The sequence below is a fragment of the Alcanivorax sp. DSM 26293 genome, assembly GCF_900107995.1.
Taxonomy (GTDB): Bacteria; Pseudomonadota; Gammaproteobacteria; order Pseudomonadales; family Alcanivoracaceae; genus Alcanivorax.
In genome coordinates, this window is sequence record NZ_FNUM01000006.1 from 1 (window position 1) to 115,343 (window position 115,343).

Annotated in this window: 99 protein-coding genes and 1 tRNA gene (1 of these 100 running past the window's edge); 35 read left to right on the plus strand and 65 right to left on the minus strand. The window is 59.7% G+C overall.

Translation table 11 applies throughout. The annotated features are described in order from the left end of the window. The 9 genes from C4S63_RS11375 to C4S63_RS11420 form a co-directional block, all read right to left on the minus strand. Positions 1-278 (minus strand): transposase (locus tag C4S63_RS11375; RefSeq protein ID WP_146063374.1); only part of this gene is annotated, 278 nt, incomplete at its 3' end. Between the two features lie 58 nt (positions 279-336). Then, positions 337-705 carry a hypothetical protein gene (locus C4S63_RS11380; protein ID WP_103917628.1) on the minus strand — a complete coding sequence of 123 codons (369 nt, stop codon included), beginning with the start codon at positions 703-705 and terminating at the stop codon, positions 337-339. Then, positions 702-1,037 (minus strand): hypothetical protein, encoded by a 336-nt coding sequence (locus tag C4S63_RS11385; protein ID WP_146063379.1) that lies wholly within the window; start codon positions 1,035-1,037, stop codon positions 702-704. Before C4S63_RS11385 ends, C4S63_RS11380 begins: the two co-directional genes overlap by 4 nt. A gap of 117 nt (positions 1,038-1,154) precedes the next feature. Next, positions 1,155-1,472, minus strand: coding sequence for a hypothetical protein (locus C4S63_RS11390; protein ID WP_103917630.1), 318 nt, complete (start codon positions 1,470-1,472; stop codon positions 1,155-1,157). Positions 1,473-1,568: 96 nt separating this feature from the next. Beyond that, positions 1,569-1,835 carry a hypothetical protein gene (locus C4S63_RS11395; protein ID WP_103917631.1) on the minus strand — a complete coding sequence of 89 codons (267 nt, stop codon included), beginning with the start codon at positions 1,833-1,835 and terminating at the stop codon, positions 1,569-1,571. 690 nt (positions 1,836-2,525) lie between these two features. After that, a complete protein-coding gene (locus C4S63_RS11405; RefSeq protein ID WP_103917633.1) occupies positions 2,526-5,273 on the minus strand; it encodes a peroxidase family protein in 2,748 nt (915 codons plus the stop codon). Positions 5,274-5,588: 315 nt separating this feature from the next. Next, on the minus strand, positions 5,589-8,219 hold the full coding sequence (locus C4S63_RS11410) for a LuxR C-terminal-related transcriptional regulator (RefSeq protein ID WP_103917634.1): 2,631 nt from the start codon (positions 8,217-8,219) through the stop codon (positions 5,589-5,591). Positions 8,220-8,495: 276 nt separating this feature from the next. Next, positions 8,496-9,455 (minus strand): GTP cyclohydrolase FolE2, encoded by a 960-nt coding sequence (gene folE2 / locus C4S63_RS11415; protein ID WP_231866133.1) that lies wholly within the window; start codon positions 9,453-9,455, stop codon positions 8,496-8,498. 183 nt (positions 9,456-9,638) lie between these two features. Then, the gene (locus C4S63_RS11420; RefSeq protein ID WP_062815808.1) at positions 9,639-10,523 is read right to left on the minus strand and encodes a hypothetical protein; all 885 of its coding nucleotides are present in this window, start codon (positions 10,521-10,523) and stop codon (positions 9,639-9,641) included. 471 nt (positions 10,524-10,994) lie between these two features. On the opposite strand from C4S63_RS11420, the gene C4S63_RS11425 reads away from it, so the two are divergent. The 4 genes from C4S63_RS11425 (at position 10,995) to C4S63_RS11440 (ending at position 13,907) form a co-directional block, all read left to right on the plus strand. Further along, positions 10,995-11,537 (plus strand): MarR family winged helix-turn-helix transcriptional regulator, encoded by a 543-nt coding sequence (locus C4S63_RS11425; protein ID WP_062815807.1) that lies wholly within the window; start codon positions 10,995-10,997, stop codon positions 11,535-11,537. A 4-nt stretch (positions 11,538-11,541) separates the two neighbouring features. Further along, entirely contained in the window at positions 11,542-12,084 is a 543-nt protein-coding gene (gene ectA / locus C4S63_RS11430; protein ID WP_062815806.1) for a diaminobutyrate acetyltransferase, read from the plus strand. A 52-nt stretch (positions 12,085-12,136) separates the two neighbouring features. Further along, positions 12,137-13,441: a diaminobutyrate--2-oxoglutarate transaminase gene (gene ectB / locus C4S63_RS11435; RefSeq protein WP_062815805.1), complete on the plus strand. Its 1,305-nt coding sequence runs from the start codon at positions 12,137-12,139 to the stop codon at positions 13,439-13,441. Positions 13,442-13,511: 70 nt separating this feature from the next. Next, on the plus strand, positions 13,512-13,907 hold the full coding sequence (locus tag C4S63_RS11440; protein ID WP_062815804.1) for an ectoine synthase: 396 nt from the start codon (positions 13,512-13,514) through the stop codon (positions 13,905-13,907). 167 nt (positions 13,908-14,074) lie between these two features. On the opposite strand, the gene C4S63_RS11445 is transcribed toward C4S63_RS11440, so the two are convergent. Further along, on the minus strand, positions 14,075-15,268 hold the full coding sequence (locus tag C4S63_RS11445; RefSeq protein ID WP_062815803.1) for a DcaP family trimeric outer membrane transporter: 1,194 nt from the start codon (positions 15,266-15,268) through the stop codon (positions 14,075-14,077). A gap of 199 nt (positions 15,269-15,467) precedes the next feature. On the opposite strand from C4S63_RS11445, the gene acs reads away from it, so the two are divergent. After that, positions 15,468-17,417 (plus strand): acetate--CoA ligase, encoded by a 1,950-nt coding sequence (gene acs, locus C4S63_RS11450; protein ID WP_062815802.1) that lies wholly within the window; start codon positions 15,468-15,470, stop codon positions 17,415-17,417. A gap of 169 nt (positions 17,418-17,586) precedes the next feature. After that, a complete protein-coding gene (locus C4S63_RS11455) occupies positions 17,587-18,243 on the plus strand; it encodes a response regulator transcription factor (RefSeq protein ID WP_062815801.1) in 657 nt (218 codons plus the stop codon). Positions 18,244-18,384: 141 nt separating this feature from the next. Here C4S63_RS11455 and C4S63_RS11460 read toward each other — a convergent pair whose 3' ends face one another. The 6 genes from C4S63_RS11460 to C4S63_RS11485 form a co-directional block, all read right to left on the minus strand. Next, positions 18,385-21,852, minus strand: coding sequence for a hybrid sensor histidine kinase/response regulator (locus C4S63_RS11460; protein WP_103917635.1), 3,468 nt, complete (start codon positions 21,850-21,852; stop codon positions 18,385-18,387). 34 nt (positions 21,853-21,886) lie between these two features. Then, positions 21,887-22,102 (minus strand): hypothetical protein, encoded by a 216-nt coding sequence (locus C4S63_RS11465; protein WP_103917636.1) that lies wholly within the window; start codon positions 22,100-22,102, stop codon positions 21,887-21,889. A 57-nt stretch (positions 22,103-22,159) separates the two neighbouring features. After that, on the minus strand, positions 22,160-22,771 hold the full coding sequence (locus C4S63_RS11470) for a 3'-5' exonuclease (RefSeq protein ID WP_103917637.1): 612 nt from the start codon (positions 22,769-22,771) through the stop codon (positions 22,160-22,162). A gap of 35 nt (positions 22,772-22,806) precedes the next feature. After that, on the minus strand, positions 22,807-24,618 hold the full coding sequence (locus C4S63_RS11475; RefSeq protein WP_103917638.1) for a putative nucleotidyltransferase substrate binding domain-containing protein: 1,812 nt from the start codon (positions 24,616-24,618) through the stop codon (positions 22,807-22,809). A gap of 192 nt (positions 24,619-24,810) precedes the next feature. Continuing rightward, the gene (locus C4S63_RS11480; RefSeq protein WP_062815796.1) at positions 24,811-26,607 is read right to left on the minus strand and encodes a sodium:solute symporter family protein; all 1,797 of its coding nucleotides are present in this window, start codon (positions 26,605-26,607) and stop codon (positions 24,811-24,813) included. A 13-nt stretch (positions 26,608-26,620) separates the two neighbouring features. Further along, positions 26,621-26,878, minus strand: coding sequence for a DUF4212 domain-containing protein (locus C4S63_RS11485; protein ID WP_062815795.1), 258 nt, complete (start codon positions 26,876-26,878; stop codon positions 26,621-26,623). 290 nt (positions 26,879-27,168) lie between these two features. Here C4S63_RS11485 and C4S63_RS11490 point away from each other — a divergent pair, with 290 nt between their 5' ends. Beyond that, the gene (locus tag C4S63_RS11490; protein WP_062815794.1) at positions 27,169-28,170 is read left to right on the plus strand and encodes an MBL fold metallo-hydrolase; all 1,002 of its coding nucleotides are present in this window, start codon (positions 27,169-27,171) and stop codon (positions 28,168-28,170) included. Here the strand turns inward: C4S63_RS11490 and C4S63_RS11495 are convergent. Next, entirely contained in the window at positions 28,124-29,068 is a 945-nt protein-coding gene (locus C4S63_RS11495) for a tRNA-dihydrouridine synthase (RefSeq protein WP_103917639.1), read from the minus strand. The two genes, C4S63_RS11490 and C4S63_RS11495, sit on opposite strands and share 47 nt — an antisense overlap. Positions 29,069-29,406: 338 nt before the next feature. Here C4S63_RS11495 and dctP point away from each other — a divergent pair, with 338 nt between their 5' ends. The 8 genes from dctP to dxs all read left to right on the plus strand — a co-directional run bounded on the left by dctP (position 29,407) and on the right by dxs (position 37,651). Then, the gene (gene dctP / locus C4S63_RS11500; RefSeq protein WP_369798874.1) at positions 29,407-30,414 is read left to right on the plus strand and encodes a TRAP transporter substrate-binding protein DctP; all 1,008 of its coding nucleotides are present in this window, start codon (positions 29,407-29,409) and stop codon (positions 30,412-30,414) included. A 179-nt stretch (positions 30,415-30,593) separates the two neighbouring features. Further along, the gene (locus C4S63_RS11505; protein WP_062815793.1) at positions 30,594-31,169 is read left to right on the plus strand and encodes a TRAP transporter small permease; all 576 of its coding nucleotides are present in this window, start codon (positions 30,594-30,596) and stop codon (positions 31,167-31,169) included. 6 nt (positions 31,170-31,175) lie between these two features. Further along, positions 31,176-32,459 carry a TRAP transporter large permease gene (locus tag C4S63_RS11510; protein ID WP_103917779.1) on the plus strand — a complete coding sequence of 428 codons (1,284 nt, stop codon included), beginning with the start codon at positions 31,176-31,178 and terminating at the stop codon, positions 32,457-32,459. 35 nt (positions 32,460-32,494) lie between these two features. Beyond that, a complete protein-coding gene (locus C4S63_RS11515) occupies positions 32,495-32,935 on the plus strand; it encodes a universal stress protein (protein ID WP_062815792.1) in 441 nt (146 codons plus the stop codon). A 25-nt stretch (positions 32,936-32,960) separates the two neighbouring features. Continuing rightward, the gene (locus C4S63_RS11520; RefSeq protein ID WP_103917640.1) at positions 32,961-34,028 is read left to right on the plus strand and encodes a porin; all 1,068 of its coding nucleotides are present in this window, start codon (positions 32,961-32,963) and stop codon (positions 34,026-34,028) included. Positions 34,029-34,539: 511 nt separating this feature from the next. Next, positions 34,540-34,782 (plus strand): exodeoxyribonuclease VII small subunit, encoded by a 243-nt coding sequence (locus C4S63_RS11525; RefSeq protein ID WP_035244971.1) that lies wholly within the window; start codon positions 34,540-34,542, stop codon positions 34,780-34,782. Further along, positions 34,772-35,668, plus strand: a complete 897-nt coding sequence (locus C4S63_RS11530; RefSeq protein WP_103917641.1) for a polyprenyl synthetase family protein — start codon at positions 34,772-34,774, stop codon at positions 35,666-35,668. The genes C4S63_RS11525 and C4S63_RS11530 overlap by 11 nt, the downstream gene beginning before the upstream one ends. A 66-nt stretch (positions 35,669-35,734) precedes the next feature. After that, positions 35,735-37,651, plus strand: a complete 1,917-nt coding sequence (gene dxs, locus C4S63_RS11535; protein WP_103917642.1) for a 1-deoxy-D-xylulose-5-phosphate synthase — start codon at positions 35,735-35,737, stop codon at positions 37,649-37,651. 147 nt (positions 37,652-37,798) lie between these two features. Here the strand turns inward: dxs and C4S63_RS11540 are convergent, their stop codons facing one another. The 11 genes from C4S63_RS11540 to glyA form a co-directional block, all read right to left on the minus strand. Then, positions 37,799-39,025 (minus strand): diguanylate cyclase, encoded by a 1,227-nt coding sequence (locus C4S63_RS11540; RefSeq protein WP_103917643.1) that lies wholly within the window; start codon positions 39,023-39,025, stop codon positions 37,799-37,801. A 178-nt stretch (positions 39,026-39,203) separates the two neighbouring features. Next, positions 39,204-39,689 carry a phosphatidylglycerophosphatase A gene (locus tag C4S63_RS11545; RefSeq protein ID WP_103917644.1) on the minus strand — a complete coding sequence of 162 codons (486 nt, stop codon included), beginning with the start codon at positions 39,687-39,689 and terminating at the stop codon, positions 39,204-39,206. A 118-nt stretch (positions 39,690-39,807) separates the two neighbouring features. Continuing rightward, positions 39,808-40,761, minus strand: a complete 954-nt coding sequence (thiL, locus tag C4S63_RS11550; protein WP_103917645.1) for a thiamine-phosphate kinase — start codon at positions 40,759-40,761, stop codon at positions 39,808-39,810. 40 nt (positions 40,762-40,801) lie between these two features. Next, positions 40,802-41,254 (minus strand): transcription antitermination factor NusB, encoded by a 453-nt coding sequence (gene nusB, locus C4S63_RS11555; RefSeq protein ID WP_062815786.1) that lies wholly within the window; start codon positions 41,252-41,254, stop codon positions 40,802-40,804. Positions 41,255-41,314: 60 nt separating this feature from the next. Next, positions 41,315-41,785 carry a 6,7-dimethyl-8-ribityllumazine synthase gene (gene ribE, locus C4S63_RS11560; protein ID WP_062815785.1) on the minus strand — a complete coding sequence of 157 codons (471 nt, stop codon included), beginning with the start codon at positions 41,783-41,785 and terminating at the stop codon, positions 41,315-41,317. A gap of 90 nt (positions 41,786-41,875) precedes the next feature. After that, entirely contained in the window at positions 41,876-42,985 is a 1,110-nt protein-coding gene (ribBA, locus tag C4S63_RS11565; RefSeq protein WP_062815784.1) for a bifunctional 3,4-dihydroxy-2-butanone-4-phosphate synthase/GTP cyclohydrolase II, read from the minus strand. 166 nt (positions 42,986-43,151) lie between these two features. Continuing rightward, positions 43,152-43,817, minus strand: a complete 666-nt coding sequence (locus C4S63_RS11570; protein ID WP_103917646.1) for a riboflavin synthase — start codon at positions 43,815-43,817, stop codon at positions 43,152-43,154. 107 nt (positions 43,818-43,924) lie between these two features. Continuing rightward, positions 43,925-45,052, minus strand: coding sequence for a bifunctional diaminohydroxyphosphoribosylaminopyrimidine deaminase/5-amino-6-(5-phosphoribosylamino)uracil reductase RibD (ribD, locus tag C4S63_RS11575; protein ID WP_103917780.1), 1,128 nt, complete (start codon positions 45,050-45,052; stop codon positions 43,925-43,927). Between the two features lie 254 nt (positions 45,053-45,306). After that, the gene (gene nrdR / locus C4S63_RS11580; RefSeq protein WP_063508988.1) at positions 45,307-45,777 is read right to left on the minus strand and encodes a transcriptional regulator NrdR; all 471 of its coding nucleotides are present in this window, start codon (positions 45,775-45,777) and stop codon (positions 45,307-45,309) included. 58 nt (positions 45,778-45,835) lie between these two features. After that, positions 45,836-46,192 carry a four helix bundle protein gene (locus C4S63_RS11585; RefSeq protein WP_103917647.1) on the minus strand — a complete coding sequence of 119 codons (357 nt, stop codon included), beginning with the start codon at positions 46,190-46,192 and terminating at the stop codon, positions 45,836-45,838. 65 nt (positions 46,193-46,257) lie between these two features. Then, positions 46,258-47,514 carry a serine hydroxymethyltransferase gene (gene glyA, locus C4S63_RS11590; protein ID WP_103917648.1) on the minus strand — a complete coding sequence of 419 codons (1,257 nt, stop codon included), beginning with the start codon at positions 47,512-47,514 and terminating at the stop codon, positions 46,258-46,260. A 253-nt stretch (positions 47,515-47,767) separates the two neighbouring features. Here glyA and ettA point away from each other — a divergent pair, with 253 nt between their 5' ends. The 5 genes from ettA (at position 47,768) to C4S63_RS11615 (ending at position 51,605) form a co-directional block, all read left to right on the plus strand. Next, entirely contained in the window at positions 47,768-49,435 is a 1,668-nt protein-coding gene (gene ettA / locus C4S63_RS11595; RefSeq protein ID WP_062815779.1) for an energy-dependent translational throttle protein EttA, read from the plus strand. Between the two features lie 69 nt (positions 49,436-49,504). Next, a complete protein-coding gene (locus C4S63_RS11600; RefSeq protein ID WP_103917649.1) occupies positions 49,505-49,858 on the plus strand; it encodes a PilZ domain-containing protein in 354 nt (117 codons plus the stop codon). A gap of 16 nt (positions 49,859-49,874) precedes the next feature. Next, positions 49,875-50,486, plus strand: coding sequence for an RNA polymerase sigma factor (locus C4S63_RS11605; protein ID WP_062815777.1), 612 nt, complete (start codon positions 49,875-49,877; stop codon positions 50,484-50,486). A gap of 9 nt (positions 50,487-50,495) precedes the next feature. After that, on the plus strand, positions 50,496-50,729 hold the full coding sequence (locus tag C4S63_RS11610; RefSeq protein WP_103917650.1) for a zf-HC2 domain-containing protein: 234 nt from the start codon (positions 50,496-50,498) through the stop codon (positions 50,727-50,729). A gap of 204 nt (positions 50,730-50,933) precedes the next feature. Next, entirely contained in the window at positions 50,934-51,605 is a 672-nt protein-coding gene (locus C4S63_RS11615) for a DoxX family protein (RefSeq protein ID WP_063508742.1), read from the plus strand. Positions 51,606-51,694: 89 nt separating this feature from the next. Here C4S63_RS11615 and C4S63_RS11620 read toward each other — a convergent pair whose 3' ends face one another. From C4S63_RS11620 to C4S63_RS11640, 5 genes are read right to left on the minus strand one after another with little or no spacing between them, the layout of a single operon-like run. After that, the gene (locus tag C4S63_RS11620; protein WP_103917651.1) at positions 51,695-52,123 is read right to left on the minus strand and encodes a hypothetical protein; all 429 of its coding nucleotides are present in this window, start codon (positions 52,121-52,123) and stop codon (positions 51,695-51,697) included. Position 52,124: 1 nt separating this feature from the next. Further along, positions 52,125-52,889, minus strand: coding sequence for a phosphate ABC transporter ATP-binding protein (locus C4S63_RS11625; RefSeq protein ID WP_103917652.1), 765 nt, complete (start codon positions 52,887-52,889; stop codon positions 52,125-52,127). Further along, positions 52,886-53,716, minus strand: a complete 831-nt coding sequence (pstA, locus tag C4S63_RS11630) for a phosphate ABC transporter permease PstA (protein ID WP_103917653.1) — start codon at positions 53,714-53,716, stop codon at positions 52,886-52,888. Before pstA ends, C4S63_RS11625 begins: the two co-directional genes overlap by 4 nt. After that, positions 53,703-54,563 carry a phosphate ABC transporter permease subunit PstC gene (pstC, locus tag C4S63_RS11635; RefSeq protein WP_063508743.1) on the minus strand — a complete coding sequence of 287 codons (861 nt, stop codon included), beginning with the start codon at positions 54,561-54,563 and terminating at the stop codon, positions 53,703-53,705. Before pstC ends, pstA begins: the two co-directional genes overlap by 14 nt. Beyond that, positions 54,532-55,335 (minus strand): phosphate ABC transporter substrate-binding protein, encoded by an 804-nt coding sequence (locus C4S63_RS11640; protein ID WP_103917654.1) that lies wholly within the window; start codon positions 55,333-55,335, stop codon positions 54,532-54,534. Before C4S63_RS11640 ends, pstC begins: the two co-directional genes overlap by 32 nt. A 174-nt stretch (positions 55,336-55,509) precedes the next feature. On the opposite strand from C4S63_RS11640, the gene C4S63_RS11645 reads away from it, so the two are divergent. The 5 genes from C4S63_RS11645 to C4S63_RS11660 all read left to right on the plus strand — a co-directional run bounded on the left by C4S63_RS11645 (position 55,510) and on the right by C4S63_RS11660 (position 60,221). Then, positions 55,510-56,553 (plus strand): methyltransferase domain-containing protein, encoded by a 1,044-nt coding sequence (locus C4S63_RS11645; RefSeq protein ID WP_103917655.1) that lies wholly within the window; start codon positions 55,510-55,512, stop codon positions 56,551-56,553. A gap of 94 nt (positions 56,554-56,647) precedes the next feature. Beyond that, entirely contained in the window at positions 56,648-56,785 is a 138-nt protein-coding gene (locus tag C4S63_RS17385) for a hypothetical protein (RefSeq protein WP_160052764.1), read from the plus strand. Positions 56,786-56,803: 18 nt separating this feature from the next. Continuing rightward, on the plus strand, positions 56,804-58,948 hold the full coding sequence (gene lpdA, locus C4S63_RS11650) for a dihydrolipoyl dehydrogenase (protein ID WP_103917656.1): 2,145 nt from the start codon (positions 56,804-56,806) through the stop codon (positions 58,946-58,948). Positions 58,949-58,979: 31 nt separating this feature from the next. Then, on the plus strand, positions 58,980-59,762 hold the full coding sequence (locus C4S63_RS11655; RefSeq protein ID WP_235000000.1) for a DUF547 domain-containing protein: 783 nt from the start codon (positions 58,980-58,982) through the stop codon (positions 59,760-59,762). A gap of 18 nt (positions 59,763-59,780) precedes the next feature. Further along, a complete protein-coding gene (locus C4S63_RS11660; protein ID WP_103917658.1) occupies positions 59,781-60,221 on the plus strand; it encodes a hypothetical protein in 441 nt (146 codons plus the stop codon). Between the two features lie 158 nt (positions 60,222-60,379). Here C4S63_RS11660 and radA read toward each other — a convergent pair whose 3' ends face one another. From radA to rpsF, 7 genes are all read right to left on the minus strand, one after another. Continuing rightward, a complete protein-coding gene (gene radA / locus C4S63_RS11665; protein ID WP_200819542.1) occupies positions 60,380-61,747 on the minus strand; it encodes a DNA repair protein RadA in 1,368 nt (455 codons plus the stop codon). A 254-nt stretch (positions 61,748-62,001) separates the two neighbouring features. Continuing rightward, positions 62,002-63,063: an alanine racemase gene (alr, locus tag C4S63_RS11670; protein WP_103917660.1), complete on the minus strand. Its 1,062-nt coding sequence runs from the start codon at positions 63,061-63,063 to the stop codon at positions 62,002-62,004. Between the two features lie 94 nt (positions 63,064-63,157). Then, on the minus strand, positions 63,158-64,552 hold the full coding sequence (dnaB, locus tag C4S63_RS11675; RefSeq protein WP_062815760.1) for a replicative DNA helicase: 1,395 nt from the start codon (positions 64,550-64,552) through the stop codon (positions 63,158-63,160). 278 nt (positions 64,553-64,830) lie between these two features. Continuing rightward, positions 64,831-65,283, minus strand: a complete 453-nt coding sequence (rplI, locus tag C4S63_RS11680) for a 50S ribosomal protein L9 (protein WP_062815759.1) — start codon at positions 65,281-65,283, stop codon at positions 64,831-64,833. Positions 65,284-65,298: 15 nt separating this feature from the next. After that, the gene (rpsR, locus tag C4S63_RS11685; protein ID WP_035245006.1) at positions 65,299-65,529 is read right to left on the minus strand and encodes a 30S ribosomal protein S18; all 231 of its coding nucleotides are present in this window, start codon (positions 65,527-65,529) and stop codon (positions 65,299-65,301) included. Positions 65,530-65,544: 15 nt separating this feature from the next. Beyond that, positions 65,545-65,859, minus strand: coding sequence for a primosomal replication protein N (priB, locus tag C4S63_RS11690; protein WP_062815758.1), 315 nt, complete (start codon positions 65,857-65,859; stop codon positions 65,545-65,547). A 2-nt stretch (positions 65,860-65,861) separates the two neighbouring features. Then, positions 65,862-66,203 (minus strand): 30S ribosomal protein S6, encoded by a 342-nt coding sequence (gene rpsF / locus C4S63_RS11695; protein WP_008927286.1) that lies wholly within the window; start codon positions 66,201-66,203, stop codon positions 65,862-65,864. 285 nt (positions 66,204-66,488) lie between these two features. Here rpsF and C4S63_RS11700 point away from each other — a divergent pair, with 285 nt between their 5' ends. Both C4S63_RS11700 and C4S63_RS11705 read left to right on the plus strand, forming a co-directional pair. Then, positions 66,489-67,223: a hypothetical protein gene (locus C4S63_RS11700; RefSeq protein ID WP_062815757.1), complete on the plus strand. Its 735-nt coding sequence runs from the start codon at positions 66,489-66,491 to the stop codon at positions 67,221-67,223. A 41-nt stretch (positions 67,224-67,264) separates the two neighbouring features. Beyond that, a complete protein-coding gene (locus tag C4S63_RS11705; protein WP_103917661.1) occupies positions 67,265-67,858 on the plus strand; it encodes a hypothetical protein in 594 nt (197 codons plus the stop codon). A gap of 141 nt (positions 67,859-67,999) precedes the next feature. Here the strand turns inward: C4S63_RS11705 and rlmB are convergent, their stop codons facing one another. After that, on the minus strand, positions 68,000-68,767 hold the full coding sequence (rlmB, locus tag C4S63_RS11710; protein ID WP_082810763.1) for a 23S rRNA (guanosine(2251)-2'-O)-methyltransferase RlmB: 768 nt from the start codon (positions 68,765-68,767) through the stop codon (positions 68,000-68,002). A 254-nt stretch (positions 68,768-69,021) separates the two neighbouring features. Further along, complete coding sequence (rnr, locus tag C4S63_RS11715) at positions 69,022-71,439, minus strand: ribonuclease R (protein ID WP_062815755.1); 2,418 nt, start codon at positions 71,437-71,439, stop codon at positions 69,022-69,024. 130 nt (positions 71,440-71,569) lie between these two features. Between rnr and C4S63_RS11720 the strand changes: the two genes are divergently transcribed. Together C4S63_RS11720 and C4S63_RS11725 are read left to right on the plus strand one after the other, a co-directional pair. After that, positions 71,570-71,656 (plus strand) — tRNA-Leu (locus tag C4S63_RS11720). Between the two features lie 83 nt (positions 71,657-71,739). After that, positions 71,740-71,967 carry a hypothetical protein gene (locus C4S63_RS11725; RefSeq protein WP_062816005.1) on the plus strand — a complete coding sequence of 76 codons (228 nt, stop codon included), beginning with the start codon at positions 71,740-71,742 and terminating at the stop codon, positions 71,965-71,967. Positions 71,968-72,083: 116 nt separating this feature from the next. Here the strand turns inward: C4S63_RS11725 and tatC are convergent, their stop codons facing one another. The 22 genes from tatC to C4S63_RS11835 form a co-directional block, all read right to left on the minus strand. Continuing rightward, positions 72,084-72,818 (minus strand): twin-arginine translocase subunit TatC, encoded by a 735-nt coding sequence (gene tatC / locus C4S63_RS11730; protein ID WP_062815754.1) that lies wholly within the window; start codon positions 72,816-72,818, stop codon positions 72,084-72,086. After that, on the minus strand, positions 72,815-73,102 hold the full coding sequence (tatB, locus tag C4S63_RS11735; RefSeq protein ID WP_062815753.1) for a Sec-independent protein translocase protein TatB: 288 nt from the start codon (positions 73,100-73,102) through the stop codon (positions 72,815-72,817). The genes tatC and tatB overlap by 4 nt, the downstream gene beginning before the upstream one ends. A gap of 7 nt (positions 73,103-73,109) precedes the next feature. Beyond that, the gene (locus C4S63_RS11740; protein WP_103917781.1) at positions 73,110-73,337 is read right to left on the minus strand and encodes a Sec-independent protein translocase subunit TatA; all 228 of its coding nucleotides are present in this window, start codon (positions 73,335-73,337) and stop codon (positions 73,110-73,112) included. A 175-nt stretch (positions 73,338-73,512) separates the two neighbouring features. Continuing rightward, a complete protein-coding gene (locus C4S63_RS11745; RefSeq protein ID WP_103917662.1) occupies positions 73,513-75,669 on the minus strand; it encodes a PhoX family phosphatase in 2,157 nt (718 codons plus the stop codon). A gap of 253 nt (positions 75,670-75,922) precedes the next feature. Next, on the minus strand, positions 75,923-77,215 hold the full coding sequence (locus tag C4S63_RS11750) for an adenylosuccinate synthase (RefSeq protein ID WP_062815751.1): 1,293 nt from the start codon (positions 77,213-77,215) through the stop codon (positions 75,923-75,925). 122 nt (positions 77,216-77,337) lie between these two features. After that, positions 77,338-78,513: an ATP phosphoribosyltransferase regulatory subunit gene (locus C4S63_RS11755; protein WP_369826435.1), complete on the minus strand. Its 1,176-nt coding sequence runs from the start codon at positions 78,511-78,513 to the stop codon at positions 77,338-77,340. 3 nt (positions 78,514-78,516) lie between these two features. Then, positions 78,517-78,708 carry a DUF2065 domain-containing protein gene (locus C4S63_RS11760; RefSeq protein ID WP_103917664.1) on the minus strand — a complete coding sequence of 64 codons (192 nt, stop codon included), beginning with the start codon at positions 78,706-78,708 and terminating at the stop codon, positions 78,517-78,519. 139 nt (positions 78,709-78,847) lie between these two features. Further along, positions 78,848-83,698, minus strand: coding sequence for a GEVED domain-containing protein (locus C4S63_RS11765; RefSeq protein WP_103917665.1), 4,851 nt, complete (start codon positions 83,696-83,698; stop codon positions 78,848-78,850). 3 nt (positions 83,699-83,701) lie between these two features. Continuing rightward, positions 83,702-86,560: a hypothetical protein gene (locus C4S63_RS11770; RefSeq protein ID WP_235000001.1), complete on the minus strand. Its 2,859-nt coding sequence runs from the start codon at positions 86,558-86,560 to the stop codon at positions 83,702-83,704. A 13-nt stretch (positions 86,561-86,573) separates the two neighbouring features. Further along, positions 86,574-87,158 carry an OmpA family protein gene (locus tag C4S63_RS11775; protein ID WP_103917666.1) on the minus strand — a complete coding sequence of 195 codons (585 nt, stop codon included), beginning with the start codon at positions 87,156-87,158 and terminating at the stop codon, positions 86,574-86,576. Then, the gene (locus C4S63_RS11780; RefSeq protein ID WP_235000002.1) at positions 87,155-93,430 is read right to left on the minus strand and encodes a hypothetical protein; all 6,276 of its coding nucleotides are present in this window, start codon (positions 93,428-93,430) and stop codon (positions 87,155-87,157) included. Before C4S63_RS11780 ends, C4S63_RS11775 begins: the two co-directional genes overlap by 4 nt. 108 nt (positions 93,431-93,538) lie before the next feature. Continuing rightward, a complete protein-coding gene (locus C4S63_RS11785; RefSeq protein ID WP_103917667.1) occupies positions 93,539-96,514 on the minus strand; it encodes a DUF11 domain-containing protein in 2,976 nt (991 codons plus the stop codon). 164 nt (positions 96,515-96,678) lie between these two features. After that, positions 96,679-97,149, minus strand: a complete 471-nt coding sequence (locus C4S63_RS11790; RefSeq protein WP_231874166.1) for a hypothetical protein — start codon at positions 97,147-97,149, stop codon at positions 96,679-96,681. Between the two features lie 317 nt (positions 97,150-97,466). Further along, positions 97,467-98,531: a protease modulator HflC gene (gene hflC / locus C4S63_RS11795; protein WP_062815743.1), complete on the minus strand. Its 1,065-nt coding sequence runs from the start codon at positions 98,529-98,531 to the stop codon at positions 97,467-97,469. After that, a complete protein-coding gene (gene hflK / locus C4S63_RS11800) occupies positions 98,531-99,700 on the minus strand; it encodes an FtsH protease activity modulator HflK (protein ID WP_062815742.1) in 1,170 nt (389 codons plus the stop codon). Before hflK ends, hflC begins: the two co-directional genes overlap by 1 nt. Positions 99,701-99,738: 38 nt before the next feature. Beyond that, positions 99,739-101,112, minus strand: a complete 1,374-nt coding sequence (hflX, locus tag C4S63_RS11805; RefSeq protein WP_062815741.1) for a ribosome rescue GTPase HflX — start codon at positions 101,110-101,112, stop codon at positions 99,739-99,741. Positions 101,113-101,265: 153 nt separating this feature from the next. Then, positions 101,266-101,556 (minus strand): RNA chaperone Hfq, encoded by a 291-nt coding sequence (hfq, locus tag C4S63_RS11810; RefSeq protein ID WP_062815740.1) that lies wholly within the window; start codon positions 101,554-101,556, stop codon positions 101,266-101,268. Positions 101,557-101,809: 253 nt separating this feature from the next. After that, entirely contained in the window at positions 101,810-102,832 is a 1,023-nt protein-coding gene (miaA, locus tag C4S63_RS11815; protein WP_103917668.1) for a tRNA (adenosine(37)-N6)-dimethylallyltransferase MiaA, read from the minus strand. Then, complete coding sequence (gene mutL, locus C4S63_RS11820) at positions 102,833-104,659, minus strand: DNA mismatch repair endonuclease MutL (protein ID WP_103917669.1); 1,827 nt, start codon at positions 104,657-104,659, stop codon at positions 102,833-102,835. 179 nt (positions 104,660-104,838) lie between these two features. Beyond that, entirely contained in the window at positions 104,839-106,191 is a 1,353-nt protein-coding gene (locus tag C4S63_RS11825; RefSeq protein ID WP_103917670.1) for an N-acetylmuramoyl-L-alanine amidase, read from the minus strand. Further along, complete coding sequence (gene tsaE, locus C4S63_RS11830) at positions 106,178-106,612, minus strand: tRNA (adenosine(37)-N6)-threonylcarbamoyltransferase complex ATPase subunit type 1 TsaE (protein WP_103917671.1); 435 nt, start codon at positions 106,610-106,612, stop codon at positions 106,178-106,180. Before tsaE ends, C4S63_RS11825 begins: the two co-directional genes overlap by 14 nt. Positions 106,613-106,623: 11 nt before the next feature. Then, entirely contained in the window at positions 106,624-108,135 is a 1,512-nt protein-coding gene (locus tag C4S63_RS11835) for an NAD(P)H-hydrate dehydratase (RefSeq protein ID WP_103917672.1), read from the minus strand. Positions 108,136-108,180: 45 nt separating this feature from the next. Here C4S63_RS11835 and queG point away from each other — a divergent pair, with 45 nt between their 5' ends. Next, on the plus strand, positions 108,181-109,236 hold the full coding sequence (gene queG, locus C4S63_RS11840) for a tRNA epoxyqueuosine(34) reductase QueG (RefSeq protein ID WP_103917673.1): 1,056 nt from the start codon (positions 108,181-108,183) through the stop codon (positions 109,234-109,236). 210 nt (positions 109,237-109,446) lie between these two features. Here queG and orn read toward each other — a convergent pair whose 3' ends face one another. Further along, entirely contained in the window at positions 109,447-109,992 is a 546-nt protein-coding gene (gene orn, locus C4S63_RS11845) for an oligoribonuclease (protein WP_063509950.1), read from the minus strand. 67 nt (positions 109,993-110,059) lie between these two features. On the opposite strand from orn, the gene rsgA reads away from it, so the two are divergent. The 5 genes from rsgA to C4S63_RS11870 form a co-directional block, all read left to right on the plus strand. Further along, positions 110,060-111,094 (plus strand): small ribosomal subunit biogenesis GTPase RsgA, encoded by a 1,035-nt coding sequence (gene rsgA, locus C4S63_RS11850; RefSeq protein ID WP_103917674.1) that lies wholly within the window; start codon positions 110,060-110,062, stop codon positions 111,092-111,094. 135 nt (positions 111,095-111,229) lie between these two features. Continuing rightward, positions 111,230-112,045: a sulfurtransferase gene (locus tag C4S63_RS11855; protein WP_103917675.1), complete on the plus strand. Its 816-nt coding sequence runs from the start codon at positions 111,230-111,232 to the stop codon at positions 112,043-112,045. Positions 112,046-112,064: 19 nt separating this feature from the next. Further along, the gene (gene asd / locus C4S63_RS11860; RefSeq protein WP_103917676.1) at positions 112,065-112,943 is read left to right on the plus strand and encodes an archaetidylserine decarboxylase; all 879 of its coding nucleotides are present in this window, start codon (positions 112,065-112,067) and stop codon (positions 112,941-112,943) included. 209 nt (positions 112,944-113,152) lie between these two features. Beyond that, positions 113,153-114,298 (plus strand): alpha/beta fold hydrolase, encoded by a 1,146-nt coding sequence (locus C4S63_RS11865; RefSeq protein ID WP_062815730.1) that lies wholly within the window; start codon positions 113,153-113,155, stop codon positions 114,296-114,298. A 402-nt stretch (positions 114,299-114,700) separates the two neighbouring features. After that, a protein-coding gene (locus C4S63_RS11870; RefSeq protein WP_235000003.1) for a glycosyltransferase family 9 protein crosses the window boundary here: on the plus strand, positions 114,701-115,343 show its 5' portion. 440 nt of this gene lie beyond the right edge of the window; only the first 643 of its 1,083 coding nucleotides appear in the window; its start codon is at positions 114,701-114,703; its stop codon lies beyond the right edge, outside the window.

Consider the following 115,343-nt stretch of genomic DNA (forward strand, 5'->3'; position numbering starts at 1 on the left):
CGAATCCCTGCGAAACGGCGCATGGACTCGATCTCATACAAGGCATCTTCCATCGCCGGATCACTCAGGTTGTAGATGATCTGCATGACATGAATGCGAAGCATGCTCGATAGCGCATACGGCGGCCGGCCAGTGCTGCCAGAGGCGTAATAAACAGCAATCGTAGACTCCAGCGCCTTCCAGGGTAGAAGCTGATCCAACTTCTCAAGGAACACTTCCCGCCGGGTCTTGCGCTTCTTGTGTTCGTATTCGGCTTCGGCAAAGGTCAGCTGGCTCATGGCATTCCCGGCAAGTGGCTGATAGAAAGTCCTGATTATGGCAAAGTCGGGGAGTTTTTCAGAGGTTCCCTAGAGCTGACGCATAGCCCCCATATGGCTGTGGCAACTCCATTGCGAACGCGGTGATGACCGCTAACAAAAATGGAAACCCAAGACCAACAATTAAGGTGGACACTAAGTTAGCTAAAAACACATGCTTAAATGTTGTCTTCGTGCTAAGTCCTGACGCTTTTTTTAGCAGTACAGTCTCGATAAATAGAATCCAGACCTGCCCGAAGATAAATGCGCTACCGCTGATAAATAGTAGTAAAGGACCACCACCATTGGCATAAGCAATAGCAGGAAAACAAGCTAACAACAATGCAATGAACTTTTTATTCTTTGATATCACTAGATACTTCCATGGGCATGTAACGCCGGCCATCATGCGCTTGTCGCATGCATGGCATTGTTATATGTGAGCATGAGATCGCCATAGCCCCAGATAATTGTTCCCACCGCTGTGAGAATGAGGATTGAGACTGAGAGCGCCTTATAGAAAGGCAAGTATTTCTCTTTAAATTCATCAAACCCCACACTGACGTAGCCAGACGGAAAGAGCACCCCATGAATAGAGAAAAGCTTCAACTCCAGAACCAAACAGAGCACCGTCATTATTGAACCGCTTCGCTGAAACCAAACCCCTATCTCTTCACCCACAGGCCTAACCGGAACTGATAGTGCTAAAACCGGAATGGTGATGACAGCAATAGCTCCCAAGAAACATATCCAAAGGTTCTTTTTCGTATTAGCTTCCTCGACGTACAACCTTTCACCCCCTACATATAACGCCTGCCTCAGCCGCCGAAGGTCGGCTTGCAGGCCCTTGTTATATGCTTACCACATCAATGCAATCCATATGAGCACTCCCATCGGAGCGAACGCCCAACGCACCCATTGAGCCCCAGGGCGGTAAATCACAAACCCTAGAACAGCCAGCAGTGCCGGAGAGACAACGAAAACTAGTAAGACCCCAAACTCCCAGTCGCTAACAACAAAGGGCACAACAAAATCCAGCCACCACTTTGGGCTCAAGAAATCAATTTCACGAACGAGAGCCCTAGCAAGAAACCAGTATCCAATGAGAACCGACAACGCTTTCAGCGCCTCTTCGACTTTATCCCCACCGACTTCATTAATCTTACGCAGGGTCATAACCACCCATTCATATAACGCTAAGGTAACCGGCGCCGGAGCGCCAGCGGAGGGCACCAAAAGCGCAACGCTTTTGGCGTCCGGTTGACCGCCTTGTTAGGCATTTTCGTCGTGCTCCTCGGCATCTAGCTCCTCAGCCAGGCTCTGGTAGCTCTTTGGATGAAGACGAACGCTGACTATTTCTCTGATCTCAGATTCGTCCTTGGGAACAGAACGCTCAAGACTCTGGAGAATGCCATTGTGAAGCACAACGTTGGTTTTCCGAGGCTGTTTTTCCCGCTTGTGACGAACCTCAGCTAGACAATACTCATCGGACATATAAGGCATTTCAGGAACACTCGAAGATTTTCTGTAATAGGCCATTACGAGCTTCCTGGATGCTGCCTTTGCACCAGATTCACAGCGCCACGCTGCTTAGAAAAAATCTCGCGCTCCGACTCTGGCAGCTCAGCTTCTACGGCATCTAGAATGGCATTTTCCCCCGCGTTGAAGCTTCGAGAGCCACCATAAAAAACAGCATTAAAAAGGTCCGCGATTTTGCCCACAGCTCTGCACTTCCTTATGCCTAACAGCGTATTCAGTCGAACGATTCGACATATCTTTTTTCGACATAATTCGAACCGGAGTACAACATATAGTGCCGAAGAATCCACTATCTTCAGTACCTTACCGAAAAAATGGCAGCCATTCCCATTTGACAAAACTCGAACGAGCGGCCTATTTCCTGGATTTTCCCGATATCGACCCTTTCTGAAAAACACCTTATATCAACCGTTTAGCTTTTTCTGTAAGCCATATCCTACAAATTTATTGCTCGTTCTGTTGAGCATGGGTGGTGCTGGACGCATTGGAAGTTCGCCATGCAAGCATAGCTCCCACAGGGAGGGATATTCAGGGGTGGAGTTTTCCTGGGACGCGATAAGGGCACAGCCAAGCGGATTTCGCGGTCGGACGACCGCTCCCACGGGGTGTGGTGATGTGGCAGGCATAAAAAAGCCCGGGCAGCTTGTGGCTGCCCGGGCCTGGTGGTGGCGGGGTTAGCGCCGCTCTCCCTTAACGGTCCTCGTAGCGTTGGTGCTTGAAGAAGATGCCTGTGTCACCGAATTGGGACAGGGTGAACTCGGACTGGGTGACCAGTTCGCCGATTTTGACGGCGCTGTTGCGGCGCTCGCGGGCGTAGCGGGCGGTGACCCAGGGCCAGATGGATTTACGGATCTGCATGTCGGTGCCGTAGACGTCATACAGCTTGGTGCCCGCCGGGATGGCCGTGAGGTCGTCGCGGAAATCGTGGGGGGCGGTGCTGATGGTATTTCTCAGCGTCGGGTTGGGTACGAAGTAGATCTGCGTCGGGGTTTTGACGCTGCCTGCGGCGCTGCCGTCCTGGTTTACTTTGGCCATGTCGCTCATCACCAGCAGGGTGGGCTTGGTGGAAACCAGGGAGAACAATGCGGTGGTGCCCAGCGTTTCATTCACTTCCGCCTGCACGTAGTTGGACAGTTCGTTGGCGAAGATGTTGTGGTTGTCGCCCTGGCCGCTGAGGGTATAGAGCGCCGACACGTTTTCGGAGCGTTTGCCATCCACCAGCAGTTTCAGTGCCAGGCCGGGGGCAAAACCGCGGTCGGAAGGATCACCGGTAACGGACAGGCGCAACAGCCCATGATCGGCGCCCTGGAACAGGCCGCTGTAATCATGGCCGCCGGCGGACTGGAACTGTACCTTGGCCAAAGCACCGCGCGGATGAATCGGCTTGCTGTAGCCCGGGGGCGCCACGTCGGTGACATCCTGCACTTTCTTCCACAGTACCGAGTTGATCAGGCCGCCGATGTCGATGGGTTCGATAGCGGGCACCTCACCCTCTTCATAGCTGGTGCGCAGTGCGCCGTTGACCCACAGGTGATCCTGCTTGGCCTGGGCGGACCAGTCCTGATAGTCGTCCGGCATGTTCAGGCCCCAGGGTTTGAAGGCGTTGTCCATGCCCACCAGGCTGGTGGCCAGGGTGGGAAAATGACGACGGATCACATCCACCATGGTGTTATCTTCCACCCAGTCGATACCGGCGGCGGTGTAGACCTCGTCGGTATAGTCGGTGGTGAAGAAGCGGTCGGTCATCAGACGACGGGAGGCATTGAGAATGAAGATCTGGAAAGAGGTTTCGCCGAAACCAAAGCCTTCCGGACGGGTTTCTTCCGCCAGCTGCCCCACCAGGGTGTCGATCATTTCGATGTCGTTGTTGTAGAGCGACTTCAGGTCCGCCAGCAGTTCCGGGTCGCTGGTGAGGTCCTCGAAACGGGTGATGGGCTTGAGGCCGATCTGGCGGCGGAATTCGTTGTAGCGCGGCACCCCGCGTTCGCGATCACGCAGTACATCGATGGCGGCCATGTCGATGTCGCCGATCAGCGGCATGGACAGGTTGCGCAGGAAATCCGGGTAATTGTTCAGGGTCAGCGCCCCCGGATGGGTGATGCCGAAGGAATACCATAGACGGTCTTGCCCCACGTCGCCGAGCAAATCTTCTGCGTCGCCGTTGCGGGTGTCCTGAATAGGAATTTCCTGATCAACGATGTTGGAGCCGATGTCGTAGACCTTGATCTCGTCACGCAACAGCGGATGCATGCGGTATACGGAAACAAACTCTTCGGTCAGGGTGTAAGGCACACCGTAATTGTTGGGCGTGCGCGAACCCACCAGGCCGGCCAGGGCATGCTCGATGGAACTGGTAGGGCTGTCGCCCAGGCCCGTATCGATGCCGACCAGATCAAACAGACTGCCCAGCTGCCCCAGGTTGTTGTTGAGCATATCCAGGTCTTCCTGGAATTTGTCGCGGGTGTCGCGATCGCCGCCCAGGCCCCACCAGTTGGCGTACATGGCCCGCTCCAATACCGGATTGGCCAGGATCGCCGGGGTCCATTCCACGGTGTGAATCTTGGCCATCAAGGCGGAATTAATCAGGCGAGCCTTGTCGAACAGCCACTGGTCGGACTTGCCCGGGTTGTTGGCCTTGAGCATGTCGGCGATGGCGTTGTGCTCCAGGGTGAACAGGTGATGCATCATGCTCAGCCCCACCCACCAGTTCTCGTTGAAACCGGTGACCGGTTTGCCGCTGAGAAATTCCGTGGGCAGACGGCCGTTGCCGTCCACTTCCAGCTTGCCGTCCACGAAGGAACGAACCTCGTCGTTGGTGTCCTTGTCGCTACCGTAGAGCTGGGAGCCATCCCACCAGTGGGTGTTGATGTTCTCGTAGGTGACCACGGACTCGTCACCACTCACATCCGGGTCCGGACGGGTGCGCTGGACGGACATGGTGCCGGAGCCCAGCACATCACCCGGTGGCAACGGGAACTCAATGGGGTTGGCATCGGTACGCGGGCCATGGTCAAACCAGTCGTGCACCATGAACTGAATCCAGGAAGTGGCGATAAAGTTCAGGGTGGTGGCGGGTTTGAAATCGCCGCCCCGGGACATGATCAGGTTACTGACTTCCCGGGGGTTGGGGGTCAGCAGATTGCCACTGGCGTTCTCCGCATACACCGACGCCGGGTCCACATTTCGGCCGAAGTTGGTATGGACGGAGCCCTCCGCCGGGTTCTCCAGAATATTGCAGGTGCCGTCTTCGGTGCGGGCGGTCAGGCTGCGTTCGTCACAGACAATGCTGGCGTTCTTTTCGTCCCAGCTTTCCATATCGAACATGTTGTTCTCGAGCAGGTCTTCCCGCTGCCCGGCCAGTACCAGCAACGCACCCATCACGCCCAGGGTGCCGAATTTGGTCAGGGCCGGCCAGGTAACCCAGGGGGTCATAGCCATGATAAGCCTCCGTCTTGTTGTTCTCGGGGTATGTCGGATGACAACGCCCGGACTCTAGCAACGGGGCCAGCCCCTCCACCCCCTCCTGCGGTAGGGGGTGGGCGGAAATCGCGAACCGGATCATGGTTTGGCTTTCGGTAGGAGCGTCGCTGGCGGCGCGATAGGCGAGTTGCGAGTAGCGAGTAGCGAGTAGCGAGTTACGAGAAGCGAAAACCTGGCTTTCCCTGGTTCTCGGTTTCGATTTTCGAATCTCGCTTCTCGCGACTCGTCACTGTTTGATTTATCGCGACGCCAGCGACGCTGCTACGGCAAGCGCTAACGCGATGCCGCGCGCAGGACCGCTTCGGTGCGGCTGGAAACGCCGAGTTTGCTGTAGATGTTTTTCAGGTGCCATTTGGTGGTGGTGATGGAGGTGCCCGCTTTTTCGCTGATGCCGGCGTTGCTCAAGCCACCTTGCAACAGCTCGAAGATTTCCAGTTCCTTTGGCGTGAGCACCGCATCCGGGTCCACATCCAGCGGAGCAGTAGCCGGGGCCGCGTCGAAGACGGCGGGGAACAGGTCGGTATAAAACTCCGGCAGCATCAGCACGCCACGGCTCCACAGCTTTTTCATCAGCGCGGCCAGGCCCGGCGCTTCGTCGAATACCGAGCGGTTGATATTGAGCAGCCCGTAGCGGGTGATCAGTTCATCCACCCGTTTTGCCTGCTCACCGGCACTACTGCCACGGGCGGTGATTACCAACAGGTTGGCCTCCACGATGGAAGCCCGGGTCATGATCCCTGCCGCCTTCACAACTGAAAGCAACCGCTGCAACACGGCGTCTGCCTCGGCAAGGCGGCCATTGGCGATCAACCAGTAGGCCGCAGCCAGCCCTTTCCGTTCCCAGCTCTGGCTGTAAGTGGCCGGGGTGTGGGTGCCGTTGTTCGCCACCCAACCGGCCAGGTCGAATCGTTCCGCCACCGCATCCAGTCGGCTCCAGCAACCGGCGGTGAAGGCCTGGCGCACCATTTCCAGCACCGTCATGTTGACGAAGCGCTGGTAGTTGCCCAGCTGCAGAATGCCCAGCAGTTTTTCCAGCATGCGCTCGGAGGGTTTCTGTTTGCCTTGTAGATGCTGAAGCCGCGACAGGGTCAGGTAGACCGTGGAAATCACTTCCGTGGCCGAGGCGGACGACACCATGGGCAGCAGGTCTTCGCACAGCTGTTGGGCTTCCTCCAGACGGTTCTGGTCGTACAGCACCACCACCATGCCGGTTGCCCACAGGGACCAGGTCGGGCTGTCCCGGGAGGTACCATGGAAATGCTCGTTGATAAACGCAACCGCTTCACCGATATGGCCCAGCTGGTGGTTGGCCAGGGCGGTAATCAACCCGGCGTAGCCGGCGGTAAAATGATGCCCCAGGCGAAGCAAGACTTCCCGGGCCTGACTGGAAAACGCCAACGCGGATTCCAGTCGTCCATGCTGCAGGTGGTAGTAGGCCACCATGGCCAGGGAGAAGGCCCGGATGTCCCGGTGACCACTGCTTTCCATCAGCAGGGACAGATTGGCACCCTCCATGAAGTCGGTATCGTGCTGGAACAATTGCAGGTGCATTTCCAGAAAGTCGATCACCCGGGCGTGATTGTCGCGGGCTTGCTGATCGTTACGCGGCGCCTCTTTCAATGCATCCAGATAATAACGGGCCCGAAAGAACCGGCGAGACAGAGTCAGGGTGCTGATCAAGGGGGCGGACAACTCATCACGGCTGAGAAGGGTGCTGTCCGACAGCGTTTCCGCCCAGTCGAGAATGTGGGCGGTATAACCTTCCCGTAGCCAGTAGTCGAAGGCCTGCTCCAGGCAGTGAATGAACAGGCTGTCGTCCCCGGCCCGTTTGGCATGCCATACGGCCTGCCGAAAATTCTGCTGGCGCACAAAGAAGCGGGTGGCACGGCGGTGAATCGGCGCGATGCATTCGGGCATTTCAATGGCGACTCGGGCGCGCAAAAAATCTTTCAGTAACCCGTGATAGCGATACCAGCCGGGCCTGCCCGATATCGGGATCAGGAACAGTTCCCGGGAGGTCAGCTCCTCGATCAGACGGGCGGCGTGATCGCTCTGCAGCACCTGGTTGCACAGTTCCGCATTGAAGCTGTCCAGCAACGCGCTCTGCATGAACAGGGTGCGGGCGGTATCGGGCAGACCTTTCAACACCGCATGGCAGAAGTAGTCCATCAGCTCCGGCTGGCTGGCATCAAAGTCTTTCAGGGTCTGCATGCCCGAGCGCATGGCCGCCAGCAGGGCAATCTTGACCCCGGCCATCCAGCCTTCGGTAATGCTAAGCAGGTGGACCATCTCCTCCTCATCCAGCGCCCCGCCGCCCAGACCTTCATTGAGGGCAGTGACTTCCTCACGGCGGATTTTCAGTTCGCTGGCGCCGATTTCCAGTAACGCGTCCTCCAGCCGCAGGCGGCTGATATCCAGGGCCGGCTGGGTGCGGCTGGCGATGATCAGGTGCACGTCCGCCGGCGGCTGGTCCAACAGGGTGCTGATGACACTGAGCGTTTCCGGGCTACGGATATGCTGGAAGTCATCAAAGACGATAAACAGGGGCCCGGCCACCTGCTCCAGGGCCTCGAAGAGCGCATCGGCAATGGACGATGGCGGCAGCTCAGCCACATCGAAGGGCATGAACCAGGAGGTATCGAACGCCGGCACGGCGGCCCGGGTCTGCTCGGCAAAACGGCGCAGGAAGCGCACCGGGTCATCATCCGCCGGGCGCAGGCTCAGAGAGACCACCACGCCGGGGCCGGGCCGGGATTGCCACTGGCTGAGCAGGGTGGATTTCCCCGCTCCGGCGGGAGCCAGCAACAGGGTGAGAGGCACGCGGGCGCAATGATCCAGCAATGCCACCAGTTCCTTCCGGTAGAACCGACCTGCCACGGGCCGGGACGCATCAGTCGTACTCATTTCTGATCTGCCTAGCGTTTTTTATTGTTGTACTGCCATCGGCTGGCTGGGACGTCAGTGCCGATATGCAAACTAACGGATATTGGCTCACCCGAACCGGCATTTGATCACAAACCGAACAACAGGTAGCGGCATGGCCGCAAATCACAAAAGGCGTGATTGAGAGGACGCGGGGCTGAGGTCGGATCTCCGACCGGGGGCTGAGAGCTGGGGCGCGACCCACAAAAAAGCCCCCTTTCCGTCAGGAAAGAGGGCTTCTTGTGGTGCGCTGACTGATCAGGGAATCGGCAGGTAACCGCCGTCCACTTCCTTGGTGACAATGGCCACCGCGTTGTGGGCGTGCAGGCTTTCCAGGTGATTGACCCGCAGCCAGAAATCCTTGTAGCAACCCTGGGGATTCAGGGCCTGCTTGAGGCGACGGGCCGCATCTTCACAGAACATCAGGTTCTGGCCGTTGAGCAGGGCGAATTCCTGTTCGTCCACCCGCTTCACGGCGGTCTGCACCGGGGTTTTCAGAGCCCCTTCGATGGAATCGATCAGCGCAGTGATGGGGAACGCATCGCCTTCGGTGTGATCCAGCAGGACCCGCACCTGGGCCACGGAGCGCTGACTGTGCGGGGTGGCCAGAATACCCTCTTCGGTCCCCAGCCACTCAAACACCGCATCCGCATCGACCTTGCCTTCCGCAAAGTCACGGCGGAACTGTTCCTGAATCAGCTGGCGGGACAAGGCCGCTGAACACGGGCAAGTGGAGGAGTACGGCACTTCCACGTACATCTCGATCCGCATGCCTTCTTCACACAGGGTGCCCTTGATGCTGACCGGGTAGCTCTTCCAGCCGGAATAGCTGCTCTTCAGGGCAGGACGACGCATGGAGTATTCAAAGTCCAGCTGCACAAAGCCGCGGGTGCTGAGGCCTTCATGGGTCTGCAGGAAATTACGCAGCAGCTGCTCAATGGATGCAGCACTGACCGAATGATCGCCAAAGGTCTCTTCCAGCATCAGAAACAGCCGGGACATATGGATACCCTTGGAATCCGGGTTGGCCAGATTCACATAGGCCTGGATAGAGGTGCTCACCGGGCGCTCACCGGCCAGGGTGTCACTGACCCGGGCAGGCAGGTGGATTTCGCTCATGCCGACCCAATCCAGGGTGCTATGGATGTGATCCACCATGGAATTGGACGCGACGTCCGGCATCTGTTTGGTGCCACCGGCACCAGTTTCACGTGTCATGGGATTCTCCATAGGGGCGCACGAGAGACCATCTTATGGCCCGTCGGGTGAACAAAACGGTAACCCGACTGTCATCGCCCTGACTGACAAGGGGGGCAAGTCTAGCAGAAAGTCTCCCGCAAATTGACCATTTGCGGGCGCGGCTTTGGCTATGGGATTGACAGAATGGCCCTATCAGCCCGATCAGATCGGTTCGTCTGCACTACCCACCAGTTCCTGGAAGCGAGCCAGCGCATGCAGGGGGCGGAACATCTCTTCACTGCGGGCATGACGGCGCAGGGTTTCGGAGGTCTGGATGGCCGCATCCAGGTCGGCGAGCGCATTATCGATCTCACCCAACCCGGCCCAGGCGCAGGCGCGCTGGTACAAGGCATGGGAGTTTTCTTCATCCACTTCCAGCACCCGGTCACACAGGCTCAAGGCCCAGCGTTGTTCGCCCAGCTCCAGGGCCGCATCGGCCTTCCAGGCCAGGGCTTCCGGATCATCCGGGCGTAATTCCAGAATCCGGTCATACAGCTCGATCTTGGCCTGGGCGCTGGGCTCCTTGGTGGCCTTGAGCCACAGGCTGTGGATCTCGTTGGTGCGCTCGATCTCTTCCTGGTTTTCGGCAATGGTCAGGGATTTCTTGCGCAGCTCCCGCTCCAGATCCGCCAGGCGAGCCTCGTACTCGCTGGTCAGACGGGCCATTTCCTTTTCCGCGTAAACCCGCACGTTGTCCTTCAGGTCACGAATGGTGGACCAGCCCACCAGCGCCAGAATGGAAGCGGCACCGGCAATCAGATAGAAGAAATAGGTCACCGTGTTGGTGGCATAGCCCATGGCCTTGTCTGCCACTTCCAGCTCCCGGTCAGTGACCAGCAGGTTCATCTGGTTACGGTATTCCATCATGTCCTGGCGGAGGTTACGCAACTCGCCAAGGATCCAGTTTTCCCGGAACTGGGAAATGACCGGCCCCTTCTCGATTTCGCTTTCAGCCTCCTGGCGGGGAGCCTCATCGGTTTCCGCCATGACGGTGGGCGCCAGGCCCAGAAACAACACCCCCAGCAATGCCAGGCGCGCAAGTCGCATTCTCTGCAAGACTCTATCCTCAATCTGTCGACTTACGTTTAAACGGCGCAAGAAGCGGTCACTTCAGGCCCAGAGTATGGTCGCATTAAGCCCTGCCATGTGCCACCACTGTGGCCACATTCGCCAGGCCGGCCGGACCCCAGCCCCACCCACACATCCACCGGGGAAGGCTCTGACCGGGGCGCAATACTGATTCAACAAGGAGAGCAATTTCGGGTCATTGCCAGGCCTTTGGCAAATCCCGTGCAGGCCAGAAAAGACGCGGCATCGCGCCGTTTCGGCGGGCTTGCGTCAGCAGTTACTTTGACTTCTAAATGTTTTACCTCTAAAATAGCTTACCAATTTTCGCAAGGAATTACTTGGCGTTGCCCTGAATGGTGTGGGGTTGAATCCTTACATCTCAAAGGTGATTGCAGACTGATTATGTCCAATAACGGTCACATTACTTTGTTATCAAGAGAACGGACGGCAATGGCCAGACACGAAGACGTGCTGATTGCATTAAGACAGATTATTCGCGCCACCGACCTTTACTCTCGCAAGTTGAGCAAGGTCTCGGGGCTCACTTCGCCGCAGCTACTCATCATGCAGGCGATTTCGGCTCACGGTGAAATCACCATGGGCGACCTGGCCAATGAGGTCTCTCTCAGCCAGGCCACCATCACCACCATTCTGGACCGCCTGGAAAAGCGGGAGCTTGTCGAGCGCAAGCGCGGCGAGCAGGACAAACGTCGGGTCTACGCTCACCTGACCCCGGCCGGTGACGACATCATCGACCAGGCCCCTACCCCGCTTCAGGACGAATTCATCGAGCGTTTTGACCGCCTGGAAGATTGGGAGCAATCGTTAATCCTCAGCTCCCTGCAACGGGTGGCCGCGATGATGAATGCCGGGGATATCGACGCGTCCCCGGTATTGGATCTGGGCGCCATCGACCGCGCCCAACCAGCGGTGGACATGAGTAGTCGCCGCGAACGCGAAGCCAACTCTTTCTCTAAAACGGACCAAAAGTGAAACCATGGTTGCAGACAGTGCAAAGAAAACGGATTCATCCACCGACAATCAGGATGACATTACTTTCCGCAAACCGGAAAGCCAGGACGGCAGCCGGGTGCACAAGCTGATCAGTGAGTGCAAGCCGCTGGACGAGAACTCCGTCTATTGCAACTTGCTGCAGTGTACGCACTTTGCTGACACCTCCGTCGCCGCGGAAATGGACGGCGACCTGGTGGGCTTCATTTCCGGTTACATCCCGCCCAAGCAGCAGAATACGCTGTTCGTCTGGCAGGTGGCCGTACATGAGAAAGCCCGCGGCAAGGGCCTGGCCAAGCGCATGCTGGCCGAACTGATCAACCGTGAGGAAAGCACCGACGTTCAGTTCATCGAGACCACCATTACCCCCGACAACGAAGCCTCCTGGGGAATGTTCCGCAGCTTCGCCTACCAGCGCAGCATGCCCACGGAAGAATTTATTCTGTTCGATTCGCGCATTCACTTTGCCGGCGAACATAATGACGAATATCTGCTGCGTATCGGGCCATTCAACAGAGACGAAGCCTGAGCGAACTGAGCAGAACGTAACAAGCACCGAATTCAAGCGAGGAACAGGAATCATGGATACCGACATTTTTGAAAGTCACGAATCGGAAGTAATGAGCTATGCACGTAGCTTCCCGGTGGTGTTTGACCAGGCCAAGGGCAGCTACCTGTACGATGAAACCGGCAAGGAATACATCGACTTCCTGGCCGGCGCAGGCACGCTCAACTACGGCCACAACAACCCGGTACTGAAAGAGAAGCTGCTTGAGTACATCCAGCGTGACGGCATTGTTCACGGCCTGGATATGCATACCACGGCCAAGCGTGAATTCATGGATGCTTTCTACGAAGTGATCCTGAAGCCCCGCGATATGGATTACATCATGCAGTTCACCGGCCCCACCGGTACCAATGCGGTGGAAGCGGCGCTGAAAGTGGCCCGCAATATCAAGGGTCGCGAAAACATCATCAGCTTCACCAATGGCTTCCACGGTGTGAGCCTGGGTGCCCTGGCGACTACCGGTAACAGCCACCACCGTGGCGTTGCTGGCGTGACCATGGGCGGCGTCACCCCGATGCCCTATGACGGCTACCTGGGCGATGCCTTCGACACTACGGAATATCTGGACAAGGTGCTGGGCGATTCCTCCAGCGGCGTGGATCATCCCGCGGCGGTCATCGTAGAAACCGTACAGGGCGAAGGCGGCATCAATGCAGCCAGCTTTGAATGGTTGCGCAATCTGGAAAAAGTGTGTCGCAAACACGACATGCTGCTGATTCTGGATGACATCCAGGCCGGTTGTGGCCGTACTGGCACCTTTTTCAGCTTTGATGATATCGGCATCAATCCGGACATCATCACCCTGTCCAAGTCCCTGAGCGGTTACGGCCTGCCCTTCGCCATGGTGCTGCTGAAACCGGAGCTGGATCAGTGGAAACCCGGTGAGCACAACGGTACCTTCCGTGGTCACAACCTGGCCTTTGTGACTGCAGCGGCCGCGCTGAACCATTACTGGCGTGACGACAAGTTCGCCAAGGAAGTGCAGCGCAAGGCGGATATCATCACTGACCGTTTCCGTGAAATCGCCAACAGCTATGACGACCACTGGTTCTACCTGAACGGTCGCGGCATGATGCAGGGCCTGGTGGCCCGTGATGGCGAACTGGCTGGCGAAATCACCAAGGCTTGCTTCAAGCGTCAGCTGGTGATTGAAACCTCCGGTGCCGATGACCAGGTGATCAAGACCCTGTGTCCGCTGACCATTGCCGAAGAAGATCTGACCCGCGCGCTGGACATCATCAAGGAAAGCGTTGCCGAAGTCATGACTGACCGCATCAAGCGCGGTGAAGCGCACTCTGTTGCCAGCATGGCTAGCTAAACAGACTGCCCGCTCCCCCGGTTCCGGGGGAGCCTTTCTCCCTCCCTTTTTTGCTCAGGAGTCATAATTCATGATCGTTCGCACTCTGGCGGAAGCCGAGAAGTCAGACCGTTGTGTCAAAGCCGAAAACGGCAACTGGCAGTCTGTTCGCCTGTCCCTGAAAGACGACAAGATGGGGCATTCGTTCAACATCACCACCATCTTCAAGGGCACCAAGACTCACATCCACTACCAGAACCATCTGGAAACCGTGTATGTGATGTCGGGTAACGGCAAGGTAGAAACCATTTCCGATGGCAAGGTCTACGACCTGAAGCCCGGCACTGTCTACCTGCTCAATGAGCACGACGAACATTATCTCTATGGCGGCGACGAAGACATGGTCGTGGCCTGCGTTTTCGATCCGCCGCTGAGCGGCAAGGAAGTGCACGATGAAAATGGCGTTTACCCGGCAGATGTTGATTAAGCGACCGGGCACTCGCTGACAAGAAAAAACGGGGCGCTTCAAGCGCCCCGTTTTTTTGCCCTTCAGACTTTACCGTTGGAGCCTTGTTCACAAGGCGAACCTTCCACGTTCCCCAGCAAGCTTCGCCATGCCGACATGGCTCCAACACCTCAACCGAAGCGCCATTCTCAAAACGCGTACTTGGCAGTGAACTGCACACGCTTCAGATCACCATTGTCACCGGCTTCGGTTTCCCGTTCGGCATAAATCAGCTCTCCCCCCAATGACAGGGGCTTTGCCACCTGCCAGATCAGGTTGGCATGGGCGCTCTGGACGGTTTCGTTGGTGGTGCCGGCCACAGTCTCCGGGTTATCCGCTTCGCTCATGGACACCGCAAAGTTCGACCTCCAACGATCATTCCAGTTGTGGTGCAGGGCCAGTACCGCACTCCACTGATCAATCAGCTCGATATCGCCATCCGCTTCAATTTGCCCGGAGCGGAATGCATTCAGGGTGTGGTAACGGCCAATGGCATTGCCGTAATTGAGCTGGAAGCGTACATCATCCATCTCGCCCAGCATCATCTTGCCTGCCAGTGCCAGTCCGTAGCCATATTCGCTCTCGTCCCGGTCCTGGCCACCGATGTTGTCCTGGTAGGCCAGCTCACGCCCCATGCCGGACAGGCTCACATTGCCCCAGTCTCCGGTCAGGTTGTAGCGCAGCACCACATCAGGCACACCATTATCGTCGTAGGGATTTTCCGTGCCGCCGTAGAGCGTCGTGGAGGGGTTCTCCAGGGCCAGCATGATCGGGCCACTGGTGTAACGAATCTGCGGTTGGCGCTCGAAGACGGTGCCGGCAGCACCCACAAAATCCAGGGTTTCCGGCAACGCACTGACATTGAAAAAGGTGGACCAGGTCTGTCCGAACAACCACTTGTCCCAGCTCAGATAGGCATGGCGAATACGTGGCGCATAGCTATTGGTAATACGCTCGTCACCAAGGCCGGTGGTCTGAAAATCGATTTCGATATGGCCCTTCACATCCCCCACCGGAGTACGGGTAACACTCTTCAGCCAGAAGCGGCTCTGTTTGGCATGCATATGCAGCTTGCCGGAGCCCTCTTCCCCCGCCACAGGAATGGTGGAAGGCACCATAAAGTCCTCACCGATCGCCGCTGATGCTTCTTCACCATCGCTGTATTTGCTGTAGATCGTGTCAGCTTTGATAAAACCACCAAAGGTGATCTGGCTGTTTCCGCCACTGTGTTCCAGTTTGTTTTCCAGCTCGGCTACCCGCTCCTCCAGGGTAGCGGCACCCGCCATACCCGCATGGGCAAATAGAACGGCGGCACACAGGTACTTGGGTTTTATTGCTGTCATGGCCCTGCCCTCTTGTTTTCATCAACACGTAAGTCACTCCATCAACAGCTTGCTCGGCCCCTGAGCGCACAACTATTAGCCATAGGTCGAAAAGGGGCTGTCTTCCCTTAAGACCAAGGTCTAATTCAGGGCACCGCCGTGCTTTCGCACACTGGAAGCATCCTTGATAACAACCGCATCACTTCAGTGAGGAAGTCCCATGGAAACGGGTGCACGCGTGCCGGTAAAAGCCGCTCTGAAATCCCATTGCTGGATCGACGCCAACGACTACCAGTCTCTCTACACACAGAGTCTGCAGGACAGCGTCGGATTCTGGCGCAGCCAGGCCCAGCGAATCGACTGGGTACGCGAACCGCAGCAGATTCGCGACACCCGTTTCCATCCGGATGACGTTCATATTCGCTGGTTCCATGACGGCGAACTCAACGCCAGCAGCAATTGCATTGACCGTCATCTGGCCGCCAATGGAGACGCTGTCGCCCTGTACTGGGAAGCGGATGAAGCTGGCCTGCCGAGCCGGGAAATCACCTACCAGGCACTCCATCTGCATGTTTGCCAACTTGCCAATACCCTCAAGCGCCAGGGCGTCGGCAAGGGCGACCGGGTGATGATCTATATGCCGATGATCCCGGAAGCGGTTTTCGCCATGTTGGCCTGCGCCCGCATCGGTGCCATTCATTCCGTGGTGTTTGCCGGTTTCTCTCCGGATGCCCTGGCCGGTCGCATTGCAGACTGTGGCGCCAAAATGGTGATCACCGCCGATGCCGGACGGCGTGGCGGCAAACCGGTGCCCCTCAAGGACAACGTGGATGAGGCCCTGCGACAGGATGGCACTGGTGTGGTGGAAAAGGTTCTGGTGGTCCGCCACGTGGGCAATGACGTCCACTGGCAACCGGGCCGGGATCTGGACTATGCGGAAGAGCAGGCACAAAGCGACAGCCACTGCCCGGCTGAAGCCATGAATGCGGAAGACCCCCTGTTCATTCTTTACACCTCAGGATCCACCGGCAAACCCAAGGGGGTGCTGCATACCACCGGTGGTTACATGGTCTATGCATCACTGACCCATCAGCTGGCCTTCGATTACCACCCCGGCCAGGTCTATTGGTGCACCGCCGATGTGGGCTGGATCACCGGGCATACCTATCTGGTCTATGGTCCGCTGGCCAACGGTGCCACCTGTGTGATGTTTGAAGGCGTGCCCAACTATCCCAATGATCAGCGGGTGGGCGACATCATCGATCGCTACGGGGTGGAAATTCTCTACACCGCCCCCACCGCCATCCGCGCTCTGATGGCCGGCGGCGATCACTGCTGCCAGAGCAGCAAGCGCGATACATTACGGATCCTGGCCACCGCCGGTGAGCCCATCAATCCGGCTGCCTGGCAATGGTTCCACGATGTGGTCGGCAAAGGCCAGGCGGCCGTGGTGGACACCTGGTGGCAGACCGAAACCGGCGGCATCATGATCTGTCCGCTCCCGGCGGCCACCGAGGCCAAACCCGGCGCCGCCACCTTGCCCTTTTTCGGCATCCAGCCGGCTCTGGTGGACAACGACGGCAACCTGCTGGACGGCCCAGCCGAAGGCAACCTGGTCATTGCCGACAGCTGGCCCGGGCAGGCCCGCACCCTGTGGGGCGATCACGAACGTTTCGTACAGACCTACTTCAGCAGCTTCCCCGGGTACTACACCACTGGGGACGGTGCCCGCCGCGACGAAGACGGATACTACTGGATTACCGGCCGGGTGGATGATGTGCTCAACGTGTCCGGTCACCGCATGGGCACTGCCGAAGTGGAAAGCGCCCTGGTCGCCCACCCGAGGGTGTGTGAGGCAGCGGTGGTGGGATACCCCCACGACATCAAGGGGCAAGGCATCTATGTCTATGTGACCCTCAATGACGGGGAAGTGGCCAGCGATGCACTGCTCCAGGAATTGCGCCAGTGGGTACGCCGGGAGATTGGCCCCATCGCCACCCCGGATCTGATCCATTTCACTGGCGGGCTCCCGAAAACCCGCTCCGGCAAGATCATGCGTCGCATCCTCAGAAAAGTGGCCGCCAACGAACATGACAGCCTCGGCGACATCTCCACCCTGGCGGATCCGGCGGTGGTGGCAAGCCTGGTGGAAACCCGGGTCAATCGGTGAGTGAGAGGTGCGCCGGGGCGCTGAAACGGACCTGCGCGCACTCAGCACCCATGCACCACGGCCAGAGATTTATGCTGAAGGGAACCCGTTGTTTCCTGTTTTTCCCACGCTGCCCTGCGGGTCTTCCAAAGGGCAGCATCTTTTTTTCTTTCATGCTTAAATCGGGGCCATGACAACAATACTGATAGCCGATGACCATCCCCTTTTCCGCGCTGCCCTGAAACAGGCGGTAGCCGCCAGCTTTGTCGATGCCACCATCCATGAAGCCGACTCTCTGGCGACTCTGGAGACGCTGGGGCAACAGGCCATTCCCTTCGATGTGATTCTGCTCGATTTGCATATGCCGGGCACCCATGGCTTTTCCGGGCTGGTCTACCTGCGCGAACAGTATCGCAAGGTGCCGCTGGTGGTGATTTCCGCAACGGAAAGTGTTGATGTGATTCAACGGGCCATTCATTTTGGCGCCGACGGCTTTATCCCCAAATCCGCTTCCATCGAAACCATGACCGACGCCATGGGCAAGATCATGGCTGGCGAACGCTGGCTTCCCGAACACGCCCGCCGGGCCATGCCCCCTACCCTGCCCGATCACTCTGGCATGAGCGAGCGCATCGCCAGCCTGACACCACAACAATTCCGGGTCATGGGCATGTTGATGGAAGGCATGCAGAACAAGGTGATTGCCTACGAACTGGATATCTCGGAAGCCACCATCAAGGCCCACATGACCGCCATCTTCCGCAAACTGGGAGTGCGCAACCGCACCCAGGCGGTGCTGGCATTGAAGGACCTGGCGATTGAACCGCAGGGGGTGGATGGCAATTAATAGTTAATAATGAATAATTAATAGTTGCGCGCGAAAGGTAGTCACAGCCGGACCGCATGAGGCCGCGCTCAAAGACTGGGCGCGGCCTCATGCATTTTAGAAAGCGAGAATTTCTGATCGCGCGTTATTAATTATTCATTATTAACTATTAATTTGCTCCAACGCTCTTCTGAGCATCCCCTCCGTCAACGGCTTCTGCAGGAAACCAACCCCCTGCTCTTCCGCGCGCTCTCGGACGTGGGGGTTGCGGTCGGCGGTCATGAGGATGGCGGGGACCACGTCTTCCCAGCAGCTGTCCAGCCCTTCGATCACCGCAAAGCCGTCTTCATTATCCAGCTGATAGTCCACCAGCAGCACATCCGGGGCCGGGTTGTTGACTGCTTTTTGCAGAGCGTCATCCAGACCGCTGGCCGCTACCACGTCGCAATCGAGCATCTCCAGGGCCGCCACCAGACTGGCCAGCAATGCCGGGTCGTTATCCACGCAGAACACCCGCAAACCCTCAATGCCCTTGCTGGCCGTTTCCGCTTCTTGCAGTAACGGCGGCAATTCGCCGCTGGCCAGCGGCACAGTGACACTGAACACCGTACCTTTACCGGGCCAGGAACGGACCGTTAACCGGTGCCCCAGCAATCGACAGATCCGGTCCGCGATAGCCAGCCCCAAGCCCAGCCCTTTAACCGGCTTTCGACTTTGTTGCGGCAGGCGCTGGAACTCCCGAAAAATCTGTTCGTGCTGATCATCGGGAATCCCCGGGCCGGTGTCCCACACCTCAATGCGTATGGCATTGTGCTGGCGCCGGCAGCCAAACAGGATGCGGCCGTGTTCAGTATAACGAATGGCATTGGACAGCAGGTTCTGCAGGACTCGCCGCAACAGACCCTCATCCGTCTCCACCACCGCCTCGCAGATCACCGATCGCAGACGTAACCCATTGGCGGCGGCCAGGGCAGAAAACTCCTGGTTGAGCGGGGCCATCAAACTGCCCAGACGCAACGGATGCACATGCGTGGGCATGGTGCCGGTATCCAGCTTGCTGATTTCCATCAGTGCCGAAATGATCTGCTCGGCGGCCTGCAAGGAGGTATCGATATGACCAAGCACATCCACTTCACGGGAAAAACTTTCACCGTCACGTTTCACCAGCTGCTGGCGTAACGACGAGGTAAACAGCTGGGCGGCATTGAGGGGCTGCATCAGGTCATGGCCGGCGGCGGCCAGAAACCGGGTCTTGCCATCATTGGCCCGGGCCAGTTTCTCATTCACTTCGGTAAGTTTTCGGGTACGTTCGGCAACCCGGTTTTCCAGACTTTCGTTGATCTGGCGAAGCGCCTGCTCGTCACGCTTGCGCTCGGTAATATCCATGTAGGTACTGACAAAACCGCCCCCCATCATGGGCGTACCGCGCACCTCCACAACAATGCCGTTGGGCAACTCACGTTCGAACTGGTGAGAGTGACCCTCGCGCAACAGCTGTACCCGCTTGCTCACATCGTCTTCCAGATTCCCGCCCTCGTAATAGCCACGCTCCGCGTTATAGCGATACACGTCCTCGATGGGGCGACCCAGCCGGATCAGCCCGTCCGGATAATCGAACAGTTTCACGTAGGCCTGGTTCCAGGCCACCACCTGCATCTGCCGATCCACCACGCAGATACCCTGGCTGATGGTTTCGATGGTGGTGCGCAACAGCTGGTGATTGAACTGGATCAGCTCGGAAGCCTCATCCATCATTCTCACCACATCGTCATGGCGGCTGTTCTGCTTGCGTAGCAGGGTGCTCATCACGATTCGCGCCGTGGACGCGCCCATGGTGCCGGCGAGTAGCCGCTCCACATAGCGAACCAGGTGCAACGGCGCCGGCAACGCCAGCTGCTCGGACACGTTGCGACGGCGCATATAGTCGAAGAACAAAGGCTCGGCCCGGGGATGGCCCAGCCCACGCTTGCACACTTCCAGCAGTTCCGCGGTTGTGATGGACGGGTGACCAATACCTTCGCGCCACCAGTCCATGGGCATGTCCACAAACCGGGCTGCCTGGGCCTCATCCAGGGCGTCATGATGGGCGCGGCGGGAGAAGTAAATAAACGCCGCCAGATTCACCGACAGGGACCAGAACACCCCATGGGTCAACGGTTCCAGCCCCTCAATGCCGAACATGGCATGGGGACGCAGCAGTCCCAGCCCCAACAGGCCCCGCTCGTTCAGGGTCTGCACCCACTCCACCGGCAGAATGACCGGCATCAGCAGGCAGTAGAACCACAGCAGAAACCCGAAACCCAACCCGGCAAAGGCCCCCTGCTTGTGCCCGGTGCGCCAGTACAAGGCCCCCACCAGCGACGGCGCGAATTGCGCCACAGCGGCAAAGGACAACAGGCCAATACTGGCCAGGCCATCGAAGCGATCAATCAGGGTATGAAAGGCAAATGCCAGGCCCAGCAAGACCAGAATACTGGCGCGACGCAGAAACCGGAGCTGACGGCTCAGCCCGGCCAGCTGGTCCCGCTCATGAAGCCGCGACTGCAACCACAGCGGCAGCAACACTTCGTTGGTCAGCATGATAGCCAGCGACACCGTGGACACGATCACCATACCGGTTGCCGCCGCGATGCCGCCGATAAACGACACCATCAGCATGGTCGAATTGTCCTGGGCCATGGGCAGCGACAGCATGTAGGTGTCCGCCTGACCTATCAGGTAAGGCTGGGTGATGACGCCGGCCACCACGATGGGCAGCACAAAGACCGCAAACATCAGCAGATACAGCGGAAAAAGCCAGCGGGTGGTGCGTAAATGCCGAAGATCGTTGTTTTCCACGACCCCGGCATGAAACTGACGCGGCAAACACAGGATCGCCACCATGGACAACAGCAAGGCGGTGACAAAACTCTGGGAAAACAGGGTGGGCTCGAAAATCTGGAAAACGTCATCCTGCAGCGCCACTTGCTGCCACATATCCAGGGGGCCGTCGAAAATAAAGTACAGGCAGTAAAGCCCCAGCAACACGAAGGCCACCACCTTGATAAAGGACTCGAAGCTGACCGCCAGCATCAAACCGGACTGGTGCTCCGTGGTATCGATATGGCGGGTTCCGAACAACAGGGTAAACACCGCCATCAGTACCGCCACCAGCAGCGCGGTATCCATATCGTATTGCGCGGAGTCCTTGAGCACGTAATCGAATGACAGGGTGACTGCTTTCAGCTGCAGGGCGATATACGGGAGCACACCAATGATTGCCACCAGGGTAACCAGAACGGCCAGGCGGCGGGACTTGCCGTAACGGGCCGCCAGGAAATCCGCGATGGAGGTAATGTGATGCTGCTGGGCCACCGTGACCATCTTGTAGATCAGGGCACCACCGAGCAGCACGGTAAGGATGGGACCGAGATAGATAGGCAGGTAATTCCAGCCATTCTGGGCGGCTTCACCCACCGCACCATAGAAGGTCCAGGAGGTACAATATACGCCCAGTCCCAGGCTGTAGACCCAGGCATTCTGAAAGGTTTTACGCCCCTGTCGAGCCGCCCGGTCACCCCACCAGGCGATCACGAACAGCACCAGCACATACCCCAGTGCCAGGCCGCTCAACTGCCACAATGAAAACACCGCCGCTCCCGGTTAAACGGATACAGATTTCAGCTTATAGCAACGCCTGGACGAAGCGTAGCACCACCGCGACCAGCAACAGGGCGACGCCGGCCCGTTGCCACTTGAATTCACTCGCAGTGAGTGTCATTTCCCGCCGCCAGAACATCAGCAGCCCGCGGGTGTCCCGGGTCCGTAGCCAGTAACGCAGGTAGGCATACAGCACGATGCAGAGACCGGCGATCAAGGCCACTTTTTCGGCGTAGAGCATATTCCTCTCCATTATCTCTTCCGCAACCCGTTGGCGCCTTCCTGGCAAAGCGCCAACTTAATTCATCACGGGTCTCTGCAGCTGCAGGTACATCAACGCCGCCGTCACCGCATCGCCGCGGGCGGTGTGCCGCTCCATGACCGGTACCTGCAAGGCGTCGGCCATGGCATCGAAGTGCAGGTCCGGCTCCAGTTCCGGTTTCCAGTGACGCATTTTTTTCTGATACAGGCTGGACAGCTCGATAGTGGCATTGGGCAGATCGAAGCCCAACAGAGGGCGCAGGTAACGGTTGATCATGGCCACGTCGAAATCCACGCACCAGCCCACCAGGGGGCGATTGCCAATCACGTCCAGCAGCTGCTCCAGCGCCGCGACCACGGATTCGCCCTCCTCCAGATCGACCGGCCGCAAACGATGAATACGAATGGAACTGCCTTCCAGACTGTCCGGCGCTTGCAGTTTGATATCCAGCGCCTGGCTGCTCAGCACCCGCCCCTGCTTCACCGGCACCGCCGCGATGGAAACCAGCTCCGCATGGCGGCTGTCCAGCCCGGTGGTTTCACAGTCGATGGCCATCACCTCATCGCCCTGATAGGGCATAAAAAGATGGGCAAAGGGCCCCTGCCCGTGACGATGTCGATCGGTATAACGTCGCCAGTGCCTCAGCATGCCTTTTATCCTCCTGCCTGCACCCATGGCTATTCTCAGTACTCCAGATGGAAACGACGGGACAGGCGCTGTTTAAAATCACTGACCAGATGCAGGGCATCCCGGAGCAGGTCTCGCTCCAGGGATGACAGCCGCTGCACCACGATATGGTTGTCGGGTATGTTCATGGCATCACCATGCAGATGTTCGAGCTGATGATTCAGGCGCAGCTCACTGAACAGCTCCATGGCTTCCCCCAGGTCCTCGGCAAAGCCAGGCTCCAACACTTTCATCGCCACCAGCTTTTCCAGCCGGGCCAGGGTGGAGGTTTCTGCGATGCGGTGCTGCAAGGCCAGGGCACGCACACCATGAACCACCGGAAACAATGCCCCTTTCTTGATATCGATACCGTGCTGGGGCTTTTTCAGGGAACCGAACAGGTTCAATGGCGTGGCGAATTGCAGGATCGGCCGGGCAAAGTGGGCCATGAAAAGATCATCATCGCTGCAACGGTCGAACAGTGCCGTGCGCACGCTATCCAGCAAGCGGTTATCCCCGGCCACGCAATGGGCGTCCACCAGGGTGGTAATGCGGATCAGTCCCTCGCCACCCACATCCGCCGCCCAGCCATGGATGCGTCGCTGCCACTGACTCAGGCTACCCACCCACTCCGGGTTGGACACCATCACCTTGCCTGGACAGGGGGGATAGCCCAGGGTCAGCAGGGTTTCAGAAAAACGCCGGGCATCGGTTTCGCAGCGGAGCCAGTGTTGATCATCCGCCAGGATCAGACCATTGTCCTGGTCGGTTTTCAGGATCTGCTCCCCGCGCCCTTCACTGCCCATGATGATCAGGCAGGCCTGGTGCTGTTCAGGCGGCACCACCATGGCAAACGCCTTGGCCATGATGCGCCCGTTAAGGGCAGCCAGAAGCTCCATGGCAAAGCGCATTTTCACGCCCTGGGCCATCAGCGCTTCCACCAGTTCCGGCAACCGTTCACTGGCAAGCCGTAACTCGTCCAGGGATTCGGCCTTCTCGATTTCCAGACCCACCACATAGGAGCGGCTGGAAAAGAAACTGAGCACATCGGTGAGCTCCACCACCCCCACCGCCTGCTCGCCCGCCATCACTACCACCCGTGCCACCTTGTGGCGGGTCATGCTTGTCAGCGCGGTGAACAGATAATCGTCCGGGCGAACGGTGACAAGTTGCCGCTCTGCCGCCGCGTCCAGCGGGGTATCGGCACTTTGCTCGTTGAGCACCAGGGCGGTCAGCAGATCGGTTTTGGTGACAATGGCAAAGCCGTCATCACTGTGGATCAGCACGCTGTCCACACCATGTTGCTTGAGCGCCGTCACCGCATCCCGCAGGGTACCGTCGGCGGCCATGACCAGCGGCTCGCGCATGCACTGATCCACCCGCGCCAGCATGAACCCGGCCAGGGTGACACCCCCTTCCCGTCGCTCCGCCAGGCGCTGGCTTTTTTCCGCCAGGCTCTGGCGAAAGAAGCGGCCGAACTCCGGCTCACTGTCGCATAACTCCAGAAACAGGGCTGCGGGAATCAGATGGCAGAGGGTCTGTTGCTCTGCGCGAAAACGGTAACGGCTTTTGCCATTGAGCACACTGATGGCACCGAACAGATCCCCGGCAGCATACACCCCCACCTGGCTGCGCCCATCCGGAGCCTTCACATCCAGCTCTGCCACGCTGCCCTTGTGAACCACATAGACATAGTCGCTGGGACTGGCCGCCTCGAGAATAATGTCACCGGGCTCGTAATAGGACAGATCCGTGCCCTGATGCAGGCGATGTCGGCCTGCTGTTCCCAGCAGGCTGAACGGATACTGGTCGAGTTCCTGTTCAATCATGGCGGCGGACCGGTTAGTGAAAAGGTGAAAGTTCAAAGCGTAAAAGCGCGGAGATGGCGCAGCAGGAACAGAAATGCTCTGCCCGCTTTTCAACTTTAAACTTTCAACTTTTCACTCTCCTCTCTTCTTTCAGAAAGCGCAAAACCGGTGCGGACTGACTGTTTCCACACCGGCTTGGCTCAACGTCTTTCTTTAGTGCGCCACAGCTTCACCGGCACCACGCGGAACACGGATGTCCTCCACGATATGCTGGATATGCTCCGGCGGCGGTGCCGTCACCCGGGAAACAGCAAAGGCCACGGCAAAGTTCAGCAGCATGCCGACGGTACCAATACCCTCCGGAGAGACACCCAGCAGCCAGTGCTCGGCGCTGTTCAGCTCCGGGGACACGAACTTGAAATAGACGATATAGGAGAAGGTAAAGGCAAGCCCGGTAAGCATGCCGGCAATGGCCCCTTCCTTGTTCATGCGCTTGTAGAAGATACCCATCAGGATGACCGGGAAGAAGCTCGCCGCTGCCAACCCGAAGGCGAAGGCCACCACCTGGGCCACAAAGCCCGGCGGATTGATGCCGAAGTAGCCGGCGATACAAATCGCCACCACCGCTGCGCCACGGGCCGCCAACAATTCCTGCTTCTCGGTAATATCCGGCTTCAGGGTTTTCTTCAGCAAGTCATGGGAAATGGCACTGGAAATTACCAGCAACAGACCTGCTGCAGTGGATAGCGCCGCAGCCACCCCACCGGCCGCCACCAGGGCGATGACCCAGGCTGGCAAATTGCCGATTTCCGGGTTTGCCAACACGATAATATCGCGATCGATATACACTTCCGCATCGTTATCGCTGGGTGCATTGGTGAGTACACGCTCGCCATAGGCACCGGTTACTTCTGCACGGCTGCCGGCGAAAGTGGGCTTGCCTTCAAAGGCTGCGCCGGCACTCATCTGCACTGCGCCATCACCGTTCTTGTCCATCCAGCCGATCAGCCCGGAGTTTTCCCAGTTATAGAACCATTCCGGCAGTTCCTCATACTGGGTCTGGTGAACCGTATCAATCAGGTTAAGCCGGGCAAAGGCACCCACCGCCGGAGCCGAGGTGTACAGCAGGGCGATGAAGAACAGCGCCCAACCGGCACTGATACGGGCATCCTTTACCCGAGGCACGGTAAAGAAGCGCACGATCACGTGGGGCAAACCGGCGGTACCACACATCAGTGCAGCCGCGATAAAGAACACGTCAACCGTGGATTTGGAACCATCGGTGTAGGCCGTAAAGCCCAGATCGGTGACCACCTGATCCAGCTTGTGAAGAAGATAGACACCGGAATCGTTACCGGCCGCGTCCAGCACGGTGGCACCGAAACCGGTCTGCGGCAGCACATGGCCAGTCATCATGATGGACAGGAAGACCGCCGGCACCAGGAAAGCAAAGATCAACACGCAATACTGGGCCACCTGGGTGTAGGTAATCCCTTTCATCCCGCCCAGCACCGCGTAGAAGAAAACGATGGCCATACCGATCACCACACCGGTATTGACATTCACTTCCAGGAAACGGGCAAACACGATACCGGTACCACGCATCTGCCCGGCCACGTAGGTGAAAGAAACGAAGATCACGCAGATCACTGCCACGGTCCGTGCCACATTGGAGTAGTAGCGGTCACCGATAAAATCCGGCACCGTAAATTTGCCGAATTTTCGCAGATAGGGCGCCAGCAACATGGCCAGCAATACGTAACCGCCAGTCCACCCCATCAGGTAGACCGATGCATCGTAACCGGCGTAGGCAATGATCCCCGCCATGGAAATAAACGAAGCGGCGGACATCCAGTCCGCTGCCGTTGCTGCGCCGTTGGCAATGGGAGACACCCCACCACCGGCCACATAAAAGTCTTTGGTTGATCCGGCTCGCGACCAGATCGCAATCCCGATGTAAAGCGCAAAGGAACCGCCCACAAAGAGATAGGTGAGTGTTTGAACATCCATAATCTTACCCCTCTCAGTCTTCGTGGACGTCGAATTTACGATCCAGCTTGTTCATGGATCGCGCATACATGATGATCAGCACCAGGAACACATAGATGGCTCCCTGCTGCGCAAACCAGAAACCCAGCTTGAATCCGAAAAACTGTATCTGATTGAGTTCATCCACCAGCAGGATTCCGCAGCCATAGGAGACGGCGAACCAGACAGCCAGGTAGGTCAAAATCAATCGCAGGTTGGCAGCCCAATAGGCGCGGGCATTTTCTTCTTTCATTACTCGTCCCTCTGCGTCCTCGTTGTAGCGGGCTATCCGCAATATCGGGATAGGCTCGCTATCAAGACTAGCCAAAGGGCATCGGCGGCACAGTATGACTTTAGTCGAAGCCCGGAAAGACAGAGGGGATGGGGAGGAGACAAGGCTGACGGGAAAATCCGTGGGCACGACCGGGACTTTGCGACAGACCGCCATCTATCGCGGCGGTTTCCCTGTCAGAATGGTACTTATGCGTTAAAATGCGCCCCTGGTCCGGAACGGCCTTTCAACAGAACAACAGTGGATGTCCCATGAAAATTGCGCGATGGATGATCGGCGCCCTTCTGGTAGCAGCGATAGCTATCATTGTGTCTTTCCAGCTATCCCCCTCCCGGGATCACTGGCCTGTTGCCGAGCCGCATCCCCCGGCCCAACCCGGTGACGTGACCCTGACCTTCCTTGGTACCAGCACCGTACTGATCAGCGACGGCACCACCCACCTGCTCACCGATGGCTACTTTTCCCGGGTCAGCATCCCCCAGCTTTTTGGTCTGATCGAGCCGAACCCGGAACGTATCGACAACGCACTCAAACAGGCAGGTATCCGTAAACTGGATGCCATCCCGGTACTGCACACCCATTTCGACCATGCCATGGATTCCCCCCTGGTGGCGCAACGGACCGGCGCCCAGCTGTTGGGATCCGCGTCCACCGCCATGGTGGGGCGCGGTGGCGGCTTACCGGAAGCGCGCATCACCACGGTGCAGACTCACCACCCCTATCGATTCGGGGACTTCACACTCTACTTCGTTCCTGCCGGCCACGTGCCCTTGCCACAAGCCATTGAAAACTGGACCGGCAAGGGAGAGGTCACCGAACCGGTGATCCCGCCAGCCCCCCTGGGCGCCTGGGAAGAAGGCACCAGCTACGGACTGGTCGTCAGCCATCCGGCGGGAACCCTGCTGATTCAGGGAAGTGCAGGCATGCAGCCCGGGGAACTGGATCGCTACCAGGCCGACTATGCGCTATTGGCCAGCGCCAGCCTGGGCAAACAGAGTGAGGCCTATCAACAGGCATTTATGGAAGAAACCGCTCAGGCGGTGGGAGCGCACACGGTGATCCCCGTGCACTGGGATGATTTTTTCGCGGAACTGCGTGACGATGTGGCACCACTGCCCTGGGCCATGGACAACCTGGATGCATCGTTCCGTGCCATGGCGGATCGTCACGACGGTGATTTTTTCGTGCTGCCGCCGTTCCAGCCGTTTACGCTGACACCGCCTGCTGCGCCGCCGACAGAAACGGGGCCATAGCCAGGGGGTCGGATTCCCGCTTGATCTGCTCCAGCAACGCCCCGGCCTGGGGCCACTGCCGACGCAGGTAGCTCAGCCACTGCTTGACCCGCCCCGCCACCTGGGCATCGGTCCCGGTGCCGATCACATCGGCCAGGAACCGGCTCAGCACCGGCGGGATATCCTCCCAACGCGTGGCGCGACCATCCCGCAAGGCACTGACCAGCCACGGGTCTGCCACCGCTCCACGGCCTATCATCAAATCGACACAACCGCTTTCCTGCTGGCAGCGCCGGGCATCCTCCGGCGTCCAGATTTCCCCATTGGCGATAACCGGTATCGATACCACCTGGCGGATGTGCCCAATGCGATCCCAGTAGGCCGGCGGGCGGTAACCCTGACGCTTGGTCCGGCCGTGCACCGTCAACCAGGCCGCGCCCGCGGCTTCCACCCCTCGCGCATTGTCCAACGCCAGCGCATCTTCTTCATTACCCAGCCGCATCTTCACAGAGACGGTAATGGAGGGAGGTACTGCGCGACGCACGGCGGCGGTCACTGCGTGCACCAGCTCCGGGTCGTCCAACAACACTGCCCCACCGCGATGGCGGTTCACCGTTTTCGCCGGGCAACCGAAATTCAGATCGATGGCCGGCGCCCCCAGCTCCACCGCCCGGGCCGCATTCTCTGCCACACAAGCAGGGTCAGAGCCCAGCAATTGCAAATGCACAGGGGTTCCCGCCCGGGTGCGCGAGCCATTCTTCAGCTCCGGGCACCAGCGATAGAACACCTTGGGTGGCAGTAACAGCCCGCTGACGCGGACAAATTCGCTGACACACCAATCGTAATGACCCACATCGGTGAGGGCCTGGCGAACCCAGAAGTCCGCCAGGCCCTCCATGGGCGCAAGTATGAGTTTCATGGCGGCGATTCTAGCAGAAAGGCACCCCGACACGCCGTGATGATTTCTTGCCAACCCCCCGCGCGGCCCCGCGTTGCGCGCTGCACCAGCGGCTTCCATACCGCGAAAACCGCTTTACGGAACCCACCACATGGCTCCGCCACAGGCATTATCCGGAAATCACAAACGCGACCCGGTTTCTTGCACTTCGGTTTCTCCTTTGCCAAGGTAAACCACGATGTCCGTAAAAAATGGAAGAGTTTGCGAACATTGTTTGCGGGAAATTTCCGTCAACCAGATAGTGAGGGTACACCATGACCATTCGATCACTCGCAGGCGCCGTCGCGGCCACGGTGATGATGGCGACACTGGCAGCATGCAGCGATAACGCTGATGAACCCGCCGCCAGCGCCGAGCCACAGGGACAGAACTGGCGCTATGCCCACGAAGAATACGAAGGTGATGTGCAGGATGTGTTCGCCTACAAATTCAAGGAATATATCGAGGAAAACTCGGCGCATACTGTCCAGATTCACCGTTTTGGCGAGCTCGGTGAATCCGATGACATCATGGAACTGACCCAGGCGGGCGTACTGCAATTCGTCAACCAGTCACCGGGCTTTACCGGTTCCCTGATCCCGGAAGCACAAATTTTCTTTATCCCCTACCTGCTGCCGGTGGAGTCTGAAAAGGTGGTTACTTTCTTTGAAGAAAGCAAGGCCATCAACGAGATGTTTCCCAAACTCTACGCCGAACAGGGTCTGGAACTGCTGACCATGTATCCCGAGGGGGAAGTGGTCATCACCGCCGACGAACCGATCACCTCGCCGGAAGATTTGCAGGGCAAGAACATCCGCACCATGACCAACCCCTTGCTTTCCGAGACCTATCAGGCCTTCGGAGCCACACCGACGCCCCTGCCCTGGGGGGAAGTGTATGGCGCCCTGCAGACCAATATTATCCAGGGGCAGGAAAACCCTATTTTCTGGATCCAGTCCGGCGGGCTTTATGAAGTCTCCCCGAATCTTATCTTCACCGGTCATAACCAGTTCACCACCGCCATGATGGCAAACCAGGAATTCTTCAATGGCCTGTCGGAAGAGGACAAGGCACTGGTACATGACGCCACTGAGCATGCTTTTGATCATATCGCCAATTACGTACCCGGCCTTGGCGAAAAAATGCTCGACAAGATTCTTGAAGACAGCGACGAGGTCACCGTTACCCGCCTCACCAAGGAACAGCGCCAGGCATTCCGGGAGCGTGCGCCACAGGTGGAGGAGCGCTTCGTGGAGATGACCGGCGAGAGCGGCGCCAAGCTGCTTGAGCAGTTCAAGGCCGATCTTCAAGCCATAGAAAGCGAATAGACAGGGAATGACTCGCCGGGGCCTGCACCTGTATGGGCGGCCCCGGCAACATCTCTCTCCGGAGCCCTGAATAACGCAAAAATGATTTCACGGGTTTCCCCGGCCAAACCCGCACCACGACCAGCCGGGGTACGGATCAGGATGATCCGTTAAACCGGCCATTGCAGAAGGATGCAATCATGAACGATGAGGCTCCCTCTCCACAGAAATCCTCCCTGCCCGGGTTTCTCGGCACCCTCGACAACGGCATCGCCAAAGTCGAAGCCATCATCCTTGCCACCGGGGTCCTGCTCATGGCCATCAATACGGTGGCAAACGTGGTCGGCCGTTTTCTGCTCGGTGAAAGCCTGCATTTTTCCGAAGAGGTCAACCGCATCCTGATCGTCATGATCACGTTCGCCGGACTGGGCTATGCAGCCCGCCATGGCCGGCATATCCGCATGTCTGCCATCTACGACATCTTCCCCACAAACATCCGTCGGCTGATGATGATTCTGATCAGTTTCGTCACCTCAGCAATCATGTTTTTCCTGTGCTGGTACTCGGTCAGCTACATCCATTCCGTGTACAGCACCGGTCGGGTACTACCGACCCTGGGTTTCCCCATTTACCTGATTTATCTCTGGGTGCCGGTCGGCCTCACGGTCACCGGTATTCAGTACTTCATGGCCGGGATAAAGAATATCTTCTCTCGAGACGTTTATCTGTCCACCACCGTGCTGGATGGTTATGACGAGCAGGAAACGGAGATCTGACGAATGATGGCCTGGATCATGTTTCTCGTCATGCTGGCGCTGTTGCTGTTCGGGTTTCCGATGATGGTGCCGCTGATTGTCGGCGCCGTTGTTGGCTTCGTGATGATGTTCGACGGCTTCGACAGAATGGACTTCTTTATTCAGCAAATGCTGGCCGGCATTCGTCCCACCGCCCTGATAGCGGTTCCCATGTTCATTCTCGCCGCCGACATCATGACACGCGGTCAGTCGGCCAATCGTCTGGTCAACATGGTGATGGCCTTTATCGGCCATATCAAAGGCGGCCTGGCGGTCAGCACCGCGGCCTCCTGCACGCTGTTTGGCGCGGTTTCCGGTTCCACTCAGGCCACGGTTGTGGCTGTGGGCTCACCGCTCCGACCGCGGATGCTGGAATCGGGTTACAAGGATTCCTTTACCCTGGCGTTGATTATCAATGCCAGCGACATTGCCTTTCTGATCCCGCCCAGCATCGGCATGATTATTTACGGTGTCATTACCGGCACCTCCATTGCCGAATTGTTCATCGCCGGGATCGGTCCGGGCCTGCTGATTCTGCTGCTTTTTTCCATCTATTGTGTGATCTACGCCCACACCCAGAACGTGCCCACAGAAGCGAAAGCCGGCTGGGGGGAACGCCTTTCTTCAGTACGCATGGCGCTCTGGCCTCTGGGTTTTCCGGTCATCATTGTCGGAGGGATTTATGGCGGCATTTTCAGTCCCACGGAAGCCGCTGCGGCCTGCGTCCTGTATGCGGTGATACTGGAGTTCGTTATTTTTCGCTCTCTCAAGGCCATGGATATCTATGCCATCGCCAAATCCACGGGCCTGATCACCGCAGTGGTATTTATCCTGGTAGCGGTGGGCAACGGTTTTTCCTGGATTATTTCCTTTGCCCAGATTCCGCAAACCATTCTCGGCACGTTGGGTATCAATGAAGCCGGTCCGATCGGTGTCCTCACTGCTATCGCGGTGGCTTTCTTTATCGCCTGCATGTTCGTGGACCCCATCGTGGTCATTCTGGTTCTTACCCCGATCTTTGCGCCCGCCGTGGCATCTGCGGGACTGGACCCGGTACATGTGGGAATCCTGATCACCATGATGGTGGCCGTCGGCTCGGCCACGCCACCTTTCGGTTGCGACATTTTCACCGCCATCGCCATTTTCAAGCGGCCTTACTGGGAAGTCATCAAGGGAACGCCACCCTTTGTGGCAATGCTGCTGGGTGCCACTGTGCTGGTCATCTTTTTCCCGCAAATTGCCCTGTTTCTACGTGACCTTTTCTTCCTCTGATCAGGCACCGGACAACGACCCGCAAGGAGGCAGGTATGTATCAACGAATTCTCGTCCCCGTCGATGGCTCACAGGGCGCACTCAACGCCCTTGAACATGCCGCCAGGTTGCAGCAGGACAATGATGCGCAGCTGCTTCTGCTTTGCGTTTTCAAACACCACAGCCTCTTCGAGGCATCCCTTTCCATGGTTCGCCCCAATGATGTGCAGCTGCCGGATGATGCGCTAAAGGAGTACGCGTCTTCGGTGGCAGATCAGGCCAAACAGCTGGCCACGAAGGCCGGCGCCCGAAATGTACGGGCCTTCGTCAAGGGAGGCAGACCATCCCGGGCCATTATCCGTTTTGCCAAAGACAACAATGTGGATCTGATTGTGATGGGCTCACGGGGCACCAGCGGCGATGTGGACGGTTACTTTCTGGGCAGTGTCTCCCAGCGAGTGGCCAGCCTGGCCTCCTGCCCGGTACTGATTGTCTGAATCTGAAATAAAAGGGAGATCAAGGATGAAACACCCACATACCCTGCCGCTGAGCGCGGCCTTGCTCGCGGCCATGGCAGCCATGCCGGCCCATGCAGAGTTGACTGTCACCCCCTATGGTTCGTTACGCATTCAGGCCGAAGCGGTCTCGGTGGATGAGGCGCAACCGGGCGAAGACGATTCCTACACGGGACTGCGTGATGCCTATTCCCGGCTTGGCGTTAACGCCAGCTACAATGACTTCGACAACGTGGATATCACCGCCACACTGGAGTTCCCGATCAACTCCGCCCGCCTGCGTGCCGAGGATCCCACTTTCTTCCAGGAGCTTTACAAGGAAGACAACAACAGCATGCCCCGCGTCGCCACGATTTCTGCGGCCCATGATCAATACGGCAGCGTCACCGTGGGCACCCAGTGGCTGGCCTACTACAACAATGTGGCTTACCCGGTGGATTTCTTCAGTTCGTTCTACTCCGGCTACGCGACCCAGTCCGCCTTTCGCCGTGACGCCCTGACCTATACCTCGCCAAGCCTGGCCGGCATCACCGCCACCGTATCCGGGGTGGATATGACCGACGAAGCCGGCACCCGCTACCTGGACACCATGCAATACGCGCTGTCCTGGTCGCTGGACAAGCTGACACTGGCAGCGGCCTTTCAGGACACCGAACAGGACTCCGGCGACCGCGCGGATCAGGTGGGCGCTTCAGCCACCTACACCACCGGTCCCTGGCGTTTCGCGGCCAAGGTGGAACAGCTGTTGTCCCACAGCAGTGTCAGTGAGGATCCGGATCCGGTCACCTACAACCTGTATGGTTCCTACAGCTGGAACAAGTACACCTTCAAGGCCATGTATGCCCAGGGAGAGGAAAGCGATGGTGAAGGCGAAGCCTTTTTCCAGGGGGATTCCGTCCATGTGGGGGTGGACTACCAGCACACCGAGGCACTCAAGTTGTTTGCCGAATATTTCTATGAAGAGCTGGGCTACGCGATCTACACCCCTAACTCGGACAGCTTTAACCCCCTGGCCGGTTATCAGGTGCAAAGCGACGGACAGGTCTTTACGGTGGGGCTGCGCTACGATTTCTGAATGGCGTCCCGCCGCGTTGTACCGTGCGGCCGCAAACACCACGGGCCCGGGCCGATCGGTCGGGCCTGTGAGGTGCTGAATTTCAGGAAATCACTCGCTTCGTTGGCGCGGAAAAGGATCCCGCCGGTGACGCGCAGACGAGACGCCATAGCTTAGGAGATCAGAGGAAGAAGCGGTCTACGGCCTCCGGCGGGTCTTTCACTATAAGCAGCCTCCCGCCGGCACCGGAACCCCCTGGTTAGAACCATTTGGAATCAATCTCTCACGGCTTCTGAAAATCCCGATTTCTTCCTTCGTTATCAGATACTTGCAAATGATCAAAAAAATAGAACAGTGCTCCCCCTGCTCCCCGCAGATCGGTAGATAGCAATTGATTCACCACCGCCTGTGCATTACTGTTCCCGCCGGATGCACTGACCCGGACCCCCCAAATCGCTTGTCCAACTGCTATCATCGCACCGATGAATAGCTCAGCGCGTATTTGGTGACATACTCAGGCTAGGAGAGACCCATGGCAAAGCAGGCAGCCCCCGCGCTGGAAACCTCACTGGACAATCTGGAATCCCTGGTGGAACGGATGGAATCCGGTGACCTGACGCTGGAAGAGTCCCTGAAAGCCTTTGAAGAAGGGGTTCGCCTTTCCCGTGAGTGCCAGCAGGCCCTGCAGCAGGCCGAGCAAAAGGTGCGCATTCTGCTGGAACAGAACACTGACGCCGAACCGGCTCCCTTTGCCGGTGAAGACAATGGCCAGTAACTTCCCCGCCCTGGACCAGCTGGGAGAAACCAGCCGGGCCCGCCTGGAGCAGGCACTGGATACCTTCGTGCCCGCCATCAGCGCCGCCCCGCGGCTGAGCCAGGCCATGCGCTATGCGGCTCTCAGCGGCGGCAAGCGCATTCGCCCCCTACTGGTCTATGGCGCTGCCCAGCTGGCCGGCGCCGAACCCGGCAAAGCTGACGTGCCCGCCGCCGCGGTGGAGCTGATCCATGCCTATTCGCTGGTCCACGATGACCTGCCGGCCATGGACGACGATGACCTGCGCCGGGGCCAGCCCACGTGCCATAAGGCCTTTGACGAGGCCACTGCCATTCTGGCCGGCGATACCCTGCATACCCGCGCCTTCGAATTGCTCGCCAGCGGGGGGCATTATCGTGCCGAAACCCGCATCGCCATGATCCGCCACCTGTGCTTGGCAGCAGGCGTGGACGGCATGGCCGCCGGCCAGATGCAGGACATGCTCGCCCAGGGCCAACAGCAGACGGTGGCAGAACTGGAAGAAATGCACTACCTCAAGACCGGCCGGCTGATCACTGCCAGCCTGCAGCTGGGCTACTTCGCCGCCGAAGCGGATGATGCCGCACTGTTCGACGACCTGAACCGGTTTGGCGACGCCATCGGTCTGGCCTTCCAGATCCAGGACGATATTCTCGATATCACGGCCGGCACCGAACAGCTGGGTAAACCCTCCGGGTCCGATCAAAAGCTGCAGAAAAGCACCTTCCCCTCCCTGCTTGGCCTGGCACAGAGCCAGCAACGGGCCCGGGAGCTTTGCCAGCAGGCGCAACAAACCCTGGCCGGCTATGGAGAAAGCGCCCAACCTTTGCAACAATTGGCACAATACATCATCTCCCGCGATCACTGACGCCTGACGCCCGGTGAAGGTATACTAGGCACTCATTTCGCCGTGCATTTCAGGCTGCATATCTCTATGCCCAAGACATTTACGCAAATTCCGTTGACTCGCCCGGCCACGCCGCTGCTGGACACCCTGACCAGCCCCGCCGAGCTACGACGGCTACCTGCCACCCGGCTGGAGCAGGTAGTCGACGAACTGCGTGAATACCTGCTTTACGCTGTGGGCCAGTGTGGCGGTCACTTCGGTGCCGGCCTGGGCGTGGTGGAACTGACCGTGGCGCTCCACTATCTGTACAACACCCCGGATGACCGGCTGGTATGGGATGTGGGCCACCAGTGCTATCCGCACAAGATCCTTACCGGGCGCCGCGAAGGCATCACCAGCATCCGTCAGCAGGACGGCCTGTCCGGTTTTCCCAAGCGCAGCGAATCCGAGTACGACACCTTTGGCGTGGGCCACTCCTCCACCTCCATCAGTGCCGCCCTGGGCATGGCACTGGGGGCAGAAATGGCAGGCAGTGACCGCCGTGCCGTGGCCATTATCGGTGACGGCGCCATGACCGCCGGCCAGGCTTTCGAAGCCATGAGCCATGCGGCCCATACCCGCTCCAACCTGCTGGTGATCCTCAACGACAACAACATGTCGATTTCCCACAATGTGGGCGGCCTGTCCAACTACTTCGCGCGCATCTGGGCCAGCAAGAGCTACATCGCCCTGCGCGAAGGGGGCAAAAAAGTGCTCTCCACCATGCCGGCGGCCTGGGATTTTATTCGCCGCACCGAAGAGAGCATGAAAAACATGGTCAGCCCGGACATGCTGTTCGAGGCCATCGGCTTCAATTACATCGGCCCCATCGACGGCCACAATGTGGACGAGCTGGTCCGTACCCTGGGTAACATGCGCGCCCTGGAGGGCCCCCAGTTACTCCATATCTACACCACCAAGGGCAAGGGCTTCGCCCCGGCGGAAGCGGACCCGGTGGGCTACCACGCCATCAACAAGATCGAACCCAAACCCAAGGTCCAGGTGGCCGTCCCCAGTCAGCCCAAAAAACCCAAGTACCAGGATATCTTTGGCCAGTGGCTGTGCGACATGGCCGCGCAGGACAAGCGACTGGTGGGCATTACCCCGGCCATGTGCGAAGGCTCCGGCATGGTGGAATTCAGCCGGCGTTTCCCGGATCGCTTTCATGATGTGGCCATCTGCGAACAACACGCAGTGACCCTGGCCGGCGGCCTGGCCTGCGAAAACCAGAAACCGGTGGTGGCGATCTACTCCACCTTCCTGCAGCGCGGCTATGACCAACTGATCCACGACGTGGCCCTGCAGGACCTGGATGTGACCTTTGCTCTGGATCGGGCCGGACTGGTCGGTGAGGACGGCGCCACCCATGGCGGCGTGTTTGACCTGGCCTACCTGCGCACGGTCCCCAACATGATCATCGCCGCACCCTCCGACGAGAATGAGTGCCGGCAGTTACTGAGTAGCGCCTACCAGCACGAAGGCCCGGCGGCGGTGCGCTACCCCCGCGGTACCGGCCCCGGTGTCGCGATTGAAAAACCGCTGGACAACCTGCCCATTGGCCAGGCACGTACCCTGCGCGACGGCCAGCAGGTAGCCATCCTGGCCTTTGGCGCCCTCACCCCCGCAGCACTGGACGCCGGGAAAGCCCTGAATGCCACCGTGCTGGACATGCGCTGGGTAAAACCGCTTGATCGTGACGCCATCCTCAAGGCCACCGCCAGTCATACCCTGCTGGTGACCGTGGAAGACCATCAGCGTATGGGCGGTGCCGGCTCGGCAGTGAATGAATTGCTCCACGAGGAGGGGCTGCTGGTCGATGTGCTCAATCTGGCGCTGCCCGATCACTTCATCCACCACGGCAAACGGGATGCATTGCTGGCCCAGGCCGGCCTGGATGCCGAAGGGATCGAGACGCAAATCCGCGCGCGCCTGAGCGAACAGCAACGGCTGCGCGAAGCGCGCTGATTCCCGCAGCAAGCCGTCTTACCGTGTGTGTGCCCCGAGGAAAATCTTCCCGGAATTTTCTCTGATAGCGCTGCGAACGAGGGGCGGAATGAAAGGCGGTGCCGGGATCCTGTACGGTACACCGAGAAGGCACCCTGCTTCTGGGTCTTACAACCCTTTGTCATCCTTGACCAACCGCACTTTGGGCGGCGGCTCATACAGTCGCCAGGTATCGCGGCCACTTTGTTTGGCTTGATAAAGAGCCCGGTCCGCCGCATCCAGCAACGCCCGGGGAGTCTGGTTGGGCGTCGGCACCAGCACGGCCACGCCAATACTGACCGTCACCTCATCGGTGCCGGGATTTTGGCTATGGGGCAGTGCCAAAGCCCTTACCGACCGGCATACCCTCGCGGCCAGCTGTTGTGCCTCGGTGTCGCCGATGCCCGGATACAGCATGACAAATTCTTCCCCGCCGAAACGCGCCACCACGTCACCGCCACGCCGGCCGTGACGGCGCAATTCATTGGACAGCTGCTGCAGACACCGGTCGCCCTGCAAATGCCCGTAGTGGTCGTTGTAGGCTTTGAAACAGTCCACATCCACCAGCATGAGAGTCAAGGTCTGCTTGTCACGCTGGCAGCGTCGCCATTCACGATCCAGGGCCTCGTCAAAGGAGCGCCGATTGGCCAGCCCGGTCAGGCTGTCCTCCCGGCTCAGACGGTGCAGACGTTCCGCCAGGGCCTGGGTGCGCTGTTGTTGGCGCAGCAGTTGCCGCTGGTTGAAAAACAGCAGCCGATCCCGCACCTCGCTGGTATAGCACAGAAACATGCCCAACAGATTCACCCCGGTATAGGTACGGTGTGTCATCTGCCAATCGACGCCCTGACCGAAGCGTTCCGACAACCACCAGCCCAATAGCCCGCCCCCCCAGCAAGCTGCCACCGCCACCGGGAAACGCAACCCCACCATGGCGTAGACAATCACCAGGGCATAGATCACCGACACATGGGCAAGCTGAACGGCAACGGGTCCGTTGATAAAGCCGGGAATGGCCATGGACACCGCCACGGCAAGAAAACTGCCCAGCCCCGCATACCAGGGAAAATAACGATTCAGCGCCGACACCTGGGCCAGACCACCCGCCACCAGCACAATGACGCCCACCCAGGTATACGTGGCCAGCCAGCGGCCACGCACGGCTTCCGGCGCCAGCGCGTAGATACCGGTGATCAACAGGACGTAAAGCAGAAGGATATAGAAGGCATTGACCCGGAAACCTTCCACGGCTTCCCGGCACTGATAGTCACGGTATTCGGTTTCCAGGCGCCGGGGAAAGCGTAACCAGCGCACCCCCGGCACCACCACCCGCCTGGAACGGGGATCGGTATCCGACATGGCAAATCCCTGCCTGCGGTTGGTCAGTTATTATTCGTTCAGGCTAAAAGTTAACACTGCGCGGCGCCATCCTTTTCGCGCCAGCGGTAGTGACAAAACGATATTAGGGAGGAATCCGGACAATGCAACAGCACGTGGATGCCGGGCGATCTGTGGTCTGCGATGGTCAGCCCTCGACTCAGGTAAACCACTGCGGCAAATAGGCAATCAGTAATTGCACCACCACCGCCGCATACACCCCGGCCAACAGGTCATCCACCATGATCCCCAAGCCGCCGTCCACGCGACGGTCCAGCCAGCCAATGGGCCAGGGCTTGATGATGTCGAACACCCGGAAAGCGACAAACCCTGCCAGCGCCCCCCACCAGGTTACCGGTACCGCAATCATGGTGATCAGCAAGCCGGCAATTTCATCCCAGACAATGCCCGGGTGATCATGCACATGCATGTCGTGGGAGGTTTTGCCGCACAGGAATGGCCCCACCGCGATCACCAGCGCTGTCACCAGCAAATAACCCCACAGAGGCAATTGGGCACACAGCCACCAGATAGGCATGGCCGCCAGGGTGCCAAAGGTACCCGGCGCAATGGGCGCCAACCCGGAACCAAAGCCGAAGGCAAGAAAGTGAACCGGGTTTGTCATCTTCGGGCGTTTCAGTTCCATCGACAATTCTCTTTCATTATGACGTAGCGTGCACTGAGCCGAAGGCGAACTGCACCATCAGACGTTGGGCCGGTGCAGTTCGCTTAGGCTCAGTGCACCCTACTCCAACTCTACGTTATCAAAAGTGCTGCCAGCCGCTGGCTTGCAACGTGGTTATTGTTCCATCCGGGGCTGCCAGTCGCAGGCCCTGCTGCTGCTCCACCGTCCCCAGACAATAGCAGCCCGGCGGCAGGCTTTCCTGTTCCGGCAAGGTAAAGAGCAGCAGATAATCATCACCACCCTGGAGCTGCAAGCGGCGCTGCTCCTGCTCGCTGCAACCGGCCAGCAACGCTGAATGCAACGGCAAGGCGTCTTCCTGCAAGCAGGCCCCCAGATCACCGGATGCGGCCAGGATGTGCCCCAGATCCGCCAGCACCCCGTCAGAAATATCAATGCACGCGGTGGCGCGGCCACGCAGGGCCAATCCCAGACTGAGCTGCGGAGAGGGGCGCCGGAAGTGATCAATGGCAGCACCGCTGCGCTTGCCCTGCTGCCATTGCTGCAGCCCCAGCAGCCCGGCGCCGGTCACCCCACCCACACAGATGCGATCGCCAACCTGCGCGCCATCACGGCGCAGGGCCTGCCCCGGTGGCACCGCGCCAGTGGCCTGAATGGAAACGGACAGCGGCCCCCGGGTCACATCCCCGCCCACCAGGGAAATACCGGCACGGTCCGCCAGCGCAAACAGGCCATCGGCAAACCCGGCCAGCCAGGCATCATCCACATCGGGCAGGGTCAGCGAGAGCAGGAACCAGAGAGGATCCGCGCCCATGGCCGCCAGGTCCGACAGGTTCACTGCCAGGCAGCGGTAGCCCACATCCGCGGCATCCATGTCGGCGGGAAAATGGCGACCTTCCAGGCTGGTGTCCTGGGTCATCACCAATTGCTGGCCAGCGGGAGGAATCAGAATCGCGGCATCATCACCGGGGCCGAGCACCACGCCGGCATCCTGCCCGTGGTGGCCATGGCGATGAAAATAGCGCCGGATCAGGGAAAACTCATCCAGCGTGTGCGACGTGGGAGAAGCTGTCATGGGAGAAGCATAGCGCGCAGGCGGCCCTGCGCGCACCCGCTCAATCGCGGAAAGGACGTTCGGATGCTTCCTGGTAGCGCAGCTTGCGCGCCAGCTTGTCGAGTACGCCGTTGACGTACTTGAAGGAATCGTCGGCACCGAACACCTTGGCCAGTTCGATACCTTCGTTGATCACCACGCGGTAGGGCACATCCAGCCGCTCTTTGAGCTCGAAGGCGCCCAGCCGCAGGATCGCTTTCTCGATCTGGGAGAGCTCTTCCACCCGACGATCGAGAAAAGGCGTCAGCAGCTCGTCCAGCTCTTTCACCTGGGCCGGTACCCCGTGCAGCAGGTCATGGAAGTACTCACGATCTGCCTTGGCAAAATCCTGGTTGGCCAGGAACTGGGCTTCGATGTCGCTCACGGCGGCACCGGCCAGCTGCCACTGATACAGGGCCTGCATGGTGAATCGGCGCGCCTTGCGGCGGGCACTGGGTGTAGAAGGATTGTTCATGCTGCCTCAACGTCAGGAAGTGGTGCGGGACGCCTGCGCCCCGCGCCGCGTCCCGAATAATTACAGTGCCTTAAACAGGGAAACCATTTCCAGCGCGCTCATGGCCGCTTCGGCCCCCTTGTTTCCGGCCTTGGTACCGGAACGTTCGATGGCCTGTTCGATGGTATCCACGGTCAGCACACCGAAGACCACCGGCACACCAGTGGCATTCTGCACACCGGCAATGCCCTTGGCGGCTTCGCCGGCCACATATTCAAAGTGGGCGGTGCCGCCACGAATCACCGCACCCAGGGTAATCACCGCGTCGTAGTCACGCTTTTCGATGATCTTCTTCACCGCCACCGGCAATTCCCAGGCACCGGGGACCCGGATGATCTCGATGTCATCCGCGCTTACGCCGTGACGCACCAGTGCATCCACCGCGCCTTCCAGCAGGGCTTCCACCACAAAACTGTTGAAACGGGCCACGACGATGCCGTAACGACCGCCCACATTGTTCAGAGTGCCTTCCAGGGTTTTGATGTTTTGCATGCTTGCCTTCCTGTCAGTGCCGGTGGCGCAAGGCGACCGACGCAGTATTTAACGTGCCGTCGAACGTCCGATCTCAGACGTTCGACTCGCTTAACTATCCGCTTCCACGTACTCGGTGATTTCCAGATCGAAGCCACTGAGCGCGTTGAACTTCATCGGCGAGCTGAGCAGGCGCATCTTGCGCACGCCCAGGGCCTTGAGGATTTGGGAGCCGGTGCCGATATTCCGGTAGGCACGGGATTCACCCTTGGGCTTGGCGGCGGTGCCGCCAAAGAAACTCTCCAGGCGCTCCACGGTATCCTGGGATTCATAATCCTGGCCGAGAATAATCACCACACCGGCATCGGCCTCGGAAACGGCTTCCAGCACCCGATGCATGTTCCAGCCGGTACGACCATTCATCTTGGCGCTCATCAGATCCCGCAACGGGTCCACCTGGTGCACCCGAACCGTCACTTCCCTGTCTTCGCTGATCTCGCCTTTTACCAGTGCCACATGGGTGAGCCCGTCCACGGTGTCGCGGAAAGCCACCAGACGAAAGTCGCCATACCAGGTATCCAGGGCATTATCAGATACCTGCTCAATGGTCTTCTCGTTCAGGGCGCGGTACTGAATCAGGTCCGCAATGGTGCCGATTTTCAGGTCATGTTCCTTGGCGAACACTTCCAGATCTTCCCGGCGAGCCATGGAGCCGTCTTCGTTCATCACCTCGCAGATCACCCCGGCAGGCTCGCAACCGGCCAGCATGGCCAGGTCACAGGACGCTTCGGTATGACCGGCGCGACGCAGCACGCCACCGGGCTCGGCCATCAACGGGAAGATGTGGCCAGGCTGAACAATGTCATAGGCGCGGGCATTGCGTGCCACGGCGGCCTGCACGGTGCGGGCGCGATCCGCGGCGGAAATACCGGTGGTGACGCCTTCACGGGCCTCGATGGACACGGTGAACTTGGTACCGAAACCACTGCCGTTGCTCTGCACCATCAACGGCAGCTCCAGCAGCTCGCAGCGCTCCCGGGACATGGGCATGCAGATCAGTCCACGGCCATACTTGGCCATGAAATTGATGGCCTCGGCGGTCACATGCTCGGCGGCCATGACCAGATCACCCTCGTTTTCCCGGTCTTCATCATCCATCAGGACAACCATCTTGCCCTGGCGAATGTCTTCGATCAGTTCTTCAATACTGTTGAGCTGCATAACTTCACTCGCTGTTGGAGTTGAAAGTTCAAAGTTTAAAGTTGAAAAGCGCGGGGTAGCTTGGCTGTTCAGCACTGCCGTGCCCGCGTTCACCTCGAATCGCGGCTGAGATGGTGGCAACCAACTCCCAGCACTGATCCGCGTTTTAACTTTCAACTTTTAACTTTCAACTGCCTTTCAAAAACCCGTTTTCGGCCAGAAATGCCATGGAGATACCGTCCGCATTCGGCTCGGCGGCCTTGTCGCCCAGCAACAGGCGCTCCAGATAGCGGGCTATGATATCAACTTCCAGGTTCACTGGCGTCCCCACCTGCCACTGACCAATGGTGGTCACATCCTGGGTATGGGGAATAATGTTCAGAGAGAACACCGCGCCCGCCACGCTGTTCACCGTCAGGCTGATGCCATCCACGGTAATGGAGCCCTTGTGGGCGATGTAGCGGGCCAGCTCCGCCGGAGCCTCGATATCAATGCGCACCGAGCGGGCATCCTGCTTCATCTGCACGATCTTGCCCAGGCCATCCACGTGGCCACTGACCAGGTGTCCGCCCAGCCGGGTGGTCGGTGTCAGTGCCTTTTCCAGGTTCACCCGGCTTCCCACAGCAATCTGCTTGAGAGAGGTCAACGACAGGGTTTCACCGGACACATCTGCCTCGAAAGCACCGCCGGGCAGGGCTGTGGCGGTCAGGCAGACGCCGTTGACGGCAATGGAGTCACCCAGCTGCACATCGGAAAAGTCCAGTGCGTCGCTCTTGATCAACAACGTCACGTCGCCCCCCTTGGGGGTCATGGCCGCGACCTGGCCCATGGCTTCAATAATGCCGGTAAACATGGAAATGCCTCTCGATTTCACACTGTAGGAGCTATGCTTGCATGGCGAACCAGCCGCTTCGCAAGCAAGTTCGCCATGCAAGCATAGCTCCTACAGCGGTGTCTGAATCACGCCGGAACCAGCGTCAGCCGCAGGTCATCACCGATCTGCCGCACATCCTGCCATTTCAGGGCCACCTTCTCGCTCATGCTGGCCAGCTGCGGCAACCCCAGCAGCGGGCGCGCCGATGAGCCCAGCAGGGCCGGCGCCATAAAGACGATCAGCTCGTCGAACAGCCCCTCGCGGACGAAGGCCCCGGCCAGCGTGGCGCCACATTCTACCAGTACTTCGTTGCATTCGCGCCGGTTCAGTTCGATCAGCAACTGTTTCAGGTCAATCCCGGACCCGGAGGCCGGCAGAAGCATCACCTCGGCCCCGGCGGATTCCAGGGCATTCTGCCGCCCCGGATGCTGCTCGCCGGCCACCAGCAGGCAATGGCCCGGGGCACTGACCACCGGCACATCCGGGGGCGTCTGCAGGGTGCGATCCAGAATCACCCGCAGGGGCTGGCGCACCCACTGGCCACCGGCCTGGCGATGATAATCGGCCCGCGTCCACTGGGCCGGGCGTACGGTATAAGAGGGACGATCAGCCAGCACCGTTCCCACCCCGGTAATCACCGCTGAACTGCGGGCGCGCAACCGCTGCACATCCTCTCGGGCCGCCGGGCCGGTAATCCACTGGGATTCGCCGCTGGCCATGGCCGTGCGGCCATCCACACTGGCGGCAATCTTGATACGGATAAAGGGTCGCTGGCGTGTCATGCGTGAAATAAAGCCCGGATTCAACGCCCGTGCGTCGCTCTCCAGCAACCCCGTTGCGGTGTCGATTCCCGCCGTGGCCAGTCTCGCCATGCCATTGCCCGCCACCTGGGGGTTGGGGTCTTCCATGGCGGCGATCACCCTGGCGACCCCGGCGTCCACCAGGGCATCCGCGCAAGGCCCGGTGCGCCCCATATGAGAACAGGGCTCCAGGGTCACATAGGCCGTGGCCCCGCGGGCCCGATCTCCCGCTGCGGCCAGGGCATGACGCTCCGCATGGGGCTCGCCGGCACGGGCATGAAAGCCTTCACCGACAATCTCTCCGTCGCGCACCAGCACACAGCCTACCCGGGGGTTGGGGTCAGTGGTGTACAACCCCTGCTCTGCCAACTGCAGGGCACGGGCCATATATTGATGATCCAGACGTGTAAACATGGCGAGCATTCTACTGGATGCCGGACTCCGGTGCCGCAACAAAGCGATCTGACTCTCCCACAAACTACCCCGCGCGGTGCCTGCACAGGCGAGCCGAAGCGGCGATAGCGTCAGCGAGAGGACGGAAACCCCGGGATATCCGCTGTTTGCATCATGGCGGCGAGGCAGCCGAATACTTCATTGGCAACAGAACCAAAAAGCCACCGCTCACCTCTTTGTGAACGATGGCTTCAGGGGCCCGGGAGCCGGAATGGCTAATCGTCTTTCTTGTCGCTTTTTCCGCGCAGGCGATCCACCTCTGCAGAAAACTCGGAAATATCCTGGAAGCTGCGGTACACGGACGCGAAGCGCACATAGGCCACATCGTCCAGTTGTTGCAACTCTTCCATCACGAACTCTCCCAGCTCCCGGGCCGGCAGCTCGCGCTCACCGGTGGCGCGCAAGCGGTGGCAAACACGACTGATCGCCGCCTCCAGATCCTCCATGCTCACCGGACGCTTCTCCAGCGCCCGCAACATCCCGGCCCGCAACTTGGCTTCGTCGAAAGGCTGACGGGTCCCATCAGACTTCACCAACCGCGGCATTACCAGCTCTGCCGTTTCAAAGGTGGTAAACCGCTCGTTGCAGCTGAGACACTCCCGCCGCCGACGCACCTGCCCGCCATCCGCGACCAGACGCGAATCGATCACTTTGGTGTCCTGGGCCGAACAAAACGGGCAATACATGGAAACCCCAGTTGACAGTTGATAGTTGACAATTGACAGCTAAAACCTTGAAACCCGATTATCTGCGAGTTTTGGTGGTTTTGATAATTGCCGTCAATATCTTCAGTAACTCTTTGGCGTCAGCCATAACCGACTGACCAGACGAAGGTTCCAAATAGCCGGACTCCGTCAACAACTCCAGCCAATATTCCGTTTCATTAGCCTCTTTCAGAGCGATAGACAACTTATGCACGAAGTCTGCACGACTCTCGGCCTGCTCAGCTTCCCTGACCAAGGCTCCAATTGCTGTTCCGCTGCGCAGCAATTGCTTACTTAATATGTATTCTCGTTTCTGCTCTTGCAGATACTGATAAACCTTTATCATCCGCAAAGCAAAAGCGCGGGATTTCTCCCGCGCTGCATACTTTCTCGTCATCCGTAACTCTACGTATTGTTTGCTTTTCGCTGTCAACTATCCACTGTCAACTGTCAACTCATCTTCTACCGCTCGTACACCGGCAACCGTGCACAAATCTCCTTCACCTTGCCCTTCACGGTCTCGATCACAGACTCATCGCCCATATTGTAGAGGATGTCGCAGATCCAGCCGGCCAGTTCTTTGGCGTCGGCTTCGCTGAAGCCGCGGCGGGTGATGGACGGGGAGCCGATGCGCAGGCCGGAGGTGACGAACGGGGAACGCGGGTCGTTGGGGACGGCGTTCTTGTTCACGGTGATGTTGGCGCGGCCCAGGGCGGCGTCCGCATCCTTACCGGTGATGTCCTGCTTGATCAGGCTGAGCAGGAACAGGTGGTTTTCGGTGCCATTGGAAACCACGTCGAAACCACGCTCGATGAAGACGCTGGCCATGGCCTGGGCGTTCTTCACTACCTGCTGCTGGTAGCCCTTGAAGTCCGCCTGCATGGCTTCCTTGAAGCAGATCGCCTTGGCGGCGATCACGTGCTCCAGCGGGCCACCCTGGCCACCGGGGAATACCGCAGAGTTGATCTTCTTCTGAATTTCTTCGTTGGCCTTGCCCATGATCAGGCCGCCACGGGGACCGCCCAGGGTCTTGTGGGTGGTGGTGGTGGTGATGTCGGCAATGCCCACCGGGCTCGGGTACACGCCCGCCGCTACCAGACCGGCCACGTGGGCCATGTCCACCAGCAGGATGGCGCCCACTTCGTCGGCGATATCCCGGAAACGCTGCCAGTCCACGACCTGGGAGTAGGCGGAGAAGCCGGCCACGATCATCTTCGGCTTGTGCTCACGGGCCAGGGCTTCCACCTGCTCGTAGTCGATCAGGCCGGTGTCATTGTCCAGGCCGTACTGCACCGCCTTGTAGGTCTTGCCGGAGAAGTTCGGCTTGGCGCCGTGGGTCAGGTGGCCACCGGCGTCCAGGCTCATACCCAGCACGGTGTCGCCCGGCTGCAGCATGGCCATGTAGACGGCGCCATTGGCCTGGGAACCGGAATGCGGCTGCACGTTGGCCCAATCGGCACCAAACAGCTCGCAGGCCCGGTCGATGGCCAATTGCTCGACCACGTCCACATTCTCACAACCGCCGTAGTAGCGCTTGCCCGGATAGCCTTCCGCGTATTTGTTGGTCAGCACGGACCCCTGGGCTTCCATGACCCGTGGAGACGCGTAGTTTTCAGAGGCAATCAGCTCGATATGCTCTTCCTGGCGGATTTCCTCGGCCTTGATGGCCGCCTGGATTTCCGGGTCAAACTCGGCGATGGACATGGATTTCGGGAACATGGGCTACCCTACGGAGTCATTGATGGATTCAGGGGCGCGTATTCTAACCAAAACCGACCGCAAAGACACATGAAGTCGACTCATGAGAACCTGCCAGTCATCTCATGCCCCAAGCGGGGGCATCGGCTCCCCGGGAGAACCCGCGGTCTTTCACTCAGAGGCGCTTTCCGTTAGCTTAGGCGCCATTCCGCCGGGGTCCCGGGATGACTGTTCCCCCTGCCCCGCACACTCAATGACACTGCGGTCGGAGTTTATGAGCCAGTACATCTTCACCATGGACAAGGTGGGCAAGGTCGTCCCGCCGAAAAAGCACATCCTCAAAGACATCTCCCTGTCGTTCTTCCCCGGCGCCAAGATCGGCGTGCTGGGCCTCAACGGGTCGGGTAAATCCACCCTGCTGCGCATCATGGCCGGGGTGGACAAGGATTATCTGGGTGAAGCACGGCCGCAGCCGGGCATCAATATCGGCTACCTGCCCCAGGAGCCGGAACTGGACCCCAGCAAGAATGTCCGCGAGATCGTCGAAGAAGCCCTCACCGAAATTCTCAGCGCCCAGCAGCGCCTGGACGAGGTGTACGCCGCCTACGCGGAAGAGGATGCGGATTTCGACAAGCTGGCCGCCGAGCAGGCCAAGCTGGAAGCCATCATCGAAACCAGCGATGCCCATAACCTGGAGCGCAAGCTGGAAATCGCCGCCGACGCCCTGCGCCTGCCCCCCTGGGATGCCAGCGTCGAGCATCTGTCCGGGGGTGAACGCCGCCGGGTGGCCCTGTGCCGCCTGATCATGAGCGCCCCGGACATGCTGCTGCTGGATGAGCCCACCAACCACCTGGACGCGGAGTCCGTGGCCTGGCTGGAGCGTTTCCTGCACGAGTTCCCCGGCACCGTGGTGGCGGTCACCCACGACCGCTACTTCCTGGACAACTCCTGCGAATGGATCCTGGAACTGGACCGCGGCGAGGGCATTCCCTGGAAAGGCAACTACTCTTCCTGGTTGGAACAGAAGGAGAAGCGTCTGGAACAGGAAGCCAAATCCGAGTCCGCCCACCGCAAGACCGTGGAGAAGGAACTGGAGTGGGTACGCCAGAATCCCAAAGGCCGCCGCAGCAAGAACAAGGCCCGGGTGGCCGCCTTCGAGGAACTGGCCAGCCAGGAATTCCAGAAGCGCAACGAGACCCAGGAGCTCTATATTCCGCCGGGTGAGCGCCTGGGCGAACAGGTCTTCGAACTGCATGACGTGGCCAAGGAGTTCGACCACAAGTTGCTCTACGAAGATCTGAGCTTCCAGATTCCCCGGGGCGCCATCGTCGGCATCATTGGCCCCAACGGTGCCGGTAAGACCACACTGTTCCGCATGCTGGCCGGCCAGGAAACCCCGGACAAGGGCGAAATCGTCATCGGCGACACCGTACAAATGGCCTACGTGGATCAGAGCCGCGAAGACCTGGACAGCAAGAAGACGGTCTGGGAAGAAGTGTCCGACGGCAACGACATTCTCAAGATCGGCAACTACGAAGTTCCCAGCCGCGCCTACCTGGGCCGCTTCAACTTCAAGGGAGGCGATCAGCAGAAACGGGTGGGTGATCTGTCCGGCGGGGAACGAAATCGACTGCACCTTGCCAAACTCCTCAAGCAGGGCGCCAATGTGTTGCTGCTCGATGAGCCGACCAACGACCTGGATGTGGAAACCCTGCGGGCCCTGGAAGAAGCCCTGCTGGCCTTCCCGGGCTGTGCCATCGTGATTTCCCACGATCGCTGGTTCCTGGATCGTGTGGCCACTCACATCCTCTCCTTCGAGGGGGATGCGCGGGTGGAATGGTTTGAGGGTTCCTATACCGAGTACGAGGAATTCAAGCGCAAACAATTGGGCGATGACGCGCTGCAGCCCAAGCGCATGAAGTACAAGCGTATCGAGGTATAAAACCGTTGAAGGGTCACCCCGGCAGCAGGAACGCCGCCGGGGTATGGGGATCGACAAGGACAAGACACCATGAACGAACGGCGCCGGGCCAACCGCGTTGCCTTTGATGGCGAAGCCACACTGATCTTTCAGCATGACACCCTGTCCGTGGAACTGGTGGACTTGTCCGTGATGGGCGCCCAGGTGCACAGCAGCCAGCCACTGGCTCTGCCCGACGCCTCCCCGGTTACCCTGGCCATTACTCTGGAAGACTCGGACATTCATCTGACCCTGCCTGGCACCGTAAAACGCCAGCAGGGCCGGGAAATCGGCATCATGTTCAGCCGCCCCTCCGTGGATGACATGCAGCACCTGCGCCGTCTGGTCGTGCTGCACCAGGGAGACGATGGGGAAGACGAACCCGGCAACCTGCTGCCACGCTAACCAACCGGAACTGCCAATGGCCGATGCCCAGCTGGAAGATCCCCGATTTATTGAAAAACTCCGTCAGGGGGATCGGGCCGCCTTCGGACAACTGGTCAGAGGCCATCACAACATGCTGCTGGCTACCGCCCGCACACTACTGAACCCGGCAGATGCCGAGGAAGCGGTGCAGGATGCATGGATAGCCGCGCACAGATCCATCGCAAAATTCGAGGGGCGCAGCCTGCTGCGCACCTGGCTGACACGCATCGTCATCAACCAGGCCAAAATGATGCTCAGAAAGCGTGGCCGGGAAATCCAGTTTGATCCCACCAATGACCCTGATGCGCTGGCACACCGCTTCCACGATGACGGCCACTGGCAACACCCACCGCAACACTGGGAACTGTCCGGCCCGGACAATCTTCTTACCCGTGAAGAGCTGCGCCGCTGCATGGAGAAACACCTTCACTTCATGCCAGACACCCAGCGTCTGGTGCTGGAGCTGCGCGACCTGCAAGGCCTGCCCGCGGAAGATGTCTGTAACATGCTGGAAATCAGTGCATCCAATGTGCGGGTATTACTCCACCGGGCAAGGGCCCGTCTGTTCGAAATGGTGGATCATTTTCAGGAAACCGGGGAATGCTAGGAGTCAACAATGCTTAAGTGCAAGCATGTTACCGAAAAGGCCGACGCCCTGGTCGACGGCAGCACGCTCAGCTGGCGGGAGCGCCTTGCCCTGCGTCTGCACCTGCTGATGTGCGGTCATTGCCGCCGCTACGTCCGGCAGATGGGCGCCCTGCTGGGCTTTCTCCCGCGCCAGGAAACCCCGCTGGAGGATGCCCACACCGAGGTCATCCTGAAAAAGCTGGACTCGTTGCAGGACTCGTAATCCTGCCCTGCCTCTCCACGCCCTGCCCCGCGGTCTGTTCGCATATTCGTACTGCCGATCACTCCTCAGCCGTAACATCCTTCCGCCAACCGCATCCATAACACACAACCGGAGCGCGCCTCGCAGAGCCCCCTTCCCGGCGTTAACGCCGGCTGTGATCCGGAGCGCGACAGCCCACGACAACGACCACAACGAGGCAGACGCATGCAGAGCATTGGTACCTGGGCGATGAGAATTCATTCCTGGCTGAATCAGACCCGCAGGCTGGATTTCCTTGCCCCCCTGTTGCTACGTCTTTTCCTGGCTAGCGTGTTTATTTCGGCGGGCTGGAACAAGGCAGCCAGCTTCGACTCCACCGTGGCATGGTTTGGCAACCCGGACTGGGGGCTGGGATTACCCTTGCCCACCCTGATGGCATTTCTGGCCACCGCCACAGAACTGGTCGGCGGCATTTTGCTGCTGCTGGGTCTTGCCACCCGTTATCTGGCCATCCCCCTGATGATTACCATGCTGGTGGCAATGTTTGCCGTGCATGGAGAAAATGGCTGGTTCGCCATTGCTCCTTCCAATCCGGAGACCAGCATGGCCCAGCCCCTTGCGGCCATCGGCATTCCTGCGGCAACGCGCAGCCTGGAAAATAGCGAAGAGGTGGGCAAACGTCTGCGTGCGGCGAAAGGCCTGCTCCGTGAGCACGGCCAGTACCGCTGGCTGACGGAGAAAGGGCATTTTGTCATTCTTAACAACGGCATCGAATTCGCCGCCACTTACTTCATCATGCTACTGGTGCTGTTCTTCCACGGAGCGGGACGTTATCTGAGTCTGGATTACTGGCTTGCCAGACATGTCGCCCCGCAAGGGGAAGGCGGCGGGAAATAAACTCCTTGAGAACCCTCGCCTGCTGCTGACAACGGTGTGTCCTGACGAACGAGAACCAAGAGATAGACGCCGGAACCGCGGCAGGCCCTCTACGGGCTGCCCGGAATGCCCGGGGTGGCACGGTCTCCGGCCAGCCATTTTGCGCTGTCCACCACGTCGAACATCAGGCTGATGCCATTGATAGCCAGCAACAGAGCGGCCAGGCCAAGCTCCATCATGGAGGCATCGGCACGGAAGCCACTCTCCGATAACAGCATCAACAGATAGATTACCAGCGGCCCCCAGGCAATCAGGTGCGGGATCGACAGGACCTTGTTCATGCCCCGATACACCCACATCAGGGGCCCGTTAGTCACCAGTACCAGTAAGGCGGCCAGCGCCCCGGCCTGCCCCACAGTGCTTTCCAGCAGGAAAAAGGGCAGCACATTCACTGGTATCAATATGCCGGCCACCCAGATCTGTACCCACAGTGGCAAGCTCCGCCAGGAGCGCCAGATATCTGCCATCCGATCCATCATGCTAGCCGGCCTCCCCGGCACAATAGGCCGCGGTGATGGGGTGGCTGGGGTGTTCGAACACCTGTCGGCAGCCACTGGATTCCACCACACAGCCACAGCCTTCCTGTACCCAGCAGACCGTCACGCTGTCAGCAATACGTCGGGCCTGGGCCAGGTTGTGAGTCACCATCAACAGGGTATAACGCCCCTTGAGCGACACAATCAGTTCTTCCACCACTTTTGAGGACACCGGGTCCAGCGCCGAGCAGGGCTCGTCCAGCAGCAGCACCTGCGGTTCCAGCACCAGCGCCCGGGCAATGCACAGCCGCTGCTGTTGCCCGCCGGACAATCCCAACGCCGACTGCAACAGCCGGTCTTTGACTTCCTCCCACAGCCCCACCGCCCGCAGCGCTTGTTCGGCACGGGGGTCGCGCTCACGGCGCGGCACACCGTGCTCCGCCAGGGGAAAACGCAGGTTGTCGATAATGGAGAGCGGAAAAGGATTGGGCTGCTGGAACACCATGCCAATCCGGCGGCGCAGGGCCGTGGCATCCTGGCTGGCAGACAGCGCCTCTCCGCCGAGCATAATGGTGCCACTGACCCGGCACCCGGGGAGGCTGTCCGTCATGCGATTGATGCTGGCCAGCAGACTGCTCTTGCCACAGCCACTGGGGCCCACCAGAGCCATCAGCTCGCCAGCCTGCACCGTCAGGCTGGCCTGCTCTATGGCAGCCTGATTGCCGTAATAGACGGAGACCTGTTGCAGTTCCAGGGTCGGGGACGTCATTGCCAGGCTCCTTGTGCCGGGCGCAGCCAGCGCCGCACCAGCAGATTCAGTATCACCAGTATGGCCACCAGCACCAGGCCGGTGGCCGCCGCCCGGGGCATGCCGCCGGGTACGTTCATGGCCAGATCATAGATGTGCACGCTCAATGCCCGGCCGGAATCCAGCAACGAATCCGGCTGACGGAGCACATAACCGGCAGTGAAAAGCAGCACGGCGGTTTCCGCCAATGCCCGACCAATGCTGAGAATAATGCCCACCGCAATGCCCGGTGCCGCCTGGGGCACCAGAATGCGCCTGACCCAGCCCCAGCGGCTGATCGACAGAGCTTCACTGGCCTGCCGGTAGGACATCGGCACCCCACGCAGGGCCTGCTCGGCACTGCGTATCATCAGCGGCAAGACCATCAGCGCCAGCGCCAGACCGCCACTGAGAATGGAGAAACCCAGTCCCAGGCTGATGGCGAAAAACTGGTAACCGAACAGCCCGTAAACGATGGATGGCACCGCCGCCAGCATATCCAGCACCCCGCCCAGCCACTGGGCACGGCGGGTGCCCGCCGGTACCTGCTCGCTCAGATAGAGCGCACAACCCAGCCCCACCGGCACCGCCACCAGCAGACACACCGCCAGGATCCAGCCGGTGCTGACCAGCAGCGCAGCAATGCCGCCAGTGCGGCCCGCCTGGCGCGGGTCTTCCAGCAGGAAGTCCATGGAAAGCACGCCAGCACCCTGCTCCAGCAGGGACCACAACATCAGGCCCATGGGCACCAGCACCGCCAGCAACAGCAGCCCGCCGATCATGCCGGCAAGGCGATCAGGCCATCTCATGCCGCTCTCCCCGCAGACGCCAGCTCAACATCAACAGCACCGCCGTCACCAGCAGCAGCAACAACCCGCTGACAAACAGGGCCACCCGGTGGTCCCCGGTCGCATAGGCCATTTCCAGAGCGATATTGGCGGTCAGGGTGCGCACCGGGTCGAACAGGGACGTGGGCCACTGCACCACATTCCCGGCCACCATCAACACCGCCATGGTCTCCCCCAGGGCGCGGCCAAATTGCAGTACCAGACCACTGACAATGGCCGGCCCGGCCTGGGGCAACAGCACCCGGCGCAGCATACCCACCCGGGACAGGGACAGTGCCTGCCCCGCCTGCAGATAACGGGCGGGCAACTGGCCCAGCGCCGTGTCGGTGACCAGCAACGCCAGCGGCAGAATCATCAGTGCCAGCACCAGCGAGGCGGCCAGCCAGGACGCCCCCGGCGGCGCCCACTGATTGATCCAGGGGACCAGCACCAACATGCCCCACAACCCATACACCACCGACGGAATCCCGGCCATCAGCTCCACCAACGCCAATACCGGCCGACGAATCAGCGGCGCGAAATAGCGTAGCCAGGCCGCCAGCAGCACCGCCAGCGGGCCGGCAATCACCAGCGCCAGCACGCTCACCAGCACGGAGCCGGCAATCATGGCCGCCATGCCATAACGGGTCTGGCCAGGCTGCCAGTCGTTGCGCCACAGGGCACTGCCATGCTCGACCAGAAACGGCGCGGACTGTATCAACAGCACGGCCACGATGCCGCCCAGCACCAGCACCGCCGCCGCGCCAGTGAGGCGCAGCAGCCAGCTCAGCAGCGAATCAGCGTGAAACCGGGAGGAAGTAGTAATCATGGTAGGTCGCGGCACGGTCCGGGTCAGTCATGAAGTCCAGCAGCTGGCTGGCCGTCTCGGACAGCTCGCCCTGGCTGACCAGATTCAGCTCCCGACTCAGGGGATAGCGCCCCTGATCAACGCTTTCCAGTGTGGCAGGCACACCGGACAGGGGCAGCAAGCGCAGGGGGGCGCCGGCATCCGCTTCGTAGATGGCAGTGCCAATGGACACGTAACCAATGGCATTCACATCATTGGCCACCGCCTTGATGCCCTGCTGGTTTTCACCAATGACCATATCCGGTTGCACCTGGTCATTGTTCAGGCCGAAATGGGCCAGAAAGAGCTCCTGGGTAGAACGACCATCCGCCTTGTGCACCACGGTGATGGCAGCGTCATCGCCGCCCAATGATGACCAGTTTTGCTGTTCCCCGGTGTAAATGGCGACAATTTCCGCATTACTGAGAGCGGTCACCGGGTTCGCCGCGTTAACGATCATGGCGATGCCGTCGCGGCCGATCAGGTGAGCGGTGAGATCCTGCTCATCTGTCTTGAGCGCCCGGCTGACCATACCGAAATCCGCCAGCCCCTGGCGGGCATCGCTGATGCCGCGACCGGAACCCCCGCTTTGCACATCAACCTGAATACCGCTTTGTGTTTCAAATTGCTCAGCCAGATCCGCCATCAACGGTGAGATGGTACTGGAACCGGTAATGACCAGCTTGTCCTCTGCCGGCTGGCAGCCGCTCAACAGCCACACCAATAAAAAGCCTTTCAACGTCTTCCCGATCATGTGTCGTCCTTATTCACCTTTTCCTGCCGCTTTGGATGCCATCTTGACGCAAAAATTACAGCCAGAGACGCTCGTCGGTGTAACCTGATCAGAGAGACGGCATCAATATGTCATCGGGCCCCATCATTGCCACTGATCATACGTTACACCGATGCACCCACCAGAGGATCAACAATGCGTGAAGAGGTACAGAACTACTACGGCCAACAGCTGCACTCCAGTGACGATCTGCAGACCAATGCTTGCTGTGACCAGGAGCCACCGGCCTATCTGAAACCCCTTCTTGCGCAGCTCCATGATGAAGTTGTCATGCGCTACTACGGCTGCGGTCTGGTGGCCCCCCAACAATTGAAGGGCATGCGTATTCTCGACCTGGGCTCCGGCTCCGGGCGCGACGTCTATCTCCTTTCTGCCCTGGTGGGTGAAGACGGTGAAGTGGTGGGCGTGGACATGACCGACGAACAACTGGAGGTCGCCCGCCGACATCAGGATTATCACCGTGACACCTTCGGCTACGCGAAGAGCAATGTGCGCTTTCTGAAGGGCTATATCGAAGAACTGGACAAACTGGATCTGGAAGACAGCTACTTCGATATCATCATTTCCAACTGCGTGATTAACCTCAGCACTGACAAGCCCAAGGTGCTGCGGGATGTGAAACGTCTGCTGAAGCCCGGGGGCGAATTCTATTTCTCCGATGTGTATGCAGATCGCCGTGTGCCGGATAACCTGCGCAACGATCCGGTCCTTTATGGAGAATGTCTGGCCGGCGCCCTGTACTGGAATGATTTCCTTAACCTGGCCAAGCAGAGTGGCTTTGCCGATCCGCGCCTGGTGGAATCCCGCCGCCTGACCATCGAGAACCCGGATATCGAAGCCCGCCTGGGTCGGCAGCGTTTCTATTCCGCCACCTACCGACTCTTCAACATTGATGGTCTGGAACCCGCCTGTGAAGACTACGGCCAAGCCGTGGTCTATAAAGGCACGGTGGATCAACATCCCCACGCTTTTTCGCTGGACGATCACCATGTGATCGAAACCGGCAAGGTATTTCCGGTGTGCGGCAACACCTGGCTGATGCTGGAAAAAAGCCGCTTCGCCGAGCACTTCACTTTTATCGGGAACTTCGACACCCATTACGGCATCTTTGAAGGGTGTGGATTAAATGTTCCCTTTGAAGATAACGATGCCGGCAACGATGGAGCTCCATGCTGCTGACAAGGCAATATCACGCCTGCTGTCATCGCCCCCCGGTGTAACACCGATTCTCTCCACGCATCTTATTGCTGTACCGGGCCAGCAGGAGAGAAAAATGCAACGAGCCATCAACGTGCTGATGTTAATGGCTCCCGGTTGCTTCACCCCGGCGGGCACGGCCTATGCTCCCGCCGAGGAGGAGCGTCGCTCGCTCTGGACCCTGATTGACCAACCCTGGATTTACCAGGGTTAACCCGGCAAGGACTCACCCATGAATGTTCGCAAACTCATCTTGCTGGCGGTTTTTGCCATTCTGATCGCCGGCTACTTTTTTTTCGATCTTGGCCAGTACCTGAGCCTGGAGTACATCAAGAATCAACAAGCCTCTTTTGATGCCCTCTACCAGGAAAACCCGGCACTGATTCTTGGCGGCTTTTTTATCATGTATGTGGTGGTTACCGCCCTGAGCCTGCCTGGCGCCGCCATCATGACACTGGCCGCCGGCGCCCTGTTCGGTTTCTGGGCCGCCTTGCTGCTGGTGTCTTTTGCGTCCTCCATGGGTGCCACCCTGGCTTTTCTCGCTTCCCGCTTTCTGTTTCACGATACGGTGCAGCAACGCTTCGGCGATCGCCTGAAAAAACTTAACGACGGTGTCAGAAAAGACGGGGCGTTCTATCTTTTTACCCTGCGTCTGGTTCCGGCTTTTCCGTTCTTTGTCATCAACCTGGTCATGGGCCTCACCCCTATCAAGGTGCGCACCTTCTACTGGGTCAGCCAGGTGGGCATGCTGGCCGGCACCGCTGTCTATGTGTTGGCGGGCACTCAACTGGGGCAAATAGAGAGCGCCAGCGGGTTGCTGTCACCGGAACTGATCGGCGCCTTTGTATTGCTGGGCATCTTTCCCTGGATTGCCAAAGCCGTCATGGCGCAACTGCAGGCCCGCAAGGTCTATCGTGGCTGGCAGAAACCGGACCATTTTGATCGCAACCTGATCGTCATCGGTGCCGGTTCTGCCGGACTGGTGAGCGCCTATATCGCCGCCACCGTCAAAGCCAAAGTCACCCTGATCGAAAAACACAAAATGGGCGGCGACTGCCTGAATACCGGCTGTGTGCCCTCCAAGGCATTGATCAAAAGCGCACGACTGGCCTGGCACGACAAGGAAGCGGACAAGTACGGCTTCGATGCCATCCGCAGCGAGTTTCGTTTCAGCAAACTGATGGCCCGGGTGCACAAGGTCATCGAAAAGATCGAACCCCATGATTCCGTGGAGCGTTATACGGAACTGGGCGTGGATTGCCGCCAGGGTGAAGCGCGCATCGTCTCCCCCTGGGAAGTAGAAATTCGCAACGGAGACAGCACAGAAACACTCACCGCCCGCAGCATCATCATTGCCAGCGGCGCACGCCCCTTTGTGCCGCCCATTCCCGGCATCGAAGACATGGATATCCTGACCTCTGACAATCTCTGGGAGCTTCAGGAGCAACCCGGACGCCTGGTGGTGCTGGGTGGCGGTCCCATTGGCTGCGAGCTGGCACAGACCTTTGCCCGCCTGGGCAGCCAGGTCATGCAGGTGGAGATGCTGCCGCGCATCATGCCCCGCGAGGATGACGATGCCGCCGCCCTGGTTACCGCCGCCCTGCACGAAAGCGGTGTCGATGTGATGACCGAACACAAGGCCGTGCGCTTTGCCCGGGAAGGTGACGACAAGGTGCTGTATGTGGAACACAACGGCGAAGAAAAGCGGCTGACATTCGATGCGGTACTGGTGGCCGTGGGGCGGCGCGCCAACACCGATGGCCTGGGCCTGGACGCGCTGAACCTGCCCACCAACGGTAACGGCACCGTCACGGTCAACGAGCAACTGCAAAGCCGCTACCCGAACATCTACGCCTGCGGCGACGTGGCCGGGCCTTACCAGTTCACCCACACCGCGGCACACCAGGCCTGGTATGCCGCCGTCAATGCCCTGTTCGGTTCCTTGAAACGGTTCAAGGTTGATTACCGGGTTATTCCCTGGGCCACGTTCACCGACCCGGAAGTGGCCCGTGTAGGGCTCAACGAACAGGACGCCGAGGAGCAAGGCGTCGATTACGAAGTGACCCGCTACGGCATCGACGACCTGGACCGGGCCATTGCCGACAGCAATGACCACGGTTTCGTGAAAGTGATTACCGCCAGGGGCAGCGACAAGATTCTCGGCGTGACCATCGTCGGCAGCGGTGCCAGCGATCTGATTGCCGAATACGTGCTGGCCATGAAACACGGCCTGGGCCTGAACAAGATCCTAGGCACCATCCACATCTATCCCACCATGGCGGAAGCCAACAAGTTTGCTGCCGGCGAATGGAAGAAAGCCCACAAGCCCGAGGGGGTATTGCGCTGGGTAAAACGCTTCCATAACTGGCGACGTTAGGCGTCTCGCCATCGGCAACGCCAGAGGAGACATGATGATTGCGCGTTTACTGCTACCGTTACTGTTATTGGTTGCCAGCCCACTCCTTGCCTTTGATCACCAGCGCTGGGACCGGTTGCTGGCTGAGCATGTTCAGTGGCAACGGAGCGGGGTTGCCACCGGTGTGGATTACCCCGGTTTCCGGGCTGATCGGGCCGCACTGGACCAGTACCTGCAAGCCCTGTCGCTGGTCTCCGGTGCCGACTTCCAGCGCTGGTCACAGGACGAACAACTGGCATTTCTGATCAACGCCTACAATGCCTTTACCATCGATCTGATCCTGCGCCAGGATTCCCTGCCCGACTCCATCCGTGATATCGGCTCTTTTTTCTCCGGCCCCTGGGATCAACGTTTCTTTACCCTGCTGGGTGAAACTCGCACCCTGGATGAAGTGGAGCATGAGATGATTCGGGGCAACCCGGCGCTGATGGACCCCCGCATTCACTTTTCAGTCAACTGCGCCTCGGTGGGCTGCCCGGCACTGCGACCGGAAGCCTATCGTGCAGAGACACTGGAACAACAACTGGCCGACAGTACCCGCCGCTTTCTTTCCGATCGCCAGCGCAATCGCTTCAACAAGACAGGGCCACGCCTGGAAGTGTCGAAGATTTTCGACTGGTACGAAGAGGATTTCGTGGATGCCGCCGGCAGCCTGCACCATTACCTTTTGCAGTATGCGGATACGCTGGAGATACCCACCGACCACCGAAAGTCACTGGACGATGAGACCCTGAAGATACAGTTTCTGGATTATGACTGGTCACTGAATCAATAAGCCCGCAGGAGAAGAGTCATGGAAGGCCACACCGCGTCGCACCGCCTACTGGGCATTTGGTACTCGTTCCGGAATTTACCGCCGTGGCTGCAGGGCTGGGTGCTACTGATCCTGATGCCACTGAACGGTGCCAGCCTGCTGTTTCTGGACAGCTTCAGTGGCCAGGCCACCGCTCTGGCCCTGCTACTGGTGCTGACGGTCAATTTTTCGCTCATGTGGCACCACGGAGGCATGAACAAGGACATGTCCCTGGTTCATCTGCTCGCCTGGATTCCGCTGGAAATGGGGTTGCTAGGCCAGCTAGCCGGCATCTGGGGAGACGACTTCCTCACTCCCACGCAATGGGCCTTCACCGTGGCCGTCGTGATGGTCAACGCGATCAGTCTGTTCTTCGATATCGTCGACGCCTGGTGCTGGGCGCAGGGAGATCGGGTGACGCTGCATCCAAAACATAATTAATAGTTAATAATGAATAATTAATAGTTGCGCGAGCAGCGGCTTTGGTTTTTCTCAACGCAAGAGGCCGCGCCCCAGGGATGGTCGCGGCCTCTTGCATTACAAAACCCACAAAGCAGAATCGCGAGTTATTAATTATTCATTATTAACTATTAATTGCCCTACAAGTATTCCAACGCCTGCGCCACCGTACTCACCCCAATCACCTCCACTCCTTCCGGTAGCTGACGGGGCAGATTGGCTTTGGGCACGATGGCTTTCTTGAAACCGTGTTTGACGGCTTCATAGAGCCGCTCCTGGCCCTGGGGCACCGGGCGGATTTCGCCGGACAGGCCCACCTCGCCAAACACCACCAATTCCCGACCCAGTGCCCGGTCCCGGAAGCTTGAAACAATGGCCAGCACCTGGGCCAGATCGGCGGCGGTTTCAGTGACCTTGACGCCACCCACCACATTCATGAACACATCCTGGTCACCCACCTGAATGCCACCATGGCGATGCAGCACCGCCAGCAACATGGCAAGCCGGTTGGCCTCCAGACCCACACAGACCCGTCGCGGATTACCGAAATGGGAGGCATCCACCAGCGCCTGCAACTCCACCAGCAAGGGCCGAGTACCTTCCCAGACCACCGTCACCAGGGAACCGGAGGCGATCTCATCCGCCCGGTTGAGGAAGATGGCGGAGGGGTTCTTCACTTCCTTCAGGCCCTCGCCGGTCATGGCAAACACGCCCAGCTCGTTCACCGCCCCGAAACGGTTCTTCAAGCCGCGCAGGGTACGGAAACGGGAATCCGTGGAGCCTTCCAGCATCAGTGAGCAGTCGATCATATGCTCCAGCACCTTGGGCCCGGCCAGGGTGCCGTCCTTGGTGACATGCCCCACCAGCAGCAGCACGGTACCGGTCTGTTTGGCAAAGCGGGTGAGCGCGGCGGCGCACTCACGCACCTGGGCCACACTGCCGGGAGCGGATTGCAGGGCGGCCAGGAACATGACCTGGATGGAATCCACCACCAGCACCCGTGGCTGTTCCTTGCGGGCCAGATCCAGGATCTGCTCCACATCCGTCTCTGCCGCCAGCCGCAGCTGTTCCTTGGGCAACTTGAGGCGGTCCGCCCGCATGGCCACCTGGGACAGGGATTCCTCACCGGTGATGTAGAGACACTTCTGGGAGGTCGCCAGCTTGCACAGGGTTTGCAGCAGAAGGGTCGACTTGCCGGCGCCGGGGTGACCGCCAATCAGAATGGCCGAGCCCGGCACCAGGCCGCCACCCAGCACCCGGTCCAGCTCCCCCATGCCGGAACTGATGCGCGGGGTTTCCGCCAGCACAATCTCGTCCAGGTTTTGCACCTCGGACAGCTGCCCGGAAAACCCGCCACGGCTGCCGGCCCCTTTTGACATGGGCGTCGCCGGATCATGAACGAATTCCTGCAGCGTATTCCAGGCGCCACAGGCCGGGCACTGCCCCTGCCACTTGGGGAAATCAGCACCACAATCCGTACAGACAAAGGCGGTTTTTTTCTTGGCCAAAACAATTCCTTCTTGTGTATTACTCTCTACGGTAGTCGCTGCAGGAACCTAGCGCAGCGGAGTAACGCACGGAGTGCGGCCCCAAAGGGGTGAGCGCAGCGAATAACATCGCTTGAGGTACGAACACACCCGAGTTTCGAAAACCAAACCCATCAGGGTTGATCGGTTTGGATTGTGCTTTTCGCAACTCGAAACTCGTTACTCGCTAACGCTCGGATTCGCACCTCAAGCGGTGCTCCTACAGCGGCGTCGAATCAAACGATGACGCATTCCGGCCGACCGGTGATCTGACAGAACAACTCATAGCTGATGGTGCCACAGGCGCGGGCGACCTTGTCCACGTCCACGGCATCGCCCCACAGCTCGACCTCATCACCAATGTCGGCCTGGATGCCGGTCAGGTCAATCGTCAGCATATCCATGGAGACACGGCCCACCAGCACGGTGGGCTGGCCATTGACGGCGACGGGAGTCCCGCTGGGAGCGTGGCGCGGATAGCCATCACCGTAACCGGCGGCTACCACGCCGATACGACCGGGGCGTTCGGCGGTCCAGGTGGCACCGTACCCCACCGTGTCACCGGGCTGAATCTGGTTGATGGCAATCAGACGGGCGGTGAAACGGTGACTCACCCTCAGCGCCAGTTGTGCGGCGCTTTGCCAGTCGAACGGCGACGATCCATACAACATGATGCCTGGCCGCACACGCTGGGCCCGGGCATGGGGGTAACGGATCAGCGCCGCGGAGTTGGCCGTAGACAGGGGCAACCCCAGGGCATCGGCAACCTGAACGGCCTGGCGCAGCTGACTCTCCGTACGACCATCTTCGGCGTCGTCCGCACAGGCAAAATGGGTCATCACGCCCACTGGCGTCATCCCGGCAGCGATCAGCTGCTGCGCCGCTTCCAGCGCCATGTCCGGACGCAGGCCCAGCCGGTTCATACCCGTATTCAGCTTCAACCAGATACGCGACGGACCGGGATGCTCGAGCAACAGAGCCACTTGCCAGGCAGAGTGCACCACCACTTCCAATGACAGCGCCCGGGCCTGCTCAAGCTCGTCCCGGTCGAAAAACCCTTCCGCCACCAGAATCGGGGCGCTGACGCCGTGTTCGCGCAGAACCAGGGCCTCTTCCAGCACCGCCACACCGAAGCCATCCACCTCCCCGGCCATGGCGTCTGCGGCCAACACCAGCCCATGGCCATAACCATTGGCCTTGACCATGGCAAACACCTGAGCGCCCTGCGCCAGGGCTGTCGCCCGACTGGCGTTATGCCGGAGCGCCCCGGGGCGGATTTCGATACGGGTTCCTCTCACAACGAGACGCTCCCAAACCGCCAGGCCTCAACCGGATTGAGCAACCCGCAGCCGCGCTCTCCCTGGATTTTGCCTTGTGAAATTTGCAACTCGCTCACTCATCCATCGATGCCAGCTGGGCATAGTATTCCGGCGCCAGATCATCAAAACGCGAAAATTGCCCCTGGAAGGCCAGCCGGACCGTGCCGATAGGGCCGTTACGCTGCTTGCCGATGATCACCTCGGCAACACCTTTTTCGTTGGTGTCCTTGTTATACACCTCGTCCCGGTACAGGAACGTAATCAAGTCAGCATCCTGTTCGATCGCCCCGGATTCCCGCAAATCCGACATTACCGGCCGCTTGTTGGGGCGCTGTTCAAGGGAGCGGTTAAGCTGCGACAGCGCCAGTACCGGACAATTCAGCTCCTTGGCCAGGCCTTTCAGCGAGCGGGAGATCTCGGAGATTTCATTTACCCGGTTATCCACCCCCGGCACCTGCATCAGCTGCAGGTAATCCACCATGATCGCCCCCAGTTCGCCACCGCATTCGCGGGCAACCCGGCGGGCCCGAGCGCGCATTTCCAGCGGGCTGAGCGCGGGCGTGTCATCGATAAAGAACTTTTGCTCACTGAGCATATGAATGGCAGAGGTAATCCGCGGCCAGTCATCCTTTTCCAGCTGACCGGAACGAATGGATGTCTGGTTAATGCGGCCCAGGGACGCCAGCATCCGCATGACGATGGAATCGGCGGGCATCTCCATGGAGAACACCAGCACCGGCTTCCCCGCCTTGATCGCCACGTTTTCACACAGGTTCATGGCAAAGGTGGTCTTACCCATGGAAGGACGACCGGCGATCACGATCATGTCCGAGGGCTGCAAGCCACCGGTCATCTTGTCCAGTTCGTCAAACCCGGTCGTCACCCCGGTGATGGCACTCTTGTTCTTGTAGAGCTCATCAATGCGATCCACGGTTTTCTTGAGGACCGATTTGATGTCCTGGGGGCCCGAGCCTTTCTTCTGCTGCTCGGCAATCTCGAAAATGGCGGATTCCGCCTTGTCGAGAATTTCCAGGGATTTGCGCCCTTCCGGCTTGAACGCACTGTCGGCCACATCATGGGACACATTGATCAGCTGCCGCAGAATGCTCCGCTCGCGAACAATTTCCGCATAGGCGGTGATATTCGCCGCACTGGGTGTATTGCGCGCCAGCTCGGAGAGATAGGTCATGCCGCCAATCCCCTCCAGCTGCCCCAACTGGGTCAGGGCCTGGGAGACGGTGACCAGGTCACAGGGATTCTCCTCTTCCACCAGCTGCGCAATCACCTCAAAAATCTGCCGGTGAGCCTTGCGGTAGAAATCGCGGGCACCCACGCGTTCCGCCACATCATCCCAGGCACTGTTATTGAGAAGCAGACCACCGAGAATGGCCTGTTCCGCTTCCAGGGAATTGGGGGGAATCCGGAGGTTTTCCGGCAGGTGTTTATCCAGCGGCAAAGGTTCGTTCATCGGGAATACCAGCACTCATGGGACTGTGAGTTGAAAGTTCAAAGTTTAAAGTTGAAACACCATCAAGGCACGCGTCAGCAGCGAAAGGCTGCGGACCGCGAAATGGCTCAAGTCGCGGACTCCAACATACAAAAACCGCCAGTGCTACCCGCGTTTTAGCTTTAAACTTTCAACTTTGAACTGCTCTGCAACGAAAAAGGGCACTGCCCTCGCGGACAATGCCCTGATTCTGTCACCGCGCCCCGCAAGGGGCAAACCGGTTGTCGGTCAACTGTCGATTACTCGGCAGGAACCACAGCCAGCTTGATGGTCACGGTCACGTCGGCGTGGAGAACCACGTCGATTTCGTACTCACCGGTGTTGCGCAGCGCGCCGTGGGGCAGCTTCACTTCCGATTTTTCCACTTCCACGCCGGTTGCAGCGGTAATGGCTTCGGCGATGTCGCGGGTACCCACGGAACCGAACAGCTTGCCTTCGTCACCGGCCTTGGAAGACACGGTTACGCTGGCTTCGTTCAGTTTTTCACCACGTTCCTGGGCAGCGGCCAGCTGCTCGGCGGCGTGCTTCTCGAGCTCGGCGCGGCGCTGTTCCACTTCGGCCAGGTTGTCTTTGGTGGCCGGCAGGGCTTTGCCTTGCGGGATCAGGAAGTTACGGCCGTAACCGGAACGTACATCCACCACAGCACCCAGGTCGCCCAGGTTCTTGATCGTTTCCAGCAGGATCACTTGCATGATGGTCCCCTCGGCTTAATTGTCGTGGCTGTCAGTGTACGGCAGCAGCGCCAGGAAGCGGGCCTGCTTGATCGCAGAGGCCAGCTGACGCTGATAACGTGCCTTGGTGCCGGTGATACGGCTGGGCACGATCTTGCCGGTTTCGGTGATGTAGGCTTTCAGGGTGTCGAGATCTTTGTAATCGATGTACTCAACACCTTCCGCGGTAAAGCGGCAGAACTTGCGGCGGCGATAAAAACGGGCCATTGGATAATCTCCTCTCTAATCCTGGTTGAGGGTGTCCAGCGTCTGGGCAATCAGTTGCAAACGATCCCGGGCATCACCTTTGTAACCGGCGCGACTCAGGCAGCCGGTCACTTTAATGCGCTGACCTTCTTTCAGGCCCTGGGCCTGTCGGGTCATCCCGCCTGCCAGTATCACGGCAATGCGAGCCTGGACCTCTCTGGGATGGCCGTCTTCCAGTTGCCGGGAGCGATGCTCCAGCCACAGGCGTTGACGGGGTACCCCAGCCGGTGTCAGTGCCACTTTTTCCAACGTGACGATTACACCGGTGAGTTCACAGCGATTGCTTTCCAAAATCAGCTGGCAGCCCCCTCCTTCTCGTCGTTCTTCGCCAGCGGCGACGGCTCGGTAACGGCATTGTCGCGACGAATCACGAGGTGACGGATTACGGCATCGTTAAAGCGGAAAGTGTTTTCCAGCTCGCCCAGGGTCTCGCCGTCACATTCGATGTTCAGCATCACGTAGTGGGCTTTGTGGATCTTGTTGATCGGGTAAGCCAGCTGACGACGGCCCCAATCTTCAAGACGGTGGATGGTGCCCTTACCATCAGTCACGATCGCGCTGTAACGCTCGATCATGGCCGGCACCTGTTCGCTCTGGTCCGGGTGAACCAGGAACACAACTTCGTAATGACGCATATTAGCTCCTTACGGTTGCGATACCTCACGGCATCAATTCAGCTTCCCATCCGCATAGGCGTGACGGTGAAGCAAGGAGACCTGCCCGACAGTTAATCCCTGTCGGACGCAGGAAGCGCGCGATTCTATCCCATAGCACGCCCCTTCCTCAAGGTATATCCGTTGCCATCCGGCAAAGACGGACGTATGCTCAGAAGAAACAAAACGCTACAAACGCTTACAAGAAGCGTCGTTAACCCTAAGCCCCTGAAATACAGGGGAAAACAACAAGAACGGGATACGACCATGAAATTCAGCGCTCTGGCCACCGGCCTGTGCAGCATTTTTCTGCTGAGCCCCCTGTCCGCCCAGGAACCGGCCCCGCCACCCTGTGGCAGCCCGGTGTCCGTACCAAGCAAGCCAGCCCTCGAGGATTACCCGGATTACTCGGATTTCCTGTTGCAGGTCATGCAGTACAAGCAAGCCAATCGCAGCCGGGCCGCCCATCAGGCCGCCTGCCCCCAGGATTATCAGCCGGAGCCGGTGACCAGCAGTGACCCCACCGTGATCGAGCAGCCGGAAACCCTGGACAGCGCCCTGGCCCGTACCGAGCGCCTGAGCCCCATTGATTATCAGCGCAACCGAACCTGGTACGACCGGTCCACCTCGCAGAGCTTTGGCCTGCCCGCCCTGCCCGGCAACTCCCTGTCGGGGGAGCATATCCGCACCCTGCTCGGCAATGCCGGCTCCGATACCCCCCTGGTGCTGCCCATGACCATTGTCGGCATGCAACTGGACGGGCTGAACGACGGCGGTGACGCCAGAAATCTGCTCACCGAACAGCTTTACCGAAACCTGTTTAACGAAGAGCGCAAGGCAGACCTGGCCACCCTGCTGGCCAGCAATCCCAATGCCATCGTCGAGATATCCCGCAACGGCAACCTGATGCTCTATCTGGATCTGAACGATGAGGCCGTGCTGACCACTGGCATCATTGAAGTGGAAAGCTGTTTGAGCAGCGGCTGCGACAGTTCCCCCTAGCGCCGCCGGAGACACGAAGGAGAGAAGCCCCGGAGCACATCATGACCCTGATCCGCTTTATTGCCTTTCTTGCCCTGCTGGGCCCGATGTTGCCAGCGGCCACGTTGGCGGCCGGTGACAACGGGCTGAGCCAAGGTCAGCAACAGGCTCTTGAGCAGGCCCTGGGGCCTCGCCCGGACATCCAGAACTACCGCCGTCAGGACCAGTTCGTCACCGACTTGCTGGCCTGGCAGCAACGCAAAACCCGCCTGACCGCCAGGCTGTCCCGCGGTGAGTCCATCACCCCGCCCCGACCCAGTACACCCAACGATTGGCACCATGTCACCGGCCCTGAGGACCTGGATACCGCCGTGCGCAATGCCCATGGCTATGTACAGCCCACCTACCGGGAACCGATCCGCTTCAACCGCACCACCCATGTCAGTTTCCCGCTGGCGCCCCTGCCCGGCCAGCAACTGGCCGACAAGGCGCTCAGCGTGCCCGGCACTTTGCCGGACAACCACGATGATGAAATCCCCGAGATATTGCTGGAGGACAACGTGCGCATCCAGCGGGAACTCTCCGCCCGCCGCACCCCGCTACCACTGCCCACACTGGAACGCGAAACCGTCGTCAACCAGGCTGAGCTGCGGTAGCAGTTAATAGTGAACAGTGAATCGTTAATCGCGGGTCAGTCTTGTGGCTTCCAAACGCATGGGGCCGCGACCAGAATCTGGTCGCGGCCCCATGCGTTTGGAAAACCGAAAACCGTTGCTCGCGCAACTATTCACTGTTAACTATTCACTGCTCTCCCGCTGCGCCCGTACATGAAACAGCATCACCCCCGTGGCCACGGACACGTTCAGGCTCTGCACTTCCCCAGCCATGGGAATTTCCAGTAGCTGGTCGCACTTGTCCCGGGTCAGCCGTTTCAGGCCGGCACCTTCCGCCCCCATCACGACGGCCAGGGCATCCGGGGCCTGGAACGCAAACAGGGACTCACTGCGCTCCTCGAGGGCGGTACCGACTACCCAGACCCCTCTTTCCCGCAGCTGATCCAGCAGGTTGGCCAGGTTGCCCACTTCGTAATACGCCAGGCTTTCCGCCGCTCCCACCGCGGTACGACAGGCCACCGGGGTGAGCCCGGCAGCGTTGCGACGCGGAACAATCACCGCATCCACCCCGGCCGCATCGGCACTGCGCAGGCAGGCCCCCAGATTATGGGGATCAGTGACGTTCTCCAGAATCAGCAGCCAGGGGCGGGCGGGCTTGCCATCCAGCCACTTGAGCAGACCACTCTCATCACCGGGTTTGCGCGGTCGCGCCCGGGCCACGATGCCCTGATGCTGAGGACCCGCGTGCTTTTCCAGCACCTCGCGCCGGGCACGCTGTACCGCAATGCCGAAATCCCGGGCCGACTGTATCATGGCCGCCAGGCGGGGCTCCTCACGCTCGGCACGGCTGTCCTGCACAAACAGCTCAAGCACCGCCTCCGGGCGATGCCGCAACAGGGCGTCCACCGCATGGAAGCCGGAATACATCAGGGGTTTCTGGGGTTTGCTCATTGGGACGCCTGCACGCTTCATGCACCGCGCCATACGCGGTGAAAAAATAACGCTGCAGGAGCGGCGCCCGGGTCGCGAACACCCAGGAACCCGGAATGTTCACGGCTCATACTCGCAGAGCAGAGCGCGCGCCACGCCTGCAGAGGGTTAGGGACCCCCTGAATAACTCCATGCACTCTCAGCGTGACCTGAAGCGGCCCCGGATTGCGAACCGGCCCGAAAGCCTGATTGGCAAGGAGTTATTGACGGGCTTTCTAGCTTTTCTTGCTTCGCCGGGCCGCCTTCTTGCCGCGGGGCGGGCCCTTGCGCTTGGCCTTGGGCTTGGGAATCTCGCCCTTGGCCAGCTTTTCCCGTTCGCTGGTGCCGCCTCTGCGATTACCGCCACCGGCTTTCTTGCTGCCGCCCTTGGGGCGCCCCTTGCCGGACGGGGTGGAGGATTCCAGCTGAAGGTCAATCTTGCGGTCCTCGGTATGCACTGCCGCTACCCGCACGGTCACCCCATCACCAAGCCCGAATTTGCGGCCACTGCTTTCCCCGGTGAGGGTCAGATTGACCTCGTCGAAGTGGTAGTAGTCGCTGTCCAGATTGGCCACGTGCACCAGACCGTCGATATGCAGTTCATTGAGCTGCACAAACAGACCAAAGTTGGCCACGCCACTGATCACACCTTCGAACACATCACCGATGTGCGATTCCATGAACTGACACTTGAGCCAGGACACCACATCACGGGTGGCATCGTCTGCCCGGCGCTCGGTCATGGAGCACTGCTCACCAATGGCCACCATGTCCGCCTGGCTGTAGGGAATGATCTTCTCGCGGGGAATCTTCGGCAGCTTGCCGGGATTGTCCACGTGATTGGGCTCACCCTCACTGCGGATCAGGAAGCGGATGGCCCGGTGCACCAGCAGGTCCGGGTAACGGCGAATCGGCGAGGTGAAATGGGTATAGGCCTTGTAGGCCAGCCCGAAGTGCCCCTTGTTCTCGGCTTCGTATTTGGCCTGGGTCATGGAACGCAACATCATCGTCTGGATCACGTTGCGATCCGGGCGCTCCAGGATCTGCTCGCGCAAATCCTGATAGACATGGGGCCGGGGCGCCCCTTCGGACCAGGCCAGGCTCAGGCCCAGGCCACCCAGGAATTGCTGCAACTTGCTCAGTCGCTCTTCCTTGGGGGGCTCGTGGTTACGGAACAGGGCCGGCACGCCGGCCTTTTCCAGCAGCTTGGCGGAGCAGATGTTGGCGGCCAGCATGGCCTCCTCGATCATGATGTGCGCCACGTTGCGGGTCACCGGCACAATGGCCTGAATCTTCTGGTTTTCATCGTAGATGATACGGGTGTCATCGCTGTCGAAGTCGATGGCACCCCGTTCCGCCCGGCGCTTGCGCAGGGCCAGGAACATTTCATGGAATGACCAGATCATGTCCAGGGATTCGTCGTCCAGACTGGCCACGGTGTCCTGGGCCAGCTGGGAATCCGGTTCCTCGATCATGGCGCCGACCTTGTTGTAGGTCAGGCGGTGCCGTGAACGCATCACCCCTTCGCGGAACACGAAGCGAGTCAGGCGGCCGTTGGCAGAAATTTTCATGTCGCAGTACAGGCACAACCGGTCCACATGGGGGTTGAGCGAGCAAAGGCCGTTTGACAGGGCCTCTGGCAGCATCGGAACCACCCGGTTGGGGAAGTACACCGAGTTGCCCCGGGTAGCCGCTTCCCGATCCAGCGCGGAACCGGGATGCACATAATGGCTGACATCGGCGATGGCGACGATCAGACGCCAACCGCCCCGGGGGCGGCGCTCCACATAGACCGCATCGTCAAAATCCCGGGCGGTCTCGTCATCAATGGTGACCAGTGGCAGATCACGGAGATCGACCCGGTGGGCCTTGGCCTTGTGGGGGACGCTGTCGCCGAACCGCTCGGCCTCGGCTTCCACTCCCTCCGGCCAGACGTGGGGGATCTCGAAACGGCGCAGGGCCACTTCGATTTCCATACCGGCCTGGTCCGGCGTGGCAATAATTTCCTCCAGACGCACCAGCACATGGTGATCGCGGCTGGGGTACTGGGTAATCGTGGCGCGCACGTGGTCGCCCGGGTTGGGCTGGAGGCCGTTCTTGTCCTCCACCAGCACTTCCTTGGTGATACGGCGGTTTTCCGGTTCCACAAAGCTGATACCGGCCTCACGGCGGTAGCGGCCCACCACTTCGGTGGCGACCCGCTCGGTAATCTCCACGATACGGGCTTCTTTCTTGCCGAAGCGGTTGTAACCGGCATCACTGACCAGAACCCGGTCCCCGTCCATGACCTTTTCCATCTGCCGTGGGCCGAGGAACAGGTCGCTCTGGGTCTTGTCATCCGGAATCAGGAAGCCGAAACCGTCCTTGTGGCCCTGCACACGACCGGGAATCAGGTCCATGCGCGACACCACACCCAGCTTGCCATTGCGGTTCTGCACCAGCTGGGCATCACGAAGCATGGCCTTCAGGCGGCGCTCGAGACCGACTTCTCCGTCTTCATCCACCTCCAGCAGGGAGGCGATTTGCTCGAACTCCATGGGCTTGCCATGGTCGTTGAGCACTTCCAGGATCAGCTCCCGGCTGGGGACGGGGTTCTCGTAATTTTCGGCCTCACGATCGGCATGGGGGTCGCGGTAACGTTTTTTAGGGGGCATTAAACTTTTTTCGGAAAGAGGGTTTGACATCCGGCCATCATATACTAGAATGCACGCGCTTTCGCGATGAACCGGCCGGAAACGGTAAGAAACTTTACCTTATCTACAAGGGTCCGGTACAGCACGAAACGCCGAGGTGGTGAAATTGGTAGACACGCTAGCTTCAGGTGCTAGTGGGGGCAACCCCGTGGAGGTTCAAGTCCTCTCCTCGGCACCAATTCAAAGGGCTCCCAGACGGGGGCCCTTTTTCGTTTCAGGCCAAACACCGCCAGCCGTCCCAGAGCCAAGGTGCAGAAAGCCATGAAAATCCTACGTTCCCTGATCGCCACCGTCGTATTGGCCACCAGCCTGTTCCTGGCACCGGTTGCCACCTACGCCGAAGCGGATAGTGCCAAACATCCCGCCATCCAGCAGGCCGACGCCCAGCGCGAGAAAGAAGCCAGCCGCAAACGCTACCTGCTGGTGTTTCCGGCTGCCGTGGTGGGCATCACCGTGGCACTGATCATTATTACCCGCCGCCGCAAGTAACCCTGCCAGCAGAGGGCGCATTGCTGGAACGCAAGGCGCCACCCCGGCAACCAGGTTCGGATGGCTGCCCGGCCCTGTTCCGCGCCCTGCCCATCCACGTTCGGCAGAGCGACATTTCAGGTCAGGGCCTCACTGTCTTCGGCCAAAGGCTGCACCCAGCGCGAACACAGCAGTCCTGCTTCAAACAAGCCCCACATGGGGATAGCCAGCAAGCTCTGGGAAATAATGTCCGGCGGTGTAAGCAGCATGCCTGCCACAAAACACCCCACCACCACATAGGCCCGTGCCGCCGACAAGGCGGCCGGCGTGGTTATGCCGGACGCCACCAGCAACACCACCGCAACCGGCAACTCGAATGCCATACCGAACGCCATGACAAATGTCATGGTGAAGCCCAGCCAGGCGCCGATATCTGTCATCACCGCGACCCCCTCCGGGGCCACCGAAATAAAGAAGGCAAACAACAACGGCATGACCACGAACCAGGCAAACAGGGCACCGAGATAGAACAACAACACGCTGGCAAGCAGTAACGGTCGCGCAAAACGTTTCTCTCGCCGATACAGCCCCGGCGACACAAAGCTCCAGCATTGATGCAGCAGAAACGGCATGGCCAGCAACATACTCAAATACAACGCCAGCTTGAAGGGCACCAGAAATGGCGCGGTCACATCCGTGGCGATCATGCTGCCACCCTCAGGCAAGGCCTGCATGAGAGGCTGCGCCAGGTGGGTATAAATCTCCCCGGCAAACATGAACAGGGGAATAAAGACCAGCACGATGGCAATCACAGAACGCAGCAGCCGCTGGCGCAATTCCAGCAAATGGCGAGTCAACGGCATGGCATTCATGGGGATTCCACGTCTTTCAACGGTAGCGACTTCTGTGCCGCTTCCTTTTCAACCGGATTGCCCTGCAACAATGCCAACTCACGCTGGATCTTTTCGCGCCGCTCTTTCATATCCAGGTTGCGCGCCTCATTCTCCAGCTGTTGCTGCATCTGCTTCATCATTGCTCGCCCTCGCCCCACCCACTGGCCCAGGGTGCGCACCAGCCTGGGCAGCTTTTCCGGCCCCAGCACCACCAGCGCCACCACGCAGACCAGCAGTATTTCCATGAAACCGAAGTCGAACATGTTCCTGTCAGCTCCGTACCGTATCTTTCTGCTTGTTCATGTCATTGGAGACCAATGTGCCCTGGTCATCCTGCTCCGACTGCAGGCTTTTTTCGCCATCCTTTACGGCATCACGGAAGCCCTTGAAAGCGCCACCCAGATCCGAACCAAGACTGCGGATACGCTTGGTACCGAACAGCATGATGACGATGACCAGAACAATAAGAAGTTGCCAGAGACTGATACCGGAAAGCATGGGATTCACCTGTGTTTGCCTGATGGGATAATCTGCATTGTCATGGCTCTGCATGACTCCGGGATGACAGCAACACACCACCCCGGCAGCACCTGTTGCCTTTACAAAAAACAGGCCACAGAAAAAGAAAAACCGCCCACACAGGGTGGGCGGTTTTGGTGTTGCATCGACTCACCTACACCGCGATCTCACCATTGTCTTCGCGGGTGATCACGATGGTGGCCGAGCGGGGACGACTGACGCCATTACCCAGCGCCAGGGCATCGCCGTTGGGGTTGGGCCAGGTGCTCACATCCGTATTGAAGTTGGCGGCAGAGCCCCCTTCACCGGGGTGCTGCACATTGATGAACAGGCTGCGGCCATCCGGGGTCATGGTGATACCGGTAATCTCGCAACCCTTGGGACCAACCAGGAAACGGCGCAGGTCCACCGCGGACGCATCCTTGCCAACGAAGGTGGTATTTTCCTCACCACCAAAATCATTGATAAAGGTCAGCATGCCGCCATCACCCACTTCCCCCGGAATAGCCACCAGCATCTGGTTATTCACGGTATCGCGGTAAGCGCCATCATCCGTCTGAATCCACAGCAAACCACGATGGTCGAAGTAGAGACCGTCCGGGCTGGAGAAATCATTGTCCGCAGTCAGGCCGGACAGGTTGATGCTCTGGGCATCCTTGTCCGCAGGGGACCCGAACAGGAACACATCCCAATCGAAGCGGGTCGCGCTATGGTCGCCGCCCTCTTCGCGCCAACGGATGATATGGCCGTTGGGGTTGCCACCCGAGCCGCCATAGGTACGCGGGTTGGGCCCGTCAACGGTATCCGGATTACGATTGCTGCCGCGGTTGTTGGTCAGGGTAAGGTAGCACTCACCATTGATCGGGTTGACAGCTGCCCACTCCGGGCGATCCATTTTGGTCGCACCGACGTGATCTGCGGCAAGGCGAGTCGCCAGCATCACATCCCCCTGACTGGAGAAAGGATACAGAGGGTTCATTGCATCCAGCCCATTGACCCCAACGCTCAGCTCTTTCCACTCGCCGGTACCGTCATTATTGAACACGGCCACGTACAGCTTGCCGTCATCCAGGTACTTGTTGCCCGCAGCCGTACCGGTACCCACATCAGCGGGATCCCAGTTGGCCGCACTGACGAACTTGTAGAGATATTCGTTGCGGGAATCATCGCCCATGTAATAGACCAGCGGCTTGCCGGCTTCGGCAGGAGCGAAGATCGCCCCTTCATGGGCAAAGCGCCCCATGGCCGTCCGTTTGACCGGTTTGCTGGCGGTGTCGAAAGGATCGACTTCCACAATATAGCCAAAGGTGTTCGGCTCATTGCGGAAATCCTCCGTGGCTGAGGCGCCAGTGACACTGATATTGAAGCGCTGGTACATGTCGCCGGCCACAGTGTCCCATTCCCGATAGGAGAAGCCTTTGCTCACCAGCCCCATGCCGTAGCGCGCGAACAAATCATTCTCGGTCGCACTGCGCGCATCAGACGCGTCGTTGCGATTGAAATAAGAAAACCAGTTTTCTTCACAGGTCAGGTAGGTACCCCAGGGAGTGCGGCCGCTGGCACAGTTATTAAGGGTGCCGAAACCCTTGTCGCCGGCAGGGCTCAGTTTGGTTTTCAAGGCGTCATGACCCGCGCAGGGGCCTGAAATCACCGCTTCAGTGGCGCCGGTAACACGACGGTTGAATGCGGAATCCTTGACGTAACGCCACTGGCCATCCTCTTTGACCACTTCCAGACATGCCACACCATGGGCAAGAATTTCCCGGTCAATCTCTACCTGCGGGCGGGCGCCACCATTATCGGCGGCAGCGGTCACACCATTCTCATGCAAGGTGTCATCTTCCAGATTCTCGTGGTTCATGCACAACACACCACGCTCTGACGCATTCGGATCCCAGGCCCCGTCGGCACCCAGACCGAAGTACTCCATGCCATCGTGCTCATCACCGGAACGCTTGTCGAAATCCTCACCGCTGCCATCGTTCTGATAATCCGCAATATCAGAAAACAGCGCATCACCCTTGGCGATCAGAACACTGGCCCGGTAGCCTTCCGGCAGCACCACGCGATCCTCCAGCGAACGCGGAACTGCAGCAAAGCCCAGCTCGGTGGGCACCTGGCCACCGGCATCGCCGCCATTACCGCGATTGTTGCTGTCACCACCACAGGCCACCAGACTGGCACCGGCCACCATGGTGGCCGCAGTCGCACCGCCACGCAGAATCTGGCGACGGGAAAGGTGCTGTTCCAGCACAGTATTGATGGTGGTGTTGTCGGAACGGTTACTGTCTTCTACGGGATGGTGGCCCATCTCTGTTCTCCCTGTTTCTGTTTGCGTTGCCTGCCTGGAGCCGGACACACCGGCCACGGAGTCGGTAAAAGTACGAAACCGAGCTTAGGCAGAACGAATGACAGAAAGGGGTACGACGCATGTCATTTTCAATGCATGGATGTGTCTATCAAAAGACAATCGTCAGGGAAGGAGAGGAGGGAGAAAAACAGGCATAAAGCGGTCACGTCACCGGGCACCCTGGCGGGGACCCGGGGACGTGATGAAGCGGCGATCAGGCGAAGGGGTGCCGCTTGATGATGGTTTCTACACGGTCCGGGCCGGTGGAAATGATATCGATGGGCGCACCGGTCACTTCCTCGATCCGCTTCAGGTAAGCCACCGCATTGGCCGGCAGCTCATCCACGGATTTGGCACCCAGCGTGGATTCGGTCCAGCCGGGCAGGCTTTCGTAGACCGGCTTCACCTCTTCATAGCTGTCCGCATCCCAGGCACAGGTCAGGGAGTTGCCCTGGGCATCCTGGTAACCGATACAGATATTCACTTCTTCCAGACCGTCGAGCACATCCAGCTTGGTCAGGCACAGGCCGGTAATGGAGTTGATCTGGATGGAACGCTTCAGGGCCACCGCATCAAACCAGCCACAACGGCGGGCACGGCCAGTGGTGGAACCGAACTCGTGACCCTTCTCTGCCAGGTAGCGGCCGTTTTCGTCGAACAGCTCGGTGGGAAAGGGGCCACTGCCCACCCGGGTGGTGTAGGCCTTGGTGATGCCCAGCACATAGTCCAGATACAACGGGCCGAAACCGGTGCCGGTGGCGGCGCCGCCGGCGGTGGTGTTAGAGCTGGTCACGTAGGGGTAGGTGCCATGGTCGATATCCAGCAGGGTGCCCTGGGCGCCCTCGAACATGATGTTCTCATTACGCTCACGGGCACCGTGGAGCACGGTGGTCACGTCGGTGACCATGCTGCGGACTTCCTCGCCCATGGCCAGGGTTTCATCCAGGGTCTTCTGGAAGTCCACCGGCTCGGCATTGTAATAACTGCGCAGCACGAAGTTGTGGTAATCCATCACTTCGCCAAGCTTGGCAGCAAAGCGCTCACGGGAATAGACATCCCCCAGACGCAGACCGCGGCGGGCCACCTTGTCTTCGTAGGCGGGGCCGATACCGCGACCGGTAGTACCAATCTTCTTGTTGCCACGGGCCGCTTCACGGGCCTGATCCAGGGCCACGTGTACCGGCAGGATCAGCGGGCAGGAGGCGGACAGACGCAGACGCTCACGCACCGGAACACCCTGTTCTTCCAGGCCACCGATTTCCTTGAGCAGGGCGTCCAGGGCCAGCACCACACCATTACCGATCAGGCACTGGACGTCATTGCGCAGAATGCCGGAAGGAATCAGGTGCAGGACGGTTTTCTTGCCGTCGATCACCAGGGTATGGCCGGCATTGTGACCGCCCTGAAAGCGGGCCACCAGAGAGGCCTGATCGGTGAGCAGATCGACGATCTTGCCCTTGCCTTCATCACCCCACTGGGTGCCGAGAATGACTACGTTCTTACCCATGATTGCTTGCTGCCTGTTGATTGAACGCTTGTACGTGACACGCTTCACGCACAGTTTGATTCACCCCGGGCTGGCGAATGCCAGCCCGGAGGTTGTACCAGACACTTCCCCGGGGAAGTGTCCTAGGAAATATCCTGGATTACCCAGCGGCTGCCATCCTGCACCAGCCGGCGCTGGCATCCCAGTTCCTGCGGGTCATTATCTGCCCCGGTCAGCGCCAGCACCACCCGCTCACCGGCATCGCGCAAGGCGCTCACCTTGTCGGCGAAGCCCGCGTCTTGCAAAGAGCCTTCCGCCAGGATGCCGTTGAGTGCGGCGGCGTCAGTACGCGCGGCCAGCATTTTCAGGTCGGCACTGAATCCGGTAGCCGGGCGGGCCCGACCAAACACTTCACCGATATGGTCATAACGGCCACCCTTGGCCACCGGCTCGCTCTCGCCGGGCAGGTAGGCGGCAAAGACACAACCCGTGTGATAGTGATAACCCCGCAACTCACCCAGATCCAGGTGCAACTGCACACCGCGGGCATCCAGGACGCCGGCCAGCACAGCCAGTTCATCCAGGGCGGCCAGGGCACCGGGGAAATCACCAAGCAGGGTGCGGGCCTGGTCGAGAATGCCGATGCCCCCTGCCAGCCAGGGCAGCGCCGCCAGGGCACGAGCCGCCGGCGCTGGCAGGTCGCGTTCTGCCAGGAAGGCATCCAGCTCCACCCGTGCCTTGCGGACATAGATATCTTCCAGCTGGCCCTGTTCGGCATCGCTCAGGTCACAGGCGTCCAGCAACCCGCGGAACAGGCCCACATGCCCCAAATCCAGCACCACCTGATCGGCCACCCCGGCCAGGGCCAGGGTGTCCAGCAGCAGGGTCATCACTTCCAGATCGCTGTCGCTGCCGGCATGGCCGAAGAGTTCCACGCCCAGCTGGTAAGGGAGCCGGGTGGCGCCGGCCACCGCCGGGCGGGTGCGCAGGGCACTGGAGCAGTAACACAGTCGGGAGGGAGCCGAACGGCGCAGACTATGGGCATCCATGCGCGCCACCTGGGGAGTGATATCCGCGCGAACGCCCATCAGACGGCCGGTCAGTTGGTCGGTGATCTTGAAGGTTTCCCGTTCCAGGTCACGGCCTGCGCCGTTGAGGAGGGATTCGAGAAATTCGATCAGCGGGGGAAAAACCAGTTCATAGCCCCAGCGCTGGTAAAGATCCAGCGTCTGTCGGCGTAATTGCTCAATGGCCCGGGCTCGCCCCGGGAGAACCTCTTCCACCCCGTCGGGCAGTAGCCACTGTTCTTCCTGGTTCATCATTTACGACCGCATCAGTAGTAACAGGCCGGCACCCAACATCATCAGCACCAGCCCCAGAATTCTCAGTGTTCGCCCGGACATGCGGGCAACCTGCAAGGCCGCCTCTCGGGCACGATTAGGCGCCAGAAACAGCGGAATGCCCTCGATCACCAATACCAGGCACAGGGCCTTGATCAATAAGCTGAAGTCCATTGTTCCTGCCAGACAGCCACAAAAAAACCGGGAGCCTCGGCCCCCGGTTGCAGCATTCTACCACGGTCGTCCGGCGGCGGACAGGTTCCGGGCGCCCCTTCCGCCACAGGCCGGCAAGGGGCCAGAACCGCAGCCTGGTCTAGTCCTCGCTCACCCGCACGTCATAGCTGACCACCCCCTGGGCACCGGGTTGCAACTCGCCGGTAAACCGCCACTCCAGACCGCCCTGATAGCCAATGCCATTACTGCCATCCGGTGTGGACAAGGCACAGGCACTGAGACCCGCCGGCAGTGACGCCGGACACGCCGCCGGCGCACTGAGTGCGCTGTAAGCCGGGGTGCTGTCGGTAATGATGACTTCGCTGAGCGCGTTCGTGCCCTGGTTACGGAATGTCAGCCGGTATCGCAGCACATCTCCCGGCGCAGCCTGGTTGGCGGTGGTAGCTGCCGTATCCACATCGTCACCGGAATCGGCGACCCCGTCCGGGCCAATGTTGCGCACCTGCTTTTCCAGTTGCAGCTGGCCGGCAGCGACACGCGTGGTGTCCGTTACCCTGGCAACAGCCTGGAAGGCGGTACCGGTATAACTCTGGGTCGCCGCCAGCGGCCGGCTGTGCAGGGCCTCGACCGGGGCATCCGCAGGCGCAAACACTTTCACCAGCAGGCAAAGCTGGTCTCCGGCCTGCACATTGACTGCGGTAACAGGCAGGGACGCATCGGCGCCGTCCAGTTCGCCGTTACAGTTATCATCCCGGTACAGGGTATCGTTCCAGGCCGGTGCGGCCGGGCTGGTGGCGGCTGCCTCAAGGGCGAAATCCACACTACCAGCGCTTCTGGCGGTAAAGCGGTGGAGGTAGAAACGGCTGCCGCCCGGCGCCACTACGCCCTGCTGGTCCGGCTCCAGGATGGGCAGCCCCGCATCGCCGAATAACAGCCCTGTCACTGTTGTACCAGGGGCCGGCAAGGTCAAAGTCTGCCTATCATCATCCGCAGCCCCTGTTGTGGCAGGCAGCGAGCCACCGCTTTCGCTGACCGACACGAAGCCCGAGGGTGTCTGAGTTACCAGGCAAACGTCTTTCCCGGTGTCCGTTGGTGCAATCGACAGGACAAAACGCCCGTCACCCGAGGTCTGATCCGATGCCAGCACCGGATCACCATCGACACACTCGCCATTGCCATCCGTATCATGAAAGAGAGTCACCGACTGATTGGCAAAACCCGGCTCGCTCTCTCCTTTGACGCCATCATGAGCGGTCGCACCAACTCCATTGTCTTCGAACACCCATCCGGAAAGGGTGATATTCAGAATATCGAATCCAAAATTATTGTCGCTGGTGATTAACTCATCTTGCACAAGGATGCCCGTCAGGGGGCTGGCCGTACCCAGGGTCGCACCGGCAGGCAGATCCGGATCATTATCATTCACCTCAACTCGATAGGTCTGGGCCCCGAGCACCGAAGGGAAGAGGTAATCCCCATTGGTGTCGGTGTCGACACTGCCAACCAGCACGTCATCCGCAAAATTACCCGGGGTACCCCCGTCCCTGTAAAGCCTAACCTCAATATCAGCCAGCCCGGGCTCTCCATTGTCGAAGGTATCTGACCCGTCAACATCCTGATAGACCTTGCCTGACACCCCACCCAATGGAACAGGGGCTTCACCGCGACAGAAGGCACCATCATTGATACCACCAACGGAATTAGTACTGTTCGCCAGCAAGACTCGGCTCCCGGAACCCGAGCCATCCACCCCCACATCAAAGAAATAGAGGCTGTCACTGTTATTTTCATAGGCATAAAAGCGGCCATCTTCATCAAACCACTGTGCCCCGTAGCTGCCACCGGGTATTGGCGGACCGAAGCGAGTCACCAGTCCCGTCGCTAGGTTGATCCAGGCCAGGCGGTTAGCAGTTTGATCAATGGCGTAGACACGCCCATCAACCGGGTTGAACGCCATATCGATAAAGTTGAGCGAGACGCTGAGATTGATATCCCCCTGATAGGACGGCGGGGAAGACGTCAGATCAATAACACTTAGGCGGTTATTGCTGGTCTTGTAGATCATGCGCCCGTCGGGCAACACATCTCCAGCATTGCTGCCATTGCGTCCATTGGGCAAGCCTGCCGGGGAGCCATTACTGTAAAAAATGCCACTGGCATCAATAAACCACAGCTCGGCTGTCCCAGACCTCAAGCCATGAATAAAACCGTCCTGGTCGTTGTAGCCCCAACCCGCATTCAGGCCCTGTCCCGCCCCTGGGCCCACATCCACAAAACTGGCCGAACTACCGGCGAAGTCAATGCGTCGTAACTGGGAGATTGGCGTAGCCACCTGATAAAGGGTGTTGATGCACTGGAATGGCACAGGGCCTATCGTGACGCGGTAGTCTTCTACCTCACCATCCTGGGCGCCGTCCTCAGCATTCAGACCGGACTGGCTGGACCAACGAAAACGGGCATAGGAATCACCGGGTAATGCCCCTGCTGGCGGCGTATTGGCTGTTATCTGGATCAAGCCATCACCATCATCATCCTGAAGATCTGTGGCTATGCGCTCTTCTTCCGAAAAAACGCCATCCTGATTCCAATCGATCCAGGCCTGCAAATAACCATCTGCTCCGGATACTTCAACCTCCACGGGCGAGTCGTTGGGAAAGTCCCCAGGAAAAGTCACACCATCATCAAAGTTGTCCGCAAGAGCATCCGGATCGTTAAAACCCGAAGTCTCCTCATCCACGGCTGCACCGAGCACCAACCCTGCCCCCAGGATATGGGAGGGCTCTCCAAAAGAACTTGGGGCATCACCGTAATCGGTGAGCACCTGTGGAGGGGAGGCAGTAATACAAACCTTTTGCTCGTTGAATGAGCCGCCGGTGGCAGCAGCAAACCCAAAATACACATTTGGATTCCCGGCAAAGACCGATTCGACAAAGTCTATATCCGTACTGCCGACAAGATTGCCATCGAAAGAGTAAGACAAGGTGTGAGAAGCGGCATCCCACTCAAGCTGAACACTGTGCCATTGAGCATCCTCAATATTTCCCAGGCTCACCGTAGGGGTATATTGCTGTCCACCCGAGCTGAACTCGCCGTAATTCTGCGGGTCATAAATCATGGTGTGATCATCCGCAATATCATTGTAGCCGGCACCGTTATTCCAGGTATCGAACTCCACAGCAACGGCGGGACTCAACCCCCCTACACCAAGAGCACCACCGAACTCCCCAATCGCTCCATTACCTGCCGGGTCATCCTGGAAAGCGAACGCAATGCCATCGGCGCCATTGGCATCAATGGCGCCCAGATACACATCAAACTCGAGGGAAAAGTCTGACAACAAACTGATCTGGTTTTCTGACCAGGCATAGCCGCGCCGATTGCCAGCCTCGGGCGTCAAGGTAATCTCGCCGGTACCAGCATCACGTGTGGCATCCCCCCCCAGCTGCATGGTCAAGGACTGAGCGTGACAGACATTAGGCAGTTTTTCGTCGCCGAAATTGAGGCCCGACCATTCACTTCCCCCCTCCGGCACGGTGAACTCCATGCGGTCATCCGTTACATCACCTGTGCTGACCTGGCCCGCTGGCGCATCCCCGGAAGATTCACTGGTAGACTCATAACCCCATGAAGGAGCATCACTTTCCAGGCAAACCGCATCGCCCACATATTCGCCCGACAACTGGAGCTGCCAGGCGCCATCCGGATCCGTCTGAGTCTCTGCCAGTACTGTTCCCGCATCACATTGGCCGCTTCCATTCTTTGCAAGAATCCGCACGCCGATATTGTTTAAACCCGGCTCACTGCCCTCTTTCAGGCCATTACCCGGCGTCGCCGCCACACCACTACCATCGTCCTCAAAGACATACCCAGAGAACAAAGGAGTATCCTGCAGGGTAAACCGCGACACCGCATTACCTGAGGCACCACAGGCCTGAGAGGAAACCAGATTGTAATCATCATCATTTTGGCTCAGCTCAATCTCGAACCATTTCTCCTCATCGATCTGGCCATTTTCGGCACGCACTGTTATCGGTATATCGACAACATATTCCTCATACTCACCCGCAGGCACCGTCACAGAAAAACTGGGATTGCTATTACCATCAATCCAGTAGTCCTCGCCAATCACCGCCGTCGATTCGGGTTTCACATTAAAATTAAGTGTCAGCCCTCCCGCAGGTACCGCACCTATCACCACCACATTGACGTTCGTTACCGACGTATCTCCTTCAGTGCCACGGTATTGCTGAGACTGGAATTCAATAATAGGTTTCAGAACCAGCTGGATATCATCCAGAAAGTTACCGTTGGTGGACGTACCTCCAGCACTCTCAAAACCAACAACGGTATCCCCGGTAGGATCGTTGTAGGCAAAAGAGCCACTGTAGTCCGCCCAGCGAGTTTGCCCCCCCGTTGTCATCTGCTGCGACTGCACCGGATTACAGGTCCCCGAAAAACAGTTCAGGATTGCACCGCTACCGGTTCGACTAGTCTGTGCACGAATCACATTCTGATTGCCAACACTAAAAATCATCGTGTCAGGACTTGCGTTTCGGCCATTGTGACTGAAACGCCACTCTACCTGCTCCCCTTGAATCAAACAGATATCCTGAGTGAGTTTGGATAACGCTTCAGCGTTAAGCTCTGCAAATTGCACGCCACTTCTCGCCGCAATCTCGCCCTGGCCGGAACTCACCGAGCGGGGGCCTCGCCAAAGCTCGATAATCCGCGCATTTCCTGAATATGGAGGGCCGGTATACCCTGGGGGACAACTGATATTCTGGGTATCGAGAGGATGATCCGTCACCCAGCCCGGGATCAATTCAAAGCCAATGGATGCGCGGCAAGGCGCGGCGGAGGAAATCACAGGAGATTCGAAACCCAGATTGACGAACCCGCGCTGAACCGCTCCGACAGCATGATCTGAAAACAGCAGGAACAGCGCCAAAAACCGACATAACCACAGGAAGAGTCTGAAAGAGCGCATCATCACTTACTCCACCCGCAAACCGAAAATCAGCACAGCGGCTTCACCGGCACCCAACAGGCCGACCTCCGCAGAAACATCGCCAGTCCCCGCATCCGGCGGCGCCGTCACACTGCAGGGCCCGGCCGGAGCCACACAGCTGGTTGCCGCCGCCAGCATACGGGTAAACGGTTGTGTACGATCATTGATAGTGACCTGGTACATGGGCTCGGCGCCGGTATTGGTCGCCGTGAGCCGGTAAATGACACACTGCTCGCCGGGCGTGACCTCGAAACGGGTGAAGACAAAACAGTCGTCCCCACTGCAGCTACCAGGGCCATCGGGGACACCATTGCAGTCCGAGTCCAGCGCCTGCTCTTTGGTGATCGCCACATCCGTATTATTGGTGGTGGTGGTATCCGTTGCCGAGTCCGTGACACTCTGACCGGCACCGTCCGCCGTTACCGTCAGCGTTTTCACATTGGTGATGCCGTAGGCCACTGACGCCGGCGCAAAAATCTTGGAGAAAATCGCCAGACTTTCGCCCACCTCAAGAACGCCGTCATCGCCTGCTGTTTGCAGTGCCACGCTGTCATTGATCACAGCATCAGCCGGATCCCAGATACCATTGCCGTTCGAGTCTTCATATAGCACGATCGACCAGCCGTTATCTGCCGCCGCATCAGGAGTGCCCGCCAGCAACACATTATTTAACGGCACATTACCGGTATTGGTCAGTTGATGGGTATAGACCACCGAGCTACCTGGCTCCACCTGCCCCACCTGATCCGGGGTCAGCGCCAGGGCAGGGCCGGCCACCACGACTACCGCATCCAGCTTGATATCACTGGCGCCGCTGGTCGGCGACAAGGCACGGAAATACACGGAGAGGGTATCGCCCCCTTGTGCTTCTGCCGGTGCAGTGATCTGGGCACAGATCAGCCGGTTATCACCGGCGGGGATCAGTCCGGTGTTGTTGAGCCCCGCACCCAGTGAGGCGCAGTCACCGTTACCGCCGTCGCGATAAAAACTCACTTGCCACCCCGAAGGTAGCTGACCCGGTGCAAAGTCCGTATCGCTGACAGCCAGATCATAGGAGTCCTGACGGGCGCCGGTATTATTCACCACCAGACGCAGTACCGCCTGCTCGCCGGGGGCCGCATTCACGGTCTGCACCGGTGAGGCTTCCGGACCGGCGCCCTCACCGGGAGCCCCGCCATTGACCGGGGAATCATTGGTCAGGTCCACGCGATTGGCCAGGATACTGGTGAGCACATCACTGACCGCATTGCTCACCTGGGGGTCCGTCACTGAACGGGCAACCTTGGTGACTTCAAACGGCCCTCCGAGGGCATCCGGAGGCAAGGTAGCCTGCAGCACCACACGCACACCACAGGCCAGATTCAGGCTGTCGGTCACAAACCGTGGCGGACATTGGCCTCCCGCATCCGGTAGCGGGATCGGCCCCGTATCGGGCACCCCATTGCCGTCGGTATCCACCAGCGGCGTTCCCCCATCACTCTTGTAGAGCTGGAACACGGTGGCTGCAGGGAAGGGATTGGCCAACGCCACACCCAATCGATCTACCGAGGGTTCTACCAGCATGTCGAAGGTATCTTCGCCATCCCCCCGGTTCCAGATCACATTGCTGAAGGATGCCACGCCCCCCTGCCCCAGGGATGCCAATTCCACCCGGTTGCCGGTATTGCTGGCATCATCTTCACCGGTCTGACTGTCAGTCTCGCTGTTGTTGGCAACCACCGCGGGCAACAGTGCCCGGTCGATAATCCGGTAATCCACGGTATTGGTGGCGAAGGGACCGAAGTTGGTGCTGCCATCATTATTCTGATAGCTCAGTGTTGCCTGATTGCGGACCCGGTCGCCGGCATCAAGCCCGCTGTCGATGTTGACATCGAAGGTCAGGGAGCCCACTGCGCCCGGTGGCAATTGCGCCAGCACCGCACGAACACGATCATGGCAATCGCTGTTGGCGGCACCGGGATCGTAGGCACAGAATTCAATCAGATCCGGGCCGCTGCCCTGGCTACCGTCATCACCGTCATCCGTGAGCTCGGTGCTGCCGGTGACGGTCCAGCGTGCCGAACCCGGCACATAGGTCATGCCCGCATTCACGCCGTCCACGGAGAACAGGGGCAGAACATCCTCGATTTCTATCTGCGTGGCGATCTGGTCAGAAGGATTGCGGTACGACAGGGTGACCGTCACCGGCCCGGATGGAGAGCGGCCCTGACGGGCACTGAGCGACTTCACCACTTCCAGTACCGGACCATCAATCAGGTTGATGGTATCGGTATTGCTCGCGGTCAGTGCCGCATTGCTATGACTGGCAGCCTCCACATCCAGTGCCAGAGATTGTCCGCTAATGGCGGCGCCACTGACCTGCGCTTCAATGACCAGGCCATAGCTGTCACCGGCCAGCAGGTCCGACGTCAACGCATCCCAGCAACCATCCGGATCCGAATCGGTAAACAGTGGCGCACCACTGTCCGGCTGACCATCACCGTTCCCGTCCGGGAATACGGACCACGCGGCAATATTGCCATCCACATTTTCCAAGCAGAGCTGGTAGCGATCACGGCCGTTGCCGGTATTGGTGAGGGTATGGGGGAAATACACCACGCCCCCGGGGAGAGAAGGCTTGTTCTGGGCGCTGACCAGCTCAATGCCCGGCACCGCCTGTATCAGGGTTTCGACCAGGTTGGAGGTGACACGCTGGGCCTCGGCCAAACGGGTACAGGCATCATCCAGACAGGCCCGATAGCTGGCCGATGCCTGGTTCTTGATGACGGTGCCCGCCACGGGTGCCGCCGCCTTGACAGCCACGGCCGTCAACAGCAGCAACACTATTCCCAGAGACTTGCGCATCAGCATCATCCCGTTACCTCACCGGCTCGGGGGCCTGGAAGCTGTCGCCGCCACTTCGGTCAAAGTCCACCCGCAATACCAGCGGACGCCCCTGGGCATCCAGTGGCATCAATTCCACACGGCGGTTGACGATACGATCCTGCTCACTATCACTTGGCAGAATGGGAAGCTCCTTACCCAGGGGGGCAGATTTTATTCGTGAAGCATCCAGACCGTTGGCTTGCAGATAATCATTGACCCGCTGCATCCGTTTCTCTGCCAATACCCGGTTGTATTGTTTGCCACCGCGCTGATCCGTGAATGCCTGAACGCTTACCTGTAGCGTCGGGTACTGTTTGAGAATGGCCAGATTCCGGTCCAGGCGTTGGCTTTCTTCTTCGCCCAGCCCATGCTGGTCAAAACCAAAATACACTGCCGGCTCCCACAGCTGTCCCTGCGACTGGGAAGCCAGTCCCGTCACCATCACCATACCGGTATCGGTGACGCTGGCCTTTACCGGGCAGACCTCATCGTATTCCGCGTAGAGCGCTTCCGTGCTGACGCAACCGGACAGTATGCCTCCCAGCAACAGTGCTGCGGCCATCACAAAACGGTTCATTGCGCGTCTCCCATATAACTGCGCTGACCCGCAGCTTTGCTGCCCAGCCAGCCCAGATCATCTTCATCAAACTTGTATTCCAGGCCGATGTAGAGGCCTTCCACGTTGTAGCCTTCCGGGTCCAGGTCGTCGTCACGGAAACCGGAGAAGTTATAGCCCACGCCCATGCGCAGATTGCGGCGAACCAGCGCGTTGACTCCCACACCATAGCTGTAGCGTCGCTCGCTGACACCTTCAGTGGTCAGCGCCCCGCCATGCAGATCCAGATCAAAGCGGCGGGAGATGTCCCAGATAATGCGACCATCCGCCACGTAGGCATCGGTCTCCACATCCAGATTGCCCAATTCGGTCTGCTGCCACTTGGCACCGATACGACCGGAGAAAATCCAGTCGTCATGGGGCTGGAAGTTGTGGTGATTGGAAAGAATGTGAACCCTGCGATCACTGGCCGCGTCCCCACCCCACTGGGTTTTCCACTTGTACATGAACAGCATGTGGTGGCGGTTATCCAGACGCGGGCGACGTGCCATGCCCAGGGTGACGATATTGTCCCCCTGTTTGGGCTGGCCATCGAAATACTGCAGACGCAGGTCATCACGGACCACCGCAGACCAGTCCAGGTTTACCCGCCAGATATTGGCGGCACTCAGACCGTAATAGGTGCGCTCGTCACCAAAGCGGGTTTCCACCCGACCCAGAGTACGGCGATTGGGATTGCGCTTGTCTTCCGCCGCCAGGGACAGGGCCGTGGAGTCCTGGCTGGTGCTACCTTCCAGCGTTTCGATCCATTCCGCCGAGGGGCTGAATGTGAGGCCCGGTTCAATCTCGAAATGGGAGCGAACACCGTTGGCGGCAGCCACATCACGACCATCCTGGGCACCCCGCAGACGGTATTCCGAAAACACATCCGTGCTGCGGCTCAGGGCGGAGCGAACACCGAAGGTAAATTGCCGGGTTTCCACATCGTTGTTCAGCAGGTTCACGCCGCTGAGGCTGTTGATCAGCTCATAGCGGCCATACAGGCTGGTCTTGTCAGTGATACCCAGATCCGCATCAGCGGCAATACGGCGGCGGTCGCGGTCATTGAAGGCCTGCTCGTACTCCGACCCTACCGTCAGCGGCTTGCCAAACACACTGGTGCCCTGACTGGCGCCGAGAATCCAGGTGGCAAAGCGATCACTGCCTTCGTCATCCTGCTGCTCGATACCACGCGCACCGGCACGCAACTGGGTGGCACCGATCTGCTTCTTGCCGATCACACCCAGGCTACTCTGCGCATCGTCATTCTCCAGGGACTGGGAATGCACGGCTTCCACCTGAGCAGACAGGCTGCGTGACAATACCTGCTCATGATCCAGGCGCATTTCCTCACGGGATTCGGCAATCCCTGCCGCCGGATTACGGAAACCTTCCTCGGCACGGGCCCAGCGCAAATCGGTACTGGAACCATTCTGCCAGCGCCACTGGCTGCCCAGGCTGAACGCCCCCCCTTCCATACCGTCATCGTTGTTTTCCATGGTGGCCGAGGAGGCATAAATACTGTTTTGTTCAGTCAGCGCGTACTCCGCCGCCACACTGGTCAGATCAAAACCTTCGCTGTCATGTTCGTCCCGGGTGCGGCTGGCACTGACCGTCAACTTGTCATTGAGTTGATAGCGGAAGCGGGCGCCCAGCACGTTGTACTCCTCGGCATCCGACGCTTCCACGTTGTAGCTGGCGCGGATAAAGACCGGGTTCAGGTTTTCGTCCACGGAGGGAATCACGTCGTGGAAGCGGATATCCCCGGTGAAGTAATTCACCGAGTAATCCACATAGCGTGTCAACGGCTGAGTCGAGATCACCAGGCCCGGGTTATCCCGGTCCCGGACTATCAGTTCCAGGGTTTCGCTGTCCCGTGCCGGGCGATTGGCCAGGGTGAACAACAGCGCCGTGCCGTTACCGGGAATTTCCTCGCTGACCTGTTCGTATTCCGGCCGCGCGCCGAACACCTGGAAACGGGCCCGATCATTTTCGTAAATGGCATTGAGGCCGGTAAGGGTGCGCTGCACACGTCCCAGGTCCTGAAAATCGTAATTGGGGTCGGTCAGGTAATCCCCCCACAACAGGCTGCTACGATCTTTTTCCAGCTTGGCGTACAGCTTGCTACGACTGCGCGCGTCATAACCCCGCACCGAGGCGTCGCCCGCAATCGGGTAGGAATCCGACGGGTTCAGATCACGACGAATTTCTTCATCGTCATCCAGGTCATTATCCGTATCGTAGGCCAGGGTCAGATGGGCACCGCCCCGGACTGCCCCTTTCAGGAACACCGCACCATTGGCATCCAGCCCTTCCTCGGGCAGGGAGTCACCAATCTCGGTGGGCGCATTGCCGTTATCACGCACATTGCCGCCAAAGCCCTGACGCAGTTGCACATAGCCGGTGGCCACCAGCGGACGCAACGGGGCAACCTGTTCCACCCGGGCGGTGGCGACAAAGTCTTCCACCAGAGCCCGCAGGCGGATCGGACCGGTGTATTCGGTACTGCGCAGATGGACCAGACCCTCGCCATCGCTGACCCGCACCTGATGGCCGGGATTCTCCGGTTGCAGATCCTCTTCCAGCCAATCGCCCTTGTCGTTTTCCAGGGTGACGAAATAGGTTCCCCGGGCCGGATTGCCCCGGGCATCCTGCATCCGTACCCGGATAGCCAAAGTGGAGCGGCCACCATCGGCTGCCAGGGTGGGCTCTTGCGGTTCCAGCGTCAGGCTGCGCGGTGCTTCCGGACGCAGGATCTCGGTGCTCGCCAGCACTCGCTCATTGCCGAAAGGATCCATGGCCCGGACTTCCACCTGGTTGTCACCTTCTTCCAGGGAAACCCCGTACCAGCTCAGTACCTGGGCTTTCTCGCGACGGTTGAGCACCTGCTCACCCAACTGGCTGCGTGGCACTTTCTTGTCGTTTACATAGAGATGCGGTTCTACCCCGCCGCGCACCACCACCTGCAGACGGCCATCACGACTGATGCCATCCCGTGGCCACAGCCAGGTACCGGCCACGGCCTGCTCGCGGGTTACATTGGCCGCCATGTCCTTGGTGGCCCCCATTTGCGCTTCCTCGGCAGGTGCCTGGGTCAACTCTGGCCGGGCCGCCGGCTGGCTGCGGCTCACCTGTTCCCAGACCTCGGTCAGGTTGGCATCACCGGTCTGGGTGTACACACCGCTCCCCAGATCCCCGCTGCCATCCGCCTGACGCAGGCGGTTGTTCACGTTGTTCTGGCGCAGGGGATCGAAGCGGGCGGCTTCATCCAGCATCCAGTCACCGGACAGGGACGCATTACGGGCCTTCAGGTTTTCCACGATGGCATCACGCTGGTCCGCCGTGGGGCACATGGCGGCAAAATCCGCCCGGTGATACTCCCCGGGGCGCAGATCCAGAAAACGGCTTTGCGGATCCGCCGCATGACGATTATCGATGGGCTTGAGTTTCAGCCCTTCCGGCAGCGTCAGCGGGTCCACCTTGATGGTGTGCAGCCCCGGGCGCAGCCCATAAAGGCTGTACTGGCCATTCTCATCGGTAATGACCCAGGAGCCATCGGACAGGTACAGCTTCACGCCGCCCACCGGATATTCGCCGTCGTTCTGCAGGTTGTTACAGTCGTTGTCCACGTAGATCTTGCCGAACACCATGGCCCGGTCAGACAGCACGCCTTCATTACGCACCTGGACTTTCGCTTCACCCTGGTTGGAGAAATAGGTGAATCCGGAAGCAGTATTTGCCTGGGCGGTAGCCCGGTTGATGCCATCACTGTCCACCGCACCGGCGGAAAGACGCAGACCGTAATGCAGCGTGACGGTACTGCCCGGCTGCAACGGCAAAGGCTGCGGACCGCTGGCGGTCTGCTGCTGGATCACAAAGGTCAACTGGTTACCGCCATTGTTGGTGGGATCCGGAATCTCGATACGCTGATCGTTGATCTCCAGCCAGGCACTGTCCTCGATATACCGGAACCCGTAAGGCAGCCGGTCCACGATACGGGCAGCGAATAGCTCCGCGTCATGATTGCTGGTCAGGTCAATCCGGTAAGCCAGGACATCACCCACCGCCGCTCGCTCCGCTTCGACCTGCTTGTCCAGCACCAGCACGCCTGCGGTGGTTGCCGTGGAGGGGTCCAGGGGAATATCCACAAACACATCGGCCAGGCCCAGCAGGAAGGCACCCGGGTTGTTCACAGCAGCCATGCGCGCCGCTGCCCGACCCACCGGGGCCACATCCGGATCATAGCCCCCCAACCCATAGGAGCTTTGCGAGATATTGCTGAAAAAGACTTTGGCCGCTGCGGGGGATACCGCAGAGGGGAAGGAATATCCCTCCGGGGGAACCACATCCAGATAATAACAATGACCGGGGGTCGCCAGAGGAAACTGGTAACGGCCCGGTTGCTGGGTATTATCCGCCGCCGTCGCGTTGGTGTTTTCCGTTGGCAGCACGTCCCCGGTAAAGGGATGCAAGGCACGCTCGTAGCCGCTTTCCGGCAAGGCCGCACAACTGGCCAGCCCGGTATCCGCCAAGGGCTGACGGGACTGGTACAGGGTCACCACCGCATCCGGCAAGGGGCGGCCGTTACTGGAGTCATACACGGTGCCCGCCGGGTCCACAGCGGCCAGAGCCGTGACGGTCTGGACATTCACCACGCTGCCATCCGGACCAAAGGTGGGCACCGAGAAGGTGGCCGTGATCCGATCCTCGGCGCCGGTTTGCAGCACACAGCCCAGGCCCAGCACCTCATTGAGCGTGGTGCTGCCGGAGTACTGGGCCAGACTGTTCTCGTTGGCCGTTGCCGGGCACAGCCCACCGGCCCCGGACCGGGATTCATTAAGGGAGAACGGGTATACACTGCGGAAAACCCCGGTATTCACGCCGGTTTCCCGCACCGCCATCACCAGGGAGTCGCCGGTGAGACGGGAGTTCAGTGACACCTGCAACAACCGCTCACCGCCGGGGGTGGTCTGCACAAAATCCCGGTCCGCCAGCACCTGATTCAACTGGGATGCCGTCACCCGCAGGTAGACGCCGTCCAGAAGGATACGCTGACTCGCCTCGGGCAACAGGGGATAGATGGCCGCATCGACAAAATCATTGTCATTGCCATGCTCCGGCGCCCGGTTCTGCTGGAAAACCGCATTGGAGGGCCGCTGGAAAGTAATGCCCGGAGACAAGGTCGCCGCCACCCGGTGGCAGACGCGGTTACTTTCCACGTCAGCCAGCCCATCACCGTCCAGGTCCACGCTGGCCCGGTTGAACAGCAAAGTGCCCTGGGTCAGGCCACTGTTGATCAACACCTCAAAGGAGAACCCGCCGGTCTGGTTATTCCGAATCTGGTCGGCAGGGATGAGCAGACCGACCCGATCCACCGTTCCATTGCCGGTCCAGTCAGCGTAACGCTGCCAGACATCCGCCGAGTCGCCAGCAAGATGCACCACAGGCAACGCCTGCAAGGGGGCAATATCCGCCATCGAGGCCGCCAGCAAGGTCACGTTGCCTGGCAAGGCATCTTCCACCAGAACGCCCTGCTCCGCTTGCCCCCCCACTTGCAAGGTGCGCTCCACGGGGGCGCTGTTGCCCACGTTGGTGACCGAAACCTGGTAGTCGATGATGGCCCCTTCCTGCTGCGGCACGTCACAACTCAGGCTCGAGGATTTGCTCAGCACCAGGGAGGCACCATCAGCAATCACCACCCGGTCCAGCACCGCATCCGTGAGGGTCCCGTTCAGCTGGGACTGGGCGTCCAGGGACAAACGAATCTCATCACCACTGACCAGCGAGGCGGGAACCGTGCCGCTGATGACCAGATTGACTGTCACCCCGGGAAGCACCGAGGGCAATTCCGTCACCGCCGGCTCGCCCGGGTCGGCAACACCATTGCCATTGCTGTCCAGATAAATCGTCAGCCCCTGCAGGTCACCCGCATCGCCGCCCAGATTGGTCAGCGACAGGGAATAACCGTCAGTCACATTACCGGTATTGGTCAGGGTATGGTCGATGCTGATGGACTGCCCCGGCGACGCGGCCCGGGTCTTGTCTTGATCCAGTTCAAACGCGGGGCTTTCCGCCACCATGACCCGGGAAATATTGGAACGCACGACCACAACCCGCCCTTCCAGCGGATCGAAATAACGCATTTCCGCCTGATTCAACAACGCGGTGCCCGGCGCCGTGGCAGCATGCAGCAGCACGCTGGTCATGACCAGCATGCTGATAACAGCAATGCGAATGGCGGCAAGCAGTTTCATTGAGCGTTCTGTACCCGTTGTTTTTATGCCTCAGGGGCTTTTCCAGACCCGGCGCACCGGCCCTGGAAAAGCCCTCCCCCGAAGGGGAGGGCAATGCCTGGGGGAGCGTTAGTTCACTTCGACACAGAACTGGGCGGTGGCACTGTTACCCGGCACCAGAGTACCGATTGCCCATTCCACCACCGGCAAACCCGAGGTATCCGCAGGCGCGGTACCACCAGAGGCAATAACCGCCTCGTTCGCCACCAAATTGGAGGTAAACTCGGTTTGCTCATCGGTGATCACCACCTCATTGGCAGGGGTCGCCCCTTCGTTGGTGGCGGTCAGCTGCCACACCACACACTCGCCAGGTGCAACCGGATTGGATTGCACCGCCGCGAAACCGGCGTCATCGATAGCGGGCCAGGTACCCCCCGCACAATCACAGGCCGTATCAATCGCCGCCTGCTTGTCCAGACGCACCTGGCCGACCACCACTTCAGTGGTGTCGGTGGCGGAGTCAGACACATTGGCGTTGCTGGCGGTCAGGGTGTAGGTGTCTACCGTGCCGGCAGGCGCATTGGACGGTGCAAACACGGTAACGCGCACATCCAGGCGCTCACCGGGTTGCAGGGTCACCAGCGGGTTGGCTCCGCCATTGTCGATATCCACCAGGATGGTGTTGCCATTGGGGGTACGAACGGCCACATCCGTTGCCGTCGGCAGGTTCGCCAGCTGCACCCAGGAATCCGGGGTACCGTCACTGGTGGTGTCGATGAACAACTGGGTATTGTTGCTCCAGCCATTACCGGCCAGGGAGTTCACTCCGGTGATTTCCACGGCTTCGGTAGTGTTACCACCATTGGCGATCACATGGGTGTAATCCACATTACCACCGGGCTGCACCTGGTTGGCGCCATCCGGGGAAACGGTGACATTGCGGTTGGCGATCACATCCACCGCATCCAGCTTCTGGTCGGTAATGGTGCCATCAGAGGTAGACACCACCGTAAAGCGAATCGGGTAGTCCCCGTCGCTGTCACCGTTGCCGTCCACATCATCCAGACCGGAGCTGGCGACAGTGCCTTCGAAGTTGGACAGGGCCTGAGCCACCTGGCTGGAGACCTGGACCAGGGCTTCGTACTGGTACACCGCACCGGCAGGCAGGCTCGGCGTGGCGGTCACCACGTTGCCCGCATTGCTGGTGTTATCTGCCGTGCCGTCACCGTTGGTGTCCACACCCACCTCACGGAAGGTCACCGACCAGCCCGCGGGCAGATCCGCACCCAGGGTAAAGGATTGGGCATTACCGGAATTGTTGGCCACGAACAGCGGGAAGGTGGCAACACCACCGACAGCAACTGGCGTGGTCGTGGTCGGCGCCGCCGCATTGAACGCATCCGCGTCGATACCGGCATCCGTCAGATCGGCAGTAAAGCTGTTAGCCAAATCCACTGCCGGGGCTACGATTTCACTCAGCACTTCCAGCTTGTCATCACTGACGCTGTTGTCGCCGAAGGAGGTGGCAACCATGGTCGCCACAAAGGGCCCCGTGCCGCTGACACCAGCAGGCAGCTGGGCACGCACGGTGATGCGACGATCCGCACCCGCCGCAATGGTGCCAGTATCCGGCACACCATTACCGTTGGTGTCGGTCAGCTGGGTATTGTTGGTCGCGTTCCAGAAGGTGAACAGCGTGCCTGCCGGGAAAGCCTGGGCACCCGCCGGGACTGTGCCCGCGCCGCCGTAAGTCGCACCGGCATTGTTATTGATGCTCAGGTCAAAGACATCACTGCCGTTACCGTTGTTGGCAACGATGTTGGCAAACGCCACCACAGCGCCGGAGTTGGCTTCATCCTGCAGCGCAACGTCGTTCAGCGTCGCATCCGCATCGGCCCCATCGCCGGTATCGGTTGCGTCCACGGCATAGGTCTGCTGGATAGTGGTGGTGGTGGTGTTGGATGTGGACGGGTCATCCGGATTGCCGTCGCCATCCAGATCCCCTTCTGCCGCAAAGGTGTTGCGGATCTGGGTACCGGAGGCCAGGGTGCCATCGAAGTCGACCTTATAGACCACGGTCACGGTGGTGTTCACGCCCATGATGGCATCACGGAAGTTGATACCTTTCAGGGTTTCACCGGTAGTGCCGTTACCGTCCAGGTCCACACCCGCAGGCTCAGTCACATCTGCCAGATCTGCCACACCGGCATAGGAGTGGGGCAGGGACTGCAACGCACCCGTGTTATCCAGCCACTGGTCACCACTGGAGGCGAGCAGACCGTTCACGGAAACAATTTCCGCGAAGGTAGCATTGGCAGGGATCGGGTCGAAGATGTCCACATCTTCCGCCGCCCGGCCACCGTTGTTCTTCACTTCCAGGGTGTAGGTGATGGTGTTGTCGGTGAAGTTGGGCACTGCGGTTTTGCTGAGCTGCAGTACCGCGTCGGTGGTTACCGTCACCACATTGTTGTTGGTGTCGTTACCGTCCGGGGTGCTGTCTCCGTCGGCATCGTAAGTGCCGGCATCGCCGTTGGCACCAATATCCTCAACGGTACCTGCACCGCCACCGTTGGACTCCACCAGCAGGGTAGACTCGATCGTGTCGCCGGCACTGGCGCCGGCTGGCACGGGTACCGCAACAATCAGTTCAGCCTGTTGTCCTGCATTCAGGTTGACGCTGGTAACCGCAGACTCACCGGCATCCGGCACACCGTTACCGTTGGCATCCAGATACACCGTGTAGGTCGATGCACCGGTAGCAGCGTCCAGACCGGCCAGGCCGTCAACACTGAAGCTGTCGGCAGCATTACCGGTATTGGTCAGGGTGTGAGTGAAGTAGACAGTCTCACCGGGCGCACCGGATTTGCTGCCATCGTTTTCCAGGGTCGCCGCATACACTTCCGCAACGGTTACCGTGGATTCATTGGACTGGGCCGAATAGCTGTTGCCGTTGGCGTCCTCATAGGTCACCGTCGCCCGGTTGTTAATGTCGGTCCCGGCAGGTGTCAGAGCCAGTGTTTGCCCGGCGGCAAGCACCAACCCCAACCCCATGACCGAGGCGGACACACGCGCAGACAACAGGCCCCTTTGAAAGGCGAGTTTCATGGCTGTTTCCTTTAATTGGAGTTTGAGTTTCGGACTACTTCTGATCTGAAAGCCTTGCCAGAGCGACCCTCCACACGCGGTGTGAGCCACTCCCCCAGTGCGACATACAAGTCGCTCGCACAAGACTTCCCGGGCCAGGGTGGGCCCTGATCATGTTCCTCCGGTTACTGCACCTTTACCCGGTACCGGTATTCCAGTACCTGGCCTGGCTGGATTCCGCTTTGCGGAACCCAGCGCAGCTGGGTGTAGTCACTCGGAGGAACAATGACGTTCTGTGTCTGGCCATCAGGGCCAGTGATTGAGCGCGTAACCGGCTCCGCCTCAAAACTGCTGCCATCATCGATGCTGACAGTAAATACTGCCTCCACATCGGTGTCGGCCGAGTTGGCGAGGTAAGCGGTATTGGCGGGAATCGGCCCGGTGATTTCCAGGCCGGAAAGCGGTTGTTCCGACTGGTTGGTATAGATCAGTCGGTATTCGATCACATCACCGGGAGACGCTTCCTCAGTGACGGTCATTACTTCCTGGCCATCCTTTTCAGCCACCAGGTAGGTTTCCATTTGGCTGGTCAGTGGGCCATCCGCCCACAAGGTGGTTGCCCAGCACAGCAAAGCCCCAAGAATAAAGCGGTTCATCTGGCGATCCCCTATGATCTTGGCAGGCTTTTCTTTTCTGGTCCCAACACCAGTTAACAAGGCATCCTGCCGGATTCGGTACGCGAAAATTGTTTTTCGGCTTGTTACATCACGTCAAAACTGTGACTCAGGTCGAATTTTGCACGTTTTTTGTGTTGTTTTCATGTGAAGATTGTAAAAAACAAGGTAGGGAATTTACATTTTGAGCGCAATTCAGGAAAAACCTAAGTAAAAACAATGAGATCGCCAGCAATCACAACATCGTAGAGCCCAAAAAAAACCCGCCGAAGCGGGTTTTTTTCAGGCTTTTTAAGTGCTTACTGCCCCTGAGAACCTTTCAGATAGCGGAAAAACTCGCCGTCCGGCTCCAGGATCAGCACATCTTCCTTGTCCTTGAAGCTCTCCTTGTAGGCCTGGAGGCTGCGGTAGAACCGGAAGAATTCCTTATCCTGGTTATAGGCCTTGGCGTAGGTCGCCGCGGCCTTGGCATCCCCCTCACCACGGATGGCCTGGGCTTTGCGGTAGGCCTCGGCCAGAATCTCGCTGCGCTGGCGATCCGCGCCGGCACGGATTTTCTCTGCCTCTTCCCGGCCCTGGGACCGATGCGCCGCCGCATCACGCTGACGCTCTGCGCGCATGCGATCAAACACCCGGCCACGAACCTGGTCCGGCCAGTCCACTTGCTTCACGCGAATATCCACCACTTCGATACCCAGATCTTCCAGGGTGGATTCGTTCACTTTCTCACGAACCTGATCCATCAGGGCTTCACGTTGGTCGTTGGCCATTTTCAGGTTGTCGCCGGCCGGCTTATCGGCACCGCTTTCACCTTCCGCCTCACGAATGATGGACTCATCCAGCTGGTCGCGGGGTACCTCGGTCATTTCACCGGTCACCGGATCCCGCAGCACCGCCTTATCGCCTTCAAGCTTTTCCACATTGCTTTCACCGGCAACCACCTGGAATACCGTCCGCGAGGCAAACTCGTTCCGCAGGGCCTCATTCACACGCGGGTCCAGGAGCTGGCGGGCACGCCCTTCCATGACCTGGGCATTGGAAGAACCGCCCCCCACACTGACGATATAGCGTTGCACGTTGTTGACCCGCCATACCACGAAGGCATCCACGTTGAGCAGCTTTTTCTCGGCGGTCAGGAAAGACTGGGTGGGCACGTCATACACCAGGGCACGACCATCTACCCGGACCACTTCTTCCACCAACGGCCATTTGAAGTAAATGCCCGGCTCCACATCAGCCTTGTCGATCCGACTGAACTGTTTGAGCACCGCTTTTTCGGCCTGGTTCACAATAAAGAAGGAATCCAGCGCCAGCAGGGCCAGAACCCCGAAAGCCAGCAGCGCCAACCATCCACGATTATTCATTAGCGCAACTCCCGATTTGGTGTGCTGTAGAGGCTGCGAGAAGCCTCGCGACCACTGCCGCCATCATCCGCGCCTGCGGATGAGCCAGTGCTCTGGCTGGCGCCGCTCTGCTCCAGCACCTGGGTCTTGGCATTGCGGCCCTTGACCAGCTGCTCCAGTGGCAGGTAGATCAGGCTGTTGCCTTTCTCCACATCCACCAGCACCTTGCTGGTAGCACTGTAAACACCGGTCATGGTTTCCAGATAGAGACGCTCGCGGGTCACATCCGGGGCCTTGCGGTATTCCGTCAACAGGTCGGTAAATCGCTCCGCATCACCCTCGGCGCTGTCGATAAGACGGTTCCGGTAAGCTTCCGCTTCCTCCTCCAGGCGCTTGGCTTCACCCCGAGCCTGGGGGATCACCGCGTTACGGTAGGCTTCAGCTTCTTTCTTGAAACGGTCTTCGTCTTCCTTGGCCCGGGACACATCATCAAAGGCATCACGCACCTCATCCGGTGCCTGGGTGCGATCCAGCACCACCTGTTTAAGTACCAGGCCCGTGTCATAACGGTTCAGGTATTCATCCAGACGCTCGCGGACCCGTACCCGGATCGCCTCCCGGTTATCCTTGAGCACATCATCCATGGTGGAGGAGCCCACCACATGACGCAGGGCGGAACTGGTCGCGTGTTCCAGGATGGTTTCCGGTCGGGCGACTTTCAGCAGGAACGGGATCGGATCCAGCACCTGGTACTGCACCTGCAAGGTCACGCTGACGATGTTGGTATCACGGGTCAGCATGGCTTCGGTAATTTCGAAGCGGCGATTCTGCTCCACGTCCACTTTCTGGTACTGCTCGATGATCGGAGCGCGCCAGCGCAGACCCGGATCCACGGTGCGATTGTATTCACCGAAACGCAGCACCACGGCCCGCTCCCGTTGATCCACCTGGAAAAAGCCGACCAGGCCATACACTACGGCAGCGATCACGGCAGCGATAATCAGCATCGGCCAGGGAGACCCACCGCCACTGCCGGCGCCACCACCGGGCTTGCCGCCCTTGCCGCCGAATACACTGTTGATCTTGTCTTTCAGGTTTTTCAGGGCTTCATCCAGATCCGGCGGTCCCTGGTCACCGCCTCCACCCCAAGGGTCCTTCGGCTTGTTGCCGCCGGGTTCATTCCACGCCATGTAGGTCTCCAATCGGTCCGGGCCCTGGGCCCACCGGATTATTGATGGCTCGCATCGTGCGAGCGTTGTGAATTGTAGGAAGGGGCATCCTCCCCTGCAACCGCAGGGGCCGGCACCACCAGCTCATCTTCTGTTAGTCCCTGCTCACGCAACAGACGTTCAAAATGCACCCGGTTCACATTGATGCGCAGCAGCATGCTGCCATCCAGGGCCGCCTGCTCCTCCAGCACTTCGCCGGCTTCATGCAGGCGGGCGCGCAAACGCCCTGCGGTTGCGGGGAGACGCACCCAACAGTCCACCCAGCCTGCGGCCAATCGCTCTGCAATGGCCTGGAACAGCAGATCAAAGCCGTCGCCAGTCTGGGCGGAAATCCATACACGCCAGGGGAGCCCATGCTCATCCCGGTCGATCTTCGGCGGATGCCCCAGGTTATCCACCTTGTTGTAGACATGCAGCACGGGCAGTTTATCGCCGCCGATTTCTTCCAATACCTCATTCACCGCCGCCACGTTGCTGTCGCGCTCCTCGGCACTGCAATCTGTCACATGCAACAGCAAGGTGGCGTTAACGGTTTCTTCCAGCGTGGCGCGAAACGCCTGCACCAAACGGTGGGGCAAGTGACGGATAAAGCCCACCGTGTCCGCCAGAATGGCGGGACCCACACCCGGCACCTTCACCTTGCGCAAGGTCGGATCCAGAGTGGCGAACAGTTGGTCGGCCACATAGACATCACCGGTGGTGATGGCATTGAAGAGGGTCGATTTACCGGCGTTCGTGTAGCCCACCAGGGAAATCAGTGGCGTCTCGGAGCGCTGCCGGGCCCGCCGTCCCTGGGCCCGCTGTTTACGGACCTTCTCCAGGCGCGATTCAATGGCACGGATACGATCGCGCAGCAGCCGTCGGTCGGTTTCCAGCTGGGTTTCCCCGGGGCCGCGCAGACCAATGCCCCCCTTCTGCCGCTCCAGGTGAGTCCAGCCTCTCACCAGCCGGGACGACAAGTGGCGTAACTGGGCGAGCTCTACCTGCAGCCGGCCTTCATGGGTACGAGCGCGCTGGGCAAAGATATCCAGGATCAGGCCGGTGCGATCCAGCACCCGGCATTTGACTACCCGTTCCAGGTTGCGCTCCTGGGCAGGACTCAAGGCATGATTGAACAGCACCACATCCGCTTTGATCTCGCTGACCAATGCGGCCAGCTCGTCGCTCTTGCCGGTGCCGATGAACAGGGCCGGATCGGGTCGATCGCGCTTGCCGGTGAGCTCCGCCGCCGGCTCCACGCCGCTGGAGGTAACCAGATGGTAGAACTCATCCAGGTCTTCGCGCCCCATGGCGTCAGGAAGGTCCAAATGCACCAGAACGGCACGTTCACCGGCGCCGGTTCGGGTTTGCTCTGTGCGATCAAATAGGTCCATAAAGAACTGACATGGGGGATGAGACCGCCAGTTTAAACCAGTCAGAGCAAGAAGACAGGGAAACCGGCGGGAAAAGTATCGATCAGGCACCGATAGAGGCCTGAACGCAAAGAGCCACCCGAAGGTGGCTCTTTACTGGGCCTGCGGCAACGATTACTGGTTGCCGAAACCCTCATCGGCAACAGGCGCGCCCGGGGCACCGGCACCGGTGGAGGTCATCGCCGGGTTGCCGCCACCGCGAGGGTTGCGAGCAGGCACGACGGTGGAAATCGCATGTTTGTATACCATCTGGCTGACTGCATTTTTCAGCAGCACGACATATTGGTCAAAAGACTCAATCTGCCCCTGCAGCTTTATTCCATTCACCAGAAAGATAGAAACCGGAATACGCTCTTTACGAAGCGCGTTGAGAAAAGGGTCTTGTAGCGAGTGCCCCTTTGACATGGCAAGTCTCCTTGAAATAACAGTAAAAAGTAGTGCCCAACACTTCGGGCAATCAGCGCTGTAACACAGTGAAACCGTCCCATGCGGTCACTGCCTTCACCCGATGCGCTATCGGGCAAATTTTTGTCAACAACCCAGCAAATTGGTTCCAGGTCCCGACCCAACACATTCTGCGCCGTGTGTCTCAAATCACCGCAAAATGGCCTAAAATCCGTGTCCGGGACATTATAAACCAAAAAGTCCAGAAACAGGGCTAACTAAACACAGATTTACAGATCTTCGCAAGCCGCTCAATTAGCCGCTGTCGTTGTGACGGATCGTTACTGTCCACGCTGTCCAGATAGGGCCATTTTCGCAGCCAGGTGAACTGTCGCTTGGCCAGTTGCCGGGTGGCCACAATCCCCTTCTCTACCATAGTGTCGTAATCATGCTGGCCATCCAGGTAGTCCCACACCTGCCGGTAGCCCACCGCTTTCATGGCTGGCAGATCCCGGTGCACTCCGGGCCGCTGACGCAGGGCCTGCACTTCCTCCACCAGACCCTGTTCCAGCATCTGCAGGAAACGCTGCGCGATCATGTCATGCAGCCAGGCACGGTCCGGGGGTAACAGGGCCGCACTGTACACCGGCCAGGGCAAGGCGCTGAACTCACTCAAACCATCCCGGTTCTGTGTGACAGTTGTATGATGCTCTTCGTGGAAGGCAGAGAGGGGCCGACCGGTGACCCGATACACTTCCAGTGCCCGTTGCAAACGCTGACGGTCCGTGGGCTTGAGCCGCTCGGCACTGACCGGGTCCACTTGCGCCAGGGCCCCGTGCACTGCCGCCCAGCCTTGCGCCTCGGCCAGGTCAGCAATCTCGGCGCGCACCACCGGATCCGCCTCGGGCAGGGGCGCCAGCCCCTCCACCAGTGCCTTGAAATACAGAATGGTGCCGCCCACCAGTAGGGGCAGTCTGCCCCTGGCATGAATCGCTTCGATTTCCCGCAGGGCATCGGCGCGGAAATCCGCCGCCGAGTAAGGCGCATCCAGCTCACGGAACCCCATCAGCCGGTGCGGCGCCGCCGCCAGCTCCTCGTCGCTGGGCCGGGCCGCTCCGATGTCCAGGCCCCGATAGACCAGCGCGGAATCCACATTGATGATTTCGATGGGCAGGGTTTGTGCCGCCTCAATGGCCAACGCGGTCTTGCCGGAACAGGTGGGCCCCATCAGCAGCAGCACCGGCAACCTCTGATCGGCCTGGCTCTCAGCGGACGATACCGGGCTTTCAGGCGCCATTTACTGTCCCCGCATGAACAAGCGGTCCAGATCCTTCAGGCTCATCTGGGTCCAGGTGGGACGGCCATGGTTACACTGGCCGGAACGCTCGGTGGCTTCCATGTCCCGCAGCAGGGCGTTCATTTCCGGGAGGGTCAGGCGACGATTGGCGCGCACACTGCCGTGGCAGGCCATGGTGGAGAGCAACTCATCCAGCTTTTGTTCGATCCGCTCACTGCTACCCTGGGCCAGCAGGTCGGAAAGCACATCCCGGACCATCGCCTCGCTGTCACTGTCTCGCAGCATGGCAGGCACTTCACGCACCACCAGGGTCTCCGGCCCGGCACGATCCACCATAAACCCCAGCCGGGAAAACACCTCCGGCTGCTGCTCGGCAAAATCCGCCTCCCGGGAAGACACCGCCAGCGACACCGGCACCAGCAGCGGCTGGCTGCGGACCTTATCCTCGGACCAGCTCTGTTTCAGCCGTTCGTAGGTAATACGCTCGTGGGCGGCGTGCATATCCACCACCACCAGCCCCTGCTGGTTCTCGGCGAGAATGAAGATGCCATGCAACTGCGCCACCGCATACCCCAGTGGCGGCACGGTTTCCTGGTCGGATGCCGGCGGCATCACCGGATTTTCCGCCACCTGGGGCCGCACCAGGGCGCCGTAGGCATCCGCCTGCCGCAGGCCCTGACCGTAGCCGAAATCCTTTCCCGTCGGTGGTGCATAGGAGGGACGCCCCGCCGGGGCCGACAGGGACATGCTGGCCTGGCTGGGCTCCATGGCCGGCATCGCCGCCTCCCCCTCGTCCACCACCGTGGCCGCTGGCGACTGCCCCGGGCGCACCTCCGCAATGGCACGATGCAAAGAGCTGTATAGGAAGCCGTGAACCATGCGCTGCTCACGGAAGCGCACTTCGTGTTTGGTGGGATGCACGTTCACATCCACCTGGGCCGGGTCCAGCTCCAGAAACAACACATAGGCGGGATGACGCCCATGATAGAGCACATCCGCATAGGCCTGACGGACCGCATGGCTGACCACCTTGTCGCGAATCACCCGGCCATTCACGTAGAAATACTGCAGGTCTGCCTGGGAACGGGAGAACGTGGGCAGCCCCATCCAGCCGTGCAGGCGGATGCCGTCACGTTCCACATCCACCGGTATGGCCTGCTCCATGAACCCCTTGCCGCACAGCTTCGCCACCCGCGCGGCGCGCAGGGTGTCATCCAGACCCGCGGGTAACTGATGAATCACCTTCTGATTGTGGGTAAGACGGAAGGCGGTATTGAACTCGCTCAGGGCAATGCGGCGGAACACCTCTTCCAGGTGGTTGAACTCTGTCTTTTCGGTGCGCAGAAACCGCCGTCGAGCCGGGGTATTGAAGAACAGATCACGCATGGTCACGGTGGTACCACGGGGGTGCCCGGCGGGCGTCACGGTCGGCGCCATATCGCGCCCTTCCACCTGCACCTGCCAGCCTTCCGCTTCACCTTCCACATTGCTGGCCAGGGTCAGCCGGGATACCGAACTGATCGCAGCCAGCGCCTCACCACGAAACCCCAGGGTGCCGATGGCTTCCAGATCATCCAGCCCGCGAATCTTGCTGGTGGCATGGCGTGACAGGGCCAAAGGCAGATCATCACGATCAATACCGCTGCCATTATCGCGCACCCGCACCAGCTTTACGCCGCCCTGTTCCACATCCACGCTGATGGATTCCGACCCGGCATCCAGGGCATTTTCCAGCAACTCTTTCAATACCGAGGCCGGGCGTTCCACCACCTCACCGGCGGCGATCTGGTTGGCAAGGCGGGAATCAAGCAGTTGAATCTTTGTCACGGGCGTCTCTGTTGATGGGGTTCAGGTAACGATACGGGTTATGCAGAAGCGATCTGACAGGCCAGTGGCGAGAAACGAGTGACGAGGAGCGAAAGTCAAAACCGGTTTTGCTTTTCGCAACGCGTTACTCGCAACCTGTGTCCAATATTGCCCCCACACAACGCTGCACTTCTGGCCATTCACGAACCGGGAATTTTCAGCACCTGCCCGACCACAATGCGATCGCCACTCAAGGCATTGGCATTGCGGATCGCCTGTTCGGACACACTGTACTGACGGGCAATTTCCGACAGTGTATCACCGGGCTGAATGCGGTATTGCTCACCATGTTCACGCCGCTGGGCCGCATACCAGCTATGCGGTGCGGGATGGTTACGGAAATAGGCATCTACCCCGTTAACGATGGAGCGGGCCAGTTTATCCTGGTGAGCGGAAGAGCGCAGATTTCGCTCTTCTGTCGGATTGGAAATGAAACCGGTCTCCACCAGGATCGATACCATCTCCGGCTCCTTGAGCACCGCAAAACCGGCTTGCTCTACCCGGTCACGGTTGCCATGTAACTTGGTCACCTTGCCCATTTCCAAAAGCACTTGCCGCCCCAGATAAAGGCTGCCGGCCATGGAGCCGTTCATGCGCAGATCCGCCAATACGCTGAGCAAGGAACTGTCGTCTTTCTCTTCCTCGTAGACCCCGGCCACCCGGTCGGATTCGTTGGCAATCTTGGCAAGATAGCGTGCCCGGGCACTGGTGGCGCCGCTGCTGGAAAGAGCGAACACGGAAGCACCGTTGGCGCGGGCATCCGTAAAGGCATCCGCGTGGATGGAAATAAATACATCCGCACCATGATCTTCCCGGGCGATGCGGCGACGCTCGGCGAGGGGCACATAGTAATCACCGTCACGCACCATCACCGCCCGCATGCCAGCCTGATCATTGACCCGCTTCTCCACCTTCCTGGCAATCTGCAGCACCAGGGTTTTCTCATAAACGCCGCTGGGACCACGGGCTCCGGGATCTTCGCCACCATGGCCGGCATCAATAGCCACCACCATCAAACGGGGCTCGCTGGGTGCCTCCTTTTTCTTTTCCGGTTCCGGGCTGGTCTTGGCAGGGCTCTGCAGTTCGCTGTCAAACAGGTCCACCACCAGACGCCAGCCATGGGGCTCAATGGGCTTGAGCAGGTTGGTGCGGGTACGCACACCGTCTTTCATGTCAAAGACCACACGGGTCTTGTCACTGTGCTTGCCCACACGAATGTTGGCGATGGGGCTGCTGGCGTAGTCCAGGGTGTTGACGTCGAACCCCAGGCTGGCATCCAGCAGATCCAGCACGATGCGATCCGGGTTAGCCAGCTTGTCGAGTTTGTGATGCACCGGCGCGGGCAGATCGAAAACGATACGGGTGTGATCCGGCGCCCGGTGCAGACGCACGGAATCGATGCTGGTTTCGGCAAATGCCAGGCTCATCCAGAAGCCACTGACCAGAAGGACGAACAGTGCCGTCAGTTTGTTGTTATTGTCACGATGCATCATAGGCCCAATCCAGGGTCGCCTTTCTTCCATGGCCGTCAACGGCCAGTGTAATGGTCAAATCCGGCGAAGGCACCACCCCGGCGCCCCGCTCCGGCCACTCCAGCAAGCACAGGCTGTCGGGGGAGAAATAATCACGCACACCGATCATTTCCAGCTCTTCCGGATCAGCCAGACGATACAGGTCGAAGTGATAGATATTGACGCCGCCAAGCTCGTAGGGTTCCACAATCGTATAAGTGGGGCTTTTTACTGCACCCTCATGCCCCAGGCCACGCAGCATTCCCCGCACCAGGGTCGTCTTGCCGGCACCCAGGTCCCCCTGCAGATAGACGCAGCCACCTGCAGCAAGACGCTTTGCCAGACTGGCACCCAGTGCCAGAGTGGCCGCTTCATCGGGCAGGTCCACATGCTCAACAGTCATCGACGCTCTCGTCATTCAGCCAGACAGGTTTCATTCAACTCGGTTCGCAAATACGGCAACAGGTCCGTAGCCAGCATCCCTCTGGGGCCTCGCCGGGCAGCGCAGGCATCGGCGGCGCGGGCGTGAATCATGGCTCCCAGCCGCGCCGCATCATAGCTTGTCAGACCCTGGCCACGTAAGGCGGCGATCACGCCGGTGAGCACATCGCCCATGCCTCCGGAGGCCATTCCCGGATTGCCCTCACGAATCAGGGCGCGTCCCTGCTGGCCCTGGTGGTCCTCTCCCTGAATGACAGTACCAAGGCCTTTCAGTAATACCGTGCCGCCATAGCGGGCCGCCAGACTCTCCAGGGCGGCAAAGCGATCCCGTTGAATCTCCGCTGCGGACACCCCAAGCAGGCGACCGGCCTCTCCCGGGTGGGGCGTCAGCACCCAATCCCCCTGGCCGATACGATCATCAGCGGCCATCAGGGACAGGGCATCCGCATCCACCACCAGCGGTTTACCACTTTCCAGGGCCAGAGCGAGTAGCGCCTGCCCCCAGTCACTGCGGCCCAGGCCCGGCCCAATGGCAATCACCGTGGCCGCTTCAAGCAGGGGCTGCGCCTCGCTGGCGTTTTCTATGCCGCGAACCATGATCTCCGGTTGCCGTATCAGCGCCACTGCCACATGCTCCGGGCGGGTAATCAGGCTCACCTTGCCGGCCCCGCAGCGGGCAGCGGCCTGGGCACTCATTACCGGGGCGCCGGCAAAGCCATGGTCGCCGCCGATAACCAGCACATGGCCATAATGACCCTTGTGGCCATCGGCCCGTCTCGGCGGCAGCAAGGCAGCCAGGTCCGCGGGCTCCGGCACCCGGCAATTCGCAGGCACCCGGGAATACACCTCCCGATCAACCTGCAGATCAAAAAAGTACAATTCGCCGCTGTACACCGGGCCCTCACCGGTGAGCAGGCCGCGCTTGAGGCCGATAAAGGTACAGGTCAGATCCGCCGCCAGCACCGCCCCCAGCGGCACGCCGGTGTCGGCCCCCAGGCCAGAGGGAATATCCAGCGCCATTCGCGGTACCGGCAAGGCATTCAGTGCGGTCAGCAAGGCCGCCATTTCATCGCGCAGCGCACCGCTCAGCCCGGTGCCCAACAACCCGTCCACCAGTACATCCACTCCCTCCGGCAGGCTGTCCAGGGTCAGCGGGGTCATGGGAATGCCGGCATCCCGGCAACGGTCGGCCATGGTCAGGGCATCCCCCTTGAGCGTGTCCCGCGGCGTGGTGAAATGTATCTGTGGCGCCAGCCCGGCGGCATGGGCCAACCGCGCCACCACATAACCGTCACCCCCGTTATTGCCACCGCCACACAGCACCGCGATACGTCGGGCTTCCGGCCAACGCTCACACAACGTATCGAAAGCCGCCTGCCCGGCTCGGGCCATCAGTTCAGCCCCCGGGGTACCGGCAGCAATCGCCAGCCGGTCCAGTTCGCGGGTCTGGGCTGCGGTATAGAGAGCCTTCGGCAGTGTCGTCATGTTACGCTTTGCTCCTCATTTCCCGGCATTATATCCCTTCAAACCATGGACCTGCAGGCACTGAAAGAAAAGATCCAGCTCTGGGGCCGGGAGCTCGGCTTCCAGCAAATCGGCATTGCCGACACGGATCTGCATGCTGCGGAAAGCGACCTGAAAGCCTGGCTGGAAAAAGGCTACCAGGGCCAGATGAACTGGATGGCCGCCCACGGCAACAAACGTTACCGCCCGGAGGCACTGGAGCCCGGCACACTGCGGGTGATTTCCGCACGGATGGATTATCTGCCGCCGGATACCCAACCGGTAAAAATCCTGCAGCAAAAAGACAAGGCCTACGTATCCCGCTACGCCCTGGGCCGCGACTATCACAAGCTGATTCGCAAGCGCCTGGCCACCCTGGCCGCCCGCATTCGCCAGGAGGTGGCCGACAGCCAGCTGGCCCGCGCCTTTGTGGACAGCGCTCCGGTGATGGAGAAACCCCTGGCCGCCAAAGCGGGGCTGGGCTGGCAGGGCAAGCACACTCTGGTGCTGAATCGCGAGGCGGGAAGCTGGTTCTTTCTTGGCGAAATCTATACGGATATTCCGCTGCCGGTGGACCTGCCCGGCGAAGACCATTGTGGCAAGTGTCGGGCCTGCATCACCGTCTGCCCCACGGACGCTATTGTCGCCCCCTATGAACTGGATGCCCGGCGCTGTATTTCCTACCTGACCATCGAGCATGAAGGCAGCATCCCTGAAGACCTGCGCGAAGGAATCGGCAACCGCATTTTCGGTTGCGACGACTGCCAGCTCATGTGCCCGTGGAACCGCTTCGCCCAGCATACCGGGGAAGGGGATTTTCATCCCCGTCACGGGCTGGACGACAGCGATCTGGTGACCCTGTTTTCCTGGAGCGAGGAAGAATTTCTGGAGCGCACCGCCGGCAGCGCCATTCGCCGGGCCGGATACACCAAATGGCTGCGGAATATCGCCGTGGCGCTGGGCAATGCACCGGGATCAGATCACGTCATCGACGCCCTCAAGGCACGGCAGGATTACCCGGATGAGACGGTGCAGGAGCATGTGCAGTGGGCGCTGGAACAACACATCCCACCCCAACCGTAGGAGCGTCGCTCGCGGCGCGATCACCCAACCCCGGAAAAGCAGATTTACCCCAGAGGTCAAAGACCTCACCGAGGAAAAGACAGGGTTTTCTCTGTGCCTCTGTGTGCTCTGTGGTGAAAGGACTTTTGATCCTGGTGTTTTATCGCGCCGCCAGCGATGCTCCTACGGCGAAGATTTTGCATGCCCCGTGTTGCGTATCGCGTGCAAACATCAGCAATCAATAAAGTGCTCACGGTAGTACTGCAGCTCGGCGATGGATTCACGGATGTCGTCCAGCGCCAGATGCTTATTTTCCTTTTTAAAGCCGTCCAGAATTTCCGGTTTCCAGCGTCGCGCCAGTTCTTTCAGGGTCGACACATCCAGATTGCGATAGTGAAAGAAGGCTTCCAGCTCGGGCATGTAGTTGGCCAGAAAACGCCGGTCCTGGCAGATACTGTTACCGCACATGGGTGACATCCCGGCTTCCACATACTCTTTGAGGAAATCCAGGGTCTGGGCCTGTGCCTGCATCTCGCTGATGCGGCTTTCCTTTACCCGCGCCACCAGACCGGAGTTGTTGTGGTGTTCGGTATTCCACTCATCCATCCCGTCCAGCAGGTCGTCGCTCTGATGCACCGCCAGCACCGGCCCTTCCGCCAGCGGGTTCAGCTGGGCATCGGTGACAATGGTGGCAATTTCGATGATGCGGTCTTGCTCCGGGCTCAGGCCGGTCATTTCCAGATCAATCCAGATCAGATTGTTGCGCTTGTCAGTCATGGGGATTCCGTATCATGGCTTTGTACCGGCATGGTAGCATGCAGCCACCAATCAACCGGAATACCTCGTGGCCAAACGCAAGCTCAACCGGCGCCAACGCTGGCGCATTGAAAAAATCCAGGCAGAGAAACGCCAGCGGGCCCAGCGCCGTAACGCGGAGCTGGAGACCCTGGTGGCGGACGACCTGGGCGACGAGCAGATCGGCACCATCACCGCCCATTTCGGCCAGCAGGTGGGCGTGGAAAGCGCCGACGGGGATGCCATGCGCTGCCATTTCCGCGCCACCCTGGAGCAACTGGTGGTGGGCGACCGGGTCATCTGGCAGCCGCCGAAAAGTGAAGGCCTGGGCGTGGTGGTGGCCATCGAGCCACGGCAAACGGTACTGAAACGGCCGGACATGTACGGCAACCTGAAACCGGTGGCCGCCAATGTGGAGCAGATGCTGGTGGTATTCGCCCCTTTGCCGACACCCTCCAGTGCCCTCCTGGACCGCTACCTGGTGGCCGCAGAACTCTCTGACATTCCTGCCACCCTGGTGCTCAACAAGGCGGATCTGATCGATGAGGAGGTGCGGCCCTTTATCGACGAATTGAAAGCCCTGTACCAGCGCCTGGGCTATCCCGTGCTGGAAGTGAGCGCCCATGACAGCCGCGGACTGGCCCCGCTACAGGACGCCCTGGTGGGCAAGACCAGTGTGTTCGTGGGGCAATCCGGTGTCGGCAAGTCCTCCCTGGTCAATGCGGTGTTGCCGGAAGCCGACCTGCAGGTGGGCGACCTGTCCGCCAGTTCCGGCCTGGGCCAGCACACCACGGTCACCGCCCGGCTCTTCCACCTGCCCACCGGCGGTGAGCTGATCGATTCCCCCGGCATTCGCGAATTCGGTCTCTGGCACATCAGCGAAGACGAGCTGCTGCATGGCTACCGTGAGCTGTCCGACCTGGCCGGCCACTGCAAATTCCGCAACTGCTCCCACCGCAACGAGCCCGGCTGCGCCCTGATCATGGCGGCAGAAAGCGGCGACATCAGCGAGGAACGGCTGGCCAATTTTTACCAGATCGCCGATACGCTGGATGAAGACGGGCGGGAACGCTACTCAAGTTGACAGTTGATAGTGGACAGTTGACAGCGAAACCCGGCTACCAGAACGTGGTTATATAAGGAATAATGGGTCGCTCCAAGACGCTCTGTTTTGACTTTTAGCTGTCAACTTCCAACTGTCCACTATCAACTGTCTTTTATGCTTCCTTTGCTGCTCGAACCCGCCGACCTCGCCACACATCTGGGCGATGACAAGCTGCTCATTATTGACCTGAGCAAGCCCACCATCTATGTCCAGGCCCATGTGCCCGGGGCCATTCACCTGGATTTCAAGCGGTTGCAGACCGGCGCCCAGCCGGCACCGGGCATGTTGCCCGATGACGACACCCTCAGTGACCTGTTTTCCCAGCTGGGGCTGACGCCGGATACCCATGTGGTCGCCTACGATGACGAGGGCGGCGGCTGGGCCGGCCGGCTGCTGTGGACACTGGATGCCATTGGCCACAAGCATTACAGCTACCTCAACGGCGGCATCCATGCCTGGCTGGCGGAGGGACACCCCACCAGCAGCGAATCCACCGAACCGACCCCCAGCGACTATGAAGTGGGTGAACATGATCCGCTGACCGAGGTGAACCTGGCGTATCTGCAGGACCATTATCAGGACCCGGCGGTGGCGATCTGGGATTCGCGCTCGGAAGAGGAGTTCTCCGGGGTACGCGCCTTTGCCCAGAAGGCCGGCCATATTCCCGGCGCGATCCACTATGAGTGGACCGATCCCATGGACAAGCAGAACAACCTGCGCCTGCGCCCGCTGGATGAGATCCGCGCCGAACTGGAAGCCCGCGGCATCACCCCCGACAAGGAAGTGATCTGCCATTGCCAGACCCACCATCGCTCCAGCTTTTCCTGGCTGGTGGGCAAGATCCTCGGCTACCCCACCCTGCGCGGCTATGCCGGGTCCTGGGCAGAATGGGGCAACCACCCCGATACCCCGGCGGAAAAATCCGAATAACCCACGTTAAGGACATCTCTTGAACAACTGGCGCGACAAGCTCTTCGTTACTCTGCAATACCTGATTCCCCAGCATGGTTTGTCCCGACTGGTGGGCATGCTGGCGCGTAGCGAAGTACCGTGGATCAAGACCACCTTCATCAGCCTCTTTATGAAACGCTTCGGCATTGACCTGTCCGAAGCCCAGATCGAGGACCCGGACCAGTTCGAGACTTTCAACGCCTTCTTTACCCGGGCGCTGAAGCCGGACGCCCGGCCGCTGGAAGCGTCTGACGCCGCCGACATCGCCTGCCCGGCGGACGGGGCGGTAAGCCAGCTTGGTGCCATTCGTGCCAATCAGGTGTTCCAGGCCAAGGGGCACGACTATTCCCTGTACGACCTGCTCGGCGGCGACAGCGCCCTGGCCAGCGAATTCACCAATGGCCAGTTCGCCACCATCTATCTGTCTCCCCGGGACTATCACCGCGTGCACATGCCGGTGACCGGCACCCTGCGCGAAACCCGCTATGTGCCCGGCGACCTGTTTTCGGTGAACGAAGCCACCGCCAATGGCGTCCCCAATCTGTTCGCCCGCAACGAGCGACTGGTGTGCATTTTTGACACCGAGCACGGCCCGGCGGCGGTGATTCTGGTGGGAGCCATGATTGTGGCCGGCATCGAAACCGTATTCAGCGGTCAGGTCACGCCCCTGCCCAAGCAGGTGGTGACTACTGACTACCAGCGCACCGCCCCCATTACCCTGGAAAAAGGCGACGAACTGGGCCGCTTCCTGCTCGGTTCCACCGTGGTATTGCTGTTCCCTGAAGGCAAGGCCCGCTTCGAGCCGGACCTGAAAGCCGGCAGTCTGGTCAGGGTGAAAGGCAAGCTGGGACAATACAACCAAGACAACCCGGCCTGATTGGGCGCGGCGGGCCGATACCACCGGCCCGTTTCTGCCCTCGGGCAGGAACATTTCCCTCCCTGTCGTCTACCTCATCTCGCCCGATCATTCAATGACCCGGATTGACCGGGTGTCCCGCCTGACATCAGGCCCGGTCCGCAAAGCAACTGCAGCCTGACGCATCTTCCCTACAATAGCCGCCCAATGAATTCATCGCCGGTGGAACCATGATCACTGACACCCTGCAACAGGCTCTCCACAACACCACCCGCCCCTGGCGGCAACGCCTGGATAACGGCCGCGCCCGTCTGTTCCAGGCCGACGCCCTGAGCCAGGCGGAACAAACGCCCTACGAGACCCTGTTCGACGACGGTCTTGTGAAACTGCGCTACTACCCACCGCTGCAGGAAAACGCCATCCCTCTCACCGATGGCACCGTCATGTCCGTGAGCCGGGACACACCGCGGACTCCGCTGGTGCTGGTGGCACCGCTGGCGGTGAACATGCTGATCTACGATCTGTTCCCGCAACGTAGCCTGGTGCGCTACCTGCGTGCCCGCGGCTTCGAGCTCTACATGGTGGACTGGGGCCGGCCCGGCAAATACCACAACCACCTGAGCCTGAGCAGTTATTTTGCCGACTACCTGCCCAAACTGCTGGTGCAGGTCCGCCAGCATAGTGGCAAGCAGCAACTCAGCCTGCATGGCTGGAGTTTCGGCGGTCTGTTCAGCCTCTGCTACACCGCGCTGGGGCGGGACCCGGATATCAAGAATCTGGTACTGGTGGGCGCGCCCACGGATTACCATCGCAACGGCGCCCTGGGTGCCCAGTACCGTCGCTTCAGTCGTCGCGCCAAATGGATTCGCCGCAGCACCGGGCTGCGCATTCATGACGTACCGGCAGGGCTGTTGCGCTCCCCTGGCTGGGTGAACAGCCTGGCCTTCAAACTGACCAATCCGGTGGGCAGCCTGCAGGGCTACTGGAATCTGGTGAAGAACCTGCACGACCGGGATTTCGTCTCCGCCCATGCCACCAACGGCGCCTTTCTGGATGACATGGTGGCCTACCCCGGCGGCGTGATTCAGGACATCATCCGTTACCTGTGGACCGATAATGTGGTGGCCCATGGCCAGCTTCCCATGGAAGGCACCGACGGCCACCTGAACCGGGTGACTGCCAACGTGCTCAACGTTACCGGCGCCAGCGATCCCATCGTCACACCGGAATGCAGCCAGGCCATGGAGCCTCTGATCCGCAGCAAGGACAAGACCTTCATTACCATCGAAGGGGGCCACATGGGCATCCTGGGCAGCGCCGCAGCCCAGAAGCAAAGCTGGGGCCGCATTGCTGACTGGTTGATTGAGCGGGATTGAAAGCAGCGGCGAGCGGCTAGCGACTAGTCGGGCATGGCCGTGCCCATCGAATTGTGCCGTGCTGACGAACAGCCGGGATGCAAGAGCGTCGCTGGCGGCGCGATTCGAGCCCTGGCAAGGATTTGAGGATTCAATGTAGGAGCACCGCTTGAGGTGCGAACCGAGCGTAGCGAGGGGACAGAGGCGTGGGCTGCTGCATTGTTTGAAACCTGTCGAGCCCTGATATTCCTGATCGCCCTGCGGGCGATTTCCGCGCAAGCGCGGTTCGCGGCTCAAGCGCCGCTCCTACAGCGGCTTCGTGGAAATGCCGGGGGCCGCCCCCCCTATCCAATCGAGCGTAGCTCATAGCTGCCTGTTGTCATGTAACCGACACGCAATCCCCCTAGGCTGTTATGCCATGTTATGGATAACCGTCTGCCTGTCATGTCCCGCCTGTTGATTCTTTTTCCCTGCAGCCACATGGGCAATCTGCTGATAGCCCTGCCGCACCTGCGTGCCATGCTGGCGGCACATCCCGAATCACTGCTGATGGTGAATCAGCGCTATCAGACGCTGGTGGAGCAGAGCCTGCCCGGTGAGTCGCGATTGCTGTATTACCCGGAACAGTCCCTGTCACGACAGGTGCCGTTGTTTCAGCGCGTCCACAGTTACCTGAAACTGGTCATGACCATGCGTCGCTTCCATTCCAAGGTGGTCGTGGATATCGAGGGGGAGCAAAAGTCTGCCACCCTGGCGCGACTCAGTGGCGCCGCAGAGCGCATCGGCCCGCATCGCCGCCATGGCCAGTGGTTCTATACACAGCAGCCACAGGTAGACTGGTCCGGCCATCGCTGGCAAGCCTACGCCAGCCTGAGCCGGCCGGCGGCACACTCACCGGCACACTATCTACCACTGAATGACAGCCCGGCGGGCCAGGCTGAACTGGACAGCATCCTCAGCGACGGACCGGCAAACGACAATCTGGTGGCCATTCATGCCGGCGCCACCAAGACCTACAAGATCTGGCATGCGGAGCAATTTGCTGCCCTGTGCCAACAGTTGCGAC

Bases quoted from the DNA above. Each gene is read 5' to 3' on its own strand.
- C4S63_RS11785 (WP_103917667.1), bottom strand. From the start codon at position 96,514: ATGAAACTCGCCTTTCAAAGGGGCCTGTTGTCTGCGCGTGTGTCCGCC.
- C4S63_RS11505 (WP_062815793.1), top strand. From the start codon at position 30,594: ATGAACGATGAGGCTCCCTCTCCACAGAAATCCTCCCTGCCCGGGTTT.
- C4S63_RS11750 (WP_062815751.1), bottom strand. From the start codon at position 77,215: ATGGGTAAGAACGTAGTCATTCTCGGCACCCAGTGGGGTGATGAAGGC.
- C4S63_RS11645 (WP_103917655.1), top strand. From the start codon at position 55,510: ATGCGTGAAGAGGTACAGAACTACTACGGCCAACAGCTGCACTCCAGT.
- C4S63_RS11755 (WP_369826435.1), bottom strand. From the start codon at position 78,513: ATGAACCAGGAAGAACAGTGGCTACTGCCCGACGGGGTGGAAGAGGTT.
- C4S63_RS11465 (WP_103917636.1), bottom strand. From the start codon at position 22,102: ATGCTCTACGCCGAAAAAGTGGCCTTGATCGCCGGTCTCTGCATCGTG.
- C4S63_RS11525 (WP_035244971.1), top strand. From the start codon at position 34,540: ATGGCAAAGCAGGCAGCCCCCGCGCTGGAAACCTCACTGGACAATCTG.
- acs (WP_062815802.1), top strand. From the start codon at position 15,468: ATGGAAACGGGTGCACGCGTGCCGGTAAAAGCCGCTCTGAAATCCCAT.
- dctP (WP_369798874.1), top strand. From the start codon at position 29,407: ATGGCGACACTGGCAGCATGCAGCGATAACGCTGATGAACCCGCCGCC.
- C4S63_RS11390 (WP_103917630.1), bottom strand. From the start codon at position 1,472: ATGACCCTGCGTAAGATTAATGAAGTCGGTGGGGATAAAGTCGAAGAG.
- ribE (WP_062815785.1), bottom strand. From the start codon at position 41,785: ATGCAAAACATCAAAACCCTGGAAGGCACTCTGAACAATGTGGGCGGT.
- C4S63_RS11610 (WP_103917650.1), top strand. From the start codon at position 50,496: ATGCTTAAGTGCAAGCATGTTACCGAAAAGGCCGACGCCCTGGTCGAC.
- dxs (WP_103917642.1), top strand. From the start codon at position 35,735: ATGCCCAAGACATTTACGCAAATTCCGTTGACTCGCCCGGCCACGCCG.
- C4S63_RS11395 (WP_103917631.1), bottom strand. From the start codon at position 1,835: ATGGCCTATTACAGAAAATCTTCGAGTGTTCCTGAAATGCCTTATATG.
- C4S63_RS11615 (WP_063508742.1), top strand. From the start codon at position 50,934: ATGCAGAGCATTGGTACCTGGGCGATGAGAATTCATTCCTGGCTGAAT.
- nrdR (WP_063508988.1), bottom strand. From the start codon at position 45,777: ATGTATTGCCCGTTTTGTTCGGCCCAGGACACCAAAGTGATCGATTCG.
- ribBA (WP_062815784.1), bottom strand. From the start codon at position 42,985: ATGCAGCTCAACAGTATTGAAGAACTGATCGAAGACATTCGCCAGGGC.
- ectA (WP_062815806.1), top strand. From the start codon at position 11,542: ATGGTTGCAGACAGTGCAAAGAAAACGGATTCATCCACCGACAATCAG.
- C4S63_RS17385 (WP_160052764.1), top strand. From the start codon at position 56,648: ATGCAACGAGCCATCAACGTGCTGATGTTAATGGCTCCCGGTTGCTTC.
- thiL (WP_103917645.1), bottom strand. From the start codon at position 40,761: ATGACAGCTTCTCCCACGTCGCACACGCTGGATGAGTTTTCCCTGATC.
- C4S63_RS11835 (WP_103917672.1), bottom strand. From the start codon at position 108,135: ATGACGACACTGCCGAAGGCTCTCTATACCGCAGCCCAGACCCGCGAA.
- nusB (WP_062815786.1), bottom strand. From the start codon at position 41,254: ATGAACAATCCTTCTACACCCAGTGCCCGCCGCAAGGCGCGCCGATTC.
- C4S63_RS11640 (WP_103917654.1), bottom strand. From the start codon at position 55,335: ATGATCGGGAAGACGTTGAAAGGCTTTTTATTGGTGTGGCTGTTGAGC.
- pstA (WP_103917653.1), bottom strand. From the start codon at position 53,716: ATGAGATGGCCTGATCGCCTTGCCGGCATGATCGGCGGGCTGCTGTTG.
- C4S63_RS11480 (WP_062815796.1), bottom strand. From the start codon at position 26,607: ATGGATGTTCAAACACTCACCTATCTCTTTGTGGGCGGTTCCTTTGCG.
- C4S63_RS11405 (WP_103917633.1), bottom strand. From the start codon at position 5,273: ATGGCTATGACCCCCTGGGTTACCTGGCCGGCCCTGACCAAATTCGGC.
- rpsR (WP_035245006.1), bottom strand. From the start codon at position 65,529: ATGGCCCGTTTTTATCGCCGCCGCAAGTTCTGCCGCTTTACCGCGGAA.
- C4S63_RS11745 (WP_103917662.1), bottom strand. From the start codon at position 75,669: ATGGGCCACCATCCCGTAGAAGACAGTAACCGTTCCGACAACACCACC.
- C4S63_RS11445 (WP_062815803.1), bottom strand. From the start codon at position 15,268: ATGACAGCAATAAAACCCAAGTACCTGTGTGCCGCCGTTCTATTTGCC.
- C4S63_RS11420 (WP_062815808.1), bottom strand. From the start codon at position 10,523: ATGCGACTTGCGCGCCTGGCATTGCTGGGGGTGTTGTTTCTGGGCCTG.
- C4S63_RS11775 (WP_103917666.1), bottom strand. From the start codon at position 87,158: ATGAACCGTTTTGTGATGGCCGCAGCACTGTTGCTGGGAGGCATACTG.
- lpdA (WP_103917656.1), top strand. From the start codon at position 56,804: ATGAATGTTCGCAAACTCATCTTGCTGGCGGTTTTTGCCATTCTGATC.
- C4S63_RS11530 (WP_103917641.1), top strand. From the start codon at position 34,772: ATGGCCAGTAACTTCCCCGCCCTGGACCAGCTGGGAGAAACCAGCCGG.
- C4S63_RS11440 (WP_062815804.1), top strand. From the start codon at position 13,512: ATGATCGTTCGCACTCTGGCGGAAGCCGAGAAGTCAGACCGTTGTGTC.
- C4S63_RS11585 (WP_103917647.1), bottom strand. From the start codon at position 46,192: ATGACGAGAAAGTATGCAGCGCGGGAGAAATCCCGCGCTTTTGCTTTG.
- ectB (WP_062815805.1), top strand. From the start codon at position 12,137: ATGGATACCGACATTTTTGAAAGTCACGAATCGGAAGTAATGAGCTAT.
- ribD (WP_103917780.1), bottom strand. From the start codon at position 45,052: ATGTTTACACGTCTGGATCATCAATATATGGCCCGTGCCCTGCAGTTG.
- C4S63_RS11475 (WP_103917638.1), bottom strand. From the start codon at position 24,618: ATGATTGAACAGGAACTCGACCAGTATCCGTTCAGCCTGCTGGGAACA.
- rpsF (WP_008927286.1), bottom strand. From the start codon at position 66,203: ATGCGTCATTACGAAGTTGTGTTCCTGGTTCACCCGGACCAGAGCGAA.
- tatB (WP_062815753.1), bottom strand. From the start codon at position 73,102: ATGTTCGACTTCGGTTTCATGGAAATACTGCTGGTCTGCGTGGTGGCG.
- C4S63_RS11865 (WP_062815730.1), top strand. From the start codon at position 113,153: ATGATCACTGACACCCTGCAACAGGCTCTCCACAACACCACCCGCCCC.
- folE2 (WP_231866133.1), bottom strand. From the start codon at position 9,455: ATGACACGTGAAACTGGTGCCGGTGGCACCAAACAGATGCCGGACGTC.
- tatC (WP_062815754.1), bottom strand. From the start codon at position 72,818: ATGAATGCCATGCCGTTGACTCGCCATTTGCTGGAATTGCGCCAGCGG.
- C4S63_RS11605 (WP_062815777.1), top strand. From the start codon at position 49,875: ATGGCCGATGCCCAGCTGGAAGATCCCCGATTTATTGAAAAACTCCGT.
- C4S63_RS11485 (WP_062815795.1), bottom strand. From the start codon at position 26,878: ATGAAAGAAGAAAATGCCCGCGCCTATTGGGCTGCCAACCTGCGATTG.
- orn (WP_063509950.1), bottom strand. From the start codon at position 109,992: ATGACTGACAAGCGCAACAATCTGATCTGGATTGATCTGGAAATGACC.
- rlmB (WP_082810763.1), bottom strand. From the start codon at position 68,767: ATGAGCAAACCCCAGAAACCCCTGATGTATTCCGGCTTCCATGCGGTG.
- rplI (WP_062815759.1), bottom strand. From the start codon at position 65,283: ATGCAAGTGATCCTGCTGGAAACGATCAAGAACCTGGGCGACCTGGGT.
- C4S63_RS11700 (WP_062815757.1), top strand. From the start codon at position 66,489: ATGAAATTCAGCGCTCTGGCCACCGGCCTGTGCAGCATTTTTCTGCTG.
- C4S63_RS11655 (WP_235000000.1), top strand. From the start codon at position 58,980: ATGATGATTGCGCGTTTACTGCTACCGTTACTGTTATTGGTTGCCAGC.
- dnaB (WP_062815760.1), bottom strand. From the start codon at position 64,552: ATGAACGAACCTTTGCCGCTGGATAAACACCTGCCGGAAAACCTCCGG.
- hflC (WP_062815743.1), bottom strand. From the start codon at position 98,531: ATGAATAATCGTGGATGGTTGGCGCTGCTGGCTTTCGGGGTTCTGGCC.
- queG (WP_103917673.1), top strand. From the start codon at position 108,181: ATGGACCTGCAGGCACTGAAAGAAAAGATCCAGCTCTGGGGCCGGGAG.
- C4S63_RS11705 (WP_103917661.1), top strand. From the start codon at position 67,265: ATGACCCTGATCCGCTTTATTGCCTTTCTTGCCCTGCTGGGCCCGATG.
- C4S63_RS11790 (WP_231874166.1), bottom strand. From the start codon at position 97,149: ATGAACCGCTTTATTCTTGGGGCTTTGCTGTGCTGGGCAACCACCTTG.
- C4S63_RS11780 (WP_235000002.1), bottom strand. From the start codon at position 93,430: ATGAAACTGCTTGCCGCCATTCGCATTGCTGTTATCAGCATGCTGGTC.
- miaA (WP_103917668.1), bottom strand. From the start codon at position 102,832: ATGGCGCCTGAAAGCCCGGTATCGTCCGCTGAGAGCCAGGCCGATCAG.
- rnr (WP_062815755.1), bottom strand. From the start codon at position 71,439: ATGCCCCCTAAAAAACGTTACCGCGACCCCCATGCCGATCGTGAGGCC.
- C4S63_RS11540 (WP_103917643.1), bottom strand. From the start codon at position 39,025: ATGTCGGATACCGATCCCCGTTCCAGGCGGGTGGTGGTGCCGGGGGTG.
- C4S63_RS11490 (WP_062815794.1), top strand. From the start codon at position 27,169: ATGAAAATTGCGCGATGGATGATCGGCGCCCTTCTGGTAGCAGCGATA.
- C4S63_RS11825 (WP_103917670.1), bottom strand. From the start codon at position 106,191: ATGATGCATCGTGACAATAACAACAAACTGACGGCACTGTTCGTCCTT.
- hflX (WP_062815741.1), bottom strand. From the start codon at position 101,112: ATGGACCTATTTGATCGCACAGAGCAAACCCGAACCGGCGCCGGTGAA.
- C4S63_RS11760 (WP_103917664.1), bottom strand. From the start codon at position 78,708: ATGGACTTCAGCTTATTGATCAAGGCCCTGTGCCTGGTATTGGTGATC.
- C4S63_RS11740 (WP_103917781.1), bottom strand. From the start codon at position 73,337: ATGCTTTCCGGTATCAGTCTCTGGCAACTTCTTATTGTTCTGGTCATC.
- C4S63_RS11765 (WP_103917665.1), bottom strand. From the start codon at position 83,698: ATGATGCGCTCTTTCAGACTCTTCCTGTGGTTATGTCGGTTTTTGGCG.
- C4S63_RS11495 (WP_103917639.1), bottom strand. From the start codon at position 29,068: ATGAAACTCATACTTGCGCCCATGGAGGGCCTGGCGGACTTCTGGGTT.
- C4S63_RS11570 (WP_103917646.1), bottom strand. From the start codon at position 43,817: ATGTTTACCGGCATTATTGAAGCCATGGGCCAGGTCGCGGCCATGACC.
- pstC (WP_063508743.1), bottom strand. From the start codon at position 54,563: ATGATTACTACTTCCTCCCGGTTTCACGCTGATTCGCTGCTGAGCTGG.
- glyA (WP_103917648.1), bottom strand. From the start codon at position 47,514: ATGTTCCCGAAATCCATGTCCATCGCCGAGTTTGACCCGGAAATCCAG.
- C4S63_RS11515 (WP_062815792.1), top strand. From the start codon at position 32,495: ATGTATCAACGAATTCTCGTCCCCGTCGATGGCTCACAGGGCGCACTC.
- C4S63_RS11600 (WP_103917649.1), top strand. From the start codon at position 49,505: ATGAACGAACGGCGCCGGGCCAACCGCGTTGCCTTTGATGGCGAAGCC.
- C4S63_RS11725 (WP_062816005.1), top strand. From the start codon at position 71,740: ATGAAAATCCTACGTTCCCTGATCGCCACCGTCGTATTGGCCACCAGC.
- C4S63_RS11520 (WP_103917640.1), top strand. From the start codon at position 32,961: ATGAAACACCCACATACCCTGCCGCTGAGCGCGGCCTTGCTCGCGGCC.
- C4S63_RS11625 (WP_103917652.1), bottom strand. From the start codon at position 52,889: ATGACGTCCCCGACCCTGGAACTGCAACAGGTCTCCGTCTATTACGGC.
- C4S63_RS11470 (WP_103917637.1), bottom strand. From the start codon at position 22,771: ATGCTGAGGCACTGGCGACGTTATACCGATCGACATCGTCACGGGCAG.
- ettA (WP_062815779.1), top strand. From the start codon at position 47,768: ATGAGCCAGTACATCTTCACCATGGACAAGGTGGGCAAGGTCGTCCCG.
- tsaE (WP_103917671.1), bottom strand. From the start codon at position 106,612: ATGACTGTTGAGCATGTGGACCTGCCCGATGAAGCGGCCACTCTGGCA.
- C4S63_RS11855 (WP_103917675.1), top strand. From the start codon at position 111,230: ATGCTTCCTTTGCTGCTCGAACCCGCCGACCTCGCCACACATCTGGGC.
- C4S63_RS11770 (WP_235000001.1), bottom strand. From the start codon at position 86,560: ATGCGCAAGTCTCTGGGAATAGTGTTGCTGCTGTTGACGGCCGTGGCT.
- hfq (WP_062815740.1), bottom strand. From the start codon at position 101,556: ATGTCAAAGGGGCACTCGCTACAAGACCCTTTTCTCAACGCGCTTCGT.
- C4S63_RS11620 (WP_103917651.1), bottom strand. From the start codon at position 52,123: ATGATGGATCGGATGGCAGATATCTGGCGCTCCTGGCGGAGCTTGCCA.
- C4S63_RS11425 (WP_062815807.1), top strand. From the start codon at position 10,995: ATGGCCAGACACGAAGACGTGCTGATTGCATTAAGACAGATTATTCGC.
- C4S63_RS11510 (WP_103917779.1), top strand. From the start codon at position 31,176: ATGGCCTGGATCATGTTTCTCGTCATGCTGGCGCTGTTGCTGTTCGGG.
- C4S63_RS11380 (WP_103917628.1), bottom strand. From the start codon at position 705: ATGATGGCCGGCGTTACATGCCCATGGAAGTATCTAGTGATATCAAAG.
- C4S63_RS11660 (WP_103917658.1), top strand. From the start codon at position 59,781: ATGGAAGGCCACACCGCGTCGCACCGCCTACTGGGCATTTGGTACTCG.
- C4S63_RS11455 (WP_062815801.1), top strand. From the start codon at position 17,587: ATGACAACAATACTGATAGCCGATGACCATCCCCTTTTCCGCGCTGCC.
- hflK (WP_062815742.1), bottom strand. From the start codon at position 99,700: ATGGCGTGGAATGAACCCGGCGGCAACAAGCCGAAGGACCCTTGGGGT.
- C4S63_RS11410 (WP_103917634.1), bottom strand. From the start codon at position 8,219: ATGAGTACGACTGATGCGTCCCGGCCCGTGGCAGGTCGGTTCTACCGG.
- C4S63_RS11545 (WP_103917644.1), bottom strand. From the start codon at position 39,689: ATGGAACTGAAACGCCCGAAGATGACAAACCCGGTTCACTTTCTTGCC.